General features: G+C 72.9%; 103 protein-coding genes and 1 riboswitch (2 of these 104 running past the window's edge). Of the genes, 47 read left to right on the top strand and 56 right to left on the bottom strand.

Features of this window, described 5'->3' with window-relative positions; genetic code table 11:
* Window positions 1-5,171, top strand: partial view of a carboxypeptidase regulatory-like domain-containing protein gene (locus tag GA0070608_RS23955; protein ID WP_091630737.1) — the 3' portion only. Its footprint begins 4,090 nt before the window's first position; 5,171 of the gene's 9,261 nt are visible here — the last part of the coding sequence; its start codon lies off the left edge, out of view; it ends in the stop codon at window positions 5,169-5,171.
* 46 nt (window positions 5,172-5,217) lie between these two features.
* Here the strand turns inward: GA0070608_RS23955 and GA0070608_RS23960 are convergent, their stop codons facing one another.
* Genes GA0070608_RS23960 through GA0070608_RS23970 form a run of 3 tightly spaced genes read right to left on the bottom strand, consistent with a single transcriptional unit; the run spans window position 5,218 to window position 8,280 of the window.
* Window positions 5,218-5,820: a cysteine hydrolase family protein gene (locus tag GA0070608_RS23960; RefSeq protein WP_091630738.1), complete on the bottom strand. Its 603-nt coding sequence runs from the start codon at window positions 5,818-5,820 to the stop codon at window positions 5,218-5,220.
* 11 nt (window positions 5,821-5,831) lie between these two features.
* Complete coding sequence (locus GA0070608_RS23965; RefSeq protein WP_091630739.1) at window positions 5,832-7,916, bottom strand: amylo-alpha-1,6-glucosidase; 2,085 nt, start codon at window positions 7,914-7,916, stop codon at window positions 5,832-5,834.
* Entirely contained in the window at window positions 7,909-8,280 is a 372-nt protein-coding gene (locus GA0070608_RS23970) for a sterol-binding protein (protein WP_141719540.1), read from the bottom strand. The genes GA0070608_RS23965 and GA0070608_RS23970 overlap by 8 nt, the downstream gene beginning before the upstream one ends.
* A gap of 191 nt (window positions 8,281-8,471) precedes the next feature.
* Here GA0070608_RS23970 and GA0070608_RS23975 point away from each other — a divergent pair, with 191 nt between their 5' ends.
* Window positions 8,472-9,233 (top strand): sulfite exporter TauE/SafE family protein, encoded by a 762-nt coding sequence (locus GA0070608_RS23975; RefSeq protein WP_091630741.1) that lies wholly within the window; start codon window positions 8,472-8,474, stop codon window positions 9,231-9,233.
* Between the two features lie 79 nt (window positions 9,234-9,312).
* Here GA0070608_RS23975 and GA0070608_RS23980 read toward each other — a convergent pair whose 3' ends face one another.
* Complete coding sequence (locus tag GA0070608_RS23980) at window positions 9,313-12,006, bottom strand: sugar-binding protein (protein WP_091630742.1); 2,694 nt, start codon at window positions 12,004-12,006, stop codon at window positions 9,313-9,315.
* A gap of 414 nt (window positions 12,007-12,420) precedes the next feature.
* Here GA0070608_RS23980 and GA0070608_RS23985 point away from each other — a divergent pair, with 414 nt between their 5' ends.
* The 12 genes from GA0070608_RS23985 to GA0070608_RS24040 all read left to right on the top strand — a co-directional run bounded on the left by GA0070608_RS23985 (window position 12,421) and on the right by GA0070608_RS24040 (window position 25,913).
* On the top strand, window positions 12,421-13,584 hold the full coding sequence (locus GA0070608_RS23985) for an ROK family protein (RefSeq protein ID WP_091630743.1): 1,164 nt from the start codon (window positions 12,421-12,423) through the stop codon (window positions 13,582-13,584).
* A gap of 50 nt (window positions 13,585-13,634) precedes the next feature.
* Window positions 13,635-14,690, top strand: a complete 1,056-nt coding sequence (locus GA0070608_RS23990) for an extracellular solute-binding protein (RefSeq protein ID WP_091630744.1) — start codon at window positions 13,635-13,637, stop codon at window positions 14,688-14,690.
* 88 nt (window positions 14,691-14,778) lie between these two features.
* Window positions 14,779-15,852 carry an ABC transporter ATP-binding protein gene (locus GA0070608_RS23995; RefSeq protein WP_091630745.1) on the top strand — a complete coding sequence of 358 codons (1,074 nt, stop codon included), beginning with the start codon at window positions 14,779-14,781 and terminating at the stop codon, window positions 15,850-15,852.
* A complete protein-coding gene (locus GA0070608_RS24000) occupies window positions 15,849-17,642 on the top strand; it encodes an ABC transporter permease (RefSeq protein ID WP_245715908.1) in 1,794 nt (597 codons plus the stop codon). Before GA0070608_RS23995 ends, GA0070608_RS24000 begins: the two co-directional genes overlap by 4 nt.
* Window positions 17,639-18,592 carry a creatininase family protein gene (locus tag GA0070608_RS24005; RefSeq protein ID WP_245715909.1) on the top strand — a complete coding sequence of 318 codons (954 nt, stop codon included), beginning with the start codon at window positions 17,639-17,641 and terminating at the stop codon, window positions 18,590-18,592. The genes GA0070608_RS24000 and GA0070608_RS24005 overlap by 4 nt, the downstream gene beginning before the upstream one ends.
* On the top strand, window positions 18,589-19,542 hold the full coding sequence (locus GA0070608_RS24010) for an amidohydrolase family protein (protein WP_218107571.1): 954 nt from the start codon (window positions 18,589-18,591) through the stop codon (window positions 19,540-19,542). Before GA0070608_RS24005 ends, GA0070608_RS24010 begins: the two co-directional genes overlap by 4 nt.
* 63 nt (window positions 19,543-19,605) lie before the next feature.
* On the top strand, window positions 19,606-21,063 hold the full coding sequence (locus GA0070608_RS24015) for an argininosuccinate lyase (protein WP_091630747.1): 1,458 nt from the start codon (window positions 19,606-19,608) through the stop codon (window positions 21,061-21,063).
* Window positions 21,064-21,103: 40 nt separating this feature from the next.
* On the top strand, window positions 21,104-22,033 hold the full coding sequence (locus GA0070608_RS24020; protein ID WP_245715910.1) for an ROK family protein: 930 nt from the start codon (window positions 21,104-21,106) through the stop codon (window positions 22,031-22,033).
* A gap of 247 nt (window positions 22,034-22,280) precedes the next feature.
* Window positions 22,281-24,701, top strand: a complete 2,421-nt coding sequence (locus tag GA0070608_RS24025; protein ID WP_218107572.1) for a carbohydrate-binding module family 20 domain-containing protein — start codon at window positions 22,281-22,283, stop codon at window positions 24,699-24,701.
* A 128-nt stretch (window positions 24,702-24,829) separates the two neighbouring features.
* Window positions 24,830-25,075, top strand: coding sequence for a hypothetical protein (locus GA0070608_RS24030; RefSeq protein WP_091630748.1), 246 nt, complete (start codon window positions 24,830-24,832; stop codon window positions 25,073-25,075).
* The gene (locus tag GA0070608_RS24035) at window positions 25,072-25,494 is read left to right on the top strand and encodes an MmcQ/YjbR family DNA-binding protein (protein ID WP_091630749.1); all 423 of its coding nucleotides are present in this window, start codon (window positions 25,072-25,074) and stop codon (window positions 25,492-25,494) included. Before GA0070608_RS24030 ends, GA0070608_RS24035 begins: the two co-directional genes overlap by 4 nt.
* 26 nt (window positions 25,495-25,520) lie before the next feature.
* Window positions 25,521-25,913 carry a hypothetical protein gene (locus tag GA0070608_RS24040; protein WP_091630750.1) on the top strand — a complete coding sequence of 131 codons (393 nt, stop codon included), beginning with the start codon at window positions 25,521-25,523 and terminating at the stop codon, window positions 25,911-25,913.
* A 26-nt stretch (window positions 25,914-25,939) separates the two neighbouring features.
* Here GA0070608_RS24040 and GA0070608_RS33620 read toward each other — a convergent pair whose 3' ends face one another.
* The 11 genes from GA0070608_RS33620 to GA0070608_RS34020 form a co-directional block, all read right to left on the bottom strand.
* Complete coding sequence (locus GA0070608_RS33620; protein WP_245715911.1) at window positions 25,940-26,269, bottom strand: hypothetical protein; 330 nt, start codon at window positions 26,267-26,269, stop codon at window positions 25,940-25,942.
* A 102-nt stretch (window positions 26,270-26,371) separates the two neighbouring features.
* Entirely contained in the window at window positions 26,372-29,143 is a 2,772-nt protein-coding gene (locus GA0070608_RS24050) for a glycoside hydrolase family 38 N-terminal domain-containing protein (RefSeq protein WP_091630751.1), read from the bottom strand.
* Window positions 29,143-30,288 (bottom strand): Gfo/Idh/MocA family protein, encoded by a 1,146-nt coding sequence (locus GA0070608_RS24055; RefSeq protein ID WP_091630752.1) that lies wholly within the window; start codon window positions 30,286-30,288, stop codon window positions 29,143-29,145. Before GA0070608_RS24055 ends, GA0070608_RS24050 begins: the two co-directional genes overlap by 1 nt.
* Window positions 30,285-31,196 carry a sugar phosphate isomerase/epimerase family protein gene (locus GA0070608_RS24060; protein ID WP_218107573.1) on the bottom strand — a complete coding sequence of 304 codons (912 nt, stop codon included), beginning with the start codon at window positions 31,194-31,196 and terminating at the stop codon, window positions 30,285-30,287. The genes GA0070608_RS24055 and GA0070608_RS24060 overlap by 4 nt, the downstream gene beginning before the upstream one ends.
* The gene (locus GA0070608_RS24065) at window positions 31,187-32,401 is read right to left on the bottom strand and encodes a CehA/McbA family metallohydrolase (protein ID WP_091630753.1); all 1,215 of its coding nucleotides are present in this window, start codon (window positions 32,399-32,401) and stop codon (window positions 31,187-31,189) included. The genes GA0070608_RS24060 and GA0070608_RS24065 overlap by 10 nt, the downstream gene beginning before the upstream one ends.
* Window positions 32,398-33,600 carry an ABC transporter ATP-binding protein gene (locus GA0070608_RS24070; RefSeq protein ID WP_091630754.1) on the bottom strand — a complete coding sequence of 401 codons (1,203 nt, stop codon included), beginning with the start codon at window positions 33,598-33,600 and terminating at the stop codon, window positions 32,398-32,400. Before GA0070608_RS24070 ends, GA0070608_RS24065 begins: the two co-directional genes overlap by 4 nt.
* Entirely contained in the window at window positions 33,600-34,481 is an 882-nt protein-coding gene (locus GA0070608_RS24075; RefSeq protein ID WP_218107574.1) for a carbohydrate ABC transporter permease, read from the bottom strand. Before GA0070608_RS24075 ends, GA0070608_RS24070 begins: the two co-directional genes overlap by 1 nt.
* Window positions 34,478-35,425, bottom strand: coding sequence for a carbohydrate ABC transporter permease (locus GA0070608_RS24080; RefSeq protein ID WP_218107575.1), 948 nt, complete (start codon window positions 35,423-35,425; stop codon window positions 34,478-34,480). Before GA0070608_RS24080 ends, GA0070608_RS24075 begins: the two co-directional genes overlap by 4 nt.
* On the bottom strand, window positions 35,400-36,797 hold the full coding sequence (locus tag GA0070608_RS24085; protein ID WP_091630755.1) for an extracellular solute-binding protein: 1,398 nt from the start codon (window positions 36,795-36,797) through the stop codon (window positions 35,400-35,402). Before GA0070608_RS24085 ends, GA0070608_RS24080 begins: the two co-directional genes overlap by 26 nt.
* Before the next feature lie 142 nt (window positions 36,798-36,939).
* Window positions 36,940-37,677, bottom strand: a complete 738-nt coding sequence (locus GA0070608_RS24090) for a GntR family transcriptional regulator (RefSeq protein ID WP_245715912.1) — start codon at window positions 37,675-37,677, stop codon at window positions 36,940-36,942.
* Between the two features lie 111 nt (window positions 37,678-37,788).
* Window positions 37,789-37,914 carry a hypothetical protein gene (locus GA0070608_RS34020; RefSeq protein WP_281186144.1) on the bottom strand — a complete coding sequence of 42 codons (126 nt, stop codon included), beginning with the start codon at window positions 37,912-37,914 and terminating at the stop codon, window positions 37,789-37,791.
* Window positions 37,915-37,979: 65 nt separating this feature from the next.
* On the opposite strand from GA0070608_RS34020, the gene GA0070608_RS24095 reads away from it, so the two are divergent.
* Together GA0070608_RS24095 and GA0070608_RS34370 are read left to right on the top strand one after the other, a co-directional pair.
* Entirely contained in the window at window positions 37,980-38,867 is an 888-nt protein-coding gene (locus GA0070608_RS24095; RefSeq protein ID WP_245715913.1) for a Cgl0159 family (beta/alpha)8-fold protein, read from the top strand.
* Window positions 38,868-38,947: 80 nt separating this feature from the next.
* A complete protein-coding gene (locus GA0070608_RS34370; protein ID WP_091630757.1) occupies window positions 38,948-39,220 on the top strand; it encodes a hypothetical protein in 273 nt (90 codons plus the stop codon).
* Here GA0070608_RS34370 and GA0070608_RS24105 read toward each other — a convergent pair.
* From GA0070608_RS24105 to GA0070608_RS33630, 4 genes are all read right to left on the bottom strand, one after another.
* A complete protein-coding gene (locus tag GA0070608_RS24105; RefSeq protein ID WP_091630758.1) occupies window positions 39,111-39,566 on the bottom strand; it encodes a GNAT family N-acetyltransferase in 456 nt (151 codons plus the stop codon). The two genes, GA0070608_RS34370 and GA0070608_RS24105, sit on opposite strands and share 110 nt — an antisense overlap.
* 353 nt (window positions 39,567-39,919) lie before the next feature.
* The gene (locus tag GA0070608_RS33625; protein WP_245716140.1) at window positions 39,920-40,870 is read right to left on the bottom strand and encodes a golvesin C-terminal-like domain-containing protein; all 951 of its coding nucleotides are present in this window, start codon (window positions 40,868-40,870) and stop codon (window positions 39,920-39,922) included.
* Window positions 40,871-41,637: 767 nt separating this feature from the next.
* The gene (locus GA0070608_RS24115) at window positions 41,638-42,096 is read right to left on the bottom strand and encodes a hypothetical protein (RefSeq protein ID WP_091630760.1); all 459 of its coding nucleotides are present in this window, start codon (window positions 42,094-42,096) and stop codon (window positions 41,638-41,640) included.
* A 134-nt stretch (window positions 42,097-42,230) separates the two neighbouring features.
* On the bottom strand, window positions 42,231-42,338 hold the full coding sequence (locus GA0070608_RS33630) for a CGNR zinc finger domain-containing protein (protein WP_245715914.1): 108 nt from the start codon (window positions 42,336-42,338) through the stop codon (window positions 42,231-42,233).
* 434 nt (window positions 42,339-42,772) lie between these two features.
* On the opposite strand from GA0070608_RS33630, the gene GA0070608_RS24125 reads away from it, so the two are divergent.
* Window positions 42,773-45,205 (top strand): M14 family metallopeptidase, encoded by a 2,433-nt coding sequence (locus GA0070608_RS24125; protein WP_091630761.1) that lies wholly within the window; start codon window positions 42,773-42,775, stop codon window positions 45,203-45,205.
* Between the two features lie 205 nt (window positions 45,206-45,410).
* On the opposite strand, the gene GA0070608_RS24130 is transcribed toward GA0070608_RS24125, so the two are convergent.
* The 11 genes from GA0070608_RS24130 to GA0070608_RS24180 all read right to left on the bottom strand — a co-directional run bounded on the left by GA0070608_RS24130 (window position 45,411) and on the right by GA0070608_RS24180 (window position 56,615).
* Window positions 45,411-45,794, bottom strand: coding sequence for an Imm1 family immunity protein (locus tag GA0070608_RS24130; RefSeq protein WP_091636035.1), 384 nt, complete (start codon window positions 45,792-45,794; stop codon window positions 45,411-45,413).
* A 163-nt stretch (window positions 45,795-45,957) separates the two neighbouring features.
* Window positions 45,958-46,482 (bottom strand): GNAT family N-acetyltransferase, encoded by a 525-nt coding sequence (locus GA0070608_RS24135; RefSeq protein ID WP_091630762.1) that lies wholly within the window; start codon window positions 46,480-46,482, stop codon window positions 45,958-45,960.
* Between the two features lie 57 nt (window positions 46,483-46,539).
* The gene (locus GA0070608_RS24140) at window positions 46,540-46,944 is read right to left on the bottom strand and encodes a ribosomal maturation YjgA family protein (protein ID WP_091630763.1); all 405 of its coding nucleotides are present in this window, start codon (window positions 46,942-46,944) and stop codon (window positions 46,540-46,542) included.
* A gap of 151 nt (window positions 46,945-47,095) precedes the next feature.
* A complete protein-coding gene (locus tag GA0070608_RS24145) occupies window positions 47,096-48,673 on the bottom strand; it encodes an FMN-binding glutamate synthase family protein (protein WP_091630764.1) in 1,578 nt (525 codons plus the stop codon).
* Window positions 48,674-48,724: 51 nt separating this feature from the next.
* Window positions 48,725-49,945, bottom strand: a complete 1,221-nt coding sequence (locus GA0070608_RS24150; protein ID WP_091630765.1) for a PP2C family protein-serine/threonine phosphatase — start codon at window positions 49,943-49,945, stop codon at window positions 48,725-48,727.
* A gap of 152 nt (window positions 49,946-50,097) precedes the next feature.
* Window positions 50,098-52,245, bottom strand: coding sequence for an amylo-alpha-1,6-glucosidase (locus tag GA0070608_RS24155; protein WP_091630766.1), 2,148 nt, complete (start codon window positions 52,243-52,245; stop codon window positions 50,098-50,100).
* A gap of 165 nt (window positions 52,246-52,410) precedes the next feature.
* Window positions 52,411-52,827, bottom strand: coding sequence for a VOC family protein (locus GA0070608_RS24160; protein WP_091630767.1), 417 nt, complete (start codon window positions 52,825-52,827; stop codon window positions 52,411-52,413).
* A 121-nt stretch (window positions 52,828-52,948) separates the two neighbouring features.
* Window positions 52,949-54,079: a peptidoglycan recognition protein family protein gene (locus tag GA0070608_RS24165; RefSeq protein ID WP_091630768.1), complete on the bottom strand. Its 1,131-nt coding sequence runs from the start codon at window positions 54,077-54,079 to the stop codon at window positions 52,949-52,951.
* 139 nt (window positions 54,080-54,218) lie between these two features.
* The gene (locus GA0070608_RS24170; protein ID WP_091636039.1) at window positions 54,219-54,956 is read right to left on the bottom strand and encodes an amino acid ABC transporter ATP-binding protein; all 738 of its coding nucleotides are present in this window, start codon (window positions 54,954-54,956) and stop codon (window positions 54,219-54,221) included.
* A 2-nt stretch (window positions 54,957-54,958) separates the two neighbouring features.
* Window positions 54,959-55,738: an amino acid ABC transporter permease gene (locus GA0070608_RS24175; protein ID WP_091630769.1), complete on the bottom strand. Its 780-nt coding sequence runs from the start codon at window positions 55,736-55,738 to the stop codon at window positions 54,959-54,961.
* A gap of 40 nt (window positions 55,739-55,778) precedes the next feature.
* Window positions 55,779-56,615, bottom strand: a complete 837-nt coding sequence (locus GA0070608_RS24180; protein ID WP_245715915.1) for an ABC transporter substrate-binding protein — start codon at window positions 56,613-56,615, stop codon at window positions 55,779-55,781.
* 295 nt (window positions 56,616-56,910) lie between these two features.
* Window positions 56,911-57,022: riboswitch (SAM riboswitch) on the bottom strand.
* Window positions 57,023-57,361: 339 nt separating this feature from the next.
* On the opposite strand from GA0070608_RS24180, the gene GA0070608_RS24185 reads away from it, so the two are divergent.
* The 6 genes from GA0070608_RS24185 to GA0070608_RS24210 all read left to right on the top strand — a co-directional run bounded on the left by GA0070608_RS24185 (window position 57,362) and on the right by GA0070608_RS24210 (window position 65,153).
* On the top strand, window positions 57,362-58,618 hold the full coding sequence (locus GA0070608_RS24185) for an MFS transporter (RefSeq protein WP_091630771.1): 1,257 nt from the start codon (window positions 57,362-57,364) through the stop codon (window positions 58,616-58,618).
* Between the two features lie 93 nt (window positions 58,619-58,711).
* Complete coding sequence (locus tag GA0070608_RS24190; protein WP_091630772.1) at window positions 58,712-59,584, top strand: SPFH domain-containing protein; 873 nt, start codon at window positions 58,712-58,714, stop codon at window positions 59,582-59,584.
* Between the two features lie 245 nt (window positions 59,585-59,829).
* Window positions 59,830-61,467 carry a serine/threonine-protein kinase gene (locus GA0070608_RS24195; RefSeq protein ID WP_091630773.1) on the top strand — a complete coding sequence of 546 codons (1,638 nt, stop codon included), beginning with the start codon at window positions 59,830-59,832 and terminating at the stop codon, window positions 61,465-61,467.
* A 45-nt stretch (window positions 61,468-61,512) separates the two neighbouring features.
* Window positions 61,513-62,478, top strand: coding sequence for a hypothetical protein (locus GA0070608_RS24200; protein ID WP_091630774.1), 966 nt, complete (start codon window positions 61,513-61,515; stop codon window positions 62,476-62,478).
* A gap of 72 nt (window positions 62,479-62,550) precedes the next feature.
* On the top strand, window positions 62,551-63,534 hold the full coding sequence (locus GA0070608_RS24205; RefSeq protein WP_091630775.1) for a mechanosensitive ion channel family protein: 984 nt from the start codon (window positions 62,551-62,553) through the stop codon (window positions 63,532-63,534).
* Between the two features lie 197 nt (window positions 63,535-63,731).
* Complete coding sequence (locus GA0070608_RS24210) at window positions 63,732-65,153, top strand: MFS transporter (RefSeq protein WP_091630776.1); 1,422 nt, start codon at window positions 63,732-63,734, stop codon at window positions 65,151-65,153.
* Window positions 65,154-65,674: 521 nt separating this feature from the next.
* Here GA0070608_RS24210 and GA0070608_RS24220 read toward each other — a convergent pair.
* Window positions 65,675-66,436 carry a FadR/GntR family transcriptional regulator gene (locus GA0070608_RS24220; RefSeq protein WP_245715916.1) on the bottom strand — a complete coding sequence of 254 codons (762 nt, stop codon included), beginning with the start codon at window positions 66,434-66,436 and terminating at the stop codon, window positions 65,675-65,677.
* A gap of 253 nt (window positions 66,437-66,689) precedes the next feature.
* On the opposite strand from GA0070608_RS24220, the gene GA0070608_RS24225 reads away from it, so the two are divergent.
* From GA0070608_RS24225 to GA0070608_RS24260, 8 genes are all read left to right on the top strand, one after another.
* Window positions 66,690-67,871 carry an ABC transporter substrate-binding protein gene (locus GA0070608_RS24225; protein WP_245715917.1) on the top strand — a complete coding sequence of 394 codons (1,182 nt, stop codon included), beginning with the start codon at window positions 66,690-66,692 and terminating at the stop codon, window positions 67,869-67,871.
* A gap of 78 nt (window positions 67,872-67,949) precedes the next feature.
* On the top strand, window positions 67,950-68,900 hold the full coding sequence (locus tag GA0070608_RS24230; protein WP_218107578.1) for a carbohydrate ABC transporter permease: 951 nt from the start codon (window positions 67,950-67,952) through the stop codon (window positions 68,898-68,900).
* A complete protein-coding gene (locus GA0070608_RS24235; protein ID WP_091630781.1) occupies window positions 68,897-69,712 on the top strand; it encodes a carbohydrate ABC transporter permease in 816 nt (271 codons plus the stop codon). Before GA0070608_RS24230 ends, GA0070608_RS24235 begins: the two co-directional genes overlap by 4 nt.
* A 7-nt stretch (window positions 69,713-69,719) precedes the next feature.
* On the top strand, window positions 69,720-70,868 hold the full coding sequence (gene dgoD / locus GA0070608_RS24240; RefSeq protein ID WP_091630782.1) for a galactonate dehydratase: 1,149 nt from the start codon (window positions 69,720-69,722) through the stop codon (window positions 70,866-70,868).
* A 5-nt stretch (window positions 70,869-70,873) separates the two neighbouring features.
* Window positions 70,874-71,512 (top strand): bifunctional 4-hydroxy-2-oxoglutarate aldolase/2-dehydro-3-deoxy-phosphogluconate aldolase, encoded by a 639-nt coding sequence (locus GA0070608_RS24245; RefSeq protein WP_245715918.1) that lies wholly within the window; start codon window positions 70,874-70,876, stop codon window positions 71,510-71,512.
* Window positions 71,509-72,462 (top strand): sugar kinase, encoded by a 954-nt coding sequence (locus tag GA0070608_RS24250; RefSeq protein WP_091630783.1) that lies wholly within the window; start codon window positions 71,509-71,511, stop codon window positions 72,460-72,462. Before GA0070608_RS24245 ends, GA0070608_RS24250 begins: the two co-directional genes overlap by 4 nt.
* A 34-nt stretch (window positions 72,463-72,496) precedes the next feature.
* Complete coding sequence (gene manD, locus GA0070608_RS24255; RefSeq protein WP_091630784.1) at window positions 72,497-73,726, top strand: D-mannonate dehydratase ManD; 1,230 nt, start codon at window positions 72,497-72,499, stop codon at window positions 73,724-73,726.
* Window positions 73,716-74,261, top strand: coding sequence for a gluconokinase (locus GA0070608_RS24260; protein ID WP_091630785.1), 546 nt, complete (start codon window positions 73,716-73,718; stop codon window positions 74,259-74,261). The genes manD and GA0070608_RS24260 overlap by 11 nt, the downstream gene beginning before the upstream one ends.
* A 79-nt stretch (window positions 74,262-74,340) precedes the next feature.
* Here the strand turns inward: GA0070608_RS24260 and GA0070608_RS24265 are convergent, their stop codons facing one another.
* The 16 genes from GA0070608_RS24265 to GA0070608_RS24340 all read right to left on the bottom strand — a co-directional run bounded on the left by GA0070608_RS24265 (window position 74,341) and on the right by GA0070608_RS24340 (window position 90,118).
* Entirely contained in the window at window positions 74,341-74,757 is a 417-nt protein-coding gene (locus tag GA0070608_RS24265) for a YchJ family protein (protein ID WP_091630786.1), read from the bottom strand.
* 46 nt (window positions 74,758-74,803) lie between these two features.
* The gene (locus tag GA0070608_RS34025) at window positions 74,804-75,175 is read right to left on the bottom strand and encodes a hypothetical protein (RefSeq protein WP_141719541.1); all 372 of its coding nucleotides are present in this window, start codon (window positions 75,173-75,175) and stop codon (window positions 74,804-74,806) included.
* A gap of 102 nt (window positions 75,176-75,277) precedes the next feature.
* Window positions 75,278-76,309 (bottom strand): methyltransferase, encoded by a 1,032-nt coding sequence (locus tag GA0070608_RS24275; protein ID WP_091630788.1) that lies wholly within the window; start codon window positions 76,307-76,309, stop codon window positions 75,278-75,280.
* On the bottom strand, window positions 76,306-77,484 hold the full coding sequence (locus tag GA0070608_RS24280; RefSeq protein ID WP_091630789.1) for an aminotransferase class V-fold PLP-dependent enzyme: 1,179 nt from the start codon (window positions 77,482-77,484) through the stop codon (window positions 76,306-76,308). Before GA0070608_RS24280 ends, GA0070608_RS24275 begins: the two co-directional genes overlap by 4 nt.
* Window positions 77,481-78,797, bottom strand: coding sequence for a tryptophan 2,3-dioxygenase family protein (locus tag GA0070608_RS24285; protein WP_091630790.1), 1,317 nt, complete (start codon window positions 78,795-78,797; stop codon window positions 77,481-77,483). Before GA0070608_RS24285 ends, GA0070608_RS24280 begins: the two co-directional genes overlap by 4 nt.
* Before the next feature lie 100 nt (window positions 78,798-78,897).
* A complete protein-coding gene (locus GA0070608_RS24290; RefSeq protein ID WP_091630791.1) occupies window positions 78,898-79,572 on the bottom strand; it encodes a tryptophan 2,3-dioxygenase family protein in 675 nt (224 codons plus the stop codon).
* A 326-nt stretch (window positions 79,573-79,898) separates the two neighbouring features.
* Window positions 79,899-80,909, bottom strand: a complete 1,011-nt coding sequence (locus GA0070608_RS24295) for an LLM class flavin-dependent oxidoreductase (protein WP_176733824.1) — start codon at window positions 80,907-80,909, stop codon at window positions 79,899-79,901.
* Window positions 80,906-81,232 (bottom strand): TIGR04076 family protein, encoded by a 327-nt coding sequence (locus tag GA0070608_RS24300; protein WP_091630792.1) that lies wholly within the window; start codon window positions 81,230-81,232, stop codon window positions 80,906-80,908. Before GA0070608_RS24300 ends, GA0070608_RS24295 begins: the two co-directional genes overlap by 4 nt.
* Window positions 81,229-81,606, bottom strand: a complete 378-nt coding sequence (locus GA0070608_RS24305; RefSeq protein WP_091630793.1) for a nuclear transport factor 2 family protein — start codon at window positions 81,604-81,606, stop codon at window positions 81,229-81,231. The genes GA0070608_RS24300 and GA0070608_RS24305 overlap by 4 nt, the downstream gene beginning before the upstream one ends.
* Window positions 81,607-81,648: 42 nt before the next feature.
* Window positions 81,649-83,295 carry a DUF885 domain-containing protein gene (locus GA0070608_RS24310; protein ID WP_091630794.1) on the bottom strand — a complete coding sequence of 549 codons (1,647 nt, stop codon included), beginning with the start codon at window positions 83,293-83,295 and terminating at the stop codon, window positions 81,649-81,651.
* Window positions 83,292-84,530 carry an amidohydrolase family protein gene (locus GA0070608_RS24315; protein WP_091630795.1) on the bottom strand — a complete coding sequence of 413 codons (1,239 nt, stop codon included), beginning with the start codon at window positions 84,528-84,530 and terminating at the stop codon, window positions 83,292-83,294. The genes GA0070608_RS24310 and GA0070608_RS24315 overlap by 4 nt, the downstream gene beginning before the upstream one ends.
* Window positions 84,531-84,540: 10 nt before the next feature.
* Entirely contained in the window at window positions 84,541-85,524 is a 984-nt protein-coding gene (locus GA0070608_RS24320) for an ABC transporter ATP-binding protein (RefSeq protein WP_091630796.1), read from the bottom strand.
* Window positions 85,521-86,498, bottom strand: a complete 978-nt coding sequence (locus tag GA0070608_RS24325) for an ABC transporter ATP-binding protein (RefSeq protein WP_091630797.1) — start codon at window positions 86,496-86,498, stop codon at window positions 85,521-85,523. The genes GA0070608_RS24320 and GA0070608_RS24325 overlap by 4 nt, the downstream gene beginning before the upstream one ends.
* A 2-nt stretch (window positions 86,499-86,500) precedes the next feature.
* On the bottom strand, window positions 86,501-87,418 hold the full coding sequence (locus tag GA0070608_RS24330) for an ABC transporter permease (protein WP_091630798.1): 918 nt from the start codon (window positions 87,416-87,418) through the stop codon (window positions 86,501-86,503).
* Window positions 87,415-88,503 carry an ABC transporter permease gene (locus tag GA0070608_RS24335; RefSeq protein ID WP_218107579.1) on the bottom strand — a complete coding sequence of 363 codons (1,089 nt, stop codon included), beginning with the start codon at window positions 88,501-88,503 and terminating at the stop codon, window positions 87,415-87,417. The genes GA0070608_RS24330 and GA0070608_RS24335 overlap by 4 nt, the downstream gene beginning before the upstream one ends.
* A 7-nt stretch (window positions 88,504-88,510) precedes the next feature.
* Window positions 88,511-90,118, bottom strand: coding sequence for an ABC transporter substrate-binding protein (locus GA0070608_RS24340; RefSeq protein WP_091630799.1), 1,608 nt, complete (start codon window positions 90,116-90,118; stop codon window positions 88,511-88,513).
* 303 nt (window positions 90,119-90,421) lie between these two features.
* Between GA0070608_RS24340 and GA0070608_RS24345 the strand changes: the two genes are divergently transcribed.
* From GA0070608_RS24345 to GA0070608_RS24365, 5 genes are all read left to right on the top strand, one after another.
* Complete coding sequence (locus tag GA0070608_RS24345; protein WP_091630800.1) at window positions 90,422-90,958, top strand: helix-turn-helix domain-containing protein; 537 nt, start codon at window positions 90,422-90,424, stop codon at window positions 90,956-90,958.
* Window positions 90,959-91,031: 73 nt separating this feature from the next.
* A complete protein-coding gene (locus GA0070608_RS24350; RefSeq protein WP_091630801.1) occupies window positions 91,032-91,952 on the top strand; it encodes a dihydrodipicolinate synthase family protein in 921 nt (306 codons plus the stop codon).
* The gene (locus tag GA0070608_RS24355) at window positions 91,949-93,136 is read left to right on the top strand and encodes an NAD(P)/FAD-dependent oxidoreductase (RefSeq protein ID WP_091630802.1); all 1,188 of its coding nucleotides are present in this window, start codon (window positions 91,949-91,951) and stop codon (window positions 93,134-93,136) included. Before GA0070608_RS24350 ends, GA0070608_RS24355 begins: the two co-directional genes overlap by 4 nt.
* 43 nt (window positions 93,137-93,179) lie before the next feature.
* A complete protein-coding gene (locus GA0070608_RS24360; RefSeq protein WP_091630803.1) occupies window positions 93,180-93,440 on the top strand; it encodes a (2Fe-2S)-binding protein in 261 nt (86 codons plus the stop codon).
* On the top strand, window positions 93,437-94,903 hold the full coding sequence (locus GA0070608_RS24365; RefSeq protein WP_091630804.1) for an FAD/NAD(P)-dependent oxidoreductase: 1,467 nt from the start codon (window positions 93,437-93,439) through the stop codon (window positions 94,901-94,903). The genes GA0070608_RS24360 and GA0070608_RS24365 overlap by 4 nt, the downstream gene beginning before the upstream one ends.
* 28 nt (window positions 94,904-94,931) lie before the next feature.
* Here the strand turns inward: GA0070608_RS24365 and GA0070608_RS24370 are convergent, their stop codons facing one another.
* The 5 genes from GA0070608_RS24370 to GA0070608_RS24390 form a co-directional block, all read right to left on the bottom strand.
* Window positions 94,932-95,702, bottom strand: a complete 771-nt coding sequence (locus tag GA0070608_RS24370) for an SGNH/GDSL hydrolase family protein (protein WP_091630805.1) — start codon at window positions 95,700-95,702, stop codon at window positions 94,932-94,934.
* Between the two features lie 46 nt (window positions 95,703-95,748).
* Complete coding sequence (locus GA0070608_RS24375; RefSeq protein ID WP_245715921.1) at window positions 95,749-96,828, bottom strand: magnesium and cobalt transport protein CorA; 1,080 nt, start codon at window positions 96,826-96,828, stop codon at window positions 95,749-95,751.
* A gap of 85 nt (window positions 96,829-96,913) precedes the next feature.
* Window positions 96,914-97,534, bottom strand: coding sequence for a class F sortase (locus GA0070608_RS24380; RefSeq protein ID WP_091630807.1), 621 nt, complete (start codon window positions 97,532-97,534; stop codon window positions 96,914-96,916).
* A 111-nt stretch (window positions 97,535-97,645) separates the two neighbouring features.
* Window positions 97,646-98,134: a hypothetical protein gene (locus GA0070608_RS24385; protein WP_091630808.1), complete on the bottom strand. Its 489-nt coding sequence runs from the start codon at window positions 98,132-98,134 to the stop codon at window positions 97,646-97,648.
* A 431-nt stretch (window positions 98,135-98,565) separates the two neighbouring features.
* Window positions 98,566-99,450 (bottom strand): NAD(P)-dependent oxidoreductase, encoded by an 885-nt coding sequence (locus GA0070608_RS24390; protein WP_245715922.1) that lies wholly within the window; start codon window positions 99,448-99,450, stop codon window positions 98,566-98,568.
* 141 nt (window positions 99,451-99,591) lie between these two features.
* Here GA0070608_RS24390 and GA0070608_RS24395 point away from each other — a divergent pair, with 141 nt between their 5' ends.
* Together GA0070608_RS24395 and GA0070608_RS24400 are read left to right on the top strand one after the other, a co-directional pair.
* Window positions 99,592-99,927: a winged helix-turn-helix transcriptional regulator gene (locus GA0070608_RS24395; RefSeq protein WP_091630809.1), complete on the top strand. Its 336-nt coding sequence runs from the start codon at window positions 99,592-99,594 to the stop codon at window positions 99,925-99,927.
* 59 nt (window positions 99,928-99,986) lie between these two features.
* A complete protein-coding gene (locus GA0070608_RS24400) occupies window positions 99,987-100,520 on the top strand; it encodes a GNAT family N-acetyltransferase (RefSeq protein WP_218107676.1) in 534 nt (177 codons plus the stop codon).
* A gap of 91 nt (window positions 100,521-100,611) precedes the next feature.
* Here the strand turns inward: GA0070608_RS24400 and GA0070608_RS24405 are convergent, their stop codons facing one another.
* On the bottom strand, window positions 100,612-101,721 hold the full coding sequence (locus GA0070608_RS24405) for a serpin family protein (RefSeq protein WP_091630811.1): 1,110 nt from the start codon (window positions 101,719-101,721) through the stop codon (window positions 100,612-100,614).
* A gap of 148 nt (window positions 101,722-101,869) precedes the next feature.
* Here GA0070608_RS24405 and GA0070608_RS24410 point away from each other — a divergent pair, with 148 nt between their 5' ends.
* Both GA0070608_RS24410 and rnhA read left to right on the top strand, forming a co-directional pair.
* The gene (locus GA0070608_RS24410; RefSeq protein ID WP_176733825.1) at window positions 101,870-103,120 is read left to right on the top strand and encodes a lycopene cyclase family protein; all 1,251 of its coding nucleotides are present in this window, start codon (window positions 101,870-101,872) and stop codon (window positions 103,118-103,120) included.
* Window positions 103,121-103,134: 14 nt separating this feature from the next.
* The gene (gene rnhA / locus GA0070608_RS24415; RefSeq protein ID WP_091630813.1) at window positions 103,135-103,614 is read left to right on the top strand and encodes a ribonuclease HI; all 480 of its coding nucleotides are present in this window, start codon (window positions 103,135-103,137) and stop codon (window positions 103,612-103,614) included.
* Between the two features lie 91 nt (window positions 103,615-103,705).
* On the opposite strand, the gene GA0070608_RS24420 is transcribed toward rnhA, so the two are convergent.
* From GA0070608_RS24420 to GA0070608_RS24430, 3 genes are all read right to left on the bottom strand, one after another.
* On the bottom strand, window positions 103,706-103,936 hold the full coding sequence (locus GA0070608_RS24420) for a hypothetical protein (protein ID WP_091630814.1): 231 nt from the start codon (window positions 103,934-103,936) through the stop codon (window positions 103,706-103,708).
* Window positions 103,937-103,979: 43 nt separating this feature from the next.
* Window positions 103,980-104,216: a preprotein translocase YidC gene (locus GA0070608_RS24425; protein ID WP_091630815.1), complete on the bottom strand. Its 237-nt coding sequence runs from the start codon at window positions 104,214-104,216 to the stop codon at window positions 103,980-103,982.
* 342 nt (window positions 104,217-104,558) lie between these two features.
* On the bottom strand, window positions 104,559-105,458 hold the full coding sequence (locus GA0070608_RS24430) for a pentapeptide repeat-containing protein (RefSeq protein WP_091630816.1): 900 nt from the start codon (window positions 105,456-105,458) through the stop codon (window positions 104,559-104,561).
* Between the two features lie 236 nt (window positions 105,459-105,694).
* Here GA0070608_RS24430 and GA0070608_RS24435 point away from each other — a divergent pair, with 236 nt between their 5' ends.
* The 7 genes from GA0070608_RS24435 to GA0070608_RS24465 all read left to right on the top strand — a co-directional run.
* Window positions 105,695-108,487 (top strand): beta propeller repeat protein, encoded by a 2,793-nt coding sequence (locus GA0070608_RS24435; protein ID WP_091630817.1) that lies wholly within the window; start codon window positions 105,695-105,697, stop codon window positions 108,485-108,487.
* A gap of 26 nt (window positions 108,488-108,513) precedes the next feature.
* Window positions 108,514-109,368 carry a carbohydrate ABC transporter permease gene (locus GA0070608_RS24440; protein ID WP_091630818.1) on the top strand — a complete coding sequence of 285 codons (855 nt, stop codon included), beginning with the start codon at window positions 108,514-108,516 and terminating at the stop codon, window positions 109,366-109,368.
* 26 nt (window positions 109,369-109,394) lie between these two features.
* Window positions 109,395-110,717: an ABC transporter substrate-binding protein gene (locus tag GA0070608_RS24445; RefSeq protein WP_091636058.1), complete on the top strand. Its 1,323-nt coding sequence runs from the start codon at window positions 109,395-109,397 to the stop codon at window positions 110,715-110,717.
* Window positions 110,714-111,763 (top strand): ABC transporter ATP-binding protein, encoded by a 1,050-nt coding sequence (locus tag GA0070608_RS24450; protein ID WP_091630819.1) that lies wholly within the window; start codon window positions 110,714-110,716, stop codon window positions 111,761-111,763. Before GA0070608_RS24445 ends, GA0070608_RS24450 begins: the two co-directional genes overlap by 4 nt.
* 38 nt (window positions 111,764-111,801) lie before the next feature.
* Window positions 111,802-112,671 carry a carbohydrate ABC transporter permease gene (locus GA0070608_RS24455; RefSeq protein ID WP_091636062.1) on the top strand — a complete coding sequence of 290 codons (870 nt, stop codon included), beginning with the start codon at window positions 111,802-111,804 and terminating at the stop codon, window positions 112,669-112,671.
* Window positions 112,672-112,771: 100 nt separating this feature from the next.
* Window positions 112,772-113,389: a GNAT family N-acetyltransferase gene (locus tag GA0070608_RS24460; RefSeq protein ID WP_091636066.1), complete on the top strand. Its 618-nt coding sequence runs from the start codon at window positions 112,772-112,774 to the stop codon at window positions 113,387-113,389.
* A 28-nt stretch (window positions 113,390-113,417) separates the two neighbouring features.
* Window positions 113,418-114,366, top strand: the 5' portion of a protein-coding gene (locus GA0070608_RS24465) for an RtcB family protein (RefSeq protein WP_091630820.1). It continues 470 nt past the right edge of the window; only the first 949 of its 1,419 coding nucleotides appear in the window; it begins with the start codon at window positions 113,418-113,420; the stop codon falls past the right edge of the window.

Raw genomic sequence — 114,366 nt, forward strand, 5'->3', positions numbered from 1 at the left:
CCGACAGCGTGCACGTGCTGCTTTCAGCCAACGGCGTGAGCCCGTGGGCCGGGCCGGGCAACGGCTGGCAGCCGGCGGCGTACACGGTCTTCGACAACGCGGTCTCGTACGCCCTGGGCGCCACCTTCGGCACGGCGGCCGGTCGGGTCACCGACGCGAACGGGGCGCCGCTGTCGGCCACGGTGACCGTGGCCGGGGACAAGGCCACCACCGCGGCGGACGGCTCGTACTCCGTGCTGCTGCCCGCGGGTGAGCACACCCTGCGGGTCGAGGCTCCCGGCTTCACCACCCGCGAGGTCACGGTCCGGGTGACGGAGCGCGGCACCGTCACCACCGATTTGAGCCTGCTCACCTCGGGTTCGGGCACGGTCACCGGTGTGGTGCGCAGCGGCGACACCCTCGTCGCCGGTGCCACCGTCACCGTGGCCGGCGTCGACCGGTCCGCGACCAGCGCCGCCGACGGGCGGTTCACCATCTCCGACGTCCCCGGCGGCACGTACTCGCTGCGGGCGACCGCGACCGGCTACGTCCCAGCATCGGTGGCCGGCACGGTGGTCGTCGACGGCCAGGTGACGACGACCGACGTCGAACTGACCCGTTCGACCCGGGTCGCGGTCGTCGGGGACGCCCGGGACGCGGTCGCCGCCGAGCTGACCACGTTCCTGAACGCCAACCACCTGACGGCCACCGCCACCGGCTGGGAGGCGGTGGACCAGCTCGATCGCTACGACGTGGTGGTGTTCAACACCCCGAGCAACCCGGGCAGGGCCGCGTTCCTGGCCGCGCTCGGCAAGCTGGATGCGGCCGGGGTGTCGGGTGTCTTCATCGAGGGCGCGACCAGCGCCGCCAGCGGGGCCGGGCTGCTCCGTACCCATCTTGGCAACCCGACCGGCCGGTCGTTCGAGTCCACGGACGGGTACCCGATGCTGTACCCGACCGACGCGACGCACCCGGTGTTCGCCGGTGTCAGCACACCGCTGCGCATCATGGTCGCCGACGAGTGGGCCGGCTACTACACCGGACATACCGGATTCAACCTGGCCGACTTCGGCACCAGCACCAGCGGTGTGCTCGGCGGTGGCGTCTCGTACGAGCCGCGCACGGCGACCAGCGTCCGGCTGCTGCTCTCCGGGCTGTCGGCCAGCAGCCTCGCCAGCCCGTCGAACGGCTGGAGCGTCGACGGCAAGCGGGTGTTCCTCAACGCCGTCGGATGGGCCGCCGCGCCCAGACTGGCGGGGTACGACGCCGAGATCACCGGCGTCGACGGTCAGGGCGTGGCCGGGCTCAGCGCCCGGATCGTCGAGACCAACACCGCCGCCCAGGTCAGCGACACCGGCCGGATCTCCCTCGCGCACCCGGCGGGCACCTACACCCTCGAGGTGAAGGCGTTCGGCTACCAGACCCACACCCGGCAGGTGACGTTGACCGCAGGCAAGGTCGAGGACGTCCAGATCGCCCTCACCTCGGGGGAGGTCGGCACGATCACCGGCACGGTCACCGACCGGCAGACCGGTGCGGCCCTGGCCGGCGCCACGGTCCAGCTGGACGGTGCGCCGCGCACCACGGTCACCGGCCCCGACGGCCGGTTCAGCCTGACGGAGGTGGAGGCCGGACGGTACGCGGTGCGGGTCAGCGCGGCCGGTCACGTACGCCAGGTCTTCCCGGACGTCGTGGTGACCAAGGGCGCGGGCACCGCCCTGGCCCTCGGGCTGCGGCCGTCGCCCAAGGTCGCCGTGCTCGGCGACCACGAGGGCCGGGCGAAGGCGCACCTGGCCGGATGGGGTTACCAGGCCGCGGACCTGGCCTGGACCGACGTCTCGGCGGTGGGGAACTACGACCTGGTCCTGGCCAACCTGGCGGCGAATTCGGGCACTGACCCCGGCGCCGCCGGGTGGGCCGCGTTCGAGGACGCCATCGTCCGGGCCGACGTGCCGGTCGTCTGGCTGGACCAGTACGGCCGCGGCGCGATCAAGTACCTGACCAGGTACGACGGCGACCCGCAGGTCCGCGCCGAGGACCGGCTCGACGGCCCGACGCAGGCGAAGGTGCTCGCCGACCACCCCCTCACGGCCGGGTTCCCGGCCGGGTCCACGGTGCCGCTGACCGCCGACAACGCCGAGTACAGCTACTTCACCGGGTTTTCCGGGGTGACGGTGGCGAACCTGGTCACCGGAGCCCAGGGCGAGCGCGGTGGCACCATCGGCTACCGGGGCCGGTCCGCCGGCTCGGTGGACGTGCTGCTCTCCACCATGTCGATCAGCACCTACGGCTACCCGGCCACCGCCGACCAGCCGGCAAAGAACTGGACCCCGCAGACGGAGCTGCTGTTCCACAACGCCCTGCGGTACGCGCTGGACGCCCCGCCGCTGGCGGCGACCGTGCGCGGCACGGTCCGGTCCAGCGCGACGGGTGAACCGACCGCGAGCACCGTCACGGTGGTCGAGACCGGTGCGACGGCGACGGTCCGGGCCGGTGACGGCAGCTATGCGCTGCCGTTGCAGCCGGGCACCTGGACGCTTCGGGTGGGCACCTTCGGCCACCAGGACGTCGAGCGCTCCGTGACCGTCGTCGGGGGCGACACCCCGACCGTGGACATCACGCTGCCGGTCGCTGCCAGCGGCACGATCGAGGGCACCGTGCGGACCGCCGAGGGCGCCCCGGTCGCCGGGGCGGCGGTGACCGTGGAGGGCACCCCGCTCTCCGGGGCCACCGGGGCGGGCGGCACCTACCGGATCGCCGGCGTACCGACCGGCAGCCACTCGCTGCGGATCCACGCCGAGGGGTACGGCATCGCGCAGCGGCCGGTGACCGTCCAGTCCGAACAGCGCGTCGTGGTCGACGTGGAACTCGCGGCGGCCCGGGTGCTGGCCGTGGCCGGCGACTCGGCCAAGGGCGAGATCGCCGCCCTGCTGTCCGCCGACGGGCACCTCGTCCGGAACTGGAACTGGGCCGACATCCACCTGCACGTCCCGGAACTGGGCAAGGTCGACGCGGTGGTCCTCAACGGACAGTCCCCGTCGCCGACCGCGGCCGAGCTGAACGCGTTCCTGACGGCCGCGGCCGAAGCCGAGGTGTCCGTCATCATGGCCGGACAGTGGGGTTCCGGCGCCGTCCGGGCGGCCCGTACGGCCCGCAATGATCCGAGCGGCGTCACCGACGGCTTCACCGACGACGGGATGGCCATCACCTACACGCCGTCGGCGCCGCACCCCATCTTCGCCGGATTCGAGGTCGGCAAGCCGATCCCGCTGATGCGCAACCCGCAGGGCAACGCGCAGCAGTGGCAGTGGTTCTCCGGCTACTCGGGCGAGACCATCGCCAGCATCGGTGAGGAGAACACCGGTGACCTCGGCGGCGGGGTGGGCGTCAAGTTCACCTCCCCGTCCAGCGTGGAGATCCTGCTCGCGGGGCTTGCCTCCGGCTCGTACGGCAGGCCCGGTGACCGGTGGACGCCGGAGGCCGTGGGGATCTACCTGAACGCGGTGAAGTGGGCGCTGGACGCGAGCCAGGGTGGGCTCGTCGGCACCGTGACCGGCGACGGAGCACCGCTGGCCGGAGCGGAGGTACGCGTCGTCGAGGCCGGCCTCACCACCAGGACCGGCGCGGACGGTACGTTCCGGCTCGGAATGCCGGGCGGGACCTACACGGTCCAGGTCAGCGCGCTCGGATTCGTCCGGCACGAGGCCACGGTGACGGTGAAGACGGGTGAGACGCTCACGCTGCCGGTGGCGATGGTCCCGGTGCCACGCGGGAGCATCTCGGGCACCGTCACCGACACCGACGGTACGGCGATCGCCGGGGCCCGCCTGGTGGCGAGCGGCCCGACCGCCGGTGAGGCGATCTCGGACGCCGACGGGCGGTACACGCTCGCCGGCCTGATCCCCGGCGACTACCAGCTCGTCGTCGACGCCAAGCACCACCTGACGGGGTCCGCCAAGGCGACGGTGGTGGCCGACCAGGCTGCCACGGTGGCGGTCCGGCTGAAGCCCACCGACGTCGCGGTGCTCGGTGACGTCGGTGGGGCACTGACCGGTTTCCTGCGCGGCGAGGGCGTCGCCGCGGAGGCGAACGACTGGTCGGGGACGTTGACCAGGCTGCCGGCGTACCGGGTGGTCGTGGTCAACGGGGGAGACCCGACGGAGCAGGAGTTCGACGCGCTGGTCTCGGCCGCGGACGCCGCCGAGGTGAGCCTGGTCTTCACCGGCACCTGGGGTGCGGCCAACGGCGGCATCCGGCTGCTGGAACGGTACGGCGACGGGGCGGTCACGGTGGGCGGGCAGGGCTACCGCAACGGGCCCGTGGGGCTGGTCGGATTCGACCGGAAGCACCCGGTGTTCGCCGGCATCGCCGACCCGGCGGCGATCGTGGCCCCGGACGGCTACTGGAGCGATCTGGCCAGCTACTCCGGGACCTACCTGGCGAACCTGTCGGTCGGCGGCGCGGAGGGCAACTCCGGCAAGGGCGTCGCGGTGGCGTACGACTTCCGCACTGCCCGGAGTATGCATCTGCTGGTCAGCGTCGGCGCGGTGAGCACGCTGATGGGCCCCGGCCACGGCTGGACGGAGGACACCGGACGGCTGGTGCGCAACGCGGTCGCCTGGGCCGGGGACGCGGTGCAGGCGGTGCCGGCGCGGCCCGTGCTGACCGCCCCGGTGACGAAGGTGTCGGCGGAAACCGTCACCCTCACCGGCTCGGCCGAGTTCCGGTCCACGGTCGACATCCGGCGCAACGGTGTCCCGGTGGGCACGGCGGTGACCGGCCGGGACGGGCGGTACGCCGTCGAGGTGCCGTTGCGCCCCGGTGCCAACCGGTTCACCGCGGTGGCGACCAACCACGCCGGGGCGTCGGCGTCGTCGAGGCAGGTCACGGTGATCCGCTACACGGGCCGGTTCACCTTCGCCGGCCTGAACGGAAACGGGACCACGGTGGCCTTCGTCGAGTTTCTCGACGGCACCCGAGGCCCGGTCCGGGTGGATGACGGGGTGACCCTGGTGCTGCGGGACACCAACGGTGCGGTGGTCCGCGAGCAGCCGATGGAATGGGACCGCAGGGGAGAGCGGTACACGACGAGGCTCACGAAGCTGCCGAAGGGTGAGTACACCGTGCAGGTACGGGCCACCGTTGACGGCTGGCCGATCCCGTTGGACGGGGGGAAGATCACCCGGGGTTAGCGTCGCGGGCGCACCCACCCCCGACCGTGGCCGCCTGTCCGGGTCCTCATCCGGACAGGCGGTCGACGACCTCAGCGGTGGTGACCACCTCGCCGAACAGGCCAAACGTCTCCAGGCTCACCCGGTGCGCCTCGTCGGTCGCGGCGGTGCACGCGTCGGAGACGACCACCGGCCGGTAGCCGAGGTTGACCGCCTCGAAGAGGGTGCCGGTGACGGAGAGGTTGGTGGCGACGCCGGTGAACAGGACGGTGTCCACGTTCCTGCGTCGCAGGACGGTGTCCAACTCACTGCCGAAGAAACCGGTGAGCCGGACGTGGGTGATCACGATGTCGCCGGCCTCCGGCGCGAGTTCGTCGATGATCCGGGTCTTCGGCGTGCCCTCGAGGAAGGCCTGTCGCTCCTGGATCATGGCGAAGCTCGGCGCGTTGGGGATGAGAGCCGGGTAGCCGGGTTGGTGGGCGACCCGGGTGTAGACGACGAGGCCGCCGCTGGCGCGCACCGCCGTGGCGACCCGCGCCGCGTACGAGGCGACGCGGTGTCGGGACACCTGTTCGGCGAAGAACGGACCGAACACCCCGTCGGGACTGACGACCTCGTGCTGCCAGTGGACGCCGACGACGGCGGTCCGCAGCGGGTCCAGTTCTCGCATCGTCCCTCCCGTCACGGGCCGGAGAGCTGCTGTGGCGCCGGCTGGTAGCCGCGTCCGCCCGAGCCGGCAGGCCCTCTGCCGTACGCGTCGAGGCGCCCCCACCGCCCGGGGATGTCGAGCAGCGCCACGTAGTCGAGGTTAGCGGGCAGGACGGGCCTGATCACGAGGTCTTCGCCGACCGGGCGCAGCCCGAGCATCGTTCGCAACAGCAGCAGGGTGGCACCGGCGGACCACGCCTGCGGGCTGCACGCGGTGGGATAGTTGACCGGATACTTGGTCTCGGCCCGGCTGTAGCCGGCGAACGCCTCGGGCAGCCGGCCGTCGTAGAAGACCGCCGCGTCCAGGATCCCGGCGGCGATCCGGGCCGCCTCGTCGGCGTATCCGTAACGGCGCAGGCCCCAGGCGATGAACGAGTTGTCGAACGGCCAGATGGTTCCGTTGTGGTACCCGATCGGGTTGTAGCGGCCCGCGCCCTCGGCCAGCGTACGCACCCCCCAGCCGCTGAACAGGGCGGGCGACATCAGGTGCCGCACCAGGGCGGACGCCTTCGACTCGTCGACGATGCCGCTCCACAGCAGGTGGCCGATGTTGGACGACAGGGCGTCCACCTGCCGGCCGTCGCCGTCCAGCGCGAGGGCCATGTACCCGCCGTCGGCGATCCAGAAGTCGCGGTTGAAGCGCCGCTTGAGGTCGGCGGCCTCCCGTTCCAGCCGGTCCGCGTACCGCGGGTCGTTCCAGACCGTCCGGGCGAGCCGGGCGGTGCGCATCTTCGCGTCGTACGCGTAACCCTGCAATTCGCAGGTCGCCCTGGGGAAGCCGGGCAGCCGTCCGTCGTGGTACGAGATGCCGTCCCAGGAGTCCTTCCAGCACTGGTTCTCCAGGCCGTTGCGGGTGTTGCGCCGTTCGTAGGAGATGTAGCCGGTGCCGGTCAGGTCGGCGTAGTCGTCGATCCAGTCGATCGCCGCCCGCGCCTGCTGCTCGACGGAGCGGACGAGCCCGGTGTCGCCGGTCCAGCGTTCGTACTCGTCGAGCAGCACCAGGAACAGGGGAGTGGCGTCGGCGCTGCCGAAGTAGGGGGTGTGCGGCGTCTCCTCGAACACGCTCAGCTCCCCGTACCGCATCTCGTGCAGGATCCGGCCGGGCTCCTCCTCCCGGAAGTCGTCGACCCGACTGCCCTGACGGAACGCGAGCACCCGGAGCGTGGTGGCGGCGAGTTCGGGCACGAACGGCAGCGCCTGGAGGCTGGTGAGGATGCTGTCCCGGCCGAACAGGCTCATGAACCAGGGCAGCCCGGCGGCCGGCACGCTCCTGTCCTCGGCGAGGAAGGGGCTGAACCGCAGCGCGGCCAGGTCGATCAGGCTCCGCCGGTACGCGCCGCGCAGGGGCTCCCAGCCGGACTCCAGCCGGGGCGCCTCCGCCAGCCATCCGGTGAGCCGGCGTTCCTTGTCGAGGGAGCCCGTCACCCGCCCCGGGATCGTGAGCCGCTCCAGCCCTCTCGGCATCGGCAGGTCCGGCTCGGCGGTCAGTCTGGTCCGCCACCGGCTGTGCGGTTCGAGGTGGACGGTGAGCGTCAACCCCTCGTCGTCGACCTCCACCGGCGTCGTCGCCGAGACGATCGTCTCCCGCCTGAACCGTTCCCGCTCGTAGCCGAGGATGAGGCGCCCGTCGTCGACGCGCCGGTAGTGCCGGCCCTTCTTGCGGGCCGTCGCGTCCTTGACCTCGAAGACGTCCGCGAAGTCGGCGTCCACCTCGACCCTGACGGTCAGGTCGACCGGCTGACTGTCGTGGTTGATGATGGTCAGTTCCTCGTGCAGGCCGGCGGCGAGCGTGTGCACCCGACGCACCGAGAGCGTGCTGTTGACGTAGACGTCCTGGTGGCCGGGGACCAGGTAGAACCGGTTCTCGAAGTAGTGGATGTCGTCGATGGCGAGGGTGCTCAGCCGCTCCCCGTCGATCGTCAGCACCCACTTCGACAGCAGCCGCGTGTCGTGGGCGAACAGTCCGAGCGGGGTGTCGGGTGACGCGTCGATGTCGCCGACGCGGTCACAGACCATGAAGGTCGTGCCGTCCAGGATGCCCACCTGGTCGTCATCCATGGTCACCTCCCCGACGTCGGGACCCCCGGGACGTGGGCGGCGGCGGGAACAGTTTCCGGACCGTCGCGAAGATCCGGGGGCTGCCCGCCACGGCGGCCTCGCCGCGCAGCACGGTGGTCAGGAAGTACGCCTCGCCGCTGGCGATCCGGTCGAACACGGCCCCGTCCGCCTCGACGACCGCGTCTCCGCCGGTCGCCTGTTTCGACACCGTGATGTCGCCCCTGTCGATGGCGACCAGCCAGTGGTCGGTCCGGCCGTCGCGGCTGATGTCGAAGCGCACGCTGCCCTCGTCGATCGCCGTCAGGCGACGGTCGTGTCCCCGGCGCGCGAGGCCGTCGAAGAACTCCTGGGTGGCATCCGCCATCGCGACCTCCTCACCGGCCACCACATTTCCCCCGAATCGCGGCTTCCGCCTCACCCCGAAGGGGTGAACTTCGCCGGCTCTCCGCCGTCCGGGAGACAGGGGCAGAACCGGCGTCGGACCGCCGCTGTGACGCGTGGGACGGCCGGCGGACATCGCCCGGTCGGCCGGCACCGCCACTAGCCTGGGACCTGATGGATTCCATCCAGGCAACGCTGCTCCTCGTCGCCGGTGTCGCCACGGGCGCCTTCAACGCGGTCGCGGGCGGCGGATCCCTGATCGCCTTCTCGGCGCTCATGGGTGTCGGCGTGCCACCGCTGACCGCCAAACTGACCAGCACGGTCTCCGTGTTTCCCGGCAACGTGGCGAGCGTCGTGGGCGGGCGCCGGGACCTGCCGCCCCGGGCAGACGCCCGGCGCGTCCTGCCCGCGGCGGTCCTCGGCGGCGTCGCCGGGTCCGTGCTGCTGCTGGTGACGCCCACCCGTGTCTTCGACGTGATCGTGCCGTTCCTGGTGATCGCCGCCTCGGCCGTTCTCGGCCTGCAGGACCGACTGGACGGGCTGGTCCGGCGCTCCGCCCTGCGGCACGGACGGGAACACCCGGCGGCCCTGCAGGCGTCCATCGCCCTGGGCGGCGTCTACGGCGGTTACGTCGGTGCAGGGTTCGGCATCGTCCTGGTTGCCACCCTGGCGCTGCTGCAGCCCGAACCGCTCACCAGGATGGTCGCCCTGAAGAACCTGCTGTCGGCAGTCATCTCATTCGTGGCCGTCGTGCTCTTCGTCTTCTTCGGCACCGTCAACTGGGCGGCAGTGGGAATCCTGGCCCCGGCGACCGTCGTCGGCGGCTACGCCGGGGCACGCCTGCTCCGCAGGCTGCCCGGCGGCCTGCTCAGGGCGGTGGTCGTCACGTTCGGGGTGCTCTTCGGGCTGGTCCTACTGGGCCGCAACGTCCTGTAGGCCGGGAACGGCGGCGGCCCCGCCGCCGGGCGTGCGTCGATTCCGACGCGCGCCCGACAGCGGGGCCATGTCCTACCGGTCAGCGTACGGAGACCTGGCGGGCGAGTGCCGCACCGCCGGCCTCGAAGGCGGCCAGGACGGAGCTGGGCGTGCCACCGGCGGCCGGCACCAGGACGGTCACCGCACTGCCGGAACGTACCTGCACCGTGCGCTCACCGAGCGACCGGTCGCCGTCCCAGGTGTGCAGGTACACCTTGCCGGCGCGGTCGGCCCGGACGGTGACCTGCACGCCGCCGGCCACCTTGCGTTGGCCGGTCAGCTTCAGCGCCCGCTCGGGCAGCCGGGCGACGGCGGCCGGAGCAACCCCGTCCACCGCCGACTGCGCGATGGTCTGCGGGCTGTGCACGCTGCGGGCCGAGGTGTCCGGGAAGACCGGGGCGCTCGGCTGCCGCTGGGCCGGGGTGAGGCCGGGCAGGGTGACCAGGCCGTAGCGGTACGGGTCGGCCCGGACGCCGGTGAAGGTGGACCAGCCCAGCCGGGACTGGGAGCTGAGGTCCTGGGTGTCCGAGTCGTACACCAGCACGTTGAAGCCCATCCGGGCCGGGTCGATCGCGTCGGGCAGCACCGCGAACGGGATCCGCGCCTCGAGGGTGTACCCGGTGTACGGCGCGGTGACCTTGCTGACGACGGTCATCCCCGGGGCGGTCGTGGCGCCCGGCCCCTGCCGGTTGTCGGCGTCGCGCTGCCAGCACGGCGGGTCGCCGTTGGCGGGGTCGTCGGTGACCGGGAAGATGCCGGCCTTGAACACGGTGGAGGTGTCCGTCGAGTTCCCCTTCGGGTCCACGATGATCTCCACGCTGTCGGTGCGTCGCTGCCGCTTGCAGTCCTGCGGCACCACCTTCTTGCCGAGCACGTCGTCGGTCACCTGCACGTACACGAGGAGCGCGTCATCGGTCCAGGCGATCCGGCCGGTGGCCGAGGCGTCCTGCGGCGTGGTGGCCTGCCCCTCCCAGATCCGGGACAGGTCCAGTTCCTCGCCGGTGTACTCGCCGGGGGAGGCCACCCCGTCGACGGCGTGGTCGTGCCCGGCGCGCGGGACCTCGCTGGTCGGCACGATCTCCAGGGCACCGGTCTCGACGGTGCTGCCGGCGGCGCTGGTGGTGGTGATGGTGATCCCGTAGTCGCCGTTCGTGCCGCCCTCGTTTGCGGTCGGCAGGCTGGCGTCGGCGGTGACGTTGAAGGTGACCGCCCCGGTCGCGCCCGGTGCCAGGTCGGCGTAGCTCTTGGTCGCCGCGTCGGCGGTGAAGCCGGCCGGCAGGCCGAGGGCGACCGTTCCGCTCTGGGCGGTTTCGCCGTGGTTGCGCAGGTCCACCCGGACCGACCGGCTCTGGCCGGAGCCGACGGTGAGCACCGGCTTGATCAGGGTGTCCAGCTGCGGGTAGCCGCTGTCGCCGGCCCAGCTGCGGAACAGCCCCACCTCGGGCAGCGGCTCCAGGGTGCCGCGCACGTCGGCGACCACCCGGACCGCGCGGTCGGTGCGGCCGGCGCCCTGGCCGGTGGTCAGGGACGCGCCGACGAGGTGCTGCTGGTTGGTGTCGGCGCCGGCGGGGACGGTCACGGTGAAGGTGACGGTCCGCTCCTTGCCGGCCGGTACGGCGCCGCGCAGCGCGCCGGAACCGGTGGCGGTCCAGCCCTGCGGCAGCCGCAGGGAGACCCGCGGCGCGGTGAGCGCCCGGTTGCCCGGCGCCCGTACGTGCGCGGTGACCTCGACGGTCTGGCCGGGGGCGAGGTCGAACCGGTCGGCGGTCAGGTAGAGCTCGCTGCCTCGGGGCAGCGCGCCGGCCGCCGGGGGCAGCACCGAACCGCGCAGGATCGCCTCGGGGGAGGTGTCCGCCGGGTCGTACGGAACACGGCTGTCGACCAGGGTGTAGAAGTCGCAGCGGATCTTCGCGGGGTCGGTGGGGGCGGCGGCGCTGCCGGCCCAGCCCTGGCTGACGTACTCCCGGCGGGCCTCGACCTCGACCTCGGCCCAGGTCTTGCCGTCAGCGCTGCGGGTGCCCTCCCAGACGCCGAACACCTGGTCGGTCGGGACGGTCGGCACGAAGCCGGTGGCGCACTGCGGCCCGGTCGACGAGCTGCCGGTGCCACCGGTACGCAGGAACTTGGCCGCCCGGAACGGCTTCAGCCCCTCCTTGGTGACCTGCTCGGGGAAGGCCTTCGGGTCGGCGGCGGCGTGGAACGCCTCGGCGGCGAACCGGGCGGCCTGCTGGTGGTTGCCGTGGTTGCCGGGGGTGGGCGACGGGTTCATCGTCATGATGATCTCGGGCCGGGTCTGCCGGATCACCCGGACGATCTGCCCCAGCGTGTCGTCGTGTCCCCAGATCTGCTCGGACAGGGGCGCGGACGCGGTGTACCAGAAGTCGACGCGGTCGAGGTTGTACAGGTTCTCCACCCCGGCGCGGCCGATCGCGGTGCGCTCCTCGCGCTCCCGGATGATGCCTAGCGGCGGGCCCTCCTCCAGGCCGACGGCGTTGCCGCCGCCCTCGCCACGGGTGATGGTGACGACGCCGGCCTTGGCGCCGTGCTTCTCCTTCCACTGGCCGAGGGTGGCGAGGCTGCCGGCCTCGTCGTCGGGGTGGGCGCTGACGAAGAGGACGTCGAGGTCGACGGTGTCGGTCGGCCGGGCGTCGGTGGGGGCGGCGAGGGCGACGGCCGGTGTCCCGGACAGGGCCAGGGCGAGCGCCGTTGGTAGCAGGAACGCCTTGAGACGCATGCAGATCCTTTCGCTGGACGCGAAGTCCGCGCAGCGGCCGGCGACGTCGGACGCGGGGGCGTCGACGTGGGGTCGCGGTCGGACGGTGAGAGGGCGGTCAGGGGGCGTCGGCACAGGGGGCGCCGGCGTCACCGGGGTACGCAGTGGAACGGAGATCCGTACACACTGGAAGGCCTTCGCCCGGTGACGCTAGGGACCGGCGCGGGGGCCGTCAATGCTTTGCAAGGTCTTTCTTAATTTGCGGAAGAAATTAACTCGCCGTCGACGGGAGTGCTGCCGGTCGTGAGGGCTGCCCGTCCGCTGGCCCCGCAGCTCTCACGGAGAGGGCGTTTCTGCTGCTCATCGAGGAGCTCGCAAGGTAACGAGACGGTTTCGTTACTTGACTCAATAGTTCGTTCGCCGTAGGAAGGAAGTGTGACTGACGTGGTGACGCCACCAACGAGCCCGGTGAGCCGGGAGCGGTCGAAGGAGATCAAGCGGTTGTCCGTGATCTCCACCGCCCGCCAGGTGCGGGTGCTCTCCCGCGCCGAGCTGACCGAGCTCACCGGGCTGAGCCCCGCCACGCTCACCCCGCTCGTGCGCGAGTTGATCGCCGAGGGGTACCTCATCGAGCGCGGCCCCGGGACCTCCCGTACCGGCCGGCCACGGGCGATGTTGGAGTTCAACCCCCGGGCCGAGCTGGTCGCCGCGGTCTCCCTGGAGCCGTCCCGGATCAGCTGCGAGATCGCCGACAGCGACGGCGCCGTCATCGCCCACCGCGCGGTCCGGCTCGCCGGCGACATCGTCGACACCATCTGCCGCTCGGTGCCGGAGCTCGCCGGCGACGGGCTGCCGGCGCTGCGCGGGGTGGCCATCGCCGCTCCCGGCATCTCCACCGGCGGCGCCGTCCGCCTGGCCCCCTCGGTCGGCCTCGTCGAGGGGCGGCCGGTGGGGGAGTCGGTGCAACGGCGGCTCGGGGTGCCGGTGGTGGTGGACAACGACGTGAACCTGATGGCGGCCGGCGAGCACGCCGTCGGCGCGGGCAGCGACGTCGCCGACCTGCTGCTGCTGCACGTGGCCGACGGCATCGGCGCTGGCCTGGTGCTCGACGGGCAGGTCCGGCGGGGCTCCGGTGGGGCCGCCGGGGAGGTCGGCTTCCTGCCCCTGGACCCGACCGACCGGGGCCACGACGGGATCGGCCCGTTCGAGGCCCGCTGGTCGGAGAACGCCATCGCCGAGCGGATGGTGGCGATGGCCCCCGGGCGGCGGCCGGACTCGCCCGTCGCCGACCTGGTGGCGTTGGCCGCCGCCGACGCACGGGCTGCCGCGTACCTGGACGACGTGCTCGCGGCCTGGTCGCGGCTGATCGTCTCCTGCGTCTGCGTCGCCGATCCCGGGCGGGTGCTGCTCAGCGGGGCGGCTGCCCAGCTCGACGACGCCGCCGTCGACCGGCTCCAGGCGCTGGTCGCCGCCGCCGCGCCGAGCACCACCGAGGTACGGCGGGCGGTGCTCGGCGACCGGGCGGTACTGCACGGGGCGGTCAGCTACGCCCTCTCCGCGGCCGCCGCCGGAATGCCCACCCTGCTGCCGACCCCCTGACCACACACCACGCACACCGTAGTTCCCCCCACACCCCTCGGAGGTACCCCATGAGACGTCGACTTCTCCTCGCCGGTGCGCTCGCCACCGTGCTCGCCGCCGGCACCGCCTGCGGCGGCGGTGGCGGCGGTGGCGACGACACGGCCGGCGGCGCGAGCGCCGAGAAGCTGACCATCTACACGGCCCGCGACAAGAAGGTCTCCACCTACGTCGTGGACCAGTTCACCGCCAAGTACCCCGAGTACAAGGGCAAGGTCGAGATCCTCAACCTGGGCGCCCAGGAGATCCTGGAGCGGGTCCGGGCCGAGAAGGCCAACCCGCAGGCCGACGTCTGGTGGGGCGGCACCCAGCAGGGGCTCTCCGCCGGCGCCGGCGAGGACCTGCTGGCCTCCTGGCAGCCGGCGTTCGCCAGCAAGATGGACCCGAAGTACAAGGACGCCGAGGGCCGCTGGTTCGGGGAGATCCTGCTTCCCGAGGTCATCATGTACAACAACAAGGCGCTCACCCCGGAGCAGGCCCCGAAGGACTGGGACGACCTGCTGAAGCCGGAGTGGAAGGACAAGATCATCATTCGGGACGTGGCCGCGTCCGGCACGATGCGGTCGATCTACGCGTCGATGATCGTGCGGCAGTCCCCGGACGGCAGCAACCCGCAGCCCGGCTACGACTGGCTCAAGAAGCTCGACGCCAACACCGGCGCGTACGCGGCCAACCCGACCGACCTCTACCTGAAGCTCTCCCGCCAGCAGGGCACGATCAGCGCCTGGAACCTGCAGGACGTCCTGCTGCAGGCCAACCAGTCGAACATGCCGTTCGGCTACGTGATGCCGGCCTCCGGCGCCCCGGTGCTGGTCGACGGCATTGCCGCGGTCAAGGGCGGCAACACCACCGGCGCGCAGAAGTTCATGGAGTTCCTCTTCGACGACAAGCTCCGCGCCGACCTGGCCAAGGACTACTACCAGATCCCGGCCGTGGACATCGCCGAGAAGCCGGAGTGGCTGGCCCAGCTCGGTCTCAAGCCGCTGGACGTCAACTGGGACGTCATCGGCAAGAACGAGACCGAGTGGATCAACCACTGGAACAGCCAGATCAAGAACAAGGGCTGACCGCCGGGCGCGGGGACGGACCGTCCCCGCGCCCGTGCCCCCCTGCCATGACCGACCAGGTCCGGTACCGCCTGAAGGAGAGGACCTTATGATCGATGTCACGCTGGAGTCGGTGAGCAAGCGCTTCGCGCGCGGCGGCGACACCGCGGCCGTGGACGACGTCGACATCACCATCGCCGCCGGGGAGTTCTTCACGCTGCTCGGCCCGAGCGGCTGCGGCAAGACCACCACCCTGCGGATGGTGGCGGGGTTCTACTTCCCCACCTCCGGCCGGATCCGGTTCGGCACCGAGGACGTCACCCGGCGCCCGCCGAACAAGCGCGACACCGGCATGGTGTTCCAGAACTACGCGCTCTTCCCGCACATGAGCGTCGCGCAGAACGTCGCGTACGGCCTGAAGATCCGCAAGGTCGGCCGGGTCGAGTCGCGGCGGCGGGTCGAGGAGGCGCTCGGGCAGGTGCACCTCGCCGGCTACGGCGACCGGCGCATCGACGAGCTCTCCGGCGGCCAGCAGCAGCGCGTCGCCCTGGCCCGGGCGCTGGTGATCCGGCCCCGCACCCTGCTGCTCGACGAGCCGCTGTCCAACCTCGACGCCAAGCTGCGCGAGGAGACCCGGGTCGAGATCCGCCGCATCCAGCGCGAGGCCGGCACCACCTCCATCTACGTCACGCACGACCAGGCCGAGGCGATGGCCATGTCGGACCGGATCGCGGTGATGGAGTCCGGCCGGGTGCAGCAGATCGGCGCCCCGCAGGAGATCTACCACCAGCCGGCCACCAGCTTCGTGGCCCGCTTCATCGGGCGCAGCAACGTGCTCAGCCTGCCGGTGCTCACCGCCGCCGAGCAGTCCGTCACCGTCGGGCTGCCCGCCGGTGGCGAGATCACCGCTCCCGCGCCCACCGGGCACGGCCTGCGCCAGGGCGACACCGCGCTGGTGTCCGTCCGTCCCGAGCATCTCGGGCTGACCTCGGCCACCGAGGCGGGCGCGCTGCCGGGCCGGGTCACCGAGGTGGAGTTCACCGGCATGGCCACCAACCTCGTGGTCGACGTGGCCGGCGAGCCGGTGCAGGTCGCCGCGATCGACGTGCCGGCCGGGATCGCCGCCGGCGATCAGGTCGGGCTGCGGCTGAACCGGGAGCGGATGTGGGTGGTGCGGCCGTGAGCACCATCCCCGCCACCCCCGGCCCGGCCACCACCGCCCCGGTCACCGGGGAGCCGACGCCGCCGGGTGGCTCGCGCCGCCGGTTCGCCGACCGGTTCTCCGGCGGCACCGGCTCCCGCTGGTTCCCGTACGTCCTGGTCTTCCCGCTCGCCCTGATCCTCTTCGGGTACGTGGTGCAGCCGATGTTCGCCACCTTCGCCGAGAGCGTCGGCGTGGACGGGGTGGAGAACTACGGCAGCTTCGTCACCGGCGGCGGGGTCGCCCGGTCGTCCCTGGTCACCTCGCTGATCATCTCCGCCGCCAGCGTGCTGCTCTGCGGGATCGTCGGCGTGGCGATGGCCTTCCTGCTCAAGCGCTTCTCGTTCCCCGGCCGCAAGCTGATCGAGGCGATCATCCTGGTACCGGCGGCGCTGCCGCCGCTGATCGGGGCGATCTCGTTCCAACTGCTCTACAGCGAGACCGGCATCCTGCCGCGCGGCCTGCAACAGCTCTTCGGCACCGAGAACCCGGTGCTGCCGTTCAGCGGCATCGCCGGAGTGCTGATCGTGCACACGTTCACCATGTACCCGTACTTCTACCTGTCCGCCTCGGCCGCGCTGTCCGGGATGGACCCGTCGGTGGAGGAGGCGGCGTACAACCTGGGCGCCGGCCGGGTCCGGGTGTGGCGCACGGTGCTGCTGCCGATGCTCACCCCGGCGTTGGTCTCCGCCTCGCTGCTGGTGTTCATGACCTCGCTGGCGTCGTACACCGCCCCGCTGCTGTTCGGTGTGGACCAGACGATGACCATGCAGATCTACATCAACCGCACCAACGGCGACCTGCCGATGGCCTCCACGTACGCCTCGGTGCTCGGCGTGGTCTCGGTGCTGTTCCTGCTCGGCATGCGCTGGTACGAGGGGCGGCGCAGCTACCGCTCCCAGTCCAAGGGCGTCGCCGCGCACCGGCGCGAGATCACCAACCCGCTCGGCAAGTGGCTCGCCCTGACCGCGTCGATCCTGGCCACCGCCGTCCTGCTCGCCCCGGTGGCGACCATCGCCCTGGTCGCGTTCTCGGCGGACGGCTCGTGGACCACCGAGGTCATCCCGGCGGCGTACACCATGCAGAACTTCGTCACGATCTTCTCCGATCCGGCGGCGTTCCAGCCGATCCTCAACTCGCTGCAGATGAGCCTGCTCGCGACCGTCGCGTGCGTCGTCGTCGGCGTGCTCATCGCGTACGCGGTGCGGCGGCTGAACTTCCGCGGCCGGGGTCTGCTGGACGTGGCGGTCATGCTGGCCTGGGCGCTGCCCGGCACGGTGGTGGCGATCAACCTGATCTCGGCGTTCAGCACCGGCAACGCGTTCAGCTTCGGGCAGGTGCTGATCGGCACCTTCTGGATCATGCCGCTGGCGTACTTCGTCCGGTTCCTGCCGCTGGTGTTCCGGTCCAGCTCGGCGACCCTGGCGCAGATCGACCCGTCGCTGGAGGAGGCCGCGCGCAACCTGGGCGCATCATGGTGGCGGGCGTTCGGCACGGTCACCCTGCGGCTGATGCTGCCCGGTGTGGTGGCCGGCGCGCTGCTCGCCTTCGTGCACGGCGTCGGCGAGTTCGTCGCCTCGGTGCTCATCTACACCTCCGACACCGCGCCGATCTCCGTCGAGATCAACAACCGGATGTACTCGTTCGAGATCGGCACCGCCGCCGCGTACGGCATGCTCCAGGTGGTCCTGATCTTCGTGGTGATGGTGGTCTCCGGTCGCCTGGAGGGCGGCCGGCGTTCCAGTCGGGAGGCGGCGAAGTGGACGGCGTGAGCGCGGCCTGGCCGACTGGCGGCGGACTGGTCCCGGCCGCCCGGATCCCCGGCGGGGAGTTGGCGGCGGTCGCCGAGGCGGCGGACTTCGCCGTGCTGCCCGTCGGCGCGGTCGAGTGGCACGGCCCGCACCTGCCGCTCGGCACCGACCTGATCCTCGCCGAGGGCTTCGCCGCCGAGAGCGCGATCGGCGGCGACAGGGCGGTGCCGTCCGGCGGCGGCACCCCGGACGGCACCGCGACCCCGGCCGGCGGGCCGGGCCCGCGCGGGGTGCTCTTCCCCGCCGTGCCGTACGCCGCCTGCCCCGGCCAGACCCGGCCGTGGCCCGGCACCGTGGCGATCCGGCCCGAGATCGCGGTCGGATACCTCGCCGACGTCATCGAGGGCATCGTGGCTGCCGGGTTCCCCCGGCTGCTGATCGTCAACGGACACGACGCCAACATGTCCACCGTCCGGGCCGCCATGGAGTGGGTCTCCGGACGGCGCACGGCGAGCCTGTTGCTGGTCAACTGGTTCCAGCTGGTCACCCCCGCCGAGACCGGCGAGCTGTACGGGCCGCTGCCGGCGCGCGGCCACGGCGGCGCGTACGAGACCTCCGGGGTGCTCGGCTTCGACCCCGGCGCGGTCCGCCTCGACGCGGTCGCCGACCTGCCGCCGAAGCCGAAACTGCCGGTGACCCACCCGTACGTGCTGGTGGAGTCCCGGCCCGACCCGTGGCAGGGCTGGTCCGGGCACATCTCGCTGGCCGGCGAGGAGGCCGGTCGGCAGGTCCGGCAGCTGGCCGGTACCCGGCTGCGCGAGGTCGTCGCAGCCTGGGTGGCCGCCCCGCCGCCCGCCCCGCCGACCGACGCCCCGCTGCCGACCGACGCCCCGCTGTCGGCCCCCGCCCCGCTGCCCACCGACGCGCCGGCCCGACCGGCCGGCGGACCCGAGCCCGAGGAGGCGCCGTGACCGTCGAGCGTGGACTGGACGTCGTCGACTTCCACCTGCACTTCCGCATCGGCGCCGACGAGACGATCCAGGCCTGCGAGCACGCTGCCGGGATGCACCCCGGCGGCGAGCACGAGCGCGCCGTGCGGGCCGCCGGCTCCGCCCCGTACGCGACCCGGTGGCGGCAGGCGTGGGCCTTCCCCGACCCGGAGCCGCCCGCCCCGCGCTGGCAGGACGAGGCGGACCGGTGGGCCGAGGAACTGCGCGCGGTCAACGTGCGCCGAGCCGTCTTCGTCACCGGCGGCGGCAACGACACCGTCGCCGACGTGGTGGACCGCCACCCCGACCTGCTGCTCGGCTTCGCCCACCACGACCCGTACGGGACGGGCGCCGCCGCCGAGCTGGAGCGCGCGGTCGTCGAGCGCGGACTGCACGGGCTGAAGCTCTTCGCCCCGCTGCTGCGCGGCCCGCTCGACGACGAGGCCCTCGACCCGCTGTGGGCCACCGCCCAGCGCCTCGGCGTGCCGGTGCTGATCCACATCGGTCACTACGGCAGTGCCGGGGGTCTGTCCCACGGCCGCTACGGCGGCCCCGACGAGCTGGCCCGGATGGCCCGACGCTTCCCCGAGCTGGCCGTGGTGGTGCCGCACTTCGGCGTCCAGCACGTGCAGGACCTGCTCTTCGCCGCCTGGGGCTGCCCGAACATCCACGTCGACACCTCCGGGTCGAACCAGTGGGTGCGCTGGATGCCGTACAAACTGACGCTGGAGGAGCTTTTCCGGCGCTGCTACGAGACCATCGGTCCACACCGGATCGTGTTCGGCAGCGACTCGTCGTGGTTCCCGCGCGGTTACGTCACCCGCTACCTCGACGACCAGTTGCGGATCTGCCGCGAGCTGGGGCTGCCCGACGACCACCTACGCGCGATCTTCGCCGGGAACGCCGAGCGCCTGCTCGGCCTGCACGACTGACCGGCTGACGCCCGGGCGCGGCGCGCGGCGCCACGCCCGGCACGGAAGGAAGTAGAGACCGTCATGAGCACACCCGCGCTGACCACCTACCAGCGGCACCACCTCCGGCCGACCTACGACCACCACGTCGGGTACCTCTTCCCGGCGATGGTGCGGGCCAGCCAGGCCCACGTGGTGATGCTGACCGAGCAGGGCCTGGTCCCCGCCGACCGGGGCGCCCGGCTGCTGCGCGGGCTGGCCGAACTGCGCGCCGACACTGCCCCGGCGCCCGAGTTCGACGGCACCTTCGAGGACACCTACTACCTGATGGAGAAGCGGCTGGCGCAGGCGTGCGGCATCCCCACCTCCGACCTGGACGTGCAGATGGCCCGCAGCCGCAACGACCTCGACGCCGGGGTGTTCCGGATGCTGCTGCGTGACCAGCTTCTCGGCGTCCTCGACCGGGTGCTCGCCGCCGGCACGACCGCCCTGGACTCCGCGCACCGGTACGCCGACGTGGTGATCACCGGCTACACCCACCGCCGGCCGGCGCAGCCCACCACCATCGGGCACGCCCTCGCCGGCTATGCCGAGGCGCTCGCCGGGGAGGCCGTCGGCTACGCCGAGCTGATCGACGCCCTCAACACCTCGCCGCTGGGCTCCTGCGCCTTCGCCGGCACCGACCTGGACATCGCCCCCGCCCGGGTGGCCGAGCTGCTCGGCTTCGACGGCCTGGTCACCAACTCCTACGAGGCGGTGGCCGGCGCCGACCACCTCGTACGGGTCGGCACCCTCAACGCCCAGGCGCTCGCGACCGGCGCCCGGCTGGCCCGCACCCTGATGGACTGGCTGACCTGGCGCTGGGTGACCACGCCCGGCGACTTCACCCAGGGCAGCAGCATCATGCCGCAGAAGCGCAACCCGGTGGTGCTGGAGCACCTCGTCTCGATGGCCGGCGCCACCGCCGCCGACGCCGCCTCGGTGCTCAACAACGTTGGCGCCGCCTGGTGGGAGGACTCCAACAACGCCACCACCGACGTGCAGGTGCGGCTCTGGGACAGCAACGACCGCACCGACCGGTTCTTCGCCCTGCTCGGCGGCTTCCTCGCCGAGATCGAGCCGCTGGAGCCGCCGTCGGCCGAGGAGATCGTCGCCTCCGGCGCCACCACCACCGCCGCGGCCGACGCGCTGACCCGGCACGGGGTGCCGTTCCGGGCCGCCCACTCGGTGGTCGGGCGGTTGGTGCGGGGTGGCGCCCCGGGCACCTGGACCGCGCAGACCGTCCGGGCCGCGGCTGAGGGGATCGCCGACGGGCTCGACGACTCCGCCGTCGCCGACCTGATCGCCGCCGCCGTACGCCCGGAGCTGGTGCTCGACCGGGCCCAGGTCGACGGTCCCGGCGCGGACGCGGTGCGGGCCCAGGTGGCGGTGCTGCGGGGCACCTTCGACACCGTCGCCGGCCGGCTGGCCGCCGTCCGTGCCCGCCTCGCCGCCGCCGACGAGGCACTGGACGCGGTCGCCGCGCAGGGGGCCGCTCGATGAGCGCGCGGGACGTGTCGGTCCGGGTCGCGAGGGTGGCCCGGTGAGCGTACGGCTGGCCGGCCGGGCCGCCCAGTCCACGTCGCCGGCCGGTGGCGCGGGCGTGCTGCTCGGGATCGACTTCGGCGGCACCAAGATGGCGGTCGGGGTGGCCGACGGGGAGGGCCGGCTGCTGGCCCGCGAGCGGGTCCCGACGTACGCCGAGCGGGGTGCCCCGCAGGCCCTGGACCGGGCGCTGGCGCTGGCCGCGAAGCTGGTGGGGGAGGTCGGCGCGCCGGTCGCGGCGGCCGGCATCGCCTCGCCCGGCGTGGTCCGCTCCGACGGCATCGACCTGGCCCCGAACGTGCCCGGCTGGGACGGGCTGCGCCTCGCCGACGCGGTCCGCGACCGGCTGACGGTGCCGGCGGTGGCGGTCGACAACGACCTCAACGCCGCCGCCCTGGCCGAGCTGCGGCTCGGCGCGCTCCGCGACGCCGACCCCGGCCTGGTGGTCGGGATCGGCACCGGGGTGGCGGCGGCGGTCACGGTCCGTGGGTCCGTGCTGGCCGGGCACCACGGCGCGGCCGGCGAGATCGGGTACGCCGTGACCGGCGGCCCGTGGCCGGGAACCATGCTGGAGCTGGACTTCTCCGGCCGGGCGCTGGACGGGCTCGCCGACTCGCTCGGGGTGTCGGGCGGGGCGCGGGGACTGGCCGCCGCCGCCGAGCGTCCCGGCCCGGCCCGGGACGCGCTGGCCGCCCGGGTGGACGAGCTGGCCCGGCACCTGATCACCTGCTGCCTGCTGCTCGATCCGCAGCGGGTGGTGCTGGTCGGTGGGGTGGCCGGCAACGCGCTGATCCGTGGCCTGCTGGGGGAGCGGATGGCGGCGGTCCTGCCGTACCCGCCGGAGGTGGTGTTGTCGCGCTTCGCCGACGACGCCGCGTTGCTCGGCGCGGTCATCCTCGCCGGTGAGGCGGTCCCGACGTCCCGTTGACCGGCCGGGTCTTTGCAAATGCTTGCAAGCCGCGAAGCCGACGATCCACTGCGGATCGTCGGCTTCGCGGTATTTGAGGAGTATGGGGTAGCCCTGCCGGGCGTCATGCCATTGTTGCCATGAAATTTCGAGAAGTTTGCTGCAAGGTATTGCAGAGGTTGCCAGCAATCGAGCATTGTCTTTGCTACGCGGACGGCCGTCCCTTCTCGTCAATGCCTCTTCGTCCCCGGAAGAAGGTCTCTCTGCCATGGCTCGATCGAAACCGCCCCTGCGCGTCCGTATCCTTCGCCTGCTCCTCGCCGTCGCCGTCGTCGCGTCCGGCGTCACCCCCGCCGTGGTCACCGCCGCCGCGCCCGCCCACGCCGCCGTCGCGCTCAACGACAGCGAGGTGACGGCCAACCTGTGGGAATGGAACTGGAACTCGGTCGCCGCGGCCTGCACCAACCACCTCGGCCCGGCGGGCTACGGCGCGGTCCAGGTCGCGCCGCCCCAGGAGTCGGTCAGCCTGCCCAACAGCGCCGACGGGGTGCACCCCTGGTACGAGGTGTACCAGCCGGTGTCGTACAAGCTGGAGAGCCGGTTCGGCAACCGTCAGCAGTTCGCCGCCATGGTCACCGCGTGCCACGGCGCCGGTGTCCGCGTCTACGTCGACGCGGTGGTCAACCACATGGCCGGCGTCAACAACGCCCCCGGCACCGTCGGCTACGCGGGCACCACCTTCACCGGCTACGACTACCCGGCCGTGCCCTACGGCAACGGTGACTTCCACCGCCCCGGCGACAACTGCCCGACCTCGGGCGGCATCAACGACTGGAACAACGAGTCCCAGGTGACCAGCTGCGAGCTGCTGGCCCTGTCGGACCTGTACACCGAGAAGGAACAGGTCCGCAACAAGATCGCCGCCTTTCTCAACGACCTGATCGGCCTGGGCGTCGACGGGTTCCGCGTCGACGCGATCAAGCACGTCAAGAAGGCGGACTTCGCGGCCATCCTCAGCAAGCTGAACAACACCGTCGCGGAGAACAGGCGTCCGTACGTCGCCCAGGAGATCTTCGACGGCGCCTCGAACGACGCGCTCAAGGCCCGCGCCTTCATCGGCAACGGCGACGTCCTCGACTTCGCCTACGCCAAGGGACTCAGGTCCAGCTTCCAGGGCTCGATCGCCAACCTCGCCAACATCGGGAGCTGGAACCTCGACGCGCCCAGCGCCAACGTCTTCGCCATGGTCACCAACCACGATCTCGAACGCGACGGGGTGGTGCTGTCCTACAAGAACGGCACCGACTACACCCTGGCCAACTACTTCGCGCTGGCCTACCCGCACGGTAAGCCCTCGGTCTACGACAGCTTCACCTGGTCCAACCGCAACCAGTCGCCGCCGGCCACCGGAAGCGGTCACGTGACCGACACCGCCTGCGGCGGAAACTGGACCTGCCTGACCCAGTCGACCGGGATCAAGGGCATGGTCGGCTGGGCCAACACCGCCCGGGCCGTCAAGAGCATCTCGGACTTCACCGTCGTCAACAGCAACGTCATCGGCTTCCACCGGGGCGACCGCGGCTGGATCGGCATCAACGACTCCGGCTCGGCCAGCACCGCCCAGTTCGTCACCGGCCTCGCCGACGGCGCGTACTGCGACGTCATCTCCGGTGCCGCCACGGCCGCCGGGTGCACCGGCACCACGGTCACCGTGACCGGCGGCCGGGCCAGCGTCACCATCCCGGCCAACGGCGCGGTCGCGCTGCACGCCAACGCCCGGGGCGGCCCCGCCGTCAAGATCGCCACCACGTTCACCGCCACGGCTCCGCTGCCCGCCGACCGGACGCTGCACCTCGTGGGCAACACCCCGGCGCTCGGCAACGGCGACCCGGCCACCTCGGTGCCGCTCACCCGTAACGCCGACGGCACCTGGACCGCGACCGTCGACCTGCCCGCCGCCACCGCCATCTCCTACCGCTACCTGGCCAAGAGCGGAACGACCGTGGTCGAGCAGGAGGCTGTCAGCCGCACCTTCACCACCCCGGCCGGCGGAACGGCCACCCGGATCGACACGTACGTGCCCGGGCCCGTCGGTGACACCGTCGCCACCACCTTCACCGTCACCGCCACCGTGACCGCCGGCCAGGAGGTCTATGTGGTCGGCAGCGTCCCGGAGTTGGGCACCTGGGCGCCGGCGAGCGCGGTGCGGCTGCCGGCCGAGGGCGGGGTGTTCCGCGGCGTGGTCGACCTGCCCAAGTCCGCCGCCGTGGAGTACAAGTTCATCAAGAAGACCGCGGCCGGCGGCGTGACCTGGGAATCCGGCGCGAACCGTGCCCTCACCACCCCGGCGGGCGGCAGCCACACCGTCACCGAGACCTTCCGCGGCGACACCGCCGGACCGGTCGCCGTCTCCTTCCACGCCACCGCCACCACCAACTACGGCCAGAACGTGTACGTCGTCGGCAACCTCCCCGCCCTCGGCGGCTGGAACCCCGCGAACGCCGTCGCGCTGTCCCCGGCCGACTACCCGATCTGGCGGGCCACCGTCAGCCTGCCGCCGAACACGAGCGTCGAGTACAAGTACCTGAAGAAGAACCCCGACGGCTCCGTCACCTGGGAATCCGGCGGCAACCGGACCTTCACCACCCCGGCCGGCGGTACCAACCCCCGCACCGACACCTGGCGCTGACCCGCCGACGGCCGGCCCCCGCCCCCGGGGGCCGGCCACCCGGGCGCCCACCGCCGTCCCGGTCCACCGGCGGAAGATCCGGGATCACAAACGAGGCCGAGGACGCCTACGGGGAGCGGTACGACGCGGTGGTCCACGCCTCCGAGCATTCGATCGGTCTGCTCTATCTGTGCCACCTCGGCTGCGCGCTGCGGGAGACGCTGGTGGTCACCGGCCCGCAGCGGGGCCGGATCTGGGCCGACGACACCGCCGAGAGCGGCGGGTTCCGGCCGCTGCGCGACGACGACGGCACGCCGCTCGGCTTCGCCCGCTGGTACCGGCGCTGGCTGGAAGCGGCGGAAGTGTCACAGGACGCGGCTAGCGTGCGGGCATGACCGCCCCCGCAGACGTGCCACCCGAGTTCCTCGACCGCCTGCGGCCGATCTGTCGCGAGCTGCCGGAGAGCTACGAGGAGCCGGCCTGGGTGGGTGTGCGCTGGCGGATCCGTAAGCGGACCTTCGCCCACGTGCTCACCGTCGACCCCGACCACCAGATGGCATACGCGCGTGCCGTCGCGACCGACGAGCCGACCTGTGTGCTGACGTTCCGGTCGCCCGTCGACGAGCTCCACGCGCTGGTGGCCGGCGGCCACCCGTTCTACAAGCCCGGCTGGGGCGCCGACGTGCTGGGCATGGTCCTCGGTGACGGCGTCGACTGGGCGGAGATCGGCGAGCTGCTCACTGAGAGTTACTGTCTGTTGGCCCCGAAGAAGCTGGCCGCCCAGGTGGCGGGGCCAGCCGGACTCTGCTGCTGACCTTTGATCCCGAGGCGGATCTGAGCATGGGCTGGGACGATTACGCCGGCCAGGAGGCGCTCTACCACGACGTTCCCGAAGACCTGGTTCGCCTGGTACGGGACCGTCCGGCGAACAAACCACTGGGCAACGTCAAGGATGTGACGACCGGCCGGACGATCCACTGGGCCTGCGGCGTGTTCTGGTTCGACGGCGAGCAGTGGCGAGTCGCCGAAGGCCTGCTGGACCACTGCGACCAGACCGGCATCGACCCGATGATGGGCTCCGAGTTCGTCTACTGCCTGGACGCCTACCGCTTCGGCAAGGACTTCCTCACCCCGGAGGCTGTCGTCGCGGACCCGGGGTCCGACTGGTTCATCGACGCTGACGAGGGTGACGAGCTGGCCGCCGTCCAGGAGATGTTCGCTCGCTACAGCTGACCCGAGCGACAGGATCCGCGGGACATCTAGGCCGCCGACGCGGTCCGCGGGTGCGGCCGGGTGCGCTGCGTCGGCCCGGCGGCGGGTAGGCCGGCCCGACCCTGGCTGTCGGCCTGCCCCACGGCGGGCGACGACTGCCGGGGCTCGGCCTGGGCCATTCGCAGCGCGCGCTGGGCGTTGTTCCAGGGCGGGCAGGGCCAGGTCTGACCTGCGCAGAGCAGGCTGTGACAGCCGCCGTCCCCGTCCGGTTCATGGGCGTCGGCCACGTCCAGGGCGAGCTTCCACAGCAACGGGTCGGTCACCTCGTCGGGCCGGTCGGCCTGGCGGTCGTACCGTTCGATGGTGGCGTCGGACACGAGTTTGATCCCCCCTTGAGCGCAGGTGCGATCCTCACCTTCTCCAGTTTCCACGCAGGTGAAACCTCGGCGCCCCTTCCAGAGTGCGTGGCGAGATCGCGGTCAGGCCAGGTCGAGCTGCACGGTGGCGATCTCCCAGGCCCGCATCGGCAGGCGGACGGCTCCGTCGCCCTCGACGGCCAGCGGGTCGCCCGGTCGGCCGAGCAGATCCGCGCGCCATGCCCCGCGCAGCCCCGGGGCGTCGATGACGGCGGTGGTGTCCGCCGGCGTCTGCGCGACCAACCGTACCTCGGTGCGGCCGTCGCGGTCCCGGACGCTGGTCAGCACGACCCCGGGGCCGTCGACCGCCAGTCCCACGGTCGGGGCCGGTAGCGCGACGGTCGGCTCGGCGGTGCCGGGGAAGGACAGCGGCTCGTGCCGGTACGCCTCGGCGGCCTCCAGCACCCCGGCCTCGTGCCAGCTGCCCCGGAACGGCAGCACCGCCAGCTCGACGGCGTGTACGCCGCGACACTGCGCCAGGGGTGTGGGCAGCTGCGGACCGGCCGGCTCGTCGCGCAGGGCGTGCCGGTTGCGCGACAGCATCCCGATCGCCCGCAGCACGGTGACTGCCAGTTCCCGGCCGGAGTCGGTCAGCTCGTACTCGGTCGGCTGGGTCAGCAGGACGGCGAGCGAGCCGTCCGGGCCGCCCGCGGCCACGAACCCGGACGCCGGGAACGTGGGCAGCGGGACCTCCCCGCCGCCACCCTCCGCGCTCAGCCCTCGCGCGACCACGGCGAACTGGCCCTCGGCGTACGAGGTGTCGGCCGGCGACGGCAGCGGCAGGTGCAGCCGGACCCGGTGGTCGTCGCAGCGGTTGTCGAACTCGACCCTCAGCCGGACGAATTGCTCACCGGAGCGCACCTCGACCCGCGTGGTGACGGTGGTCGGTTCGCGGTCCACGGCGCGCGAGCCCGCGTCGACGTCGGCGCCCGCCGGCCAGCGGTACTCGCGGACCACGTCGAGGACGGCGACCAGCGGCCCGTCGTGGCGGACCACGGTCCGCACCGCCCGGGGCTTGTCGACCAGCTCGTCGGCGGCCGGTGGGGCGAAGTTGTAGCTGTCACCCACGTCGCCGCCGTCGACGATCCGGCCCACCCCGTCCACGCCGACGCCGTCGGGGGTGGACAGCCGCAGCGTGCCGTCTTCGGCGACGTCCACCCGCAGCAGCCCGTTGTCGACGCTGCGGCCGGTCACCATCACCGGCGCGGGCACCGCTGCGGCGACCGGCGGGGGCACCGCTGCGGCGGACGGCGGTAGCGCCAACGGCCGCACCGCGGCGTGCCCGAGCGCGGGCAGGTCCACCAGCGCGGCGACGGTGGCCCGGGCGGCGGCGACGATGAGCACCCGCCACCGGTCGGGCTGCCCGGCGGCGGCCAGCGCCAGCCGGACGTCCTCGACGTCGAAGGCCGGGTCGCCGTGCCGGGCAACCTGAAAGGTGAGGGTGGCGTCGGCGGCGGACACCGACCAGGCGGTGATCTCCTGACCGTAGAGTTCGCGGCCGTGCACCCGGGCGAGGACGCCCGGCAGGTCGGCCGCCGGCACCACGTCGTCGGCGAGCAGCGTGCGGGCCCGGTCGAGGACCTGCGCGGCCACCGTGCGGCCGTCGGCGTCGACCAGCCCCACCGCGCCGTCGGGCGGCGTCTCCACGTCCAGGCGCACCAGGGTGGTGCGGGGCGCCGGGGTGGGGTTGAACAGCAGGTGGCCGTCCCGGGGCACGGTGGTGGCCAGCCGCGCGCCGACCAGGTCGCAGACCGCCCGGCCGAGCTGGTCGGCCTCGGCGAGGCGGGCGGAGACCTGCTCGGCGGTCTCGTCGCAGCCGCACCCGGTCACCGAGTCGTGGCAACTGGCGTCGATCAGCCGGGTCCAGGCCATGTCGAGGAAGCGCTGTACGGAGGTGTCGTGCGCCAGCGCGGCGAGGGGCTCGGCGTACCGTTCGACCCGCCGCTCGGCGCGGCCCATCGCCTGCTTGAGGTGGCCGCGTACGGAGATCACGCCGGGCAGGATGTTGGCCCGGGCGTGCGAGCGCAGCTCACCGGCCACGACGGGCAGCCCGTCGACGCCGGTCGGCTGGCTGGCGAAGTACTCGGCGAGCGTGCCGAGCCGAAGCCGGGTGTCGTCGAGACCGGCGGCGGCGAGCAGGTCGGGGGCCTCCGGCGCCGGGGCGGCGTGGTCGGCGCCGTACATGGCCAGCACCGGGGTGTCGTCGCCGGCCGGACGCCACGCCCCGAGCCGGGCGGCGAGATCGGCGGCCCGCCGGGTGACCAGCGCCGCGTCGTCCATCAGCCCGGCCGCGTTGCCGTAGCCGCCCGGCAGGTACTCGGTGCGTACGGCGGTGCCGTCCGGGGACTGCCAGGCGAAGGCGTGTGTGTGCACGCGTTGCGGGACGCCGCGGAACAGGCAGGCGTGGGCGAGCCCCGCGCCGGCCAGGATCTGCGGCATCTGGGCGATGTGGCCGAACATGTCGGGCAGGTAGCCGACCGGCATGGCGCCGCCCAGTTCGGCGCTGCGGTTCAGCCCGCGTTCGAGGTTGCGCACGATGTTCTCGCCGGAGCAGAGGAACTCGTCGAGCAGGATCTGCCACGGGCCGACGGCCAGCCGTCCGGCGTGGACCAGGGCGACCACCTGCTCCCGCCGCTCGGGGCGGACCTCCAGGTAGTCGTCGACGGCGGCGAGCTGCCCGTCCAGGGTGAACCGCTGGCGCGGGTCGCGCTCCATCCGGTCGAACACCTCGTCGAGCAGCGCCACCAGCCGCAGGCGGAACCGCTGGAACGGCTCGTACCACTCCCGGTCCCAGTGGGTGTGTGGCACCACGATGATCTCGGTAGGTCGCGCCATCAGCCCGCCGCCTCTCCGCCGATCGCCGCCCCGGTCAGCTCACCGTAGCGGCGTACCACCTGTTGACTGGTCCTCAGGTCGGCCGCGCCCCCGGCGATGCCGGTCAGCGGCGGCACGCCCCCGGTGACCATCGCGTGGAACGCGACCAGTTCCTGTTCGAACGCCTCGGTCACCGACCGGTACGCCGCCCGCCGCTCGCCGCCGCCGTGGTGGTCCACCACGGTCAGCGTGGTGGGCGCGTTCAGCAGGTACGGCGACGGGAACACCAGCTCCAGCGAGCCGTGCGCGTGGTGCAGGGTGACCGTTTCCCGGTAGGCCGGGTACCCGGGCAGGTTGAGCCACCGGATGCCGTAGCGGGCACCGTTGGGCAGCCGCCCGCTGATCTCCACCGACGGCTCGACCGGACCGTCCGGCGTGAGCGGCCAGGTCGCGACGTGCTCCACGGTGGCCGGTGCCCCGGTGAACAGCCGCAGCAGCGACAGGTCGTGCGAGACGCTGTTGATCAGGATCTGGTAGAGGGTGCGGGCGCCGGGGTCGGCGCCCACGGCGGCGTCGAGCAGGCGTGCGCCGGCGCCGGAGAGCCGGACCACCTCCTCGGCCGGCACGTCGGCGGGGGCCGGCGGCAGGTTGGCGAACCGCAGCTGCCGGTCGCCGCCGGCGTGCAGCACGGTCACCTCCACCGCGTGCACCCGCTCCGGGCCGCCGAGCTCCGCCAGCAGCCGCGCGGCCTCGGCCACCGCCGGGTCGTACTGCTTCATGTAGCCGACCATCAGTGCCGCGCCGCCGGTGCCCAGCCCGGTCAGCCGGGCCGTCTCGGCGAGGGTGTACGCGAGCGGCTTCTCGCACAGCACCGGTACGCCCGCGCGCAGCGCCAACTCGGCGAGGTCGCCGTGCGAGCCGGAGGTCGCCAGCAGCACCGCGTCGCAGCCGCCGTCGGTCACCATCCGGGCCGCGTCGGCGTACCGGCGTTCGGGGTCGACGCCGTAGCGGTGGCCCGTCTCGGCCAGCCGCGACGGGGACAGGTCGGCCAGCGCGACGATCTCGAACAGGTCCCCGCGCCGTCGCAGCAGCGGCAGGTGCGCCGTGTGGGCGATGATGCCCAGCCCGGCCACCGCGATCCTGATCCGCTTGGCCGGCCCGCTCATCGCAACGCCTCGGTGAGCCACCGCCGGTTGGCGCGCTGGTCGGCGCGGATCCGGTCGAGGTCCCGGTCGGCCGCGGGCGCGTCCTGCTCGATCACCAGCCAGCCGGTGTAGCCGACGGTGTCGAGGGCGGCGAGCACCCCGGCGAGGTCGACGTCGCCCGTGCCCAACGGACAGAAGCCACCGGCGGCCACCACGTCCACCAGGCCGCCGCCGGCCGCCCGCACCCGGTGGTGGGCGGCGAGGTCGGCGTCCTTCAGGTGCACCTGGCCGATCCGCCCGGCCCACCGGCGGACCGCCGCGACCGGGTCGCCGCCGGCCAGCAGCAGATGCCCGGTGTCCAGGCAGACCGCGATATCGGTCAGCTCCAGCAGCCGGTCGGCCTCCGCCTCGGTCTCCACGTCGGTGCCCAGGTGGTAGTGGAACACCGGCTCCAGGCCGCGGTCACGGCAGCGGTCGGCGGCCTGTTGCACCCGGGCGGCGAAGTCCGGCCAGGCCGCTGCGGGCAGCGCCGACGCCAGGTCCGGCGGGGTGCCCGGACGGGCCATCCGGGCCGGGTTGGCAGGGCAGGCCAACGTCGGCCGGGGCGCGAACCGGGGATCGTCCGTCGACACGGCGGTGAACACGTCCAGCGCCGCGTCGAGCTGGGCCAGGTCCTCGGCGTACCCGTCCGGGTCGGCGAACCGCAGGTCGACCCAGCCGCCGGCGAGCCCGACGCCGGTGGCGGCCAACCGCCGGGCCAGGGACTGCCCGGTGCCGAGGTAGCCGATCGGTCCGGAGTCGATCCCGGCATACCCGTCCCCGACCAGGTCCGCGAGCAGCTCGTCGGGCCCGACGAGCGGGCCGGCAGGCTGGTAGATGCCGTAGTTGACGGGTGCGCCGGCCACCCGGGTGCGTCCGGTCAGCTGCACAGTGCGATCACCTCCATGCGGTGGGACTCCAGGACGTACGGTCCGTCGCCGGCCGGCAGCAGGCACCGGTCGCCGCGCACCAGCCGGTGCCGCCCGTCGGCGTCGGCCAGTAGCGCGCCGTCCGCGTCGAGGGCCAGCAGCTCGTCGCCGAGCCGCAGCAGCAGCGGCCCGGCGGGGTCGGCGGAGACGGCGGTACGCCCGCCGCGCAGAGCGTCCAGCACGGCGGCTTCGGGCGGGCCGTCGCCGTCGGCGAGCACCCAGGTGGTGGGGGCGCCGGGCAGCGCGTCGCCGCCGAGGTGGTGGAAGTCGCTGCCACCGACCGGCACGACGTCCGGCCGCCACGCCTGTGCCCAGGCCAGCGGGGCGCCCCAGGTGCGGTCCCACCAGCCGGAGTGCCACACCTCCACCAGCCGGGTACGGGCCGTCAGCGGCTGGCGCCACGCGCAGTCGGCGGCCAGCGGGTGGTTCACGGACATCAGCCCGCCGGCCCGTTCCGCCGTGGCCGACCACTCGTCGGGGGGCCGGCGGAAATCGACCCAGCCCACCGGGCCGAACACGTTGGCGTGCCCCCGGTCGGTGGTCACCTCCTGGCCGGGCAGCAGCGTGACGCCGTAGCGGGCCGAGGCGTCCGGCAGCCACGGGTGGTGGCTGACGGTGTTGTGGTCGGTCACGGCGAGGAAGTCCAACCCCCGGGAGGCGGACAGCGCGGCCAACTCGTCGATGGTGAGCGCGCCGTCGCTGTGCACGGTGTGCGTGTGCAGGTCGCCGGCGAGCCACCGCCGGCCGTCGACGTCGGGGAGCTTCCGGCCGGGCGGCCGGTCGGGGCGTGGCGGGGCCGCCGGCGGCTCGGGTGCCGGCGGGGCGGTGCTGCTGGTGGTGGCGGTGACCTCGTACTCCAGCCCGTCGGGCGGGATCCGGTGCAGCCGCAGCAACACCTGCCACTCGCCGGGTTCCAGCTCGCCCGGCAGGTAGCCGGGGGTGGCCCAACCGGCGGTGACGGTGTAGCTGTCGCGGGCGCCGCCCGACCAGCCCCGGAAGCCGTCCGGCCCGACACAGCCGAGGTCCAGCACCCCGGCGTGGCGCGGGTAGTCGAGTCGTACGGTGAGCGCGGCCGTGCCCGGCGCGACGGTGACCGGCAGGGCCCGCAGCACGTCGTCGGCGCGGTTCTGGAGCGTCCACCTGCCCCGGTGGGTGACCACGATCATCCCCCCACCGCGGCGCCGGCGCGCGGGGCCGGGGCGGCGGCGACGGCGACCAGATTCCCGTCGCGGTAGAGCAGGGACCGGCCGGGGCGGGGCACCACCCAGCCGGTGTCGCCGGGTTCGGGTTCGCTGCCCTCCGCGACGACGACCTGCACGCTGGTCCCGGCGGCCTCGGCCGCGCCGCCCGCCGCTGCGGCGGAGCTGCCGGCGTGTCCCGTGCCGGCCGGGGCACCGTCGTCGGCGGCCGTCTCGTCCGGCACGTCCAGGGAGACCAGCGAGAAGCTGCCCAGGTTCTCGACGACGACGACCTGCCCGGTGAGCGCGCCGGGGACCGGGGTGGGGGAGTAGTCGAGGTACTCGGGGCGGACGCCGTAGACCAGGCTCTCCCCGTCGGTCACCTGGGCGTGGGCGCCCTCGGGCAGCGGCAGCCGCACCCCCGCCACGTGCAGTTCGTCGCCGCGCACCGTGGCGTCGACGAGGTTCATCGGGGTGGAGCCGATGAATCCGGCGACGAAGGTGTTGGCCGGCCGGCGGAACACCTCGGTGGGGGTGCCGACCTGGCGGATCCGGCCGCCCTCCATGACGGCGATCCGGTCGGCCAGCGCCAGCGCCTCGGCCTGGTCGTGGGTGACGAAGACGGTGGTGACGCCGAGTTCGCGTTGCAGCCGCTTGAGGAAGGTCCGCGCCTCCAGCCGGAGCCGGGCGTCGAGGTTGGACAGCGGCTCGTCGAGCAGGAAGACCTGCGGGTGGCAGGCCATCGCGCGGGCGAGCGCCACGCGCTGCTGCTGGCCGCCGGAGAGCTGCCCCGGACGCCGCTCCAGCAGGGCCGACAGCCCCAGCTCGTCGGCGGTCTCGGCGGCCTTCGCGGCACGGCTGCGCCGGTCCACCTTCTTGATCCGCAGCGGGTAGGCGATGTTCTCCTGCACGGTCATGTGCGGGAAGAGCGCGTAGTCCTGGAAGACCATCGCCACGTCCCGCTTGCCGGGCGGCAGGTTGGTGACGTCGCGGTCGTCGATGCGTACGCTGCCGCCGGAGGCGACCTCCAGCCCGGCGATGGTGCGCAGCAGGGTGGTCTTGCCGCAGCCGGACGGGCCGAGCAGGGCGAAGAACTCACCGTCGGCGATCTCCAGGTCGAGGGCGTCCAGGGCCTGAACCCCGCCGGGGTAGACCTTGGTCAATTCGCGCATCGTGATGGCGGACATCAGCGCTTGATCCCTCCGTGGAAGCGGAATCCGTACCGGCTGCTGACGAAGACGAACATGAGCGCCACCGGCAGCGAGTAGAGCAGCGAGAAGGTGGAGAGCAGGCGCAGGTCGGCCTGGCCGCCCTCGGTGTAGAGGGTGTACATGATCACCGCGGCGGGTGCCTTGTCCGGGCCGCGCAGCAGCAGGAACGGCACCAGGAAGTTGCCCCAGACGTTGGCGACGGCCCACACCCCGACGGTGGCCAGCCCGGGTCGCACCACGGGCACCACGATGTGCCACATGATCTGCAACGGGCTGGCGCCGAAGACCCGCGCCGACTCCTCGTAGGACGTCGGGGTGGAGTCCATGAAGTCCTTGAGGATGAAGATCGCCGCGGGCAGCAGGCCGCCGCTGAGGATCAGGATGACGCCGAGCCGGGAGTCGATCAGGTTGAGCCGGAAGGCCAGCTCGAACAGCGGCACCATGGTGGCCGTGCCGGTCACGATGGACGACAGCAGCAGGAGCCCGTAGAGCAGCGCGTCGCGGCCGGGCACCCGGACCCGGCTCAGCGCGTACGCGGCCAGCGCCGCGAACGTGACCACCAGCCCCGCGGTGCCGCCGGCCAGGTAGACGGAGTTGAGCAGTGACTTCAGCGCGTACGGGTTGTCCAGCAGGGCGCGGAAGTTGTCGAGGGTGAAGTCCGGCAGCGAGGCGGCGATGGTCGGGGAGTCGTCGAAGGGGGCGGTAGCGAGCCACAACAGCGGCAGCGCGAAGAACCCGAGGACGGCGCAGAGGAAGGTGTAGCGGCCGATGCGGGCGAGCACGTGGCGTACCGCGATGGTGGGCCGCTCGCCGGTCGGCTCGGTGGTGGACGCGGGCCGCGCCGCGGTGGTGGTCACGCCGGCTCCTTCCGCCGGCCCAGCATGCGCAGGTAGACCAGCGCGATGACCAGGTTGATCAGCAGCATGACGAACGAGATCGCGGCGCCGAAGCCCAGCTCGCCGCCGGAGAGCGCCACCTTGTAGACGTAGACCGGCAGGATCTCCGAGTGTTGCTCGGGGCCGCCGGCGGTGATGAGGAAGGGTGCGAAGTCGTTGAACGTCCAGAGGCTGATCAGCAGCAGGTTGGTCAGCACGTGCCCGCGGATGCGGGGGAAGACCACGTCGCGCAGTTGCTGCCAGGTCGACGCGCCGGCCAGCCGGGCGGTCTCCAGGTGCGAGCGGGGGACGTTCTCCAGCGCGGCGGCGTAGAGCATCATCGAGAACGCCGTGCCGCGCCAGGTGTTGAAGATGATGATCGACAGCATCGGGTAGTCGAGCAGCCAGGCCATTCCGGGGATGCCGAGCAGCGCGTTGAGGGTGCCGGCGTCCCGGTCGAGCAGGGCGATCCACAGGAACGCGACCACCGAGCTGGGCAGGATCCAGGACAGCAGCACGAATCCCTCGACCAGCCGGCGCAGCGGGCCGCGGCGGTCGCGTAGCGCGAAGGCGATGGCGAAGCCCAACCCGGCCTGGCCGATGACCGCCGAGCCGAGGACGAACTGCAGGGTCAGCACGAGGGAGGTCTGGAACCGCTCGTCGCCCAGCGCCCGGGTGTAGTTGTCGAGGCCGACCAGCTCCGGGTGGGCGGCGGCCAGGCCGGTCAGCCGGTAGTTGGTGACGCCCAGGTAGAGCGTCCAGGCGGCCGGCACCACGAGGAAGACCAGGATGAGCACCATGGCGGGGACGAGGAACCCGGTCGCCCGGGCCCGGCCCAGCCCGGCGGCGTCGGGGGCCGGGGAGGCGCCCGTGACCGGGCGCGCCCCCTCGACCACCTCGTCAGGAGGTGACGTTGCCTGGACCACCGACAAACCCCTCGACCTTCTTCCGGTACGCCGAGGCCGCCGCCTCGACGCCCTTGCCCGCTGCCGCGTCGGCGGTGGCCTCCTGGAGTGCCACGGAGACCTGCGGGTAGACCGCCAGCGGCGGCCGGTACGCGGTGATCGGCAGCACCTTCTCGGCGACGAAGTTGAGCATCGGATCGCCGGCGAGGACCTCCTTGTTGACGTCGGTGCGGGCGGTGATCCGGGCGGCGCCCGCGAGCTCGGCCTTGACCGCCTCCGCCGAGTGCATGAACGCCAGCAGCTCGAACGCCTGCGACGGGTACTTGGAGTTGGGGTTCAGCACCCGCACGCCGCCGCCGGACATGCTGACGAAGTCCTGTCCGCGGATGCCTGCGCCCGGCTGCTTGGCGGGGATCAGCGCGTACCCGACGGTGGTGTCCCGATCGGCCATCTTGGCGATGCCGTCCTTCGGGTGCACGACGCCGCGCCAGAAGTAGTCGCCCTCGGCAAGGATGCCGATCTTGCCGGCGGCGAACTCCTGGAAGGACTTGTCGCGTCCCTTGGCCTCCTGTTGGAGCTTGGGGTCGCCCAGCCCGCCACCGTAGATCTTGGCGTAGAGGTCGAGCGTGTCCCGTACCGGCTGGCTGGCGCCGGCCCACTTGCCGTCGGCGAAGATCTCGCCGCCGGCACCGGCCAGCATCGGCAGGGCACCCTGCATCGAGGTCGCCTCGCCCATCGCCGTGCCGGCGTTGAGCTGGATCGGGGTCACCCCGGGCAGCGCCTTGAGCTTGGCGCCGGCGTCGAGGATCTCCTGCCAGCTCCTCGGCTGCCAGTCGGCGGGCAGGCCGGCCTGGGCGAAGAGCTTCTTGTTGTAGTAGAGGACGCGGCCGTCGGTGCCGAGTGGGATGCCGTACCGCTTCTCCTCGAAGGAGCCGAGGCCCTGCACGGTCTCAGGGATCTGCGACCAGCCCTCCCAGGAGTCCACCTCGGCGCCGGCCACCTCCGACAACGGCTTGAGGTATCCGGCCTGGACGAACTCGCCGACCCAGATGCCGTCCACGGCGATGACGTCGGCGCCGCCCTTGGACCGCAGGTCGAGGGCGAGTTTGGTCTTGTACTGCTCGTCGTCGACGCCGTTGGGCACGAACGTCACCTTGGCGGTGACGCCCTTGGCCTTCTGGGCCTCGACGAACCGGGGGATGACCCACTTCTCGATCCACTCCGCGCCGGCGGCGTTCTTGCCACCGGCGATGGCATTGGCGGAGACGGTGAGGGTGATGTTCTTGGCGTCCTTACCGGCGGGCTCGTCCGAGCCGCCGCAGGCCGTGGCGGTGAGGGCGACGGCGGTGAGCGCGGCGAGCACGCCCGCCGCGCGTCTCGGTCTGGCTGACATGGGCTGCTTCCCCTTCGCAAGAAGAGACTCGCGGATCGCCCGCCGGCCGCACGTCCGCCGCCGGCGGTATCTGCGGCCACAATGTCATGACAGCCTTACGACGTAAATACCTGTCACTGAAATGAGCGTGAAACATTCACCCTCACCGCTCGGCGACAGTGACCTCCAGGGAGTAGCGGCTGGCCCGGTAGATGTGCGCGCCGTGCTCGACGTGGTGGCCCTGGTCGTCGTACGCGGTGCGGGTCATCGTGAGCAGCGGCGCACCCCGCCGCTCACCGAGCATCCGGGCCTCGGCGGTCGTCGCGGCCCGCGCCCCGATCCGCTGGTGCGCGCCCCGGATCCGCCGGCCGCCGGCCCGCAGGATCGCGTAGAGGCCGCCGGCCTGCAACGCGTCCACGCTCAGGCGCACCGGGCCCGTCGGCAGCCAGTTCTCCATCACCGCCAGCGGCTCCCCGTCGGAGAACCGCAGCCGGCGCAGGTGCTGCACCTCGCTGCCGGCGGGCAAGCCGAGCGCGGCGGCCACCTCGGTGGGGCAGGGCACGGTGGTCAGCTCCAACACCGAGGTGGACGGTTGCTGTCCGGCCCGCAGCAGGTCGTCGTGCAGGCTGGTCAGCTCGACCGCCCGGCGGACCTCGCCGCGCACCACTTGGGTGCCCACCCCACGGTGGCGCACGATCAGTCCCTTGTCGACCAGTTGCTGGATGGCCTGCCGCACCGTCGGGCGGGACAGTCCCAGCCGGTCGGCGAGCCGCATCTCGCTGTCCAGGCGATCTCCCGGGGCCAGCTCGCCGCGCTGGATCGCCGCGGCGAGCTGCTCCGCGACCTGGAAGTAGAGCGGGACCGGGCTGCTGCGGTCGACCGCGATCTCGGGGCCGGTCACGGAAACCTCCTCGCTTCGGCGGAGCGGGATCGGGCGTGCTGGTGGGCGCCACTGTACCGAAACGGTCACCGAGCGCATAGGGAGGTTGTCATGACAACACATTGACACAACTCACCATGCACTGTTACCAATCAGGGACAGGATCGAGCCGGTGGGCACGCCGACGCCGGCCGGGACGAAGGGCGCCGCATGCTCGACGTGCTCACCATCGGCCGGATCGGCATGGACGACAGCCACGCCCGAGTGGTCAACAGCCTTCGGAACCGGAACCGTCGGGCTTCCGCACCGAAAGGAGAAGACCGGTGAGCATCGAGTACGAGGCGTTGACCCGCACCCGCGCACACCGGCCGCAGGCGATCGCCGAAGCCGCCGCCGGCCGCACCCGCCGACCCTGGCCCGAGCCCGGGCGGCCACTGTTCGTCATCGCCGCCGACCACCCCGCCCGTGGCTCCCTGGGCGTACGCGACCGGCCGATGGCCATGGCCGGGCGGGCCGACCTGCTGGACCGGCTGCGCCTGGCGCTGTCCCGGCCCGGCGTCGACGGCGTGCTCGGCACCCCGGACGTCCTGGAGGACCTGCTGCTGCTCGGGGCGTTGGAGAACCGTCTCGCCATCGGCTCGATGAACCGTGGCGGCCTCGCCGGCGCCGCGTTCGAACTCGACGACCGGTTCACCGCGTACGACGCCGACAGCATCGCCGCGATGCGCTACGACGGCGGCAAGATGCTGTGCCGCATCGATCCGGCCGACCCGGGCAGCGCGTCGACCCTGCACGCCTGCGCCCGGGCGGTCACCGCCCTGGCCGCCCACCGCACCGTCGCCCTGGTCGAGCCGCTGTGGGTGACGCGCGACGGGGGCCGGGTGAACGTCGACCTGCACCCGGAGGCGGTGATCAGGGGTGTCAGCGTCGGACAGGACCTCGGGGCCACCTCCGCGTACACCTGGCTGAAGCTGCCGGCGATCGACGAGATGGAGCGGGTGATGGCCGCGACCACCCTGCCGGTGCTGCTGCTCGGCGGCGACCCGGTGGAGGCGCCGGACCTGGTGTACGCGCGGTGGGAGCGGGCGCTGCGGCTGCCCGGCGTGCGCGGCCTGGTCGTCGGCCGGGCCCTGCTCTATCCGCCGGACGACGACGTCGCCGCCGCCGTGGATATCGCCGGGTCGCTGCTGTCCACCGGGCAGGCGGCGTGAGGATCCCCGGCACGGCTGGATCCGGGGCAGTCGGGCCGACCAGACGATCGACCCGCGACTGCCGCTGACCCGGCCCGCGACTGGCTGCCCGCCGGCCGCTGCTGGTGGCCGGCGGCGGCGTGATCTACAGCGGGGCCACCGACGCGCTGCGCCGCTTCGTCGAGGAGCACGGCGTGCCGCTCGCGGAGACCCAGGCCGTCTGCCCGGTGCGCGCTCATCCTGTCAGGTGTTCGATCTGGATCGTCAAAGGTCGAGGACGCCGACGGTCTCGCCACCGCTCTGCTCGCCGGTCGGCCGGAAGCCCAGCTTCAGGTAGAACTTCTCCGGTCCTCCGGCGCGGGGCTCCCAGGTGACGTACGCCTGGGTGCCGCCGCGCGCGCGGATCTCCTCGGACACGGCTTCGACGGCGAAGCGACCGTAGCCGCGGCCCTGGGCGCCGGCAGCGATGTTCAGCCGCCAGAGGCCGGAGCGCAGGTCGTTGGCGTTGCGGTCGGGACTCCACGGGATGTCGAGGAAAGCCATCAGAAAACCGACCAGCCGGACGTCGTCATAGATCAGCCTCGGCCAGGCGTGGTCTGAGAATACGTACGCCTCGGCGAGCGACTTGACCACTGGCGAGACCAGATCCTCCTGATCGGGGCGCACGGACAGTGCCAGAGCCGCCTCGTAGTTCTTAGGGGTGATCCTCTCCAGCCGCATGCTGCGGACGATAGCGGGCGGGTCTCAGATCCAGCGACCGGATTCCGCGCGAAGTCATCGTCGAGCTGACGTACGTGCCATGGGCCCGGAGTTGCGGCGTTGGCAAGCTCCTCGATCTCGGCGAGATCCTCGTCGGTCATCGGTTCGAGGTTGTCCAACAGGCGGCGAACCCCTCGCGTTCGATCGGGCGTCTGTTGGCCGGGCGGGGCCGCAGGAACCGGCGAACCCACCTGCGCCCCGCCCGAATAGGCAACTGCCGTTGCGATAGTAAGGAAGGGTCCCCTGCTATATGGAATCCGATAGCAGGGGACCCTTCCTTACCCACAGCGTTGCTGCCTTTCCGCGTTGCCGTGTCAGACGCGGGTGATGCGGATCGCGTCGGCGATCACGTAGCCGGTGTTACCGGACCACCGGCTGACACCCACCTTGTTGGCGTCCCCGGCGGCCAGGGTGAAGTTGCCCAGCGAGCGCCATCCGCCACCGTTGGCTGTCTGGTTCATGTGGACCGTCTGGTTGCCGCTGCTGGTCGCCACGATGTACGGCGTGGTGGTGTTGTAGCCGGCGACGGCCGGGTACCAGACCTCCACCCGGTAGGTGGCGGTGGCCGGGATGTTCACCTTGTACCAGGCGGTGTCGCTGGCCGCGACCGGGTTGGCGTACCGGTAGTCGGCGCCGTAGCGCTGCGCCGAGTACGTCGAGGTGGCCCAATTGGCGCTCGCGATGAACCGCCCGGCGGTGGTGTTGTCCACGATGGTCGACCAGGAGGTCGGCGGAGGCGTGGTGGTGCCCGTGACGAGCTGCATGTAGTAGGTCCAGTTCCAGTTCGGACCCGGATCGGTGTGCGTGGCTCCCGGCACCTGGTTGTGGCCGATGATGTTGTTGCGGGTCTTCGGGATGCCGTACTTGTCGCACAGGAATCGCGTCAGCGCGGCCGACGACCGGTACATCGCGTCGGTGTACCAGGAGGCGTTGTTGACGTAGCCCTCGTGCTCCAGACCGATCGACTGGGTGTTGTAGGTCCAGTTGCCGGCGTGCCAGGCGACGTCCTTGTCCCGCACCATCTGAGTCACCGCGCCGTCGGAGGAACGGAGCAGGTAGTGCGCGCTGGTGCCGGCGGCTGCGTTCTGGAACCAGCTGATCGAGCCGGAGTAGCTGCCCTGCATGGTGTGGATGATGATGTAGTTGATCGGGTACGCCGACTCGCGGCTGGAGACCGTGTAGTTGGACGAGTTCGCCGGCACCCAGGCCGCCGGGCCGTAGTCGGTGCTCTGGATGCCGATGTCGGCGGTGCCCAGCGGCGCCACGGCGGCGTAGTCGCCCCGCTGGGGCGCGACCGGACGGCCGTCCACGGCGACCTGGCCGGTGGCGGTGGTCGCGTTGAACCCGCTGGCGAGCAGGTCGTACACGGCGTCGGCGTACAGCCGGGCGGTGGCCTTGTCCGACGAGCCGCCGTAGCGGGCGATCAGGCCGTACCACTGGTTGACGTCGTCGCGCTGCGCCGCGGTGAGCCCGGCCTGATCGGCGTACGAGCGGAGCACCGCCGCCGCGCCGGCGACGTTCGCCGCGTCCCGGGTGCGTAGTTCGGTGCGGTCCAGTCGAGCCCGGCGCACCGCCTCGTCGAGGGTCCGCACCTTCGGGTTGCTGGTCAGGTGCATCACGCCGTACCCGCCGGAGGCGCTGGGCTCGCCGTTGTGGTTGTCCAGCCGGGTCTCCGCGTACCCGAGCGCGGCGAGCAGGTCGCGCGGCACGTCGGATCGGGCCGCCGCCTGGTCGAAGGCGGCGGCGAGCGTCCCCGCGCCCTGCTGCGGCGCGGCCTGGGCTGGCTGGCCGGTCAGGCCGATCATCAGGACTATTGCGCCACCGAGCAGTTGGCTCACCCGACGCGAGGGTCTCCGAACAGTCACTGTCACTCCTCGTCGACTTGCAAGGGCGACTGTGATCATGTCGCCCGGGTCGCCGCACCATATAGCGCGACAGCTGTCTATGTCGAGACCTTGCATCGGGATTGATGGTGTTGAAGAATTCCTTCACATGCGCCCGACCCGCCCCACCGTTCAGCCGAGGATCGGCGCTACCCGCCGCACCCCACACGCCTGCTCCGGCGCATCCGCAGCGTGGCGACTGCGGCAACTGTCAGCATGACCGCCAGGACTGGCCCACCTGCCATGATCATCAGGCCCGCTCCGATGTTGGCGCCGATTCCCCCGGCGGTCAGCACCCGCCAGGCGAAGCCGACGAGGACGCCGGCCGCGACAAGTGGCAGCAGCACCCGCCACCATCGGGGATCGAGGCGGTGGCGTGACATGGCCCAGACCAGCCCGGCAACCGCAGCGATGGCGCCGACGCACGCCAGGGCGCCGAAGATGCGATCCCCCGCTGGACCAAGGCTCACCGGCCGGATCGCGTAGTCCAAATCGGCGCCCTCGGCGGCGAGTTGCCGGGCCTCGTCGTTGGTCAGGTCGCCGATGAGCCACCAGGACGCTACCGGTGTGCAGAGAACCAGGACGAGCGCTGTGATCGGAAACGTCATTCGGCGCTGCTTCGTCATGTCTGTTGCCTTCTCCCCGTGAGCTTGCCCAAGCTGCTCGGGTAAGTATGTGGGCGGCATTCAGGTTGGGCTTGGGCACACCCACTCAGCACTGGTCTGCACAAGTGACCCCGCGGCTATCGCTCGGCCTGGTGCCGCTGGTAGTGGCGGGCCACCCGGGCGCGGTTGCCGCAGGACGGCTTGCACCACTGCTGGCGCGAGTGCTCCCTGACGAAGTACCGCACGCAGCGCGGCGCCGAGCCGTACCCGCGGCTCCGCCGGGCCGGCGTGCCGGGTGAGCGTCGGTGCCGCGCCGTCCGGCCAGTCCAGGCGGGGGTTGGTGGGCAGCCGCGCGGCGGCGTCGTTGAGGTGGCGTACCGCGTCCGCCGGGGCGAGCAGCGACGAATGATCGGCCCGGCTGGGCGAGGCCGGCGCGACTGCCCGGGCGAGGAGTGTGCGTACCGCGCGGCGCAGCGGTTCGGCCTGCTCGTGGTGTCCGTCGCTCGGCCACGGCCATCCCGCCCACAGCCGGAGGACCTCAGGCGGCGGACGAGACATCGACAGGGATTGACAGATCACTTCGTGCGCACTGAGGATGGCCTCACCGGACACCACCACCTCTCTTCCACCAGGTCGTGACGCCGCAGACATGGCGCGCGACCGACAGAAGGGTCGACAGATGCGTGATTCCTCAGGTCCCCGGTGGCGACGCCGCCTTCCCGTCCCCGCCGCGCTGGCCGCCGCCACGGTCGTGGTGTTGCTGGTCAGCCCGGCCTCGGCCGTCATTCCCGCCGCCGAGCCCTCCGTCGAACTCGTCCGGGTCGCCGACGAGGAGGCGAACGTCGTCGAGGTGCTGCTCGCCGGCACTGCCCAACTGGATGCCCTCGTCGCCACCGGCGTCGACCTCGACCACCACGTCACCCGCACCGAGGACGGCGTCGTCGCGCACGCGGTCGTCACCGCCACCGAGGCCACGGCGCTGACCAGGGCGGGCTTCACCCTCGGCAAGGTGTTGCACCGTCCGGCCGACGCCAGGGCCCGGGTGGCGGAACGCGAGGCGACCATCGCCGGGCACGTCGCGCAGAACCGGGAGTTCGCCGCCGCCACGTTCGGCCCGGCCGCGTCGGCCGCCTCCGATGTCAAGATCATCAGAGCGGACTGGTACACCTCCGGGACGGACCAGATCCTCTCCGTCGAGGCGAAGTGGGCGCAGGGCCAGACAGCCGCCGACACCCTCACCGTCGAGCGGGACAGCGGCCCGGGCACCGCCATCGGCTCCGGCGGGACGCAGACCATCTCCCGCTTCGTCGACGCCGGCGTCTACCTCTACCACCGGGGCGCCGCGAATGTGACCAGCCGGCCCGACCGGATCCGGATCACCAGCCCGACCGGTGATGTCGCCGTCGCGAAGGTCCGGGAGTGGCTGCCCACCCCCGGCAGCGGCCCCGAGGGCCCGGGCTACCAGAAGGACTTCGTCACCAGTTACCTGACCCCCACCGAGCTGTACGCGCGGATCCACCAGCTCGCGGCCCAGTTCCCGAGGCTGGCCCAGGTCGTGGAGCTGCCGCACAAGACCAACGGCTACCGGCGGCACGCCCAGGCGGTGCTCGGCGCCGCCACCGACAGCCGCGTCGCGGTGGACTCCCTGGCCTGGGGCCATGAGGGTGGCAACGACATTTCCGTGGAACTCGCCGACCCGGGCACGGCGAACGCGCCGCTGTCGGTGGCTGTCACCGGCCGGGCCGTCCGGGTCACCCTCGGCACCGACGCCGCCGGCACGGTCACCAGCACGGCCGCCCAGGTCGTCGCGGCACTCAACGCCGACGCCGGGACGCTGCTACGGGCGTACGCCTATCGGGGCAGCCCGGGCACCGGCGTGGTCGCGCCGGCCGCGCGGACCCCGCTCACCGACGGGTTGAGCGCCCCGGCGAGCGTCTCGCGCGACCCGCACCCGGTGTACGCCATCCGGATCGGCAAACACCGGGACGGCTCGAAGCTCGGTGTGCTCGCCTACGCCCAGGAACACGCCCGCGAGTGGGTCCCGCCGTTGGTGACCGTCGAGACCGCCGAGCGGCTGCTGCGCAACTACGCCCACGACCGGCGGACCCGGGAACTGCTGGACAACCTCGACATCTGGATCGCCCCGTCGGTCAACCCCGACGGCGGTCACTACTCCTTCTACGACTTCAACTCCCAGCGCAAGAACATGACCAACCACTGCCCGACGACCGGGGCGGCCGACTTCCTGGCCCGCAACTCCTGGGGCGTGGACAACAACCGCAACTACACGGAGTACAGCCTCTTCGACGGCTACTCGGGGGCGTCGTCGAGCTGCACCAGCGGCACGTACGCCGGCCCGAGCGAGCTGTCCGAGCCGGAGAACCGTAACCTGGACTGGCTGGCCTCCCGCCCGAACATCAAGTTCTCGATGAACCTGCACTCCTCGGGCAACTACTTCATGTGGTCGCCGGGGGCGTACGCGCTGCCCGGCCGGGTCTCCGCGCCCCGACCGACGCTCGCCGAGGAGTCGGCCTTCTGGGGTGCCTCGTCGCGGATCCTGGCCGCCATCAAACGGCACCGCAACATGGCGGTCACCCCGGCCCGCACCGGCCCCATCTCCGACGTGCTCTACTCGGCGGCCGGCAACTCCGGCGACATGCTCTGGTACAAGTACGGCATCTACGCCTGGAACTTCGAGGTCGGCACCTCCTTCCAACCGGAGTGGGACGAGGCGCACGAGGAGGCGATGGAGTTCGCCAACGGCCTCGTCGAGATGCTGCGGGTGGCGCGGGACTTCGCCAAGGACAAGACCCGGCCGCGCAGCACGCTGACAGTCGCGCCGAGCGCGACACCCGGCATGGTGGACGTGACCTTCTCCACCAGCGAACCGGCGGCCGTCTTCTACACCGTCGACCGGGCCGCCCCGACGTACGCGTCCACCCTCTACGGCTCGGCGGGCATCCGGGAGGGCGGAGAGACGCTGACCGTCCCGGCGGGCACGAGGGTCCACTGGTTCTCGGTGGACTCGGCGGGCAACGTCGAGAACAACTACCGCCCCGACGGCAACGGCCGCAACTACCGCAAGGGCACGGCCGTCCTGCCGAGGCACTGACCGCGCGTCGGGTCGACGGGTGGTGCCCCCGGACCGGGGGCACCACCCGCCCTACGGGCTCAGCCCGGCAGCAGCGGCATCTCCAGGCCGGGATCCCGGCCGAGCAGCACCGCCCGGGTGAGCGCCGCCGACCCGAACGTGGACGAGACGTTCGTCGGTGGTGTCAGCCGAGGGGTTGGCGCGGGCAGCGGACGGTGCCGATCATCTATCGGTCTGACACCCAGTGCGTCTCAGCCGGCCACGAGCCCGTCCGGACGATATGTTCCACAGCCATCAATGCCGAGTCGAACGGCACGGTTTCTCCGTTCGGATACTCATCGTCCTGCCCATTCGCAAGCGCGTATCCATCGCCGAACTCCTCTGGATCCTCAGCCTCGGGGTCGACAGCGTGTTCGCCGGGATCACCAACGCCTTCAAGAAGCATCACCATCACGCGCTCGGTGTTGGTCACGAACGCCAGCGACCGACCAGAGGAACTGGTCAGCCATGTCTCGCGTTGGTCGTCATCGACTCGGCGACGAAGGACCGATACCACGTCGCCCGGCGCCAAAACGCCCACCCGGCCCTCTACTGTCCACGTCTCATCCATAAGCACCCCAGGTCCTGCATCATTCTGGCTGAGGCTGGCACACCCAGCGCATCGAAATCCTAGAAGCGCCGCTAGTGCAACCAATCAGATACCTGGAACACATGTTCGTGCGGAGCCCGGTGAGGACGGCACTGACCTGACCGAACGCGGCCCGACGAGTGGCCTACAGCTCGTCGAACGGGCGGGCGTAGCTGAACTCGCCCCGGATCGACGGCCGCCAGGCGCCCAGCGGGCGCGCCATGAAGTACTGCGACCCCCACGGCTGCGGCGGGGTGACGCCGAGGTCGACCGCCGGGCGGAACCCGAAGCGCGGGTAGTAGTCGGGATGCCCGAGCAGCACCACCAGGGCCTCGTCGCGGGCGTCGGCCGCGCCGAGCACCGCGTGCATCAACGCGGAGCCGACTCCCCGCCGCTGCCACGCCGGCAGCACGCCGAGCGGCCCCAACCCCAGCGCGACCGGCTCGCCGGCGATCTGCCCCCGGGTGCACACCACGTGCCCGACCAGCCACCCGTCGTCGTCGGCAACGACGAGGGAGAGGGCCGGCAGCCAGCCGACGTCCGCCCGCAGCGCGTCCACCAACCCCGCCTCGACGGGTACGGCGTCCGGCTTCTCGGGGTCGGCGAAGGCGGCGAGGTGCACCGCCCGGATGGCGTCGACGTCGGCGGGGGTCTCGCGTCTGATCAGCACCGGGCGACGATAGGCGGGGCAGCCGCCACGGCGCGCGCCATTATCGGCGCCGCCCACTCACCCCGTCGACCGCCGGCGCCGGGCGCGGGTGGCGACGATCCGGTGCACCGCCACCAGCGGCAGCACCCCGACGGGGTACCAGGCGAGATCGACCGGATCGAACTGCACCCCGAGCACGAGTCGCGCCAGCAGGCTGCGCGCCGACAGCGCCGCCGGTATACCGGTCAGCTGCGACATCTCGACGGCCCAGCAGAAGGCGATCGCGATCGCGCCGGCCGCCGGTGGCGACAGGCGCGGCCGGAGGAACAACACCCCGGCCCAGACCATGGACGCGTACAGCGCGGTGCCGGAGTGCTGTTCGAGGCCGCCGCCGGCCGCCGCGCGGACGACGAGGGCGACGATCAGGAAGAGGGTGGCCGCGGCGAGCATCATGACCCGGCACCGCCGAGGGGTGATCGACATTCCGGCGATGCTAGGTGTTTTCCCCGGTGGTGGCGAAGGACTACATCCGTGTCTGGGCGTACTCGTGCAGCACCTTCAGCCGTAGGTTGCCGGGAATCTCGCGCACCGACCCGTCCAGCAGCGCCGGGCGCCGTTAGCGCCAGGAAGGAGGTCAGGGCATCGCGGTCGGCGAGGGCGGGGCGGTGCCGCCCTGCGGGGCCTCCGCCGTCATCAGCCGGACGATCTGCGCCCGGTCGGCGGCGGACGGCAGTCCCCACTCGGGACGGTAGCCGTACACCTCGTGCAGCGGGTGGGAGGCGGTCCGGCCGCCGAGGACCTCGATCGCGTCGGTGTCGATCAGGCCCGGGTGCTCGACGCCGCACGCCTCGGCGACCTTGACCAGGTCCCGGCGCAGCGTACGGATGTAGTTCGCCGCGCGGACCGACTTCGAGGCCGGGTCCACACCCCGGGCGAGCCACGGGTTCTGGGTGGCGACGCCGGTGGGGCAGGTGTCGGTGTGGCACTTCTGGGCCTGGATGCAGCCGATCGCCAGCATCGCCTCCCGGCCGACGTTGACCATGTCGCAGCCGAGCGCGAACGCCACCACCGCGTTGTCGGGCAGGCCGAGCTTGCCGGCGCCGACGAACACCACCCGCTCGTGCAGGTCGCGCTCGGCGAAGACCTTGTAGACCCGGGCGAAGCCCTGCTGGAACGGCAGCGACACCGAGTCGGTGAAGATCAGCGGTGCGGCGCCGGTGCCGCCCTCGCCGCCGTCGACGGTGACGAAGTCGACCCCGCGTCCGGTGTCGCGCATCAGGGTGGTCAGTTCCTCCCAGAAGCCCAGGTCTCCCACCGCGGACTTGATGCCGACCGGCAGGCCGGTCTCCGCGGCGAGTAGTTCCACCCAGTCCAGCAGGCTGTCGCAGTCGGAGAACTCGGCGTGCCGGGACGGGCTGACGCAGTCGCGCCCCTGCGGGATGCCCCGGGTCGCGGCGATCTCGGCGGAGACCTTGGCCGCCGGCAGCAGGCCGCCGAGGCTGGGTTTCGCGCCCTGGCTGAGCTTGATCTCCAGCGCCCGCACCGGCGCGTCGGCGACCAGTTCCTTGAGCCGCTCCAGGCTGAACCGGCCATGTTCGTCGCGGCAGCCGAAGTAGGCGGTGCCGAGCTGGAAGACCAGGTCACCGCCCTTGCGGTGGTACGGCGACAGCCCGCCCTCGCCGGTGTTCTGCAGGCAGCCGGCCAGGGCCGCGCCCCGGTTGAGCGCCTCGACGGCGTTGCCGGACAACGATCCGAAGCTCATCCCGGAGATGTTCACCATCGACTCGGGCCGGAACGCGCGGGCCCGGCCCCGGGCGGCGCCGAGCACCTTCGCGCAGGGCAGCCGCACGTCGTGCCCGGCGTCCGGTGCCGACGGCGGGATGGTCCGACCGAAGGTGCGGTGCTTGATGATCGGATATCCGGGGGTGAACTCGATGTCGTTGTCGGTCCCGAAGCCGAAGTAGTTGTTCTGCTGCTTCGCCGACGCGTACACCCAGCGGCGCTGGTCGCGGGTGAACGGCCGCTCCTCGTTGTTGCCGGCGACGATGTACTGACGTAGCTCCGGCCCGATGGCCTCCAGCAGGTACCGGGCCCGACCGAGGACCGGGAAGGTACGCAGCAAGGCGTGGTCGCGCTGGATCAGGTCGCGCGCGGCGAGGGCCGCGACGGCGGCGACTGCGGCGGCGGGTACGGCTCGGCTTGCCCACTTCATACCCGCCACTCTTTCCGCGATCGTCCTGCGCCAAACGGGCCGGTGTGCGGATCAGTGCCGCGTCGGGAGACGGTGGACGACCAGCAGGGCGATGTCGTCGGTCGGCTGCTCGGCGCCGAGGGCGCCCATCACCGTGGCGCAGACCTCCTCGGCCGGCGCCGGCCGGACCGTCTCGACGAGCTGATCGAGGCCGACGTCGATGACCTCGTGGCGGCGTTCGACGAGGCCGTCGGTGAAGCAGACCAGCACCGCGCCCGGCGGGAAGTCCACCTCCGTGTGGTGCCGGGCCGGCGGTCGGCGACCCGTGCCGAGCGGGGGGTCGGCGTGGACCGGGACGGGTGTGCCCGGCTGGCCTGGCACGGCGAGGACGGGGCGCAGGTGCCCGGCGGCGGAGAGCCGGATGCGGGCCCGGTCGGGGGAGATCATGGCGTAGAGCGCCGTGGTGAGGTTCCCGGCCTCGAAGTGGCCGACCTTACGGTCGAGGAGCGTCAACGCCTCCGCCGGGTCGTCGCAGACCAGCGCGTAGGCGCGCAGCGCGCTGCGGATTCGCCCCATGATCACGGCGGACTTCAGGCCGTGGCCCGACACGTCGCCGATGACCAGGCCCAGCCAGCCCGAGGGCAGGGTGAACACGTCGTACCAGTCGCCGCCGATCCCGGCGACGTGCCCGGGCACGTACCGGGCGGCCAGGTCCAGGCCCGGCACGTCGGGCAGTTGGGTGGGCAGCAGGCTGCGTTGCAGGGCGAGGGCGGCGTTGTGGTCGAGGTTGTGGGACCGGGTGAGGTTGGCCTGGCTGGCCCGGTCGGCGACCAGCTCCAGCAGGCGGACGTCGTCGGCGGTGAATCCGCGGTGACGCAGTGTGCCTACGTGCAGTACGCCGATCAGCTCGCCCCGGGCGAACATCGGCACGCCGAGCAGCGACCGCAGCCCCATCGCCAGCAGGACCGGGTTGACCACGGCGTCGGAGGTGACCTCCTCGATGACCACCGGCCGTCGGGTCAGGGCGATCCGGCCGGCGAACCCGCGGCCGACGGAGATGCGGAAACCCCGCCGGACCTCCTCCTCCAGTCCTTTGGCAGCGGTGGCCACGAGCTGCTGCGCGTGCGTGTCCAGCAGGAGGATGGCCGCCGTGTCGACTTCGAGCAGGTCCCGGACCCGGTCGAGGAGTTCGTCGAACAGGTCGGCCGCGTCGAGGCGGGACAGCGTCGCGTCGGTCACCGCCTTGATGCGACGCAACCGTTCGTCGTCCTGGACGAGCCCCCGGTCGGCCACGACAGGATCCTAGTCCCGTCGGCTGCGTCCGCCGCCCTCCGCGCTGCGTCGGCTGGTCCCGCCGGCCCTCGCGTCCGATCCGGCCGGAGGACCCCCGCCGGCTGATCTTGGCCGGCTGGGTCGGGCCAATCCGGACCAGCCGGATCAGCCAATCAGGACCGGCGTCGGGTCGCCGACGCCTGGAGCGTGGGCCGGCGGATCACCGCGATCCGGTCGCCCCGGGCGCGCAGCGACGTACGCCCGCCGCGCCCACGCCGTACGGTCAGGTCGATGGTGTGACCGCCGACCCGTACGCCCTCCAGCGTGAGGTCCGGCAGCCACTCCGGCAGGTGCGGGTCGACGAAGATCGTCCGCAGCGGCGCGGCCGGGCGCAGCGCCAGCAGCGCCTGGACCAGCGCGACGACCGCGCTGGCGGACCAGGCCTGCGGGGAACAGGAGTCCGGGTAGACGCCGGGGTGCGGGTGGGCGTCGTCGCGGGGCAGGCCGCTGAGCACCTCCGGCAGGCGGTGCTCCGTGAAGAGCGCCGCCGCGGCGAACATCCCCTCCGCGAGCCGGTGCAGGTGCTCCCAGCAGCCGTACCGGGCCAGCCCCAGGCCGATCGTGCCCGCCTCCACCGGCCAGACGCTGCCCCGGTGATAGCTGAAGGGGTTGTACGCCGGGTGTGCCGAGGACAGGGTGCGTACACCCCAGCCGCTGAACATGTCGGGGGCGAGCAGCCGGTCGGCGACCAGGGGCGCGAGGCGGGCGGGCACGATCCCGGTCGCCAGCAGGTGCCCGTCGTTGGAGTTGACCGAGCGGACCTGCCGCTTGTCCGGCCCCAGCGCCATCGCGTGACAACTCCGCTCCGGCATCCAGTAGGCGCGGTGGAAGCGGCGCCGCAGCGCGGCGGCCCGGCGCACCAGGCCGGCGCCGAAGGCGGGATGGCCGGTCGCGGCGAACACCACCCCGGCGTGCCGCAGCGCGGCGTACCAGTACGCCTGCAACTCGCTGGTCGCGATCGGGTTCGGCACCACCTCGCCGTGCTCGTCGACGATGGCGGTGTCGGAGTCCTTCCAGCCCTGGTTCTTCAGGCCGGCGGGGGACCGGCGGTGGTATTCGAGGAAGCCGTCCAGGTCGAGGTCGCCGTACCGGTCGATCCAGGCCAGGACGCGGCGCGCGGTCGGCAGCAGGTCCCGCACCGTGTCGAGGTCCCCGGTCCAGGCCAGGTACTGGCCGAGGAAGATCAGGAAGTCCGGTGCGGTCGACCAGTCGCCGTGGTAGCCGGCGAACGGGTCGATGCCGAGTGCGGACACCGGGCCCCGCCGGGCCTCGTGCAGCGGCTTGCCGGGTTCCTCGTCGCGCCAGTCGTCGATGCGCCGCCCGAGGTGGTGGGCGTTGAGCCGCAGGCTGTCCGCCAGCATCGTCGGCCCGGCGAGCAGGGCCTGCCACGACGCGGTCATCGTGTCGCGGCCGAATATCTCCTGGTAGATCGGCAGGCCGGCGATCGGTGCCGTCGGCCCGTCCGGTTCGCCCAGCGGCAGCACGGACAGGTCTTCGACCGCGCACCGCCAGGCGGCGGTGACGTCGAAGTTGCTGCTGTGCAGCTGTGCGAGTTCGCGGGCGAGGGTGCCCCGGGCGTGCGCGGCGGCGTCGTCCGGCTCGGCGAAGGTCGGCGGTGGCGCGACAAGGCGCTGCCCGTCGAAGACGGGTTCGACGAGGAGTTCCACCCGGCAGGATCCCCGGGGCGGCACGGCGAGGTCGACCGTCAGGGTGTCGTCGGCGTACCGGACGGGCAGGTCGGTTCGGACGGGGATCGCCACCGCCCGGTCGAGGCCGTCACACCGGTAGGTCAGGCGGAGCTCCCGGTCCCGGTCGTCCCAACTCGCGTCGACCGGGCCGGACTGCACTCGGCGGCCGGTCTCGGCCTCGCTGGTGTCGGCGAAGTCGGCGGCGAGCTGGATCCGCAGCCGCAGGTCCAGCGGCACCTCCGCGTAGCTGACCACGGTCAGCCGGGTGCGCAGTCCCTCGCCGACGAAGCGCTCCACCAGCAGGTAGGCCGCGCGCGAGGGCAGCGTCTCGCCGTCGCCGAGGGCGGCGTACGAGAGTTGGGCGTGCCCGGCCACGTTGGCCGTGCTGAACGGGACGGGCTCGCGGCCGTCCACGCTGACGCGTTCGGTGCTGAGCACCCGGGTGTTGCGGGCGAAGAAGCCCTGCGGGTCGACGCCGGTGATCCGGCCACGGACGTCGGTGACCAGCGTGCTCCAGCCACTCGCCACGTACAGCAGGTCCGGGCGGACGCGCAGGTTCCGGACCCGGGTCATCGCGGCCGGGGCGGGTTCGGGCCGGGGCGGGCGCGACCGGGCCGGGAGTGCGCAGGTGTCGAGAGCATCGGGCACACCCCCTGGCCGGCGGCTGCGGGCCGGGGCACACCAGCCCCGGCCCGTCGGGACACCGGTCCCTACCCGCTCGTGCCGCTGCTACACCTGTCAGCCCTGCGGCTGCTGGGCGATGTTCACCATCCAGCCGATGCCGAAGCGGTCGACGCACATGCCGAACTCGTCGCCCCACATCTGCTTCTCCAGCGGCACGGTCACGGTGCCGCCCTCGGTGAGCTTCTGCCAGTAGCCGCGCAGGTCGTCGGCGTCGTCGCCGCTGAGACTCACGGAGACGTTGTTGCCGGGATCGTGCTCCATGCCGGGCGCGGTGTCCGAGCCCATCAGGGTGAAGCCCCGGTCGGTCTCCAGCATCGCGTGCATGATCTTGTCGGTCAGCGCGGGATCGTCGGTGCCCATCGAGCCGAACGTGTCCATCGACAGCGAACCGCCGAACACGCGGTGGTAGAACTCCATCGCCTCCCGCGCGCTGCCCGGGAAGCTGAAGTACGGGTTGAGTCGCGACGCCACAGCACCCTCCTCCGGTCGTGAGAGCGCCATCGTCGCAGACCAGAGGGCTGGTGCGAGTCAGGTACGACCGCGTTTCGCCGGCCCGTCGGAGATGGTCCGTCCCACGGGCCGGCGGCGGTGGTCAGTGGCGGAACGACCGGCGTACGACGCCGCCGACGATCGCACACCAGGTGTCGACGTCCAGCTTGCCGTGGGCCGGCAGGCCGTGCCGCCGCTGGACGTCCTTGACGGCCATCTTCGTCGGGTGGTCGTACTCGCCGGTGACGGTGACCTCGGAACGGCCCTGGAAGTTCAGCAGGAACTGCACGGCGGTGACCGGCAGGCCGGTGGCGTCCTTGCCCAGTTCCGGCACCAGGGTCTCCCAGGTGGGCGCGGTGAGGGTGGCGTCGACGTCGACCGGGATGCCGTTGCGGTACTGCCAGTCCTGCACCGCCGCGACGGTGGCGGCGTCGAAGACGCTGTTGATCGGCACGGTGTAGCCACGGTGGGCCAGCAGGTACTGCACCACCCGGACACTGGGGGAGCCGACGAAGCGCCACAGGTCCGGCCAGCGGCGGGCCGGCACGTCGGCGAGGTCGGTGCCGAGCGACTCGAAGACCCGGCGGCGCAGGGTGGGGAACTGCCCGTAGAAGGAGGCGCCGGGGCACAGCGTGGTGCGGAAGTCCCAGTGGCCGAAGATGTCGTGGGCGTGCAGCCCGTACCGCCGGCAGATGGTCGCGCAGAGCGTGACCAGCGAGTCCAGCAGCGCCTCCGGTGGGGTCTCGGTGACGTACGTGCCCTCGTTCTCGATGCCGATGGCCCGGCCGTTCTCGCCCGGGCAGTGCGCCGAGATCATCTGCCGGTCGCCGGCCCGCAGCCGCTCCAGGCTGCCCCGGCGGCCCTCCATGACGTAGCCGCCGCGGCTGATGGTGAAGTGCTGGCCGGTGTCGGACCAGCCGTTGCCGTCCATGTGCAGGTTCTGGCAGTCGCGGGCCAGCTTGATTCCCTGCGCCTCGGAGTAGTCGGTGACGTTCGGGAACGCCATGTGGTGCACGATGATCTTGTTGGTGGGGATGGCGCTGACCGCCAGCGGGTCCTTCGGCGGGCGCGCGCCCCACTCGTCGCAGCTGTAGATCCAGTCCAGGTCGGTGCCGGGGTCCGCCTGCGCGGTGCCCGGAAGGGCGAGCTGGCTGCCGACGACCGCGACCGTGGCGGCGCCGAGGCCGGCCCGCAGCAGGGTCCGGCGGTCCAGTGCGGAGTTCTCGACGTGCATGGCATCTCCTCTGCGGCCGGGCAGGCGGCTGAGGAGCCCCGAGGTGAAAAGGAGCGCCAACAGTCGCATGTGCAGTGGAGGATATTGCCAAGGCGCCGGGCCGCGCCAGAGTCCGGCCCACGCCGATGCGGAGGGGCTTTCAGAGCACCTGGGACAGGAAGCGGCGCAGCCGGGGGTGCTCCGCCCGCTCGAAGACCGCGGCCGGCTCGCCGGCCTCCAGCACCACGCCGCGATCCATGAACGCGACGGTGTCGGCGACCTCGCGGGCGAACCCCATCTCGTGGGTGACCACCACCATCGTCATGCCGCCGGCGGACAACTCGGCCATCAGCCCCAGCACGCCCTTCACCAGCTCCGGGTCCAGCGCGGAGGTCGCCTCGTCGAAGAGCATCACCTGCGGGCGCAACGCCAGCGCGCGGGCGATCGCGACCCGCTGCTGCTGCCCGCCGGACAGGTGCGCCGGTCGGGCGTCGGCCTTGGCCGCCAGGCCCACCAGCTCCAGGTGGTCGCGGGCGAGGGCCACCGCCTCGTCCTCACCGAGCTTGCGGATCCGGCGCAGCGCGAGGGTGATGTTGCGCAGCACGCTCATGTGCGGAAAGAGGTTGAACTGCTGGAAGACCATGCCGACCCGCTGCCGCAGGGCGTCCGGGTCGTCGCCCAGCACGCTGCGCCCGTCGAGCAGCACGTCGCCGCGGTCGGGCTCGATCAGCCGGTTGATGGTGCGCAGCAGGGTGGACTTGCCCGACCCGGACGGACCGATCACGCAGGCCGTCGCCCCGCGCGCCACATCCAGGTCCACCCCGCGCAGCACCCGGTGCGCCCCGAAGGCCAGGTGCACGTCCCGGACGCTGAGGCTCACCGAGGTCGTCGTGTCGATGCTCATCGCTGGTTTCCTCCCGCCGCGCCCGGCAGTGCCAGGTCGAGGTCGTCATCGGCGTCGTCGGGCGCGGCAGCCTGCCGGCCGTGCCGCAGCCGCCGGTCGATCCAGTTGACGACGTGTGTCAGCGGCACAGTCAGCACCAGGTAGCAGAGCCCGGCCAGCAGTAGCGCCGACTGGTTGCCGGTGTTCGCCGCATAGTCCTGCCCGATCCGGAACAGTTCCCGCTGGCTGGCCAGCAGGCCGAGGAAGTAGACCAGGCTGGAGTCCTTGATCAGCGCGATCAGCTGGTTCACCCAGGCCGGCAGCACCCGCCGGATGCCCTGCGGCACGATCACCAGGCGCATCGCCTCGCCCCAGGACAGGCCCAGCGCCCGGGCCCCCTCCAGCTGGGTGGCCTCCACCGACTGGATGCCGGAGCGGAAGATCTCGCCGATGTAGGCCGCCGCGATCAGCGACAGCGCCAGGATGCCCAGCGGATACGGGTTGGGCCCCCACACCTGCATGCCCAGCGGTGCCAGCCCGACGCCGATGAGCAGGATCGTCGCCGCGGCCGGCAGGCCGCGGAACACGTCGGTGTAGACCCGCGCCGGCCACCGCAACCATCGGGTACGCGAGATGCCCGCGACGGCCAGTGCCATGCCCAGCACCGAGCCGAGCAGGGCGGCGGAGATCGCCAGGATCAGCGTGTTGGGCAGCCCCACCGTCAGCATCTCGGGCAGCGCCTCGCGCATGGAGTCCCAGTCGAAGAAGGTCTCCCACAGGGTGCTCAACGGATCCATCGTCTCTCCTACCGCCCCGCTCGCTCGTCGTCCGTACGTGTCAGGAGGTGGCCGACGCCGCCGGCACCGGGACCGTGCCGCTGCCCGGCTTGAAGTCGGCCGGGATCGAGCGGCCCGGGTAGTACTGGGCCTGCAGGCGGCTCCACGTGCCGTCCGCGATCACCTCGTCGAGGCCCTTGTCGAGCGCCTCGCGCAGCTTGTCGTTGCCCTTGGCGAACGCGTACGCCGTGGGCGCCGGGCTGAGCAGCTTGGCCGCCACGGTGATCTTGCCGCTGCTGTCGGCGGCCGACTTGTCGCCGATCTCGGCGGGGGCGATCCAGGCGTCGGCGGTGCCGGCCTTGAGCTGGTTGATCGCGCCGTTGTAGTCGGGCACCCGGACCGGGTCGAGCCCCTCGCCGGTGGCGTAGTCGTCCTGGACGGTGCCCTGCACGACCACGACCCGCTTGCCGGTGAGCTGGTCGAAGCCGGTGATCGACGAGCCGGCCGGCACGTCGAGTCCGAAGTGGCCGAAGTCGTAGCCGTTGCCGAAGTCGACCGTCTTCTTCCGCGCCTCGGTGATGGTGATCGAGGAGCTGCCGACGTCGAACTTGCGGTTGTTGACCTGGGAGAGCAGGGCGGAGAAGTCGGTGCCGACGAACTCCACCTTCAGGCCGACCTTCGCGGCGACCGCGGTGAGCAGGTCGTTGTCGAAGCCGGTGAACTTGCCGTCCTTGAGATAGACGTTCGGCGGGGCGTCGGTGAGCGTGCCGGTACGCAGCACGCCCGCCTGGAGCAGGTTGTACGGGTTGTCGGCCGTGCCGGCCGCGTCGTCGCCGCACGCGGTCAGGGCGGTGGCGGCGAGGACGGCGGCCACGCCGAGGGCGGCGGCCCGGGTCACAGAAGAAAGGATTCGCACAGGTGTCTCCGAATGAGGTGTTCCGGCGGCGGGCACAGGCGTGCGGCGCCGGCGGGACGCCCGGTGGGCGTACCGCTGGGAAAGTGGTGCCTGGAAGAGGGGAGTGGCGCGCCTAGCGCGGGTCGCCGGGGCGACAGGAGGTGGCGCAGACCCGCATCATGTCGATGTGGCGACGCCGGATCAGGGCCGGCGACGTCAGGGCCACGGCGGGGACCGCCGGTGGAACGCAGATGCGAAAGGACATGGCTCTCCCTCGGTCGCTGTCGACCTGGGAACCAGGCCGCGCTTGCACCGGAGCCGCTCCGGTGCCTGGTCTTCACCCGGGGCACCCCTGCGCGGACGAGGGTTGCCGGCCAGCGAGCCGGGGCTTGACGCTGGCGCTCATGACCTGTTGACGAGGCTAGCCCCGCCACGGGGGGCCGTCCAGCCGCTATGACCACGCTCACGCGGACCCCCGTGCAGGTCAGCGTCACTCCTCGACCGCCCCGCCGACGTGCCGCGGGGGCCGGTACGCCTCCAGGAGCACGTCCACGCTCGGCGCCAGCGTCAGGTCTAGACTTTCCACCGTGATCGCGCTGCACGTCGTCGCCGCCGCGTACGGCCGCTGGATCACCCCGGAACTTCCGTTGTACGGCGACGACCACGAACGCTCCGACTTCGCTCCCTGACCGGCCCGGTGCTCCGTCGACCTCCGGTCCACCTCCGCCACGATCCGGGAGCGCCCAGTCATGCCCGTGCCCGATGACACCGAACTCGTACCGCCCGCCGACCGTTCGTCGGGCGGCGGGCGACCCACCGACGCCGACCCCACCGACACCTCCGCCCTCGCGGTGCTCCGGGCGCCACAGACCGCCCGGGTCCTGGCGGCCAGCCTGCTCGGCCGGATCCCGCTCGGCGCGGCCCCCCTGGCCCTGCTGGTGTTCGCCCGGGAGACGATGACGCTGACCGTGGCCGGGCTGCTGGTCGCCGCGTTCACCGCCGGCACCGCGGTGGGTCAGCCGATGCTCGCCCGGATGGCGGACCGCTGGCGGCAGCCGCCGGTGCTGTGGCTGGCCGTGACGGCGTCGACGATCGGCTTCGCGCTCACCGCCGCGCACGTCAACCTGCCGGTGACCGTCTTCGCCGCCGCCCTGGCCGGAGCGGGCGCACCGCCGTTCGAGTCGTGCCTGCGGGTGCTCTGGCGCGGCCTTCTCCCCGCGCACCGGGTGCAGACCGCGTACACCCTGGACATCGCCGTGCAGGAGACCATCTTCATTCTCGGTCCGGTGGTCACGCTCGCCGCCGTGGGCCTGGTCGGTCCGGCCGGCGGTCTGGCCGCCGCCGCGTTCTTCCAGGCCGCCGGCACCGTCTGGTTCGCCACGACCGACGCGGTCCGGCGTTGGCGGGGCGAGCCGGCGGTACGACACTGGGCCGGGCCGCTGCGGGCCGGCCGGCTCCGGCTGGTTCTCGGGGCACTGGTGCTGGTCGGCGCGGCGGTGGGCAGCGTGACCGTCGCCGCGACCGGCTACGCCGAGTCGGCCGGGGCCCGGTCCTGGGCGGGCTGGCTGCTCGCCGCGCAGGCCACCGGGGCGCTGATCGGTGGCCTGATCTTCGTACGCTTCGGCGGACTGCGCCGCTACGCCACCCTGCCCCGCGTGGTCGGGGTCTTCGCCCTCGGCTACCTGCCCCTGCTACTCACTCCGGCCCCGGCTGTGATGCTGGTGCTGATGGCGGTCAGCGGACTCGCGCTCCCGGCACTGCTGACCATCGCCTTCGTCGCGCTCGACGACCTTGCGCCCGCCGGCACGGTGGCCGAGGCGTTCGCCTGGGCGGCGACGGCCTTCTCGGTCGGCAGCGCGGGTGGCGCGGCAGCGGCCGGGGCGCTGCTGGACGCCACGGGGGAGGTGACTGTCGGCTTCCTGATCGCCCCGCTGAGCGCCGCCGCGGCCTGTGGGATCGCGCTGACGGGTGCCCGCACCCTCGGCCGGGGCGGGTCTGCGGGATGAGCGACGAGAACAAGATGATCGCCGGCTCCGGGACTACTTCGCGACAGGCCGGGAAAGGGCCGGCCTGGTAGAGCCGTCCGGATCGGGGGTCCCGTGGAAGCCGTCGTGATCGGCGTGGTGATCGTGATCCTGTTCCTGGCGCTCGTCGGCGCGCTGAGCATCCGGCTGGTGCAGCAGTACCAGCGCGGCATCGTCTTCCGCTTCGGCCGGGTGCTGACGCCGGTCCGGGAACCCGGCCTGCGGCTGATCGTGCCGGTCGCCGACCGGATGGTCCGGGTCAGCATGCAGACGACCGTGATCGGCGTGCCCCCGCAGGGGGCGATCACCCGGGACAACGTCACCCTCACCGTCGACGCGGTGGTCTACTACCGGGTCGTCGACCCGGTGAAGGCGCTGGTCAACGTCCACGACTACCCCTCGGCCGTGCTCCAAGTGGCGCAGACCGCCCTGCGCTCGGTGATCGGCAAGGCCGACCTGGACACCCTGCTGGGCGACCGGGAGCGGATCAACGCCGAGCTGAAGGCGGTCATCGACGCGCCCACGGAGAAGCCCTGGGGGCTGCTGATCGAGCGGGTCGAGGTCAAGGACGTCGCGTTGCCCGAGGGGATGAAACGGTCGATGTCCCGTCAGGCTGAGGCGGAACGCGAACGCCGCGCCCGGGTGATCGCCGCCGATGGCGAGTACCAGGCGTCCCGCCGGCTCGCCGACGCGTCCCGGGCGATGGCGGGCACCCCGGGGGCGTACCAGTTGCGGCTGTTGCAGACCGTGGTGGACGTGGCGGCGGAGAAGAACAGCACCCTGGTGATGCCGTTCCCGGTGGAGCTGCTGCGCTTCTTCGACAAGTTCACCCGCGACACCGAGCCCCCGGCGGCGGAGCGCCCGCCAGTGGCAGAGCGCCCGCAGGCCGGGCGGACGGAACCGGGCGTGCCGGCGACCGGCGATGGCCACCGAGGCCCGTTGACCTGACCACGGCCGGGGCGGGGCTGCCCACGGGCCGTACCCTGAGCCAGCCGCGGCGCGGGTGCGCGGCGGGCTTGCCCTCAGGTGGTACGAGTGTCATGTGTCCGTAACCGACCATGCCGCCACCCGCCGGAACGTCCCGGACGTCCGGGGGCCGGAAGTAGCCGTTGCGCCGATGGGCGCACCCGATCCCGCGACCACAATGTCCACCGGAGGCGGCCCCACCGCCTCCGGGACGGGTAGGTGAACGCGTGACCGGCTGGCAGGTCTCCGGCTACCGCCCGGTGCGGCAGCTCGGCGCCGGCGCGTCCGGCCGGGTGGACCTCGCGGTGCACGACGCGACCGGCACACCGGTCGCGATCAAGTACCTCACCGGCGGGATCGGCGACGACCCGTCGTTCCGTGGCGCGTTCCGCGCCGAGGCCCGGTTGCTGGCCGAGATCGACGACCCGCACGTCTCCCGTCTCTACGAGTACGTCGAGTCGCCCACCGGGGCGGCGATCGTCATGGAGTTGGTCAACGGCGTGTCGCTGCGGCAGATGCTGCGCGCGCACGGGCCGACGGCCCCGGAGTCGGCGCTCTGCGTCCTCAAGGGATCGCTGGCCGGGCTCGGCGCGGCGCACGCCCGGGGCGTCGTGCACCGCGACTACAAGCCGGAGAACGTGCTGGTCACCGCCGAGGGCACCAGCAAGCTGGCCGACTTCGGTATCGCCATGCCGGTGGGTGGCAGCTCGGGGGTCAGTGTCACCGGCACCCCCCGTTACATGGCACCCGAGCAGTGGACGGGCGCGCCGGCCAGCCCGGCCTGCGACATCTACGCCGCCACCGCGACCTTCTACGAGTGCCTCACCGGGCAGCCGCCCTACGACGGGCGGGACCTGCTCACCCTGCGCCAGCAGCATGCCCACGCGTCGATTCCCACCGACCCGGCCCCCGCGCCGGTGCACGACCTGTTGCGGCACGGCATGGCCAAGCAGCCGGCCGAGCGACCACAACCCGCCCAGGTCTTCCTCGCCCTGCTGGAGCAGGTCGCGGCCGAGGTGTACGGGGACCGGTGGGAGGAGCGCGGCCTGCGTGAGCTGGCCCGACGGGCGGCCCTGCTCGCTGCCCTCTTCCCGTTCCCGGACGGCACCGGCGGCGCGACCAGCCTGGCCAGCACGACGTTCGGTGCGGGCACCAACCGGTGGACGTGGCTGCGCGCCGGCAGGGCCCGGGCGGCGCTGGTCGGCGGCGGGCTGGCCGCGGCGCTGCTCCTCGGCGGGGCCGGCCTGAGCTACGCCGCCCGCGACGAGCCGCTGCCCGCCGCCGCGCCGGCCGCGCCGGAGGCGACGACCGGTCCGACCGGCGAGCCGTCCGTGTCGGCCGCCGAGCCGCCCACGGCGACGTCCACCCCGACTCCCACCCCGACTCCCTCCGCCGAGCCAACCGCGACGACGACGGCGGCACCTGATCCCGTCGGCACCGGCGAGCCGCCGACGTCTTCGGCCCCCGCCCCGCCGACCCCGTCGACCAGCACCAGCCCGCCACCACCGGCGGACACCGTCGCCCCGTCCGTCGGCCGGGTCACGGCCAGCCCGACCGATCTGGATCCCAAGGGCTGCCCGTACGGACCCACGTCCAGCACCGTCTCCGCGATCGTTTCCGACGACCGTACGACGGTGGGGAAGCTGAGGGTGAGCGCCCGGTACACCCTGGACGGTCGCACCGCCGAGGTGGCGATGACGTCCGATGGGCGCGGGGTGTTCCGGGGCGTCCTGGGCGAGCTGTCCCGGCCGGCGAGCAGCATCCGGATACCGGTTCGGGTCGTCGCCGTCGACGAGGCCGGCAACGCCTCGCCCGAGGGCTCACCGGTCTACCTGACGCTGCGCTCCTTCTGCACCCCGGGCTGAGCCCGGACACCCGATGCCGACCACGACGACGGAGGGCGGGCCGCCGTGACCCAGCCGAACGATCCGACCGAGGCGCTGCCCACCCACCGGCTGCCGGCCGGCGATGCACCGACGATGCCCCCGGCCTCGGCCGACGCCACCGTGCACCTGACCGCCGGGGAGCCAACGGCACCTCTGGCCACGGAGGAGGCCACCGTGTACCTGGCGGCCAACGAGCCCACGGCGCCCCTGCCCTCCGCTGACGCCACCGTGTACCTGGCCGCCGGGGATCCGACCATGCGCCTGGCCGCCGGTGAGGCGACCGTCCACCTGACCGCCGGTGAGCCCACGGCGCACCTGGCCCGCGGCGAGCCGACGATGCCGGGGCACGCCCCGGGCGGTCAGACCGGCGCGGGATGGACGGCGTACCCGGCCTCGGGGGAGCGGACCACCCCGGCGGCTGTCGACACCGGGCGAACCGTCGGGCCCGGGCGTACTGTCGGGGCCGGGGTGGGGTCCCCCTTCGCCGGGCCGGTGGGCGGGGAGGTGCGGTTCGGGCCGGGCGTGCCCACGACGCCACCGCCGGCGCCCGCGTGGCCGGCACCGCCGCCACGGCGGCGCTCGGCGTGGCGCACGGTGACGTCGGTGCTGTCCACCCTGCTGACCGTCGCGCTACTCGCCGTCGTAGGCCTCTATCTCTGGCAGCGGATCAGTCCACTGGAGGTCACCGGGGTGACGGTGGCGGTTCCCCGGCCGGCCGGGGACCGGTGCGACGTCACCGTCGACGTGGTGGCCACCGTGTCGACCAACGGCCGGGCGGGGCAGATCCGCTATCAGTGGCTGCGCACCGGCAGCGCGCCCGGAAGCCTGCTGACCGAACGGGTCGGGCGTGGGCAGCGCACCGTCGAGCTGACGCTGCGCTGGTCCTTCAGCGGTGTGGGCAGCACGACCGAGGCCGCCACCGTCAACATCACCTCACCGTCCCCGGTGCAGGCCCAGACCCCGGTGTCCTACGACTGCCGGCGCCGCTGACCGGTGTTTCCCGGGTCGCCGCCGGGGGTAGGTCGGGCCGGACGAACCCGGATGCGGTGTGGAGGATTTCCGATGAGAGACAACTTCGGCGACGCGGTGGGGGACGCCCTTCGGTCGGTGATGCTGTTCCTGCCGAAGGCCGTCGCCTTCGTGGCCATCCTGGTGGCCGGCTGGCTGATCGCCAAGGCCGTGCTGAAGATCGTGGACAAGGTGCTGGAACGGGTGGGCTTCGACCGTGCCGTGGAGCGCGGCGGGATCCGCCGGGCCCTGGCCCGCTCCCGGTACGACGCCAGTGACATCGTCGCCAAGCTCGCCTACTACGGAGTGCTGCTGGTGACCCTCCAGCTGGCCTTCGGCATCTGGGGACCGAACCCGATCTCCGACCTGATCGCCGGCGTGATCGCCTGGCTGCCGCGGGCCTTCGTCGCGATCGTCATAGTCGTGGTCGCCGCGGCCATCGCCAACGCGGTGAAGGACATCATCAGCGGCGCCCTGGGCGGGCTGTCGTACGGCCGGATCCTGGCCACCATCGCTTCCGTGTTCATCCTCGGCCTGGGCGTCATCGCGGCGCTCAACCAGGTCGGCGTCGCCACCGCGGTCACCACTCCGGTGCTGATCGCGGTGCTGGCCACCGTGGGCGGCATCCTCGTCGTCGGGGTGGGCGGCGGGTTGGTCCGTCCGATGCAGAGCCGCTGGGAGTCGTGGCTGACCCGGGCCGAGCGGGAGTCGCAGTTGATCGCCACGCACGCCCGCGCCTACCAGGCCGGACGCCGTGACAGCGAGGCCCACCTCGTCGCACCCGCCACGAACGACGGCGACCCGGACGCGACCCAGGTGGTTTCCGGCCCCCGCGTCGGCCCCGATCCGGATGCGACCCAGGTGGTCTCCGGCCCGCGCGTCGACGCCGACCCGACCGTGCCCGTGCCACGGCAGGGTGACCCGGACGCCACCCAGGTCACCTCGCACGACGCCACCGTCGGAGCCCGGCCGGTCGGCGAGGACAGCGAGGCCACCATGGTCATCCCGCCGCTGGACGGCGAGCGGCACCGCCGCTGACCAGGCCGCCGTCGGGGTGGGATCCGCAGCGGATCCCACCCCGACGCGTGTCCGGTAAAGGGTGTGACCGTCCTGGCCGGCGCGGCTACTATCGCCGGCATGACCTGGCGATGTTGATGCACTGCTAGGGACCACTGCCGTGGGCCGCCGCGGTCGCCGTACATCCGGCGTCCGCTTCGTCCCCACCGGAAGGTCCCATGACTGTCCACTCTCCGCGCGTGTCCGACGCGCGCGCCCGCCGGCTGGCGGCCACCCTCTACGGGTACGCGTTCCTCACCGAACTGGTCCTGCTCTACCCGCTGTACGCGCTGCTGTTCAGCGACACCGGCCTGTCGGTGTGGCAGATCTCGTCGTTGTTCGTGATCTGGTCGGCCGCCAGCATCCTGCTGGAAGTGCCCTCCGGCGCGTTCGCCGACGCGGTCTCCCGGCGGCTGCTGCTCAGCCTCGCACCGGTGGTCACCGCCGCCGGCTTCGCTCTCTGGGTGCTCGTGCCCTCGTACCCTGCGTTCGCCGTCGGGTTCGTGCTCTGGGGCGCCGGCGGGGCGCTCGCCTCGGGCGCGCTGGAGGCGCTGGTCTTCACCGAACTCGACCGCCTCGGCGCCGCCGGCCGGTACGCCCGCGTCATCGGTCGGGCGAAGACCGCCGGAACCCTCGGTGTGCTCACCTCGATCCTGCTGGCCGGACCCGTGTACGCGGCCGGCGGCTACCTGGCCGTCGGTGTGGCCAGCGTGTTCGCCTGCCTGCTCGCCGCCGCCCTCGCCACCCGACTTCCGGAACACCGCCGGCCAGCACCCGCCGATGTCGCCACCGCCACCCGGCTGCCGGAATACCACCGAACCGCTCCCGCTCCCGCTGACGCCGTGCCTGCCTGCGTCGACGCCGTGCCTGCCTGTGCTGACGCCGTGCTCGCCTGTGCTGCGCCCGCCCCCGCCCCCGCCGGGCCTGCCTGCGCCGCCGGTGTGGTCGACGGGGGGCCGGAGCGGACCGGGCGCGACGTCGGGGCGGACGACGACGAGGACCTCGGTTGGTGGGCGAGCCTGCGTGCCGGGTTCGCCGAGATCCACGCCGACCGGGCCGTACGCGCGGCCGTGCTGCTGGTCGCGGTCGTCGCGGCCGTGTGGGGAGCCCTGGACGAGTACACCCCCCTGCTGGCCCGGGACACCGGCGTCGGCGAGGCGACCGTGCCGCTGCTGCTCCTGCTCACCTGGGTCGGGGTGGGCGTGGGAGGTCTGCTGGCCCCGATGGGGGAGCGGCTGACCGTCAGGGGGTACGCCGGGCTGCTGGCGCTGTCGGCCCTGGCCCTGGCCGCCGGGGCGCTGCTCGTCCGGCCGGTCGGCTTCGTGCTGGTCGGGGCCGCGTTCTGCGGCTTCCAGCTCGCCACCGTGCTCGCCGACGCCCGGTTGCAGGCCCGGATCACCGGTGGCAGCCGGGCCACGGTGACATCGCTGGCCGGGATGGCCACGGACGTGACGATCATCGGGGTGTACGGCGGGTACGGCCTGCTGGCCACCGGGGCCGGCAACGGGGTCGCCTTCGCGGTGGCCGCGGTGCCGTACCTGATCGTCGCGCTGCTCCTGGTGATCACGTGTACGGGTCCAGCCCGGCCCCGCCGCCGGTGACCAGCAGCAGGCCGGTCAGCTCGCGTACCCGCCCCCACCGCCCGGTCCGCCCTCACCCGCGACGGTCCACCCTCACCCGCGACGGTCCGCCCTCACCCGCGACGGTCCGCCCTCACCCGCGACGGTCCGCCCTCACCCGCGAGGGTCCGCCGCCACCTGCGGCCTCAGCCCGCGAGGGTCCGCCGCCACCTGCGGCCTCAGCCCGCGAGGGTCCGCCGCCACCTGCGGCCTCAGCCCGCGAGGGTCCGCCGCCACCTGCGGCCTCAGCCCGCGAGGGTCCGCCGCCACCTGCGGCCTCAGCCCGCGAGGGTCCGCCGCCACCTGCGGCCTCAGCCCGCGAGGGTCCGCCGCCACCTGCGGCCTCAGCCCGCGATCTTGCACTTTCTGCCCCGGCAAAGGGGGCATTCGCCGCATCTAGGGGGCCCAAAGTGCAAGATCGCGGGAGAACCAGGCGAGGGCGAGGCGAGGGAGGGCGAGAGCGGGGAGGGGGAGAGGGCTGGGCTGGGCTGGGCTGGGGCGGGTCAGGTGGTGGTGGTCTCGCCGGTCTGCTCCCAGATCGAGCTCATCTCGTTGAACGCCTGCTCCATGAGTTGCACCATGGCCCGCCGGGCGCGCTCGCCGTCGCGCCGCTGGATCGCCTGGGCGACTTCGGCGTGCAACTGGAGGGCCTGCTCGTGCGGGTGGTGCGGCATCAGGTGGTGCTGGTGCCGGCCGGTGAGCACCTCCGCGATCAGGTCCTGCAACCGGACGAACATCTCGTTGCCGGAGGCGACCAGGATCCGCCGGTGGAATTCTATGTCGAGATCGAGGAAGCGCTCCTCGTCGCCGGCCTTGCCGGCGGCCCACATCTTCGCCGCGAGCCCGACGAGGTCGCTCGCCTCGTCGTGGCCGACCCGGCTGGCGGCGAGCCAGGCGGCATGCGGCTCGACGGCGGTGCGCAGCTCGGTGATCGAGCGGAGCTGGACGATGCGCCCGGCCGAGGCGAGCCGCCAGCGGATCACCTGCGGATCGAAGACGTTCCAGGCTTCCGCGGGGCGGATCATGACCCCGACGCGGCGACGGGTCTCTATGAACCCGATCGAGGCGAGCACCCGCAGCACCTCGCGGACGACCGAGCGGGACACGGCGTACCGGTCGACCAGCTCGTCGATGTTGAGGACCGATCCGGGTGTCAGCTCCCCGCCGCAGATGGCCGTGCCGAGGCGGTCGAGGACCTGTGCGTGCAGCCCAGCCTCGACAGGGGCGAGTTGGGCGGCGGCAACCCCTGGAGAGGACGAGTTCACAAGACGGAGCATATCAGTTGGATGTACTACTTGTATAAGTCTGCTTTTTCGGCCTAGCATCCCGAAGTTAAGCGGATGTAAAACGCGAGGTGGCGGCCCACCCGACCGGGCGGCGGCCACGGCCACGGCATAAGGAGTGATGGACGTGAGACGTCGAGCGGTTATCGGGACTTCCCTGGGGATGGTCGTCGCCCTCGGCCTGTCGGCCTGTGGTGGCGGCGGGGACGACGCCAGTAGTTCGAACACCGTGCGCGTGACGCTGGTGAACCACGTCTGGTCGGAGAACATCAAGAAGGCCCTGCCGGAGTTCGAGAAGCAGTCGGGCCTGAAGGTGGAGGTCACCCAGCTCGGTGAGGACCAGCTCTCCGACCAGTACAACGTCAAGCTGAACGCCGGGTCCACCGACCTGGACGTGATGATGTACCGGCCGTTGCAGGAGGGGAAGCTGTTCGGCAAGAACAAGTACCTCGCCGACCTGACCGAGAAGAGCAAGTCGGACAGCGCGTTCGAGGTTGGTGACTTCCAGTCCGGACCGGTGCAGGCCACCACGTACGAGGACAAGATGGTCGGCGTGCCGATCATCACCGAGCAGGAGGTCCTCTACTACCGCAAGGACCTGCTGGAGAAGTCTGGCTTCACCGCCCCGCCGAAGACGCTCGATGAGCTCAAGGCGCAGGCGGCGAAGGTCGAGGCGGACAACCCGGGCGTGGCGGGCTTCGTGTCCCGTACCGGCAAGTCGGCCGCCGTCACCCAGTTCTCCAGCTTCCTCTACAGCTTCGGCGGCGACTTCGTCGATGCCAACGGCAAGGCCGCGGTCAACTCCGAGCAGGCCAAGCAGGCGTACGCCTACTACGGCGGGCTGCTGCGGGAGCACGGACCGCAGAACATCAGCACCGACATGAGCTGGTCCGAGGCGATGGCGATCTTCACCCAGGGCAAGGCGGCCTTCTACACCGAGGCCAACTCGCTCTACAAGAACGCCACCGACCCGGCCAAGTCCAAGGTCTCCGACACCGTCGGGTTCGCGGCCTTCCCGGCCGGCCCGGCCGGCTCGAAGCCGTACAACATCCCCTCCTGGGCGCTCGGCGTGAACGAGTCGTCCAAGAACCAGGACAACGCCTGGAAGTTCATCCAGTGGGCGGCTGGCAAGGAGCAGGCGCTGGCGCAGCAGAAGGCCGGTGTTCCCAGCGCCCGTACGTCTGTCTGGGAGAACCCGGAGGGTGCGGCGACCTACCCGAAGGACCTCGCCGAGGCCACCACGGTCAGCACCGCCAACGGCGTGGGCCACGACCGTCCGCTGGTCGTGAAGGTCGCCCAGGCACGGGAGATCGTCGGTCAGCCGATCGTCGACGCGATCACCGGCAAGGACCCGGCCGCCTCGGCGGACGCCGCCAACGAGGCGTTCCAGAAGTTCCTCGACGACGAGGCGAAGTAGTCCGAAGCGCAGGTGGCGGAGCCGACCGGCTCCGCCACCCCGCGTCGGGACCCTGGCCCTGACCCCTCCGGAGACCCCATGTCAGCCGTCACCACACCAGTCAAGAGATCGCCCGAGGCCCGTCCGGCATCCCCGGAGACGTCAGCCTGGTCGCGCTGGGCCAACGAGCACCGCAAGTGGCTCTTCGCGACACCCGCCATGTTGTTCGTCGCCGTGCTGATCGTCTTCCCGGTGGCGTGGACCGGGTACCTGAGCCTGACCGACGCCGAGGGCTCGGTGCGCGCCGAGAGCAGTTTCATCGGCTTCCAGAACTACCTCGACGTGCTCGGCGACACCGACCGGTTCTGGCCGGCCGTGTGGCGCACCGGCCTCTTCACGGGCGTCGTGCTCTTCTTCGAGGTCGTGCTCGGCATGGCGATCGCCCTGCTGCTGTGGCGGCCGTTCCGCGGTGAGAAGTGGGTCCGGGTCGCGATCCTCCTGCCGCTGGTGGCCACCCCGGTCGCGGTCGGCATGATGTGGCGACTGATCTTCGATCCCAACATCGGCATGGCCAACCAGTTGCTCGGCTGGGTCGGGATCGACCCCCAGCCCTGGCTGTCGGGGCAGAACTCCGCCCTGCCGACGACCATGTTCATCGACATCTGGCAGTGGACGCCGATGGTCGTGCTGATCCTGCTCGCCGGCCTGACGTCGCTGTCGGACGAGCCGCAGGAGGCGGCGCTCATCGACGGCGCCAGCACCTGGCAGCGGTTCCGGCACGTCACCCTGCCGCTGCTGATGCCCACCGTGATCGTCGCGATCCTGCTGCGCGGTATCGACGCCCTGAAGACCTTCGACATCCTCTACGCCACCAAGGGCCGCGGCGGCGGGTCGTTCCACGAGGTGGAAACCCTCAACGTGTACGCCTACGGGCTCAGCTTCGACTACAACGACTACGGCGTCTCATCGACAGTCCTCATCATCTTCTTCCTGATCATCATCGGGGTGATGTGGGCCCTGACCTACCGCAAGAAGGGGATGAACCGATGAAGCTGCGCAGGCCGTACAAGGTCTTCCGGACGGTGGCTCTCGTCCTTGTGGTGTTGTCGCTGGTCGCGCCGCTGGTCTGGATGGTCGCCGCGTCGTTGAAGACGAACGTCGACATCTACGACACCGAGAAGGCGTTCGTCTTCTCCCCGACGTTCGACAACTACTCCAACGTGCTCCAGCAGGCGAACTACATCCAGTTCATCGGCAACAGCCTCTGGGTGGCGTTCGCGGCCACCGTGCTCTCGCTCCTGCTCGGGGTGCCCGCCGCGTACTCGATGAGCCGCTTCAACATGAAGAAGTCCGCGCTCGTCGTGCTCATGGCGCGGGTCATCCCCGGCGTCTCGCTGCTGGTGCCCTGGTACTACGTGTTCTCGAACCTGCAGATGGTCGGCGGGTTCACCCCGCTGATCCTCAGCCACATGTTCGTGTCGCTGCCGCTGATCGTCTACATCATGATGGGCTACTTCGACGGCCTGCCGACCGAGCTCGAGGAGGCGGCGCTCGTCGACGGGCTGACCCACATCGGCGCGTTCCGGCGGATCACCCTGCCGCTGTCGGTGCCCGGCATCGCCACCGCCGGCATCCTGTCGTTCATCTTCTCCTGGAACAACTTCATGTTCGCCCTGGTGCTGTCCGGGGCCGACACCAAGACGCTCCCGGTGGCGATCTTCGACTTCGTCGGCTACGCCAGCATCGACTGGGGCGGCCTGATGGCGGCGGCCACCGTGGTCACCCTGCCGATCATGCTGATCGCCCTGTTCGTGCAGAAGTACGTCGTCTCCGGCCTCACCGCCGGCGCGACGAAGGGATGAGGAAACCATGACCACGATCGCACGGGTGGAGACCTTCCTCGTCGCGCCGCGCTGGCTGTTCGTCCGGGTCGAGACGTCCTCCGGGATCGTCGGCTGGGGCGAGGCGACCTGCGAGGGCCGGTCCGAGACCGTCCGCACCGCCGTCGAGCAGCTCAGCGAGCTGCTCGTCGGCCGGGACGCGCTGCGGATCGAGGACCACTGGCAGGTCATGACGAAGGGCGCGTTCTACCGGGGCGGGCCGATCCTGGCCAGCGCCGTGGCCGGGCTCGACCAGGCGCTGTGGGACATCGCCGGCAAGCACTTCGGCGCGCCGGTGCACCAGCTGCTCGGCGGCCCGGTCCGGGACCGGATCCGGGTCTACGGCTGGGTCGGCGGCGACGAGCCGAGCGAGGTCCGCGACCAGATCAGCGCCGCCGTCGCCACGGGCCTGACCGCGGTGAAGATGAACGCCTCCGGCCGGATGAGCGCGGTCGCGTCCGTCGCCGAACTCGACGGCGTGGTGCAGCGGGTGGCCGCCGCCCGCGAGGTGCTCGGCGACGAGCGGGACGTGGCGGTCGACTTCCACGGCCGGTTCACCCTCGCCAGCGCCCGCCGGGTCGCCCCGCTGCTCGAGCCTTACCGGCCGTTCTTCCTGGAGGAGCCGGTGGCCCCGGAGAACTCGCACCTCATCGGCGAGTTCGTCCGCTCCACCACCACGCCGGTGTCGACGGGGGAGCGGCTCTACAACCGGCAGGAGTTCCTGCCGGTGCTCCAGGCCGGCATCGCGGTGGCCCAGCCGGACCTCTCGCACGCCGGCGGCATCACCGAGGTCCGCAAGATCGCCGCGCTGGCCGAGGTGTACGACGTGCAGCTCGCCCCGCACTGCCCGCTCGGGCCGATCGCCCTGGCGGCCTGCCTCCAGGTCGGCTTCGCCACGCCCAACTACCTGATCCAGGAACAGAGCATCGGCATCCACTACAACCTCGGCGCCGAGCTGCTCGACTACTGCCTCGACAAGACCCCGCTGACCTTCGTCGACGGGTACGTCGAGCGGCTCACGGCACCCGGCCTCGGCATCGAGATCGACGAACACGCCGTACGGACGGCGGACAAGCGCGGACACGCGTGGCGCAGCCCCACGTGGCGACACCGCGACGGCTCCTACGCGGAATGGTGACCACGATGACCGTCAACCTCACCGTCGAACTGACCGACGCCCGCATCCTCGCCATCATCCGGGGCGCCGACACCGCCGCTGCCGTGGCCGCGGGCACCGCGCTGCTCCAGGAGGGCGTACGCGTCGTGGAGGTGGCCCTCACCACGCCGGACGCCACGCGGGTGATCGAGGCGCTGCGCGCGGCGGCCCCCGCCGGGTCGCTGGTCGGGGCCGGCACGGTGCTCACCACCGCCGACGTCGCCGACGTGGCCGCCGCAGGCGCGCAGTTCGTGGTGACGCCGGCCGTGGTCGAGTCGATCGCCGAGGCGGCGCGTCGCGGCCTCCCGGTCGCCGCCGGGGCGTTCACCCCGACCGAGGCGTACACCGCGATGCGGATGGGGGCGTCGGTGGTCAAGCTGTTCCCGGCGGCGGTCGGGGGACCGGCGTACCTCAGGGCGGTGCGCGATCCCTTCCCGGACATCCCGTTCGTCGCGGTCGGCGGCGTCGGCCTGGACGACGTGCCCGGCTACTTCCGGGCCGGCGCGATCGCGGTCGGCCTCGGCGGCCCCCTGGTCGGTGACGCCGCCTCCGGCGGCGACCTGGACGCCCTGCGGGCGCGGGCGCGCACCTACCTCGCCGCCGTGCGGGAGTCGGCCGGATCATGACCGCACCGGACCTGCTCACCGTCGGCGAGGCCCTGGTGTCGCTGCGCTCGGCCGGCCCGCTCGCCGCCGGGGGGCCGCTGACCATGCACCTGGCCGGCGCCGAGTCCAACGTGGCGGTCGGGGTGGCCCGGCTGGGCCACCGCGCCGCCTGGGCCGGCCGGGTGGGCGCCGACGAGTTCGGCGAGTACGTGCTGCGGCAGCTGCGCGCCGAGGGCGTCGCCGTCGACGGCGTGAGCCGGGACCCCGACCGGCCGACCGGCCTGATGTTCCTGGAGCGGCGCACCGCCGACCTGACCCGGGTGCAGTACCACCGGGCCGGCTCGGCCGGCTCCGCGCTCGACGTCGAGGACCTGCGGGCTCCGCTGACCGCCGGCGCGCGGATGCTGCACCTGACCGGGATCACCCCGGCGCTGTCCGACACCGCCCGCGCGGCCACCCGGTGGGCGGCCGAGGCCGCCGCCGGGGCGGGCATCCCGGTGTGCCTCGACGTCAACCACCGGGCCCGCCTCTGGTCCCGTGCCGCCGCCCGCGAGGCGCTCACCCCGCTGGCGGGGTACGCCTCGATCGTCATCGCCTCCACCGACGAGCTGGACCTGGTCGGCGACCCGGGGGCCGACGAGTCCACCGTCGTGGCCGAGCTGTTCCGGCGGGGCGTGGACACGGTCCTGGTCAAGCTGGGCGCCGACGGTGCCCGTGCGCACGCCCGCGACGGCGTCCGGCACACCGGGGCGCTGACCGTGACCGCCGTCGACACCGTCGGCGCCGGGGACGCGTTCACCGCGGGCTATCTGTCCGGCTGGTTCGACGGGCTCGACCTGGCCGGTCGGCTGCGCCGCGCGGCCACCCTCGGCGCCTTCGCGGTCTCCAGCCCCGGCGACTGGGAAGGGTTGCCGCGCCGCGCCGAACTGTCCCTTCTCGACGGCCACGAGGCCGGAAGCGTCATCCGTTAGCAGCCCGAGCACCCTGAAGGAAGAGAGGCACCCCGTGAAGATCGTCGCAGCTGACGTCATCGTTTCCAGCCCCGACCGCAACTTCGTCACCCTCAAGATCACCACCGACGACGGCATCACCGGCCTGGGCGACGGCACCCTCAACGGACGGGAACTCTCGGTCGCCTCGTACCTGCGCGACCACGTCGTACCGCTGCTGATCGGCCGGGACGCGCACCGCATCGAGGACGCCTGGCAGTTCCTCTACCGCTCGGCGTACTGGCGACGCGGGCCGGTCACCATGGCCGCCATCGCGGCGGTCGACGTGGCCCTGTGGGACATCAAGGCCAAGGCCGCCGGGATGCCGCTGTACCAGCTGCTGGGCGGGGCGTCGCGCACCGGCATCATGGCCTACGGCCACGCCTCCGGCCGGGACCTGCCGGAGCTGTTCGACTCGATCCGCCGGCACCTCGACCTCGGCTTCCGCTCCATCCGGGTGCAGACCTCGGTGCCGGGGATCAACGCCGTGTACGGCGTCGCCGCGCAGCCCAGCGCCGACGGCAAGCGGTACGACTACGAGCCGGCGCAGCGCACCCCGCTGCCCGCCGAGGAGGACTGGGACACCCGCTCCTACCTGCGGCACCTGCCCGGCGTGTTCGAGGCGGTCCGCGGCGAGTTCGGCCCGGAACTGCCGCTGCTGCACGACGGCCACCACCGGATGACCCCGATCCAGGCCGCCAAGCTCGGCAAGGCGCTGGAGCCGTACGACCTGTTCTGGCTGGAGGACTGCACCCCGGCCGAGAACCAGGAGGCGCTGCGGCTGGTCCGCCAGCACACCACCACCCCGCTGGCGATCGGCGAGATCTTCAACACGGTCTGGGACTACCAGACGCTCATCCGGGAGCAGTTGATCGACTACGTCCGCTCCGCCGTCACCCACACCGGCGGCATCACGGCCATGCGCAAGCTGCTCGACTTCGCCGCCCAGTACCAGATCAAGTCCGGCATCCACGGCCCGACCGACATCTCGCCGGTCGGCATGGCCGCCGCGCTGCACCTGGACCTGGCCATCCACAACTTCGGCATCCAGGAGTTCATGCAGCACGGGGCGCTCACCAACGAGGTGTTCCGGCAGTCGTTCACCTTCACCGACGGCTACCTGCACCCGGGGGAGCAGCCCGGGCTCGGAGTCGAGCTGGACGAGGAGGCCGCCGCGAAGTTCCCGTACGTGCCGGCCTACCTGCCGTTCAACCGGCTCCAGGACGGGACCGTCCATGACTGGTGAGGGCGCGTCCCCGACGCGGCACGTCGTCGTGATGGGGGTGTCCGGGGCCGGCAAGACCACCGTGGCCCTGGGGATCGCCACCCGCACCGGGCTGATCTTCGCGGAGGCGGACGAGTTCCACTCGCCGGCCAACGTCGCGAGCATGCGCGCCGGCGTGCCGCTGGACGACGGCGCGCGCCTGCCCTGGCTGCGCGACCTGGCCGGGTGGATGGCCGACCGCGCCGCCGACGGCGTGTCGACGGTGCTGGCCTGTTCGGCGCTGCGGCGGTCCTACCGTGACGTGCTGCGCGAGGGGCCGCCGAGCGTCGAGTTCGTCCACCTGGACGGCTCGGCCGAGGTGATCCGGGAGCGGATGGCCCGGCGCGCCGGGCACTACATGCCGGCGAGCCTGCTGGAGTCGCAGCTGGCCACCCTGGAGCAGCCCCATCCGGACGAGTCGGTGCTGGTGCTCGACGTGTCGCTGACGCCGGACGAGCTCGTCTCGGCGGCGATCGACCGGCTCGGCCTGTCGACCGGCGTCGCCGCGAACGGATGACCGGGTCCCGGTCGCGGTGCCCCGGCACCACGACCGGGCCCGCACGCCGGCCATGCTGGTCACGGCGCCGGCACCCCCGTCAGCCGGGCAGCCCGTCGAGGTAGACCCAGCGGCCGTCCTCGCGGACGAACCGGCTGCGCTCGGCCTGCGTTCCCGGGTGGCCGCCGGCCCGGTGGTGGGCCCGGAACTCGACGGCGCCGGTGGCGTCGAAAAGCCCACCCCGGTCGGTGTCGACGATCTCCAGTCCCGTCCAGCGCTGGCCGGGGTCGAGGTCGAGTTGGCGTGGCCGGGTCGAGGAGTGCCAACTGCGCAGCAGGTACCCGGTGTCGCCGACGGCGAAGGCGCTGTAGCGCGAGCGCATCAGCGCCTCGGCGGTCGCCGCGTCCGCCTCGCCACGGTGCAGCCGCCCGCAACATCCGGCGTACGGCTGGCCGGAGCCACAGGGGCAGGGCCCGTCCCGGTCGTCGGCCGCCCTCCGGCGGGATCGCTTCACCACCGGCCCATTCTGGCCGACGGCCTGAGGTGACCGGCGTCCGGGCGGGTCAGCGGGCGCTCGTCCGGGGCGTACGCCGGCTGCCGAACGACTCCATGGTCGTCGCCTTGCGGGCCGGGGTCTTCGAGGCCGCGCCGGCGCGGGTCGCGGCGGACTTCGCCACCTTCTTGGCGGGCGCCTTCTTCGCCGGCGCGGCCGTGGCCGGCGCCTTGCCGGCGCGGGCCGGCGCCGCCGTGGCCGAGGTGTCCTTCTTCCGGGCCACCCGGGCGGTCGTCGGAGTGGGCTTCCCACCCGGGGACCTGGCCGCGGTCGCCCCGGTGGCCCGCTTCGTGGCCGTCGCCACCTTCTTCGCCGCCGCCGTCCGCTTCATCGGGGCCTTGCGCGCCCCGGTGGCCTTCCTGGCCCGTCCTGCGTCCGCCATCGTCGCTCCTCGCCGAATCGGCCCTGGGCGCACGGTCTTCCCCCGGCCCCGGCGGTCAAACACCGGGGCCGACGCGACGCGGGATCGCCGGCCTCGCGCCGGTCAGGTCCCGGCCGCCGGTTTGTACGCGCGGATCAGCTCCCAGCCGCCGGGCAGCACCGCCACCCGGTCGAAGCCGACCTCCTTGAGTAGGCCGGTGTAGAACTCGACCTCGCGCAGCCGGCTCACGCAACTGTCGACCCCGATCAGGAAGTAGCTCCAGAAGAACTGCACGGCCAGCCGGTCCGGGGTGCGGAACTCCTCGCAGATCAGCAGCATCCCGCCCGGCTCCAGGGCCGCGTACGCCTTCTCGACCAGCCGTCGGGCGACCTCGTTCGGCCAGTCGTGCAGCACCCGGACGAACGCCAGCGCGTCGTAGCCCGACGGCAACGGCTCGGCCAGGAAGTCACCGCCGACGAAGCCCAGCCGGTCCGGGTGCCCTCCTCGGATCCGGGTGGCCGCCACCAGCGGTGCCACGGCAGGCAGGTTGTACACGTCGACCCGCAGCCCCGGGGCGTCGTCGAGGACGTGCGCGGCGAGCGTGCCGTCACCGCCGCCGACGTCCAGCAGGCGCCGCCGACCCGGCCACAGCCGGTCGGCGTTGCGGTGCACCGCCTCGATCACCGGGCCGAGCCCGACTGCCATGCTGCGCTCGAAGGCGGCGGTCTGCTCGTCGGTCCTCGGTGGCCAGGTGAAGTCGTCGTCGCCCATGCTGACCTCGCCGCGCAGGCTCTCGCCCAGCCGGCCGTGCAGCCGCCGCCAGGGGTAGCGGTCCCGGTCACGTTCGACGGCGTCCGGGCCGACCACCGCCGTGACGGCGTCCCGGAGCCCGGGCACGGCCCGGTACGTGGCCGCGGCGATGTCGTCACCCGGCTCGCTGCGCTCGACGAAGCCGAGGCTCTCCAGGCAGTCGAGGAACTTGTAGAGCCGCAGCGGCCGTACCTCGAACCGCCCGGCGAGCTCGCCGAGGCGGGCCGGCCCCGGCTCCAGCGCGTCGAGCAGACCCATGCCGAGCGCGGTCTCCAGCACGTCCATGGCCTTGGGCCCGTTGGCCAGCAGGCTCATCAGCGCCCGCGGTGACAGCGTGACGTTCACCGGCCCAGCTCCTCTTCCAGCGCGTCCATGAACGCGTCGATCTCCGCAAGGGTGTTGTAGACGTGCGGGCCGACCCGCAGGTAGCCCCGCCAGCTACAGACCATGTCCCGCGCGGCCAGCCGCCGCTTGACCGCCTCGCCGTCGGCGACGTCCAGGCACACCACGCCGCCGCGCCGGTGCGGCTCGACCGGGCTGACCACGTCGATGCCGGCTGCCGCCGCCCGGTCCAGGATCCGCCGGGTGCAGGCGAGCGAGTGCCGGCGGATCGCGGCGACGCCCACCCCGGCCAGCAGGTCCAGGCCGACCTGGGAGACCAGCGAGGTGAGCGGGAACGGTGTTCCGCCGGCGAACCGCCGCGCGCCGGGCGCCCAGCCGGTCGACGGCTGGAAGGTGAGCGCCCGGTCGCCGGCCTGCCAGCCGGTGGCCGCCGGTTCCAGCCGGGTCGCCAACTCCGGGCGGACGTACAGGAAGGCGGTGCCGACCCCGCACAGCCACTTGTGCGCGCCGCCGAGGACGACGTCGACGCCGAGCGCCGTCACGTCCAGCGGCACGACCCCCACGCTCTGGAAGGCGTCGACGACCACCAGGGCGCCGACGTCGTGGGCCCGCCGCACCAGCCGGGACAGGTCGATGGTGGCGCCGGAGGAGAAGCTGGCGTGCGGGACGCACACCAGCAGCGTCCGCTCGTCGATACGCGCCTCGAGGGCGTCCTCGTCGAAGCGGGGACCTCCCGACCTGACGACGTCGGGCCGGGCGCCGTAGCGGCGGAACGCGTTGAAGATGAACGGCACGGTCGGGTACTCCAGGTCGGTGGTGACGACCCGGTCGCGCGGCGCGCGGTAGTCGAAACAGGACGCCACCCGGGCGAGTAGCGTGCTCAGGTTCGCGTCGGTGACGACACTGCCCGGGGGTGCGCCGATGAGGGCGGCGACCGAGTCGGCGTACCGGTCGAGGCCGACGTGCCAGTCCTGCCAGACCTCGTCGCGCCAGCCACGCAGCGTCTCCCAGTAGCCGGTGAGCACGTGTTCCGCGTCTCTCGGCACCGCGCCGGTGGAGTTGTTGTTCAGGTAGACGCAGGTGCTCAGCAGCGGAAACTCGGCGCGCAGGGCGGCCTGCGCGGTGGCGTCGAGGCATTCGGCGGTGTCGGGGCCGTAGGCCGGGTGGGGCGGGCTCACGAGGGGGCGCCTCCGGTCGGGTCGGTGGTCCGCGATGAAATCGGATCGTGGGTTACGGAGGTGAAGACCGGGATGGACCGGACGGCGGCCAGGTAGGGCGTGCCCTCCGTGTAGCCGGTGCCGGGGCGGGGGCCGAGCATCCGGGTCGCCAGCCGGTGGTGGGTCCGCCGCCACTGGTGCACGGCTGTGGCGAACCCGCGCATCGCCTGTTCCACCAGGTCACCGTCCGGGCCGGTGAGCAGGCCGTCGCGTACCGCCGCCCGGAACGCCTCGTCGACCGACGGCTGACCGGCGCGCACCCGGTCGCGGACCTCCGGCACCTGGTGGTAGGCGGGCGACTCCAGCCGCGGCCCCTCGGGGGTGCGGCACAGCGACTCCACCAGCTTGTAGGAGCGGGACTGGATGGCGCTCGCCCCCTCGGTGTACTGGCGAAACGTCCGGAACGCCGCCGGCTGCATGGTGGCCAGCAGCGAGAACAGCGGCCCGGCGGCGGTGAGCTGCCCGCAGGCGTACGCCAGCCGGTCGGCGGCCTGTCGCGCCTGGCCGGCGGAGAGGGCGGCGATCGTGGCGCGCAGTTCGTCGGCGAGCCCCGCGAAGAGGCTCTCGTACGCCTGGAGCACCCGGATGAACAGGTACTCGTCGTGCGACACGTAGACCGGCAGCATGCTCAGCCGCAGGGCCAGCTCACCGGCGGGGTCGAGTCCGGCGGCGAGGTCCCGCAGTGTCGCCGGCGCCGCCGGTTCCCGGTCGTGGACCGCCCCGGCCAGGCCCAGCCGGGTGAGGGCGGGCGACGCGGCCCGCACGCCCAGCCGGCAGCGCTTGGCCACCACCTCCCGGCTCGGACGGTCCTGCGGCAGCAGGTCGGTGGCGTCGGCCCCGGCGGCCAGTTCGAACGCCAGCGCGTCGGCGACCAGGCGGACGAGCAGCTGGTCGCGGCCCCGGCGCGCGCTGTCGGCTCCGGCGACCGGCCCGTCGCCGTCGCCGTGCCCGTCGTCCTCCCGGCCCGGTCCGTCGTCCTCACCGCAGGGCAGTCGGAGCAGGCGCAGCGCCAGGTAGCTGCGGTAGTCGTACCGGCCGTCCCACTTGTCGAGCGCGACGTCGAGGAAGTCACGCAGCAGCCGGACCGCGGGCGCCGGCGGGCCGGCCGCCGGTACGGTCACCTGGGTCCGGATCTGGTCGAGCAGGGCGAGAAGTTCCTTTTCGACGAAGTGTTTACCGACCCGGTGAAACTCCGCCAGCACCTCGGAATAGGGAAAATTGTCGGCCTCGGCGGTGCCCGACAGCCAACTCGTCAGTTCACGCACGAACCGCACCTCGACATTTCGCCCAGGGTCGACCACGTGCGGCGAGAAGGATTGTGAATTCCGGGTGGGCGGAGATTGACGGGCCCGGTCGGCATGGGAGCGGTCACTTTCACCTGCGGGCCGACTTCGTGCCGGCCTGCCCCAGTTCGGGAAAGAAGCGGTGCCCGATGAGCTTGGCGAGCATCGTCGCCTCGGTGCCGTCGGCGGCGTGACCTCCGACGCGCAGGGCGACCTGGTAGTGCCGAGCCCGCCACAGCGACACCCGCTCGTCCCACTCCGTCATCGCTTCGGCGAGCAGGTGGACGGGCTCCGTCGGGTCAGCTCCGGGCAGCGCCGCCAGGGTGGTTCCGCGTGCGGCGAGGTGGTCGGTGAAGGCCCGGCCGAGCTGCCGGCTCGCGGCCTGCACCCGCCGCCAGCCGGGGGACTCGGCGCCGGAACCCTTGCCCAGCGCCGGCTGCATGGCCTGGAAGTCGGCCGGGGAGAGGTATCGGAACATCTCCAACTGGTCGGTGACCAGCCGTACCCCGAGCGTCGCCCGGGCCAGCAGCGGCGTGGCCGCCGCGAGCTTGCCGGCGTGGACCCGGGCGACCGCCTCGGTCAGCTCGGCCGCCGCGAGCTTCAGCCACAGCTCGGTGGACTGGTGTACCACCTGGAAGAGCAACTCGTCGCGGTGGATCATCTCCTCCGGGCTGCGTTGCAGGTCGAGCAGCGTGTCCGTACGCATGTAGCGCGCATAGTCCGTGGCACCGTCGCCAGGCAACACAGGTGAGTGGTCCCGCTTCACGGAATTGTCCCCTTCGGTCAGCGTCGCTGTATCGGGAACCGACGGTCCCGACAGCGCGTGCGGCGGCCATTATGCAACGACGAAAGGCAATGTGTCACGCCTTGGTTGCTGGCCGTGCCTGAATCCGAAAGGGGAGGTTTCCGCCGCTTTCTACGATGCGCAAAGATGGCGGGATAGCATATTGATCAACGCCGGTCAATAGCGGCGAATGGCTGACACGTCACACCGCCGACGGCGCTCGACCGTGGTCACGTCGCATCGGGACGGCGGGGAACGGCGAGGCCCGTGGCGGGAGCGGGGGGTGCAGGCCCACCCCCGCCACGGCGTCATCCCCGCAGCAGCGGCAGCACCCGGCGGCCGAGCAGGTCGACACCGCCGGTCGGGGTCAGACCGTGCGGGGTGCCGAACTCCACCCGGGTCGCCCCGGCGTCGAACACCGCCGCGGCCTGCGCCGCGACGTGTTCGGGGGTGCCGGAGAAGGCGAACAGGTCGAGCAGGTCCCCACCGATCAGCGCGCCGGCAAGGTCGTGTTCCTGGCGGGCGACATGCGCCTGGATCCGCGACAGCAGCTCCGGGTCGATGTCGACGTTCGGGTCGAGGGCGGCGACCACGGCGAGGTACATGGCCACCTCCGTACGGGCCACCCGACGGGCCAGGGCGCCGTCCTCGTCCACCACGGTCACGGCGCCGAGCACCACACCGACCGGGTCACCGGCCCGGCCGGCGGGCGTGGCGTCGTCCAGCCAGGCCCGCATCGTCTTGGCCATCGCCGGGTTGGCCGACCCGCCGACCTTGATCTCCGAGGCGAACGCGGCGGCCGTCCGGGCGGTCTGCTGACCCCAGGTGCCCACCAGGACGGGCACGTCGGCGCGGACCGGGGCGTAGCGCAGCGCGGTGCCGGGCGCCACGGTGAACTCCCGGCCCTGGAAACCCCGGTCGTCGCGGGACAGCAGCAGCCGGACCACGTCGACGGTCTCGGTGATCCGCCGCAGCGGCCGGGCCTGCGCCACCCCGACCTGGTCCAGCCAGGTGCCCCGGGCCAGCCCGAGGTAGGCCCGCCCGTTCGACGCCAGGTCCAGCGCCGCGACCTGCCCGGCGATCTCCACCGGATGCATGGTGAACGGGTTGAGGCAGGCCGACCCGAGCCGGATCCGCCGAGTGTGCCGCGCGGCCACCAACAGCGGGAAGAACGGCGGCTGGTACATCAGGTCACCGAAGACCGACAGCACGTCGAAACCGTGCCGCTCGGCGAGTTCGGCCAGCGCTGCGTACTCGTCGGCGCTCTTGTCGGACTGGAGTCCGATGCCGACCAGCCGGCGTCCGTCGTCGGTGCTCACGTCAGTTCTCCAGTCGGAATCTGTCGCCGGGCGGTCCGCTCGATGCGCAGGATGACCCGCTCGTCCGGATCCGGGCAGGCCACGTGGCAGTCCCGGGCCAGCCAGTCCTCCGGCGGCAACGGGCGCTGCTTGGCCGGCAACAACGGCAGGCACGCCGCGAGGGCGTAGAGGCAGAAGTGCCGGCCGGCGGGGATGGTGAGCCGGCTCGACTCGGTCAGGTCGATGTGGTCGCCCGGCTGGAGGCCGCAGACGGAGCGACCCTCGATCCGCTCCACCACGACCCGCAGGTCGTACAGGTCGGTGACCGGTTCCTCGGCGCTCATCGGAGGGCCTCCGCGTGGTGGTGCACGATCCGCCAGCCCCGCTCGTCGCGGCGCAGCACGTCCGTCACCCGGAAACAGTCGTCCGGCTGCCCGGCCGCGTACCGGGCCCGCAGGACGTAGCGGACCAGGCCGGTGTCGTTCCACGCCTCGGCCCGGAACTGCTCGGGGGCGACCGAGGTCGGGGGCGCGGTCGTTCCCCGGCCGGCCGCCCGGCGGTCCCGCAGGTCGTCCAGGGCGGCCAGCCCGTCCAGCAGGCCGGGCGCGTCGGACTCCCAGATCGTCAGTTCGGGGTGCAGCCGGGCGTCGAACGCCGCCCGGTCGCCCAACGACCGGTACATGTCGGTGATGGCGGCGGTGAGATCGTCAACGGTCATCGGGGGCTCGCTTCCGGTCGGGGCGGACGGGGGTGTCGCGGGTCAGGAGAGTTCGGCGAGGCGGGCGCGCAGCGGGTCGAGCCCCATCGGCCCGAGCCGCAGGGCCCGCTGGTGGAACCGCTTGCGGTCGAACCCGGCGCCCTCGCGCCGTTCGGCCTCCCGGCGGGCCTGCTGCCAGAGCCGAGCCCCGGCCTTGAAGGCCAACGCCTGCGCCGGCCAGCCCAGGTACCGGTCGACCTCGAACCGCGCGGTCGCCGGGTCCAGCCCGGCGACGCGGATCAGGAAGTCCACGGCCAGCTCGGGGGTCCACCGGCGCGCGTCGGTGAAGCCGGTCCCGGCCGGGATCGGCACGTCCAGGTGCAGGCCGAGGTCGATGACCACCCGGGCGGCGCGCCACATCTGCCCGTCGAGCATCCCGAGCCGCTCGGCGGGGCCGGCGTAGAGGCCGAGCTCGTCGGCGAGGCGTTCGGCGTAGTGCGCCCAGCCCTCGGCGTACCCGTGTACCTGGCACAGCGACCGCTGCCAGGGGTGCAGGTCGGCGGTGGTGAGGGTGATCGCGTGCTGGAGGTGGTGCCCGGGCAGGCCCTCGTGGCAGAGCGTCCCGACGTGCCGCCACACCGGCACCGTCGCCTCGCCGGGGGGCGTCGACCACCAGATCCCGCCCGGGCGGGTCAACCTCGCGTCGGGCGGGGTGTAGTACATGACCCCGGAGGCGGCGGGGCTGATCCGGCACACCACCCGGCGGGTGGCGGCCGGGATGTCGAAGTGCGGGCCGTCCAGGGTGTCGGTGAGCTGCTCGGTGCGCTCCCGCAGCCACCGCTCCAGGTCGGGCCCGACCGGCATTCGTCCGGCGGGGTCGGCGTCCAGTGCGGCCCGTGCGCCCGCCACGTCCGGGTACCCGAGCTCGGCGGCGACCACGCGCTGCTCGGCGGCGGTGCGGGCCAGTTCCTCCCAGCCGTACGCGTACAGCTCGTCCAGGTCGACCGTCGCGCCGAGGAAGCTGCGCGCGGTGACGGCGTACAGGTCGCGGCCGACGCCGTCGACCTCGGTGGCCCGGGGCGCCAGCTCGGTACGCAGGAACGCGGCGAAGTCCGCCGTCGCGGCGGCGGCCGACCGGGCCCCGGCGGCCAGCTCGCCGGCCAGCGGCCCGTCCGGGCACCCGGCCACCAGCCGGCCGTAGAAGTCGTCGGAGGTGACCCAGGCGGTGCACTGGTCGGCGGCCGCCAGCACCTGCCGGCGGGCGACGAGGTGCCCCCGCCCGGCCGAGTGGCGCAGCGTCTCGGCGTACTGGCCGAGGGCCGTGGGCACCCGGCGCAGGTGCGCGGCGACGACCGCCCAGTCCTGCGCGGTGTCGCGGGGCAGGTTGTCGAAGACCTGCCGGACCAGGTGCACCGGCGTCGCCAGCGGGGCCAGCAGCCGGGTGGTGAAGCCCGCGTCGTAGAGGTCGACCTCGCTGGCCAGCCGGTCGATCAGCGCGCCGGCCAGCGCCCGCTGCGCCGTGCCGTCGGCGCTGGCGCCGGCCGCCGCCGCAGCGGTGCCACGGGCCAGCTCCGCCCGGGCGGCGAAGCCGTCGGGGGAGAGGTCCGCGAAGCGCGAGTCGGGCGTACGACCAGCCGCCTCGGCCGCCTCCGGGTCCAGTCCGGCGAGCGCGTCGAGGTACCGGTCGGCGACCTCGGTGATCGTCGTCATCGGGCGACGCCGAGGCGGCCGTGGTCGTCGCGGTAGGAGACGCCACCCTTGAGCACCGTGTGCAGGGTGCGCAGCGCGGACACCGAGCGGGTGGGATCGTCGCGCAGCACGAGCAGGTCGGCCTGCTTGCCCACCTCGACGCTGCCGAGGGTGTCGGCCTGGCCCAGCCACTGCGCCGGGCGGATGGTGGCGGACTTCAGCGCGTCGGCGACGGGCATCCCGGCCTCCACCATGAACTCCAGCTCGCGCACGGTCGCGGTCGTCTCGTCGTAGCCGGCGTGCGGCGGCATGTCGCTGCCCAGCGCGATCGGCACCCCGTTGCGGATGGCGTGCTGGAGGCTCTCCCAGTGCCGGGGCCCGGCGGCCAGGGCGCGGTCCATCAGCCAGCCTGGCACGCCGGAGTCGCGGAAGAACTGCTCGCAGCGGCTGACCACGATGGTCGGGACATACCAGACGTCCCGTTCGGCCATCAGCCGGGTCACCTCGTCGGTCAGCTCGTAGCCGTGCTCGACGCAGTCCAGCCCGAGTTCCACGGCCCGGCGCACCGAATCGGCCGGGCCGGCGTGCGCGGTGACTTTACGACCCCAGTCGTGCGCCACCCGGATCACCGCCGCCAACTCGTCGTCGAGCAGCTGCGGGGTGTCGATCGACTCGAACTCGCCGGCGATGCCACCGGAGATGCACACCTTGATCAGGTCGGCGCCGGCCCGGATCTGCTGCCGGGTGAGCCGGCGGAAGCCGTCCGCCCCGTCGGCCTCCAGCGCGTCGGCCTCCCAGCCGTGCCCGCCGGTGCAGCAGAGCGCGTGCCCGGCGGTGAAGATCCGCGGGCCGTCCACCGCGCCGCGCTCGATCCCCTTGCGCAGGGCGAAGTCGGCGTACCGGCTCTCGCCGACGAGCCGGGCGGTGGTCACTCCGGCGTGCAGGGTCCGGCGGGCCGAGTCGGCCATCAGCAGCACCAGCTCGGCGAGGTTCGACCGGTGCACCTCGTCGCCGAAGTGGCCGGGCAGGCCGAGCGACAGGTGGACGTGCATGTTGGTCAGGCCGGGCATGACGTGGTCGCCGTGCAGGTCGACCACCCTGGCGTCACCCGCCTCGGCGAGGACGTCGTCGACCGGCCCGACCGCGCGGATCGTGCCGTCGGCGCCGATCCAGATGCCACTGTCGCGCTGGACGTCGTCCCGGACGCCGTCGTAGAGCGCGAGGTTGACCAGGACCTGTTCGGTGGGGATGTGCATGCGGTGTCCTCTACGCGGCGGGCACGGTGGTCGGCGCCACCGCGGGGTCGTTGAGCCAGCAGGCGGCGCTGCGGCCGCCGAGGTCGAGCGTGGGCGGCTGTTTGCCGCACGGCCCGAAGGCGTGCGGGCAGCGCGGCCGGAACCGGCAGCCGGCCGGCGCGTGCGCCGGGTCGGGCACCTCCCCGGCGAGCGTCCTGGGCAGCTGCGGGTGGGGGCCGATCTGCGGCACCGCGTCGATCAACGCCCGGCTGTACGGGTGCCGGGGCGAGTGCCACAGCTGACGGGTGGGCGCGGTCTCGACGATCCGGCCCAGGTACATCACCGCCGTCACGTCGGCGATCTCGTGCACCAGGGAGAGGTCGTGCGAGATGAAGAGCATCCCCATGTCCAGGTCCCGGACCAGCCCGACGAGCAGGTTGACCACCTGCGCCTGCGACGACGCGTCCAGCGCGGTGACCGGCTCGTCCGCGATGATCATCCGGGGTTCCGGCGCGAGCGCCCGGGCGATCGCGAGCCGTTGCCGCTGGCCGCCGGAGAACTGGTGCGGATAGCGCTCCGCGGCCTCGCCCGGCATCCCGACCCGGTCCAGCAGGTCGGCGACCCGCGTCCGGCGGGCAGCCCCGGTCACCGTGTCCGGCACCCCGTCGAGGAGTTGGGCGCCGATGGTGCGCCGGGGGTTAAGCGACGCGTACGGGTTCTGGAAGACCATCTGGAGCCCGACCTCCGGCACCGGCCGGCGCCGCCAGCCGAGCGGGGTGATCGGGCGGCCGGCGAACCGGATCGTCCCGGCGCTCGGCGCGGCCAGCCCGACCGCCACCCGGGCCAGCGACGACTTGCCGCAGCCGGACTCGCCGACCAGGCCGACGATCTGGCCCGGCGCCACCTCCAGGCTCACCCCGGCCACCGCCCGGACCGGCCCCCGGCCGCGCGGCTTGTACTCCACCTCGACGTCGCTGATCTCGAGCAGGCTGCCCGATCCGACCGGCTCGTTCATGCCGCCACCTCCAGGTGCGGACGGACCACGCAGGCCACCGACCGGTCGGCGCCGGCGGGGGACAGCGGGGGAGGCGCGGTGCCGCACGACGGCTCGGCGTACCCGCACCGGGGTTGGAACGGACATCCGGGCGGCGCCTGCCCCGGCGCCGGCGGCCCGCCCGGGATGGGACGCAGCGTGCCGACGGCCTGGGTGCCGTGCGGGCGGGCGCCGAGCAGCGCCGCCGTGTACGGGTGGCGCGGCGCGGTGAGCAGCGCCCCGGTGGGGCCGGTCTCCACCACCCGCCCGGCGTAGAAGACGTACCCGCGGGTGGTGAGCGCGCTGAGCACCCCGAGGTCGTGGGTGATGAAGGCGACGGCCAGCCCGGTCTCGGCGCGCAACTGGTCCAGCAGCGCGAGGATGCCGGCCTGCACCGTCACGTCCAGCGCGGTGGTCGGCTCGTCGGCGATCAGCAGCCGGGGGCGGGCGGCGAGGGCGATCGCGATGGCCGCCCGCTGCCGCATGCCGCCGGAGAACTGGTGCGGGTACGCCCGCACCGCCCGCTGCGGGTCGGGGATGCGGACCTGGTCGAGCAGTTCCACCGCCCGCCGGTCCGCCGCGCGCCGATCCAGGCCCAGGTGGACCTGCATGTGTTCGGTCAGTTGCCGGCCCACCGTGAGCATCGGGTGCAGCGCGGCGGTGGGGTCCTGGAAGACCATCGCGATCCCGGCCCCGCGCACCTTCTGCCAGCGCTTCGTGTCCAGGTTGAGCAGTTCGGTCCCGTCGAACCGGGCCGATCCGGTGACCTTGGCGCCGGCGGGCAGCAGCCCGAGCAGGGTCTGCGCGGTGAGGCTCTTGCCGCACCCGCTCTCCCCGGCGATGCCGACCATCTCACCCTCACCGACGGTGAACGACACGTCGTGCAGGATCGGCAGCGGCCCCGTGGGGCCGGGCAGGGTGACGGCCAGGGAGTCGACCTCGAGCAGCGGTCGCATTCTCAACGTCCCTTCGCGTAGCGGGGGTCGATCCGGTCGCGCAGCGCGTCGCCGAGCACGTTGAAGGCCATCACCACGGTGAGGATGGCCAGGCCGGGGAAGACGCTGACCCACCACATGGAGAGGTCCTGCGAGCCGAGCGCCACCATCGAGCCCCACTCGGCGGCCGGCGGGCGGGGACCGAGACCGAGGAAGGACAGCGCGGAGAGCAGCAGCACGGCGTTGCCGAGCTCCAGGGTGGCCAGCACGATCGCCGGCCCCACGCTGTTGGGCAGGACGTCGCGGCGCAGCGCGCGGACCGGCCCGATGCCGAGCAGCCGGGCGGCGCTGAGATAGTCCTCGCCGCGCATGGTCAGCACGGCGCTGCGGATGACCCGGGCGTAGACCGGCCAGGAGACGATGACCAGCGCGAGGACGGCGTTGCGGGTGCTGGGCCCGAACGCGGCGGTCACCGCCATCGCCAGGATGATCTGCGGGAACGCGAAGACCAGGTCCGTCAGGCGCATCAGCGCCTCGTCGACGAACCGGCCCACGTAGCCGGCGACCAGGCCGAGCAGGCCGCCGATCAGCAGGGCGAGCGAGACGATGGCGAGCGCGAGCGGGATCGACAGGCGCGAACCGTGGATCACCCGGCTGAACACGTCCCGGCCGAGGGAGTCGGTGCCGAACCAGTGCGTGCCCGACGGCGGGGCGTACGCGTCCGGGCTCTGCGCCAACGGGTCGTACGGCGCGACGAGCGGGGCGAACAGCGCCGTCAGCAGCCACCCGCCGAGGATGACCAGGGCCACCACGGCGATCGGCTGCCGCCAGATGGGCCGCCCGGTCGAGCGACCGCGCAGCCGGCCCAGCAACCGGCGCCGGGCCAGCGCGTCGGTCGCCTTCGGGTCGGGCGCCACGGGGTCGGGTGTGAGTGTGGTCATGACAGCCGGATCCTCGGGTCGATGAGCCCGTACAGCAGGTCGACGGTGAGGTTGACCAGCGTGTAGACCAGCGCCACGAACAGGCTGACGCCGAGGATCGCGGGCAGGTCCAGCGCCGTCGCGCTGCGGTACGCGTACTGGCCGAGGCCCGGCCAGCCGAAGATGTTCTCCACCAGCACCGTGCCGGAGAGCAACGAGGCGAAGGCCAGACCGGAGACGGTGATCACCGGGACCAGCCCGGCCCGCAGCAGGTGCCGGCGGAACACCACCCGGGCGGGCAGGCCCTTCGCGTACGCGGCCCGGATGTAGTCCTGCTGGAGCACCTCCAGCATGGACGAGCGGACGAACCGGACCAGCATCGCCACGGTCAGGCTGGTCAGCACGAGCACCGGCAGGATCAGGTGCTGGGCGGCGTCCCAGGCGACGTCCCACTGCCCGGCGACGGCGGCGTCGACCGTGTACATCCCGGTCACCGTCGGCGGTGGGCTGAAGTCGGTGGAGAGCCGGCCGCCGCTGGGCGCGAGGCCGAGTTGGTAGAAGAACACGTAGAGCACGACGAGCGACAGCCAGAACGGCGGGGTGGAGAGGCCGAGCAGCGCGCCGACGCGGATCAGCTGGTCGGTGATCCGGCCGTTGCGGACGGCGGCGAGCATGCCGATCCCGGTGCCGATCAGCAGCGCCAGCACCATGGTGGGGATGGCCAGTTCCATGGTCGCCGGCACGTACTGGAACAGGTCGTCCGTGACGGTCCGGCCGGTCTGCTGGGAGATCCCGAGGTCACCCGTCAGCAAGTTGCCCAGGTACTGGAAGTACTGCACGTACAGCGGCTGGTCCAGGCCCCACTTCTCGCGGAACGCGGCCACCGTCGCCGGGTCGTTGAGCGCCTGGTCGGAGAGGTTGGCCGTGACCGGGTCGCCGGGCACCACCGTGACCAGGCCGAACGTCACGATCGTGACGCCCAGCAGCAGGCCGGCGGTGATGGCCACCCGCTTGACCAGGAACAGCAGCAGTGAGCGGTGCGGCCGGGGCCGGGACACGGTCGTGGTGACCGTGCCCGGCTCGGCGTCGTCGACTGTCGTCGTCATGGAGTGACTACTTCCGGCCCACCGAGGCGAGGTCGACCTGCCAACCGGCGGCGGTGTAGTCCGTGCCGGTCAGGTCGCCGCTCGCCACCACGGTGGAGGAGTTGCTGGCCAGGACGAGGTACGGCGAGGCGGCGTTCATCGCCCGCTGCCAGTCCTGCATGGCGGTGGCCCGGGCGGCCAGGTCGAGGGTCTCGGTGACCTTCTTGCCGGCGGCCACGACGGCCGGGTCGGCCCGCTCCACCGTCCAGCCCGAGCGCAGCGCGGTGGCCTGGCCGGGGGACATGTTGTTGATCAGCGAGTCGGCGACCGGGTAGTTGAGGCTCTGCGGGGTGAATCCGAGGGCCATCTTGCCCGTACGCATCTCGTCGAGGAACGTGGTCAGCGGCTGCGGGGTCAGCTCCAGCTTGATGCCGGCCTCGGCGGCGTCGCCCTGCACCTTGGTTGCCACCGTGCCCAGGTCGACCCCCTTGTAGGTGATGGCCGGGTAGTTGAACTTGACCGTGGGGTTGGTCAGGCCCGCCTCGGTGAGCAACGCCTTGGCCTTCGCCACGTCACGCTTCGACTCCTCACCGGCGGGCAGCGCGCCCGGGTAGGCGGGGGCCACCAGCCCGGCGCCGGGGGCGGCGCCCTTGCCGTACAGCCCGGCGATGCCCTGGTAGTCGATGGCGGCGCGCAGCGCCTGGTTGAACTTCGGGTTCGCGGTCACCCCGGAAACGGCCGGGTCGGCGTTGAGGAAGAGGAAGTAGACGGTGTCCTGCATGGCGGAGGTCTTCAGCGTGTCCGGCAACCCCTCCAGCAGCTTGCCGGAGATGTCCAGCGCGATCTCCGAGCCGCCGGCCCGCTGCATGGTCAGCTTCTGGGTCTGCACGTCCATGTTGCGCAGCACGACCCGGCTGAACTCGGGCTTGGTGCCCCAGTAGTTGGGGTTGGCCTCCAGCACCACCTGCGACGACGGGTCGTACGACTTCAGCACGTACGGGCCGCTGCCGATCGAGTTGGTGTCGAGGTACTGCTGCGCGGTGTCGCTCTTCGCGGCGTCGGCGGCGTCCGTCGCGCCGTGCTCCTTGGCGACCTTGGAGTTGACCACCCCGGTCGACGGCATCGAGAGCACCACCGGGATGTTCGGGTCGGCGGTCGCCGAGGTGACCACCACGGTCCGCTCGTCGGTCTTGGCGACCGTGAGGCCGCTGACCATGACCGCCGGGCTGGCCTTGACGTTCTTCAGCCGGTTGAGGGAGAAGACCACGTCGTCGGCGGTCAGCGCGGTGCCGTCGGAGAACTTCACGCCCTCGCGCAGCTTGAAGGTGAAGGTCTTCGCGTCGGCGGAGGCCTCGTACGACTCGGCCAGTGCCGGGACCGGCTTGCTGACGTCCGAGCCCTTGAAGGTCAGCAGGGTGTCGTAGAGGGAGTGCACGGCGGTGAGGCCGGTCGCCTCGTAGATCCGGCCGGGGTCGAGGGTCTTGAGGACGAACGAGGTGTTGACGGTGAGGGTCTTTGCCGAACCACCGTTACCGTTTCCTCCGCTGCCGCCCGCGCTGCACGCGGTGCTGGAGGCTATGACCAGCGCCGCCAGAGCGATCGCTCCGACGCGGAGCCGGCGAGGGGACACCGACATGCTGTTCCTACCTTCGTATGGACCGGCCCGTGCGAGACGGGCTCTGGGGGGTTGTCGTGCCCGGCGTCGCCGGTGACGCCGCGGCCGGGCCGCTGGTGCCAACCGATGGCGGCCCGCGGGGCTTCGCCCGGACACCGTCATGAGGTTGGATGTGTCCGGACGGAACTCCTGTCCGGTTCGTGCCCCGACGTCGCTTGTCTAGTTGCACCAAACACGTTCGCCTTGTGTTTGACCATGCTAGACAGCAGCGTATAGTTACGTCAAACATTTCTAGCCACACTGTTTTGGAACGAGGAAAGACGCATGCTCGGTGACCAGCTCCGCGACCTGCGCCAGCAGCACTCCCTGACGCTGCGCCAGCTCGCGGCCGCGGCCGACGTGTCACCCGCCCTGCTCAGCCAGATCGAGAATGGCGCGACAGACCCCAGCTTGGCCACTCTGCGTAAGCTCGCCAGGGTCTTCGACACCTCCATCGCGGCGCTCTTCTCCGAGCCGGACGCACCGCTGGTGCACATCAGCCGGCCCGGCTCGCGGACCCGGCTCGCCGCACCCCCCGGGCAGATCGCCTACGACCGGCTCACCCCGGGGCGGGGCGACCTGGAGGTGCTCGAAGCCGAGCTGGCACCCGGCGACGCCAGCTCCGCCGAGCCGTGGGCGCACCCCTCGACCGAGTGCGCGATCGCCGTCATCGGCGAGGTCGTCGCCGAGATCGGTGGCGAGAAGCACGTGCTGAGTACCGGCGAGGCGATCACCTTCGACTCCCGACTGCCCCACCTCTACCGCAACGCCAGCGACCAGCGAGCCCGGCTCATCATCGCGGTCACCCCGCCGACCCCCTGACCCCACCCGGCACGTCACCCGGCCCGCGTCGCGCACGTGGGCGGTACGACGCCGCCCGTCGAAAGGACCAGAAGTGGACCGTGACAGCGTCGACTGGTTCGGCTATCTCCCGGCCGTCACCACCCCGTTCACCGCCACCGGCGAGCTGGACCTCGCCGCCTGGCGGGTCCAACTGGACTGGCTCGCCGCCGAGCGGCTGCACGGGCTCATCGTCGGGGGCACCACGGGCGAATGGTTCAGCCTCACCGAACAGGAGCGCGCCGTGCTGTTCCGGACGGCCGCCGAACAGGTCGGCGACCGGCTCACGGTGCTCGGCGGCTGCAACGCGTACACGCCGGCCGAGGCGATCCGGCACGCCCAGGCCGCCCAGGACGCCGGCCTGCACGGCATCCTGCTCACCCCGCCGCCGTACGTGGTGCCCACCCGGTCGGAGGTCGTGGCCTTCTACCGGGCCGTCTCCGAGGCGGTGGACCTGCCGCTCTGCGTCTACAACTGGCCGCGCGGCACGGGCGTCGACCTGGACGCCGACCTGCTGCTGGAGCTGAGCGAGCTGGACACCGTGGTGGCGGTCAAGAACTCCACCCCGGACTTCGGCGGATTCGTCCGCGGCCTCGTCGCCCTGCGGCACCGGGTGCGCTACTTCGGCATCCCCACCAACGAGGTGGGCATCGAGCTGATGACCACGATCGGCGGCGACGGGCTGATGGGAGCCGGCGCCGTCCTCGGCGCCGACCACCCCGACTTCTTCCGTGCCCTGCGCGCCGGGGACCTCGACCGGGCCCGGGTGCTCGGCGCCCGCGACCGGGTGATCATGGAGGACTGGTTCGGGCCGGACTACGGCGCCCGGTTCGGCAACGCCCAGGCGATCATGAAGTACGCGCTCACCCTGCGCGGCGTACCGGCCGGTCATGTCCGCGCTCCACTGCTCCCGCTGACCCCCGCCGAACAGGACCGCGTCCGGGCCACCATGACCCAGCTCGACCTGCTCCCATGACTACGTACGACACGGCGGTCATCGGCGGCGGCCTGCTCGGCTGCGCGACCGCCTGGCACCTGGCCCGTGCCGGCAACCGGGTCCTGCTCGTCGAGAAGGACCAGGTCAACCGGCACGCCTCCGGGCAGAACGCGGGCAGCCTGCACTTCCAGCTCGAGTTCCGGATGGTCGAGCACGGCGACGACGCGGCCCGTGCGGCGGCCCGCGCGCTCCCGCTGCACCTGGACGCCATGCGGGCCTGGGCCACCGTCGAGGACGAGCTCGGTGAGCGGTGCGGGGTGTCCCGCACCGGCGGGTTGATGCTCGCCGAGACCCCGGGGGAGATCGCCGTGCTGGATCGGAAGGCGGCCCTGGAACGCGAGTACGGCCTCGACGTCGCCGTGCTCTCCGGCCCGGAGCTGCGCCGGTTCGCGCCGTATCTGGCGGACACCGTGCTCGCCGCCGGTCACGTGCCGGGCGAGGGCAAGGCCAACCCCCGGCTGGTCACCCCGGCACTGGCCCGGGCCGCCGGCCGGTACGGCGCCGTGCTGCGCACCGGCTGCCGGGTCACCGGGCTGCACCGGCGCGGCCGGCGCTGGGAACTGCGCACCGGGATCGGGCCCGGGGACACCGCCGGCGAGACCCATCTGGCTGACACGGTGGTGCTCGCCGGCGGGGTCTGGACCGCCGAGTTGGCCGCGATGGCCGACGTCCGGCTGCCGGTCTTCCCGGTCGGGCTGACGATGAGCGCCACCGCCCGCAGCCAGCCGTTCCTGCCGCACCTGATCCAGCACGTCGGCCGCCGGCTGTCGATGAAGCAGACCGAGGACGGCAACGTGCTGATCGGTGGCGGATGGCCGGCCAAGCTGGTCAGCCGGGCCGGACGGGTCGACCTGGAGACCAACCCGGAGCTGCGGTACGAGTCGCTGGTCGGCAACGCCGACGCCGCCCGGGTGGTCCCGGCGGTGTTCGACCTGCCGGTGATCCGGACCTGGACGGGCATGACCACGCTCACCCCGGACCACCTGCCGCTGATCGGTGCGGTCCCGCGCCGGCCCGGACTGTTCGTCGCCACCGGCGGCTCGGCCTTCACCCTCGGCCTCACCTACGCCCGGCTGCTCGCCGGCATGGTCGTGACCGGCCAGCCCGACCGGTCGATCGAGGACTACTCACCCGCCCGTTTCGGAGCGCTGAACTTTGTCTGAACACCGCCCGTCGCACCCTGCGGACGCGCCGAGGCGCACCCCGATGGGCCGACCCGCGCCGGTCACCATCGAGGTCGACGGGCGGCCGGTTGCCGCCCACCCGGGCGAGTCGCTGGCCACCGCGCTGCTCGCCGCCGGTGAACGGGCCGTCGGCACCACGCGCGGCGGCGCGCGGCGGGCGCCCTACTGCAACATGGGGATCTGCTTCGAGTGCGTCGTCACCGTGGACGACCTGCCCTGCCAGCGGTCCTGTCTGGTCCGGGTACGGGCCGACATGCGGGTCCGCACGGCGGCGCCCCGATGAGCGCGCCCGACGTGGTGGTGGTCGGCGCCGGCCCGGCCGGGCTGGCCGCCGCCGCCATCCTGGGCCGGCACGGCGCCGCCGTCACCGTCGTCGACGAGCAGGAACAGCCGGGCGGGCAGATCTACCGCCAACCACCCGCCGGGTTCACGCCGCCGGCCGGATCGTCCTCCGCAGGTCGGGCGCTGCTGGCCGAGGCCACCGCCGCTGCCGGCGTCCGGTGGCTCGCCGACACCACGGTGTGGGGCGTCCTCGGCACCCGGGCCGGCCTCGACGGGTACGCCGGCGACCAGCCCGCGCCGGGCCGCTACCGGGTCGCCACGCACGGGCCGGCCGGGGTCCGCCTGCTCGAACCCCGGGCGGTGCTGCTCACCGCCGGCGCGTACGACCTGCCGGTGCCGTTCCCGGGCTGGACCCTGCCGGGAGTGCTCACGGCGGGCGGGGTGCAGACCTTCGTCAAGGCGCAGGGCCTGCTGCCGGGCGGCCGGTTCGTGCTGGCCGGGGGGCACCCGCTGCTGCTGGTCGTGGCCGCCCAACTGGTCCGGGCCGGTGCCCGGGTGGTCGAGGTCGCGCTGGTACAACGCCGCCGCGACCTGCTGCCCGGACCGGCCGGGCTGGCTGCCGTGGCGGGCGCGGGAGGCAAGATCGCCGAGGGCGTCGGCGCGTTGCGGGTCCTGCGGCGGGCGGGGGTACCGGTCCGGTTCGGCACGGTGGTCCGTCGCGCCACCGGCGACCCGGACCTGACCTCGGTGACCCTCGCCGAGGTGGGCCCCACCGGGCAGCCGGCGCCCGGGACCGACCGGGAGGTGCCCTGCGACGTGCTGGCGCTGGGGTACGGCTTCGTCCCCTCCGTCGAGCTGGCCCGGCAGGCGGGCTGCGCCGTGGACTGGGATTCCCCGGCGGGCGGCTGGGTGGTCCGGCACGACGAGTGGCTGCGTACCTCGGTGCCGCGGATCGCGGTGGCCGGCGAGCTGACCGGCGTCGCGGGCGCCGAGCAGGCGGCGGTCGAGGGCCGGCTCGCCGCCCTCGGCCTGCTGCGCGACCTGGGGCTGCTCGACGAGCACCGGGCCGCCGGGTTGGCCGGCCCGGTCCGCCGGGAGCTGCGCCACCGGCGACGTTTCGTCACGCGGGTGCTCGACCGGTTCGCGCCGGACCGCGCGGCGCTGGGCAGCCTGGTCACCGACGACACCGTGCTCTGCCGGTGTGAGGAGGTGCGGGCCGGCGACGTGCGTCGGGCGCTGCGGGCCAACCCGCACCTCGGCACCGCGAACGCGGTGAAGCTGGTGACCCGTGCCGGGATGGGCCTGTGCCAGGGTCGGTCCTGCCAGCCCGGTGTCTGCCAGTTGATCTCCGACGTGACCGGCCGGGGGCCGGAACAGGTCGGGGCGTTCACCGCGCAGGCGCCGGTCAAGCCCGTCCCGCTGCGCGCCCTCGCGGTCGGCGACGAACCGCCCGCCACGGACTGACCGAGGACGCCCGGGCGAGGCGCTTCCGTCAGGGAAGCTCGACCGGCAGCGGCACGGGGCGCTTGGCCACCCGGTCGTCGCCGGAGGAACGCCCGTGGGCGTGCCGGGCCAGCCAGGGCAGCAGGTGCCGGCGTACCCAGGCCAGCTCGGCGTTGAGCACCGCATGGCCGCGCCGCTGCGGCGCCGCCTCCAGCGGGCGGGTCCAGCTGTCGTCCGTGCCGGGCAGGCCGACGGTGTGCGCCAGCGCGGCGGCGATCCGCTCGTGACCGGCACTGTTGGCGTGCAGCCGGTCGTCGCTCCACAGTCGTGGATCCGAGGCGACCGGGTGGGCGCCGAGGTCCAGCAGGGTGGCGCCGGTCTGCGCGGTGACCGCGCGCAGGGCGGCGTTCAGCGCCAGCATCCGACCGCGCAGCGGTCGGGCCAGCGGCATCACCGGCACCGGGTCCGGCAGGGTGAAGGTCAGCACTGTGGCGCCCTGTGCGACCAGCGCCCGTTGCATCGTCCCGACGTCCTCGGCGACCCGGTCCGCGTCGAAGGACGGGCGCAGCACATCGTTCATCCCGGCCACCACGGTGGCGAGGTCCGGCGCGAGATCGAGGGCGGGTCGCAGTTGCTCGGCGCGGACGCGGGCGGTCGTGCGACCCCGGATCGCCAGGTTGGCGTACTCCAGCCCGCCCTGGGAGCGGGCCACCGCCAGGGCGAACCGGTCGGCCCAGCCCCGGTAGCCGCCGGCGTCGTCGGGGTCGTCGAGCCCTTCCGTGGTGCTGTCGCCGATCGCCACGTACCGCCGCCACATCATGTGGGGGAGGGTAGTGGCCGGCGCCGACGGTCGGGCGCCGGCGCGGTCAGAGCCAGCCCGAGCGGCGGAAGAGGCGGTGCAGGGTGATCGCGGTCAGCGCCATCAGGCAGAGCACGGCGGGGTAGCCGTAGCGCCAGCCCAACTCGGGCATGGTGGCGAAGTTCATGCCGTAGATTCCGGCGATGCCGGTCTGGGTGGCGGCGATGGCGGCCCACGCGGCGATCTTGCGCATGTCGTTGTTCTGGTCCACCGCGAGTTGCGCCAACCGGGACTGCAGGATCGAGTTGAGCAGGTCGTCGTACGCGGCGACCCGGTCCACCGCCCGGGTCAGGCGGGAGTCCACGTCGGCGAACCACCGCCGCAGGCCCCGGGGTGGGTTGCCGAGCCGCTGGTCGAGCAGCGAGCGCAGCGGCGCCTGCAACGGCAGCACCGCCCGCTTGAACTCCACCACCTCCCGCTTGAGTTGGTAGATGTGCTGGATGTCGGCGGAACGGTCCCGGGCGAAGACGGTCTCCTCGACCCGTTCCAGGTCCCGCTCGACGTGCCCGGAGACCTCCAGGTAGAGGTCGACCATCCGGGAGCAGACCGCGTACGCCACGGCCCAGGGGCCCTCCGCGAGCACGGCCGGGCGGTGCTCGATGTCGGCGCGGACCGAGGTGAGCGCGCCGGCGGCGCCGTGCCGCACGGTGATGACGAAGCGGTCGCCGAGCAGGACCATCACGTCCCCGGTGTCGATCACCTCGGAGGTGTCGGTCAGTTCGGCGTGCTCCACGTAACCGGCGGTGCGCAGCACCAGCAGGGTCACGTCCCCGTCGCGCCGCACCGTGGGACGGTGGCCGTCGGCGAGGGTCTGCTCGACGGTCAGGTCGTCGAGCCCGAAGGTGCGGCCGACCGCCGCCATCACCGCCGGGTCCGGTTCGTGCAGACCCAGCCAGACGAAGGCGTCCCGGGTGCGGCGGCTGCGGGCGTACGCGTCGGCGTAGTGCGGGCGGCCCGGCTCGCGCCGCCCGGCGAGGTAGACGGCGCAGTCGACCACCGCGTCGGGATTGGACCGTCGAGGCTCCGGCCCGCGCTGCCCGGGCACCGGCCGGCCGAGCAGCCGGTCGAACACGGCAGACAGACCCACACGTTCCGCCCGCTGACCCACCCGTGCACCTCCGCCTCGTCGGCATTCGCGCGGACACCGTACTCGTCTCCGACGGATCCGGGGGTCACGGCACCCGGGTGGCGAAGACGACGACGTTGTCGACGTAGCCGCCGGTGTCCCGGTCGAACCGGCCGCCGCAGGTGATCAGGCGCAGGCCGGTCGCCTCGCTGGGCCCGTAGACCAGGTCGGTGGGGAAGCGGTCCTTCGGGTACGACCCGACGCCGTCGACGGCGAACGTGGCGACACTGGCGTCGGCGCGGGTGACCCGTACGGTGTCGCCGGCCCGCAGCCGGCCGAGGTCGAAGAAGACGGCGGGGCCGGCGGCGGAGTCGACGTGCCCGACGAGCACCGCGTTGCCGGTTTCACCGGGGCTGACGCCGTGCCGGTACCAGCCGGCCAGGGTGGGCCGGTCCAGTGGCGGCACCTCCAGCCGTCCCTCGGCGTCGGCGCCCACCGGGATGACCCGCGCCCGTAGGTCGATGGCCGGGATCCGCACGTCGACCGGCTCGGCCCGGTGCAGCGGCGGCACCGAGGGCGCGGAGCGGGCCTGCGCGGGGGCGTCGGCGGCCTCCGGCCGGGGCGGGCGGGGCGGGGTCGCCGACACCCCGACGGCGACCAGGCCGAGCCCGGTCGTGCCGAGCAGGACGATGGCCGTGACCGCCCAGCCGGGCCTGCGCCAGGACACGATCCCACCTCCGTGCGCGTTCGCCCGGGTGCCCGCTCCGGTGGTTCACCGGTGCGGGCACCCGTTCCAGGGATGGACGGCTTGCAGGGATGGACGGCACGGGGCCGTCGGTCAGAGCGTGGCCGCTGCCATGTGGCGTCGGCGGCGGGCCAGGATCAGGGCGCCGCCCGCGGCGGAGCCGAGCAGGGCGCCGCCGGCCGCCAGGGCCCCGGTCCCGTCGGCGGCTTCGCGACCGCCGGCCTGGGCCCCGCCGATCGGGGTGACGGTGAACGTGGCGCTGCCGGCCGCGCTGCCGTCGCCGCAGGTCGCGGCCACCGTGTAGGTGCCCAGCGTGAAGCCGGCGGTGAAGAGTTCGGCGCTCAGTCCGCCGCCGGCCGCCGCGGTGGTGGACCGGACGTTCTGGTCGCGGTCGGGACCGGTGACGCGGAAGATCGCGTCGCCGGACTTCGGGTTGCAGGTCGTCGCGGTGAGTACGACCGTCCCGCCGACCGGTGTGGTGGCCGGTGACACGACGGTGTCGGCCAGCGCCGCGCCGGGGAGCAGGAGCGTGCCGAGACCCACGCCGACCGCCGCCGATACGAGAACTGTCTTTGCCTTCATACGCGTCTTCCCTCACTTTTCGTCCGCTGACTGCGTGGGACGTCGTTCGGGTGGCCAACTCCGTGACTGGCACCGGTGTGACCAACCCTAGGAGGGTTGGCCCCCCGATCCGGTGAAAATGAGAAATCTTCGTTGCCGTCACGTGTCCGCCCTCGGGCGGAGGGAGCAGCGGAAATGCCGGCACGGCCCGCCCGCGAGGGTTGGCCGCGCCGATGTCGTTGGGGTCGGGCTGTCGGGGCTGGGCCGGTTTGCTCCGCGGCGACCGACGGCGACACCGGCTGTCCGGTATCGGGGACGATCGCCGCCGTCGGCCGAGGGCGGTCAGGCCGGGTGGATCCCGCCGGGCAGTGGTCGGCGGCGAGTAGCGCTCCGGTCAGTGCCCGCCCCATCGCGCCGAGCCGAGCACGGAGACGGGCGGTGCCGGGGGGCGTTCACGCGCTCGCCTCCGCGTACACCCGAACCAGCCGGGAGAAGTCGTCGTCACCGTGCCCGGCGTGGACCGCCCGGGCGACGACGGCGTTGGCCGCCCGGAGCGTGCCGGTGTCGATGCCGTGCCCCTCGGCCGCCTCGACGATGTGCGTCATGGTGGCGGCGGCGGAGGCGATGGTGGAGACGTCGGCGGTATGGTTCCCGACGTCGATCCGCCCGGCCAGGTCGTCGACGAGGTCGGGCAGCAGGCCCGAGATCCCCTTGACGTACGGCGCGATCTCGGTCGCCGTGATCCCCTCCGCCCGGGCCAGGGCGAAGGCGTGCGCGATGCCGCTCATCGCGGTCCAGAAGACGTCGAGCAGCGCCACGTCGTGGGCGGCGGCGCGAGCCGGGTCCGCCCCCAGCCAGTCGGCCGAGCCGCCCAGGCTCAGCAGGATGTCCCGGTGGGTGTGCCAGACCTGTTCGGGTCCGCTGTAGAGCACCAGCGCCTCCGATCCACCGATGGTGGGGGCCGGGGTCATGATCGCGCCGTCGAGGTAGTCGACGCCCTGTCCGGAGGCCCAGGCCGCCATCTCCCGGGCCCGCTGCGGGGTGTCGGCGGTCAGGTTCACCAGGGCACGCCCGGCGAGGGCGCCGGCCGCCGGCTCGACGATGGCGCGGACGGCGGCGTAGTCGAGGACGCAGGCGAGCACCAGTGGACTCGCCCGGACCGCCTCCGCAACCGTCGACGCCCGCCGCGCGCCACGTGCCACGAGGGGATCGGCCCGGGCGGCGGTGCGGTTCCAGACGGTGGTGGGGTGGCCGGCGGTCAGCAGCGCGCCGGCGAGGGCCTGGCCCATCGGCCCGAGGCCCAACACGGTTACCGGGTGCAGGTCACGGTCGGTCACGGAAGTGCTCCTTCGTGGAGGGGGTGGCTCGGCCCTTGCGCGTGCCGCCGGGCTGGTCCCATCCTGTTTCCGTACGCGCGCAGCATCAAGTACCGACTATTTTGTCAGGTACTTACCTTTCGGTAAGTGTGGGAGGGTGACGTGAAGAAACGGACCTACACGTGCGGGCTCGACGCCGCGATCGACGTCGTGGGCGGCAAGTGGAAGGCGCTGATCCTGTGGGAGCTGGACCAGGGCCCCCGCCGCTTCGCCGAGGTACGCCGGGGGATCAGCGGGATCAGCGAGAAGATGCTGATCCAGCAACTGCGCGAGATGGAGGCGTACGGGCTCGTGCACCGGGAGGTCTACCGGCAGGTCCCGCCCAAGGTGGAATACTCGCTCACCGACTTCGGCCGGTCCCTCAACGAGGCGCTGATGCCGCTCGGCGAGTGGGGCGAGCGGAACATGGCGACCATCGAGGCCATCCCCCGGGACTGAGGAGCCGCCGCGAAATCGGCGTGCCCCGGCACCGGGACGGCGGCTAGGGTCGCGCGGTGATGGAGATCAGGACCGAGCGGCTGCTGCTGCGCGACTGGCGGGAGTCCGACCTCGGGCCCTGGGCCGCGATGAACGCCGACCCCGAGGTGCGCGAGCATCTCGGCCCGCTGCTCACCGCCGAGCAGGCCGCCGCCTCGGCGCACTCGTTCCAGGCCGACCTCGACCGGCTCGGCTACGGCTTCTGGGCCGTCGAGGTCCGCGACGGCGGGGCGTTCGTCGGCTTCGCCGGGCTGGACCGGGTCGACGACGGTGTGCCGGTCACCGGCGTGGAGGCCGGCTGGCGGCTCGCCCGCTCCGCCTGGGGCCACGGCTACGCCACCGAGGCGGCCCGGGCCGTCCTGCGGTACGGCTTCGACACCGTCGGACTGCCGGAGATCCTGGCCATCACCACCGCGACCAACGCGCGCTCCCAGGCGGTGATGCGCCGCCTGGGCATGACCACCGACCCGGCCGAGGACTTCGACGACCCGGAGGTCGACTCCGGTCCGCTGCGCCGCCAGGTCGTCTACCGCCGTCGGGCCGGCGACTCCTGAGCGTCGCGGCGCCGCTCAGGATCGGGCCGCCATCCTGGAACGCGAGCGGGCCCTAGCACGGCGTCGTCGGGTCACGCGCCGCGCCCGCCGCTCAGGCGCGCCCGTCGGGGTCGCTGACCCAGCCGGCGAGCAGCACCAGCCCCGTGGGTCGGTGCACGGCGAGGAAGCCGAAGGGGCGGTCGACGTCGAGGCGTACCCGCCGCTTCCGGGCGGTGAGCTTCGGCGGCGCCGAGCCCGCCCGCGTGGAGATGGCGGTGACCGTGGCCGCGCGGAAACCCGTCGCGCTGAACGTCGCCGTCGCGCTCTGCCGCGCCTGCGAGACGGCCAGGAGTCGGGCGATGCCGGGGAAGTGGTCGCCGTCGCCGACAGCGGTGGCGAGGCCGAACACGGCCGGCCGCTCCAGCAGGTCGTGGTCGGCGGAGGCGGTGAAGCGCACCGTGGAGACGAGCAGTTCGGGCCGGTCGTCGTAGGCGTCCACGACCTGCTCGTCGACGCCAGGGCCGGCGGTGACCGGCAACGCGGACGGTACGCCGAGCGCGCCGATCGCGGCCGGCAGCACCTCGGCCGCCGCGCGCTCCGGCGTGCCCAGGGCGAGCACCACGTCGACGTCCTCGGCACCGCGTACGGTCAGCAGGCTCAGCGGGCCGGCGGCGGTGTCGGCGGCCCGCAGCGCGTCGAGGTCGTGGCCGAGCCGGCTCAGCCCGGCCAGCCGGCGGTCGCGCCACGGCCCGGCGGTCGGCTGGCACCAGGCGTCGCGGAACGGCTCGGCCCAGTCGGTCCGCAGCGACAGCGCGCTGGCCAGGACCATCGCCGTCGCCGGGGTGACCTGCACCGGCATCCGGGCAATCAGGCCGTCGGTGTGCGTGCCGGCCCACTCGTCGAGGGCCGCCCGGTCGTGCGCCGGATCACCGGTCAGTTCGCCGCGCATCGCCGCCGGCACCTCCTGCCGCCACCGGTCGGTCAGGGGCAGGTCCCGCCGCGCCCAGGCGGCGAGCGCGAGCCGGGTGGTGGGGGAGCGGTCCAGGTCGAACCGGGCCGGGTCCGGGGCGACCGCGAGCAGTTCGTCGCGGGCGGGACCGGCGGCGTAGCGGGCGAGCAGCGCCAGCAGCGGATAGACGCCGGCGCCGGAGAGGACCGTCTGGCCTCCGTCCAGGGTGGACGTCCAGCGGGCGGTGAGCGTATTGGTGGCGGTGGTGCTCATGGGACGGGCGTCCTCCAGCGGGCGACGTGACCGTCGCCCGGAGGGCGACCGCTGGCACCCTACCGCCGGCGGTCGACCGGCGGACGCCCCGCGACCCCGGGGCCGGTCGCTGCCCGGGAGCCCAGGCCGGTGTGGCAGCGTGGATGGCGTGAACACCCGCGCACCGCTGGACGTCGACCTGGCGTTGGTCGGCGGTGGCGGCGCGGCGTCGCTGGTCCTCGCCGCCCTGGACCGGCACGGGGTGCGCGACCTGCGGATCGCCGTCATCGACCCGGTCCACCGGCGCGGCCAGGACCGGACCTGGGCATTCTGGGACCGTCCCGGCGGCGACCTGGACCCGCTGCTGGCCGCGAGTTGGCCCCAGGCCGAGGTGGTCACGCCCGCCGGCCACCGCGTCCTCGACCTGGCCCCCCTGCGGTACGCCATGCTGCGCTCGGGCCCGGTCTACGACCGGGCTGCCGAGGCCGAGCGGCGGCTCGGGGTGCGGCGGATCACCGCGCCCGTCGACGCCCTGCACGACGACGGCGGGCACGTCACCGTTCACGCCGGCGACGGCGGGCCCGCCGTCCGCGCGTCCTGGGTGCTGGACTCCCGGCCCCGGCCACCCCGGCGCCCCGGACGCACCAACTGGCTCCAGCACTTTCGGGGCTGGTGGCTGGAGTCCGACACGCCGGTCTTCGACCCGGCGCGGGCCGTCCTGATGGACTTCCGCACCCCGCAGCCCGCCCGGGGAGTGTCGTTCGGCTACGTCCTGCCGGTCAGCGACCGGTACGCCCTGGTGGAGTACACGGAGTTCGGCCCCGCCCTGCTCACCGACGCCGGGTACGACACGGCGCTGGCCGGCTACCGGGAACTGCTCGGCCTCGACCCGACCCGGCTGAGGGTACGGGAGGTGGAGAACGGGGTGATCCCGATGACCGACGGCCCGTTCGAGGCCAGACCCTCGCCCCGGGTGGTCCGTCTCGGCACGGCCGGCGGCGCCACCCGACCCTCCACCGGCTTCACCTTCTCCGCCATGCACCGCCAGGCCGAGCAGGTCGCCCGTGCCCTGATCGCCGGCCGCCCGCCGGTGCCCGATCCCGCGTACCCCCGTCGGCACCGCTGGATGGACGCGGTCGCGCTCCGGGCGTTGGACGCCGGCGGTGTCGGCGGGCCGGACTTCTTCGGCCGGCTCTTCGACCGCAACCCCGCCGAGCGGGTGCTGCGGTTCCTCGACGGCGCCACCACCCCGGCGGAGGAGGTGGCGCTGATGAGTTCCACCCGGCTGCTGCCGATGGTCGCCGCCACCGCCGGCGACGCCGCGGCCCGGCTGCGCGACCGCCTCGACCCGGCCCGGCGGTCGGCGACGTGGACGGTCCCGCGGCCGGTGGTCGGCGACCGGGCCGACGCGGACGGCTGAGGTAGGTTGCCGACATGGTGGACGAGACGACCGGCAGGGTCGTGCAGATCTGGACCGACGGCGCGTGCAGCGGCAACCCCGGCCCCGGCGGGTGGGGTGTGCTGCTGCGCTACGGCGCGCACGAGCGGGAACTGTGCGGCGGCGAGGCGACCCCGACCACCAACAACCGGATGGAGCTGATGGCGGCCATCCAGGCCCTGGAGGGCCTGACCCGGGCGGCCACCGTCGAGCTGCACACCGACAGCACGTACGTGCGCAACGGCATCACGAGCTGGCTGGCCTCGTGGAAACGCAACGGATGGCGGACGGCCGCGAAGCAGCCGGTCAAGAACGCCGACCTGTGGCAGCGGCTGGAGGCCGCGTGCACCCGGCACCAGGTCACCTGGCTGTGGGTGAAGGGGCACAACGGCCACCCGGAGAACGAGCGCGCCGACGCGCTGGCCAACCGGGGCATGACCGAGGCCCGTACGTCGGCGGTGCCCGCCGGCCGCTGACCTGATTGCCGGCTCGCCCGCCGGTCTGTTCAGCGGCCGGTAGGCGGGTCGCCGGTCTGTTCAGCGGCCGGTAGGCGGGTCGCTGGTCAGGTCACTCGGTGCGGCTCGGGTCGGTGGTGCCGGAGACGGCGTCCACGTCGTAGCCGGCGCGGCTGACCTCCCGGGCCGAACGCCGCTCCTCCGCCGGCAGATCGGCGAAGTCGTCGCCGGTGTCGTCGGTGCTGTGCAGGGACTCGCCCGGCGGTCGCAGCGACGCCTGCATGGCGGTGGCGCCGTCCGGCTCGTCGGTGGCGGCCCGGTCGAAACGGTTCTGATCGCTCATGTCGCACTCCTGCCCCCGGAACGTGCCCGCAAACGTGTGGTGCTCAGCGCGCCGCGTCCGGATGGCCCGGCATGCCGGACCCGCCGCTGGAACTGCCCGACGCGCCGCCCGTCATGCCGGACCCGTCATCCTCGGTGACCAGGTCGGGCTTCGCCGTCGTGTCGTCCGGCGCGGGGACGTCGGTGTCCGCCTCCACCTGGACCAGCCGAACCTGCCCGGCCTCGTCCTCGGCGTGCGCCGGGTCGACCGGCAGCTCACCGTCGCGCGCCCGATACCCCACCGCTGCCTCCCCCTACCCTCCGTCGACCGTCCGCCGACGCCGTATCCGCCCCCGCCTACCCCCGGCCACCCCCACGAAACCCCGCCCGCCCCCGCCCTTCCTGACCTGGGCCCGGCCGCGGCCCGGCCCGGCGTGGCGCGCCGCGTGCGGCGATCATGCACTTTGTGCCCCCGCATACCGTCGCAATCCGGTCATTGCGGGGGCCGTAACTGCATGATCGCGAACAGCGAGGCGGAAGGGAAGGGAGCGGGAAGGGAGGGGAGGGGGCGGAAGGGAGGGGAGCGGGGAAGGGAGGGCGGGAGGGGTGGTGCGGAGGGAGGGGGTGGGTCGGGGACGGGTGGGTCAGCGGTGGTGTGGTGGGTGGGTGGGGCGGGTGGGGGAGCGTGGGGCGCGACGTCGTGGGGTGAGCGACAGCGGTGACCAGTGCCCGGGGCGCGTCCGGCCGGGCGGCAGAGCGGTGTGCCGGTCGCCCCGGGCCGCGTCGAGCTGCGACTGGTGCAGGAACAGGCTGGCGGAGAGGTCCGCGCCGCGCAGGTCGGCCCCGCGCAGGTCGGCGCCGGTCAGGTCGGCCAGGCCGAGGTCGACGCCGCGCAGGTCGGCGCCGATCAGCAGCGCCCCGCGCAGGTTCGCCCGGCGCAGATCGGCCCGGCGCAGGTCGACGCCGAAAAGTTGGGCGCCCCGCCGGTCCGCGCCGGGCCGGCCGCCCCGGGCCCGGGCCGCGTCCCCGGCGCGGGACAGCAACGGGTTGACCCGTCCCCGGTACGCGTCCACGTCGAGCGCCAGCAGCGTCTGCGCGGGCTCGCGGGTCAGCCGTCCGGTCTCGTGGAGCGCGCCGGACAACTCGTCGCGCAGCGGCTGCGGCGGGCGGGATGCGAGCGCCTCGGTCAGGTACCAGAGCAGTTCGTGCAGCGGTCGCATCACCGCGAACGTGTCGAACATGTTCGTCGCCGTCTCCGGTGCGTCGCGCCAGTCCCGCCCGCCGAAGGTGAGCTGGGCCACCCGCTGCCCGGCGCCGAAGCAGTCGAAGACGGTGCAGCCGGGAAAACCCCGGTCGCGCAGGTCGGCGTGGATGCCGCAGCGCGAGTCGGCCCGCAGGTTCGGGCAGGGCTGGCCGGCGGGCTTGTCGATGGCGAAGTCAGCCGACGCGGAGAAGGCGGGGGCGACGCAGCAGAGCCCGAAGCACCGGGCGCAGTCGGCACGCAGTCCGTCCGCTGACGAGGTCGCCTCGGGGGTTTCCGACACGCTGACCGTTCTCCTGCCGATGGGGGTCCCGCCGGCGGCGTCGCGGGCGGAGGCTCACATTGTCCCGCCGCCGTACCGGTCAGCGGGCAGCGGGAGTCATCCAGCGATCCCGATCCATGCGGGGGATTGTCGGCGTCGATGCGTTCTGTCATTCTCCAGCGTGGATGCCGCCAGTGACGGTCGCCGATCCAGAGGGCCGTGCCGTGGTGGCGCCTTCATCTGCCGGAGGGACGCTCGTGAAGCGTAGACGCCGCCATCTGCTCGCAGGACTGGCGGTCGGTGCCCTGGTGGTATCGACCGGTCTCGTCGGAATCCACTTCGCCGGCGCCGAGGTGCCGGTCCCCGCCGCCGCGGCCGGCGACGGGGAGATGCCGGGGGCGCTCGGCGCCCACATGGAGCGGCTGCGCCAGGCCGTGCCGGGCAGCGACGGCATGTCGCCGGACGGGCCCGGCAACGCCGCGCAGCAGGAGTTCCTGGAGCGTGCCTACCCGGCCAACACGATCAGCATCGCCCAGATCGACCGGTCCAAGTCGGCGTACTCGGCTGCCGAGCGGCGCGCCGGCGGTAGCCGTGGCTGGACCAACATCGGCCCCAGCGAGGCGCTCTACCCGTTCACCGAGTTCCGCAACGCCTCGAACTACGTGCCGAACGCGTACGTGGCGGGTGGCCGGGTGACCTCCATCGACATCGCGCCGGACTGCAACGCCCTGCTCTGCCGGGCGTACGTCACGCCGGCCGGCGGCGGCGTCTGGGGCACCCTGAACGTCCTCGCCGCCGAGCCGAAGTGGTTCTACCTGGGCGGGCCGCTGGGCATCAACGCGGCCGGCTCGGTCAAGATCGACCGTAACGACAAGACCGGCCTGACCATCTACGTCGGCACCGGCGAGGCGAACACCTGCGCCTCCGGCTGCGTCGCCGGCGTCGGCCTGTACAAGTCGACCAACGGCGGCGTCACCTGGAAGGGCCCGCTCGGCAAGGACGCCCTCGCCGGCAAGGGCATCGGCGAGATCACCATCAAGCCCGGCGACCCGAGGACGCTCTACGTCGCCACCACCACCGCCCTGCGCGGCATGTCCGGCGCCTGCTGCACCGGCGTCACCCGGCCGGTGCCCGACGCCGAGAAGTGGGGCCTCTACAAGTCCACCGACGGCGGCGCGAACTGGCGGTTCATCCACAACGGCTCGGCCGACGCGACCCAGTGCACCGGCAGCGCCGCCGAATACGGCAACACCACCACCTGCTCGCCGCGCGGCGTGCGCTACGTCAAGCTCGACCCGCGTGACGCGAACACCGTCTACGCCTCCTCGTACGCCCGAGGGGTCTGGCGCTCCGCGGACGGCGGCGCCACCTGGACGCAGATCAAGCCCTCACTGAACCCGGCCGTCTTCCAGACCCGGGCCGCGATCGACGTGACCGCCCTGCCCAACGGCAAGACCCGGATGTACGTCTACGAGGGCAACCTCGGCAACCCGTACTCGCGGCTGTTGCGCAGCGACGACGTGGCCGGCGGCGTCCCCGCGTTCACCGACCTGAGCAGCGCCAACCCGGCCGACCCGGGGTACGCCACCTACAACCAGTGCACCGGCCAGTGCTGGTACGACGTGTTCGTGCACACCCCGGCCGGGCACCCGGACATCGTCTACACCGGCGGCTCGTACGTCTACGGCGAGACCGTCGCCCACAAGCGGGCGGTGGTCCTGTCCACCGACGCCGGCGTCAGCGGCACCGACATGACCTTCGACGGCACCGACGAGGTGCACCCCAACGGCCTGCACCCCGACCAGCACGCCCTGGTCACCAACCCGCGCAACCCGTACCAGTTCTTCGAGGCCAACGACGGCGGCGTGATGCGCTCCAGCGGCCAGTTCGTGGACCGGTCGGCCTGGTGCGACAACCCGGACCGCAACCTCGCCACCGACGCCCAGAAGAACCGCTGCCGGCAGATGCTGTCGAGGATCCCGTCGAAGCTGGACGGCATCAACAACGGCATGAACACGTTGCAGTTCATCAGCCTGTCGGCCAGCCCGCACGACCACCGCCTGCTCCAGGGCGGCACCCAGGACAACGGCACCTGGGAGAACAAGGGCGAGCGTCGGCGCTGGGTCAACACGATGATCGGTGACGGCGGCGCGTCCGGCTTCGACGTCGGCAGGCCGGAGTTCCGCTTCCACACCTTCTACGACGCCTCGCCCGAGGTGAACTTCAACAACGGTGACGTCGGCAGTTGGATCTCGATCTCCGACCCGGTCTTCGGACAGCCGGGCACCCTGTTCTACGCCCCGGTGATGAGTGACCCGAAGGTGAGCGGCACGATCTTCGCCGGCACCGCGCGCACCGTCTACCGGACGAAGACCTTCGGCCTGGGCGACCGGAGCCTGGCCGAGGCCGACCGGATCTGCAACACCTGGACCGGCACCTTCGAGGCGCAGTGCGGCGACTTCGCCCCGCTGGGCACGGTCAACCTGACCGACGCCGGGTGGGGCGACCGGGCCGGCGGCGCCGTCTCGGTCATCGAGCGGGTCGGCACCGACTCGGCCACGGCGTACGCGGCCACCAGCACCGGCCGGGTGTTCGTGTCCCGCAACGTCGACGCCGAGCCGGCGTCGGCGGTCACCTGGACGCGGATCGACACCGCCGCCACGCCGAACCGCTTCGTCACCGGCATCCACGTCGACCCGGCCGACCCGGCCCGGGCGTGGGTCTCCTACAGCGGGTTCAACTCGAACACCCCCGCCACCCTCGGGCACGCGTTCGAGGTGAAGCTGGCCGGCGCCGGCACGACCTGGACCGACCGGTCGTACGACTTCGGCGACCAGCCGATCACCGACCTGGTCCGCGACGACGTCACCGGCGACCTGTACGCGGCCACCGACTTCGGCGTGCTGCGGCTGGCCAGGGGCGCCACCAGTTGGGTCAAGGCGGCCCGTGGCATGCCGAACGTGGAGGTCGCCGGCCTGACCATCGTGCCGGGCGAGCGGGTGCTCTACGCCGCCTCGCACGGACTCGGCGCCTGGCAGCTCACCCTCTGAGGCAGGCGACCATCGGCGACAACCGGGTGCGGGGCCGTGTGCGCGGCCCCGCACCGCTGCCCGAGGCGGCCGGCCGGGTCTGGCGTACCCTCGGCGCGGCCTTCGTCCTGCTCGTCTTCGTCCCGCCGTTGCTGCTGCTGGTCTCCGGTTCGTTCACCGAGCCGGGACTGCCGCCACCGCCCACCCCGCAGCTCGTGCCGGAGCCGGTGTCCACCACCGGCTACGAGCAGGCCGTCGAGCTGGGCGGGCTGCTGCGCGCCTCGCTCAACTCGGTCCTGGTCGCCCTGGTCGCGGTGCCGTTGAGCGTGCTCGTCGCCTCCCTGGCCGGTTTCGCGCTGGCCCGGGTGGCCCCGCGCGTCACCGGCGTCGTCGCGGCGGCCTCCCTGGTCGCGCTGATGGTGCCGGCCACGGCGCTGCTGGTGCCCCGCTTCGCGATCTTCCGGATGCTCGGCCTGACCGACACCCTGGTGCCACTGGTCGCCCCGGCGCTGCTGGGCACTTCGCCGCTCTACGTCCTGGTCTACTACCTGGCGTTCCGGGCGCTGCCGGCGGAGCTCTACGACGCCTGCCTGGTGGAGGACCTCTCACCGGCGCGCACCTGGTGGCGGGTGGCCCTCCCGCTGGTCCGCCCGGTCACCGCCGGCCTCACCGCGCTGACTTTCGTGCTCACCTGGTCGAACTTCCTCGACCCGCTGGTCTACGTGTACGACCGCGACCTGTTCACCCTGCCGCTGGCGCTGCGCTCCCTGTCGGTGCTGGACCCGACGAACTTCCCGGTGTTCCTGGCCGGCGCGGTGCTGGCCACGGTGCCGGCGCTGGCCGTCTTCGTGCTCGCCCAGCGGCGCTTCCTCCACCACGACGACCCGACGGGACGAGACTGACGATGCGACCGGGGACGGAACCGACGATGCGACCGAAGGCGTTGCTCGCGCTGCTGCTCACCGCCGTGCTGGCCGTTGCCGGCTGCGGCTCCGGCTCCGGGTCGTCCGGCGACGGGCCGGTGCGGCTGCTGGTCTTCGGCGCCCCCGAGGAACTCGCCGCCTACCGCACCCTCGTCGAGGCGTACGAGAAGGCGCGCCCCGGCTCCGACGTGCAGCTCGTCGAGGCCAGTGACCGCAAGGACCTGTTGGCCCGGCTGGCCACCTCGGTGGCCGGCGGCGCCCCGCCGGACCTGTTCCTGATGAACTACCGCTTCTACGGCCAGTTCGCCGCCAAGGACGTCATCGAGCCGCTGGACGACCGCCTGGCCGCCTCCCAGGCCGTCGACCCGGCCGACTACTACCCGGTGGCGTGGGACGCCTTCCGGTGGAAGGACCGGCAGCTCTGCCTGCCGCAGAACGTCTCCAGCCTGGCCGTCTACTACAACCGCACCCTGTTCGCGAAGTACGGCGTGCCCGAGCCGAGGGCCGGCTGGACCTGGAACGACCTGCTCACCACCGCGACCGCGATGACCCGCGACTCCCGCGGCGTGGTCGTCAAGGCCACCGAGAGCGAGGGCGCGGCCCTGCGTCCGGCCGTGCACGGACTCGGCGTCGAGCCGTCGATCATCCGGCTCGCCCCGTTCGTCTGGTCGGCCGGCGGCGAGATCGTCGACGACCCGGCGAAGCCGACCCGGCTGACCCTGGACACCCCGGCCGCCCGGGAGGCGCTGAAGAACCTCGTCGACCTGCGGCTGGCGTACGGGGTGGTGCCCACTGACGAGGAGGTGGAGGCCGAGGACGACGAGTCGCGCTTCGCCAACGGGCGGCTGGCGATGCTGATGAGTTCCCGCCGGTCCACCACCACGTTCCGCTCGATCACCGGCTTCGAGTGGGACGTCGCGCCGCTGCCCGTCTACCGGGAGCAGGTCGGGGTGTTGCACTCCGACGCGTACTGCATGACCCGGGGCGCGAAGCGCAAGGACGCCGCGTGGCGGTTCCTGGAGTTCGCCATCGCCGAGGAGGGCCAGCGGATCATCGCGGCCACCGGCCGCACCGTCCCGTCCCACATCGGGGTCTCGCAGTCGCCGGCCTTCCTCGGGCCCGCCCAGCCGCCGCGCAGCGCGAAGGTCTTCCTCGACGCCATCCCCACCGTCCGGACGCTGCCCACCGTCTCCACCTGGCCGGAGATCGAGGACGTCACCTACGGCATCCTGGAGAACGCCATGCACCGGGGCGACCGGCTCGACGACGTCATCCGCGACCTCGACCGGCAGACCCGTCCGATCTTCGCCCGCGGTGAGCACGGGTGAGCGGGTCCGGCCTCGCCCTGGCCGGCGTCTCGGCCGCGTACCGCGGGTCGACGGTGCTGCACGAGGTGGATCTGACCGTCGCCCGGGGCGAGTTGCTGGTGGTGCTCGGCCCGTCGGGGGCCGGCAAGTCGACCGTGCTGCGGGTCGTCGCCGGCCTGGAGCCGGTCACCGCCGGCCGGATCCGCATCGCCGGCCGGGACGTCACCGCCGAACGTCCCGGCCGGCGCAACGTGTCAATGGTCTTCCAGTCGTACGCGCTCTTCCCACACCTGACCGTCGTGGAGAACATCGCCTTCGGCCTGGAGGTGCGCGACACCCCCCGCCCGGTGGCCCGGGAGCGGGCCCGGGCGGCGGCGGAGACCGTCGGCTGCGACACCCTGCTGGACCGGCGGCCCGGGCAGCTCTCCGGCGGCGAACGGCAGCGGGTGGCGCTGGCCCGGGCGTTGGTCCGCGAGCCGGACGTGTTCCTGCTCGACGAGCCGCTCTCCAACCTGGACCTGGCGCTGCGGGTGCAGATGCGCGCCGAACTGCGGGCCCTGCACGACCGGCTGGGCGCGACGATGGTGCACGTCACCCACGACCAGACCGAGGCGCTGGTGCTCGCCGACCGGATCGCCGTGCTGCGCGACGGGCGCATCGAGCAGGTCGGCACCCCCGACGAGATCTGGCGCACCCCGGCCACCACCTTCGTCGCCCGCTTCGTCGGCTCCCCGGCGATGAACCTGCTCCCCGCGCACGGACCGGTGCGGCCCACGGGCACGGCACCGCCCGGGGCGACCGTCACGGAATCCGGCCGGCTGGAGATCGGCTTCCGGCCCGAGGCGGTCACCCTGGGCCCGGCCGACGGCGCGGAGGCCAGCGTCGACCGGGTCGAGGTGGTCGGCGAGGACGCGTACGCGTACCTGACCGTCGCCGGTGGGCACTCCGTCGTCGCCCGGGTGCCCGCCGTCCGCCGACCCGAGCGTGGCGCGGCGCTACGCGTCGGCGTGCGCTGGCGCGACGTGCACGTCTTCCACTCCGGATCCGGCCGCCGGTACGCCCCGTGACGGCCACGGACCGCCGTTCGCGCCGGCAGTTGGCGCTGATGCTGGCGCCGTACCTGGTCGGTCTCGTCGGGCTGGTGCTGCTGCCCGCCGCTGTGACACTGGCGCTGGCCTTCACCGAGTACGACCTGCTGCGCCCGCCACGCTGGGTGGGGCTGGACAACTTCGCGGCGCTCCTGGCCGACCCGGTGTTCCGGGTGTCGCTGACCAACTCACTGGTCTTCGCGCTGGTGGCCGTACCGCTGCGGGTGCTCTTCGCCCTCGGCCTGGCGCTGCTGCTGCACCGGCGTGCGGTCGGCGTCGGCAGCGCCCGCACCGCGGCGGTGCTGCCGACCGCGGTGCCGGAGATCGCCTACGGGCTGCTCTGGCTGTGGCTGCTCAACCCGCTGTACGGCCCGGTCAACCAGCTGCTTCGCACCGGTGGCGAGAACGGCCTGACCGCGCTGGGACGCACCCCGCCGCAGTGGCTCACCGATCCGACCGACGCCCGCGCGGCGATCATTCTGATGAGCCTCTTCACCATCGGGGAGACCTTCGTGGTGCTGCTGGCCGCCCGCCGCGCGCTGCCCCGCGACGTCTACGAGATGGCGGCGATCGAGGACGCCACCGGCTGGGACGTGTTCCGACGGGTCACGCTGCCGCTGATGGCGCCGGTGCTCGGGCTGCTGGCGGTGCGCGACGCCATTCAGAGCCTGCACTTCTCCTTCGTGCCGGCCTTCGTGGTCACCGACGGCGGCCCGCCCCCGTACGCCACCACCTACCTGTCGCTGTTCGTCTACCGCACCGGCTTCGAGTATCTGCGCTACGGCTACGCCGCCGCCGCGACCCTGGTGATGATCCTGCTGACCGTGGCGGCGGTGCTGGTGCAGTGGCGGCTGATCCGCCGCTACCGGGCCTTCTACCGGCTGTGAGAACCCCGGTCCGGCCCCGATATTCGCGGGCACCGGTCCCGGGCGCCGTGACATGATCACGCACTGCGCCGACCGGGTGGCGGTGCGCGAGGAGGTCGGCATGGAGTTCGAGGTACGCCGGATCGGGCCGGAGTCGACCGCCGAGGCGGCTGCCGTGCTCGCCGACGCTTTCGACGGGTACCCGTGGATGGCCTGGACGGTGGCGGCCGACCGGCACCGGGAGCGGCTGGAGGCGATGTTCACCGGCACCGTCGACGCCGTCGGCCTGCCCTACGGGGACGTCTGGGCGGCGGTGGACCCCGACGGCCGCCCGGCTGCGGTGGCGGTCTGGCTGCGTCCGGACCGGCCGGTGCCGGACGAGCTCTGGGCCGGGGTCGAGGCGCGCAACGCGGAGCTGGCCGGCGACCGCTACCCGGCGATGCGGGCCGCCGAGGCGGCCTGCGCCTCGCTGCGCTCGGCCGAGCCGGCGTTCCTGCTCGCCACCGTCGGCGTGCGCCGCGCCGACCAGGGGCGAGGGCTGGGCGCCCGGGTGCTGGGGCCCGGCCTGGTCGAGGCGGACCGCGCCGGCCTGCCGGCGGTGCTGGAGACGACGTCGGAGCCGAACGTGCGGTTCTACCGGCGGCTTGGTTTCGCGGTGACCGGCCAGGTCCAGGTGCCCAACGGGGGTCCCCTGGTGTGGGCGATGCGCCGTCCGACCGCCGCCGGCGAGCGGGTGTAAGGGCCGCCGGCCCGGGTAGCCGCCGGGGATGGAGCTGGTCGAGGAGTCGCCGTACCGCTTCCGGATCGACCGGCACGACCCGATGCGGGTGCCGGGGGTGGTCTTCGCGTCCCGGTCCCTGCTGCCCGACGCCGGGGAGGACAAGGCGCTGGAGCAGGTCGCGAACGTCGCCACGCTGCCCGGCATCGTCGACGCCTCGTACGCCATGCCGGACGTGCACTGGGGCTACGGGTTCCCGATCGGCGGCGTGGCCGCCACCGACGTCGCGCACGGCGGCGTGGTCTCGCCCGGCGGGGTGGGCTTCGACATCTCCTGCGGCGTCCGGCTGCTCGCCGCCGACCTGGACCGCGACGGGCTGCGGCCCCGGCTGGACGCGCTGATGGACGGCCTGGGCGAGGCCACCCCGAGAGGGATGGGCAAGGGCGCGGTGTGGCACCTGTCGACCCGTGCGGAACTCGACGCGGTGCTGCGCGGCGGTTCCCGGTACGCCGTCGAGCGCGGCTTCGGCGTCGAACGGGACCTGCACCGCTGCGAGGACACCGGCGCCGTCGACGACGCCGATCCGGCGCAGGTCAGCGAGCGGGCGATCGAGCGCGGCGCCCGGCAGGTCGGCAGCCTCGGCTCCGGCAACCACTTCCTGGAGGTGCAGGCCGTCGAGGAGGTCTACGACGACACCGCGGCGACCGCCTTCGGGCTGCGCCCCGGCCAGGTCTGCGTGATGGTCCACTGCGGGTCCCGGGGGCTGGGCCACCAGATCTGCACCGACCATGTGCGCACGATGGAGAAGGTGATGGACCGGTACGGCATCCACGTGCCGGACCGCCAGCTCGCCTGCGCCCCGGTCGCTTCCCACGAGGGCCGCGCCTACCTGGGCGCGATGGCCGCTGCCGCCAACTACGCCCGGGCGAACCGGCAGCTGCTGGCCGACGCCGCCCGGAAGGTCTTCGCCCGGGTCACCGGCAGCCGGCTGGACCTGG

Origin of the sequence: Micromonospora peucetia (assembly GCF_900091625.1) — a bacterium.
Taxonomy (GTDB): Bacteria; Actinomycetota; Actinomycetes; order Mycobacteriales; family Micromonosporaceae; genus Micromonospora; species Micromonospora peucetia.

Excerpts from the sequence above, each read along its gene's own strand:
- GA0070608_RS23960 (WP_091630738.1), bottom strand. The coding sequence starts at position 5,820 with ATGCGAGAACTGGACCCGCTGCGGACCGCCGTCGTCGGCGTCCACTGG.
- GA0070608_RS23965 (WP_091630739.1), bottom strand. The coding sequence starts at position 7,916 with ATGGATGACGACCAGGTGGGCATCCTGGACGGCACGACCTTCATGGTC.
- GA0070608_RS23970 (WP_141719540.1), bottom strand. The coding sequence starts at position 8,280 with ATGGCGGATGCCACCCAGGAGTTCTTCGACGGCCTCGCGCGCCGGGGA.
- GA0070608_RS23975 (WP_091630741.1), top strand. The coding sequence starts at position 8,472 with ATGGATTCCATCCAGGCAACGCTGCTCCTCGTCGCCGGTGTCGCCACG.
- GA0070608_RS23980 (WP_091630742.1), bottom strand. The coding sequence starts at position 12,006 with ATGCGTCTCAAGGCGTTCCTGCTACCAACGGCGCTCGCCCTGGCCCTG.
- GA0070608_RS23990 (WP_091630744.1), top strand. The coding sequence starts at position 13,635 with ATGAGACGTCGACTTCTCCTCGCCGGTGCGCTCGCCACCGTGCTCGCC.
- GA0070608_RS23995 (WP_091630745.1), top strand. The coding sequence starts at position 14,779 with ATGATCGATGTCACGCTGGAGTCGGTGAGCAAGCGCTTCGCGCGCGGC.
- GA0070608_RS24015 (WP_091630747.1), top strand. The coding sequence starts at position 19,606 with ATGAGCACACCCGCGCTGACCACCTACCAGCGGCACCACCTCCGGCCG.
- GA0070608_RS24025 (WP_218107572.1), top strand. The coding sequence starts at position 22,281 with ATGGCTCGATCGAAACCGCCCCTGCGCGTCCGTATCCTTCGCCTGCTC.
- GA0070608_RS24035 (WP_091630749.1), top strand. The coding sequence starts at position 25,072 with ATGACCGCCCCCGCAGACGTGCCACCCGAGTTCCTCGACCGCCTGCGG.
- GA0070608_RS24040 (WP_091630750.1), top strand. The coding sequence starts at position 25,521 with ATGGGCTGGGACGATTACGCCGGCCAGGAGGCGCTCTACCACGACGTT.
- GA0070608_RS24050 (WP_091630751.1), bottom strand. The coding sequence starts at position 29,143 with ATGGCGCGACCTACCGAGATCATCGTGGTGCCACACACCCACTGGGAC.
- GA0070608_RS24055 (WP_091630752.1), bottom strand. The coding sequence starts at position 30,288 with ATGAGCGGGCCGGCCAAGCGGATCAGGATCGCGGTGGCCGGGCTGGGC.
- GA0070608_RS24065 (WP_091630753.1), bottom strand. The coding sequence starts at position 32,401 with ATGATCGTGGTCACCCACCGGGGCAGGTGGACGCTCCAGAACCGCGCC.
- GA0070608_RS24070 (WP_091630754.1), bottom strand. The coding sequence starts at position 33,600 with ATGTCCGCCATCACGATGCGCGAATTGACCAAGGTCTACCCCGGCGGG.
- GA0070608_RS24085 (WP_091630755.1), bottom strand. The coding sequence starts at position 36,797 with ATGTCAGCCAGACCGAGACGCGCGGCGGGCGTGCTCGCCGCGCTCACC.
- GA0070608_RS24105 (WP_091630758.1), bottom strand. The coding sequence starts at position 39,566 with ATGCGGCTGGAGAGGATCACCCCTAAGAACTACGAGGCGGCTCTGGCA.
- GA0070608_RS24115 (WP_091630760.1), bottom strand. The coding sequence starts at position 42,096 with ATGACGTTTCCGATCACAGCGCTCGTCCTGGTTCTCTGCACACCGGTA.
- GA0070608_RS24125 (WP_091630761.1), top strand. The coding sequence starts at position 42,773 with ATGCGTGATTCCTCAGGTCCCCGGTGGCGACGCCGCCTTCCCGTCCCC.
- GA0070608_RS24130 (WP_091636035.1), bottom strand. The coding sequence starts at position 45,794 with ATGGATGAGACGTGGACAGTAGAGGGCCGGGTGGGCGTTTTGGCGCCG.
- GA0070608_RS24140 (WP_091630763.1), bottom strand. The coding sequence starts at position 46,944 with ATGTCGATCACCCCTCGGCGGTGCCGGGTCATGATGCTCGCCGCGGCC.
- GA0070608_RS24145 (WP_091630764.1), bottom strand. The coding sequence starts at position 48,673 with ATGAAGTGGGCAAGCCGAGCCGTACCCGCCGCCGCAGTCGCCGCCGTC.
- GA0070608_RS24155 (WP_091630766.1), bottom strand. The coding sequence starts at position 52,245 with ATGACCCGGGTCCGGAACCTGCGCGTCCGCCCGGACCTGCTGTACGTG.
- GA0070608_RS24165 (WP_091630768.1), bottom strand. The coding sequence starts at position 54,079 with ATGCACGTCGAGAACTCCGCACTGGACCGCCGGACCCTGCTGCGGGCC.
- GA0070608_RS24175 (WP_091630769.1), bottom strand. The coding sequence starts at position 55,738 with ATGGATCCGTTGAGCACCCTGTGGGAGACCTTCTTCGACTGGGACTCC.
- GA0070608_RS24185 (WP_091630771.1), top strand. The coding sequence starts at position 57,362 with ATGCCCGTGCCCGATGACACCGAACTCGTACCGCCCGCCGACCGTTCG.
- GA0070608_RS24205 (WP_091630775.1), top strand. The coding sequence starts at position 62,551 with ATGAGAGACAACTTCGGCGACGCGGTGGGGGACGCCCTTCGGTCGGTG.
- GA0070608_RS24210 (WP_091630776.1), top strand. The coding sequence starts at position 63,732 with ATGACTGTCCACTCTCCGCGCGTGTCCGACGCGCGCGCCCGCCGGCTG.
- GA0070608_RS24230 (WP_218107578.1), top strand. The coding sequence starts at position 67,950 with ATGTCAGCCGTCACCACACCAGTCAAGAGATCGCCCGAGGCCCGTCCG.
- GA0070608_RS24235 (WP_091630781.1), top strand. The coding sequence starts at position 68,897 with ATGAAGCTGCGCAGGCCGTACAAGGTCTTCCGGACGGTGGCTCTCGTC.
- dgoD (WP_091630782.1), top strand. The coding sequence starts at position 69,720 with ATGACCACGATCGCACGGGTGGAGACCTTCCTCGTCGCGCCGCGCTGG.
- GA0070608_RS24245 (WP_245715918.1), top strand. The coding sequence starts at position 70,874 with ATGACCGTCAACCTCACCGTCGAACTGACCGACGCCCGCATCCTCGCC.
- GA0070608_RS24250 (WP_091630783.1), top strand. The coding sequence starts at position 71,509 with ATGACCGCACCGGACCTGCTCACCGTCGGCGAGGCCCTGGTGTCGCTG.
- GA0070608_RS24260 (WP_091630785.1), top strand. The coding sequence starts at position 73,716 with ATGACTGGTGAGGGCGCGTCCCCGACGCGGCACGTCGTCGTGATGGGG.
- GA0070608_RS34025 (WP_141719541.1), bottom strand. The coding sequence starts at position 75,175 with ATGGCGGACGCAGGACGGGCCAGGAAGGCCACCGGGGCGCGCAAGGCC.
- GA0070608_RS24300 (WP_091630792.1), bottom strand. The coding sequence starts at position 81,232 with ATGAGCGCCGAGGAACCGGTCACCGACCTGTACGACCTGCGGGTCGTG.
- GA0070608_RS24305 (WP_091630793.1), bottom strand. The coding sequence starts at position 81,606 with ATGACCGTTGACGATCTCACCGCCGCCATCACCGACATGTACCGGTCG.
- GA0070608_RS24310 (WP_091630794.1), bottom strand. The coding sequence starts at position 83,295 with ATGACGACGATCACCGAGGTCGCCGACCGGTACCTCGACGCGCTCGCC.
- GA0070608_RS24315 (WP_091630795.1), bottom strand. The coding sequence starts at position 84,530 with ATGCACATCCCCACCGAACAGGTCCTGGTCAACCTCGCGCTCTACGAC.
- GA0070608_RS24320 (WP_091630796.1), bottom strand. The coding sequence starts at position 85,524 with ATGAACGAGCCGGTCGGATCGGGCAGCCTGCTCGAGATCAGCGACGTC.
- GA0070608_RS24325 (WP_091630797.1), bottom strand. The coding sequence starts at position 86,498 with ATGCGACCGCTGCTCGAGGTCGACTCCCTGGCCGTCACCCTGCCCGGC.
- GA0070608_RS24330 (WP_091630798.1), bottom strand. The coding sequence starts at position 87,418 with ATGACCACACTCACACCCGACCCCGTGGCGCCCGACCCGAAGGCGACC.
- GA0070608_RS24335 (WP_218107579.1), bottom strand. The coding sequence starts at position 88,503 with ATGACGACGACAGTCGACGACGCCGAGCCGGGCACGGTCACCACGACC.
- GA0070608_RS24340 (WP_091630799.1), bottom strand. The coding sequence starts at position 90,118 with ATGTCGGTGTCCCCTCGCCGGCTCCGCGTCGGAGCGATCGCTCTGGCG.
- GA0070608_RS24345 (WP_091630800.1), top strand. The coding sequence starts at position 90,422 with ATGCTCGGTGACCAGCTCCGCGACCTGCGCCAGCAGCACTCCCTGACG.
- GA0070608_RS24355 (WP_091630802.1), top strand. The coding sequence starts at position 91,949 with ATGACTACGTACGACACGGCGGTCATCGGCGGCGGCCTGCTCGGCTGC.
- GA0070608_RS24360 (WP_091630803.1), top strand. The coding sequence starts at position 93,180 with ATGGGCCGACCCGCGCCGGTCACCATCGAGGTCGACGGGCGGCCGGTT.
- GA0070608_RS24365 (WP_091630804.1), top strand. The coding sequence starts at position 93,437 with ATGAGCGCGCCCGACGTGGTGGTGGTCGGCGCCGGCCCGGCCGGGCTG.
- GA0070608_RS24370 (WP_091630805.1), bottom strand. The coding sequence starts at position 95,702 with ATGATGTGGCGGCGGTACGTGGCGATCGGCGACAGCACCACGGAAGGG.
- GA0070608_RS24385 (WP_091630808.1), bottom strand. The coding sequence starts at position 98,134 with ATGAAGGCAAAGACAGTTCTCGTATCGGCGGCGGTCGGCGTGGGTCTC.
- GA0070608_RS24400 (WP_218107676.1), top strand. The coding sequence starts at position 99,987 with ATGGAGATCAGGACCGAGCGGCTGCTGCTGCGCGACTGGCGGGAGTCC.
- GA0070608_RS24405 (WP_091630811.1), bottom strand. The coding sequence starts at position 101,721 with ATGAGCACCACCGCCACCAATACGCTCACCGCCCGCTGGACGTCCACC.
- rnhA (WP_091630813.1), top strand. The coding sequence starts at position 103,135 with ATGGTGGACGAGACGACCGGCAGGGTCGTGCAGATCTGGACCGACGGC.
- GA0070608_RS24420 (WP_091630814.1), bottom strand. The coding sequence starts at position 103,936 with ATGAGCGATCAGAACCGTTTCGACCGGGCCGCCACCGACGAGCCGGAC.
- GA0070608_RS24445 (WP_091636058.1), top strand. The coding sequence starts at position 109,395 with ATGCGACCGAAGGCGTTGCTCGCGCTGCTGCTCACCGCCGTGCTGGCC.
- GA0070608_RS24455 (WP_091636062.1), top strand. The coding sequence starts at position 111,802 with ATGCTGGCGCCGTACCTGGTCGGTCTCGTCGGGCTGGTGCTGCTGCCC.
- GA0070608_RS24460 (WP_091636066.1), top strand. The coding sequence starts at position 112,772 with ATGGAGTTCGAGGTACGCCGGATCGGGCCGGAGTCGACCGCCGAGGCG.